The sequence below is a fragment of the Actinomadura sp. NBRC 104412 genome (assembly GCF_030269515.1).
Taxonomy (GTDB): Bacteria; Actinomycetota; Actinomycetes; order Streptosporangiales; family Streptosporangiaceae; genus Spirillospora.
Genome location: NZ_BSTM01000006.1, coordinates 1 through 115343, shown reverse-complemented (window position 1 = coordinate 115343; position 115343 = coordinate 1). Strand labels below are relative to the sequence as shown.

Sequence of the window (115343 nt, the reverse complement as noted above, 5' to 3'; positions counted from 1 at the left end):
CGCTCCTGCTCTCGGCGGGGTGACTTCCTGATCGACTCCGGCGAAACTAGCGCTCTTAGGGCAAGCATCACAACTGACTTATGCACGCGAACTAACAAAAGCGGGCCGGCTTGTGACAGGCAGGCGTCGATGCGACACTGTCCCGATGACCCGGCGGCCCTCGACCAGCGGTGACGTGCTGCGCCTCATCCGCGAGGGCGGCGTGTCCACGCGGGCCGAGCTGGGCCGCCGCACCGGCCTGTCCAGGCCGGCCGTGGCCCTGCGGGTCAACGAGCTGATCGCGCACGGGCTGGTCACCGAGCGCGCCGACGGTCCCTCCACCGGCGGCCGTCCCCCGTCCCGGCTGGCGTTCGACGCCTCGGGCGGCGCCGTCCTGATCGCCAACCTCGGCCGGTCACGAGGCCAGGTCGCCGTCACCGACCTGGCCGGGACGATCCTCGCCCGCACCGCGATCACGCCGGGCCCCGACCCCGGCACCACACTGGGACGGCTGCTCCCCGAGTGGTCCGCGCTGCTCGGCGCGTGCGGCTCCCCACCGGTGCGGGGCGCGGGCGTCGCCGTCCCGGACGCGGTCGAGCCCGGCACCGGCATCTGGGACGGCACCCCGATCGGCCCGCCCATCGCCGAGCGTTTCGGTGCCGCCGTCCCGTGCTTCCTGGACAACGACGTCAACGCCGCGGCGCTCGGCGAGTACCGGTCGCGGTTCCGGCGGGACGTGGACGACCTGCTGTTCGTGAAGCTGTCCACCGGCATCGGCGCCGGGATCATCCTGGGCGGCCGGGTGCAGCGGGGGGCGCTGGGCGCCGCGGGCGAGATCGGGCACATCCCGGCGGGCGACGACGACGGGACCGTTCGCTGCCGCTGCGGCAACCTCGGCTGTGTGGAGGCCGTCGCGGGCGGCGCCGCACTGCTCGCCCGCTCCCCCGCCGCCGACCTGGCCGAGCTCGCGGCGCTCGCCCGCGCGGGCGACCCCGCCACCGTGGCCCTGGTACGGGACGCGGGCCGCCGGATCGGCGAGGTCGTCGCGGGCGCCGTCAACCTGCTCAACCCGGCCGTGGTGGTGCTCGGCGGCGACCTGACCGGCGCCGAGGAGCCGCTGATGGCGGGCGTCCGCGAGGCCGTCTACCAGCGCGCCACCGCCCTGGCGACCCGGCGGCTGCGCATCGAGCCCAGCCTGCTCGGCGACGAGGCGGGCCTGGCCGGGTGCGCCGCGCTCGTCCTGGACCACGTCCTGGCCCCCGAGGCCGTCGACACCCTCCTCGCCTCCGCAAGCCCCCGCGGTTCCTGACCACGAATTCTTTGCGCCCGCTGTCGATACGGACGGGGGCCGTTCGTGTAGAGGGTGGAAGAAGGAGGAGCCATGACGCACTACATGCTGAGCATCTACCAGCCCGCCGGGCCCACGCCCTCCGACGAGGTCCTGGAACCGATCATGCGGGATCTGGAGGCGCTCAACGCCGAGATGCGGGAGGCCGGCGCGTGGGTGTTCGCCGGGGGCCTGCACGACCCGAGCACCGCCACCGTCATCCGCACCAAGGACGGCGAGCCGCTGCTGACCGACGGCCCGTTCACCGAGGGCAAGGAGGTCCTCGGCGGGTTCACCATCGTCTCGGCCCCCGACCTGGACGCCGCGCTCGAATGGGGCCGCAAGCTGTCCCGCGCGACCACGCTGCCGGTGGAGGTGCGGCCCATGCACGACGGGGACGACCGCTGACCGAGATCGAACGCGTCTACCGCGAGGAGTACGGGCGCGCGACCGGGACCGCCGGCTGTGGGACCGGGACCAGATCGCCGAGGGCCGCGCGCTCGTCCGCCGCTGCCTGCGCCGCGGCCGTCCCGGCCCGTACCAGATCCAGGCCGCGATCAACGCGGTGCACACCGACCCGCCGCCGACCGACTGGGGGCGGATCCTCCGGCTGTACGACCAGCTCCTGGCCGTCATGCCCACCCCGGTCGTCGCCCTCAACCGCGCCGTGGCCGTCGCCGAGGTCGACGGGCCCGAGGCCGCGCTCGCGCTCGTGGACGGCCTGGACCTGGACCGCTTCCACCTCTTCCACGCCGTCCGCGCCGACCTGCTGCGCCGCCTCGGCCGTACCTCCGAGGCCGCGCGGGCGTACGAGGCGGCCCTGGCCCGCGCCGGCAACGAGGCCGAACGCGACTTCTTGCACCGGCGGCTCCGGGATAGGACATGATCTGTGGTCATGGGGCCTGATGCGAGCGCTTACCTCCTCCCGATGACCACCGCGACCGAGGAGAGCGAACGGCACACCACCGTCGCGCTGCTTCCCGTGGGCAGCCACGAGCAGCATGGCCCGTACCTTCCGCTGGCCACCGACACCGTGGTGGCGTGCACGGTGGCGCGGGAGGTCGCCGCCGCGCACCCGGTGCGGCTGCTGCCGCCGGTGACGATCTCCTGCTCGCACGAGCACGCCGCCTGGCCCGGCACGGTCAGCATCTCGGCGCGCACCCTGTACGCGGTCGTCCACGACATCGCCGAGTCGCTGCGGCGGTCCGGGGTGCCCAAGCTGGTGCTGGTGAACGGGCACGGCGGCAACTACGTCCTGGGCAACGTGGTCCAGGAGGCGGGCGGCGACATGGCGCTGTTCCCCACGCTGGAGGACTGGGAGGCCGCCAGGATCGCCGCCGGGATCCGCAACGACGGCAACACCGACATGCACGCGGGCGAGCTGGAGACCTCCCTTCTGCTGCACGCCCACCCCGAGCTGGTGAAACCGGGGTACGAGGCCGGCGACCACGTCTCCGGCGACCGCAGGCACATGCTCACGCGGGGCCTGGAGGGCTACACCGAGTCCGGCATCGTGGGGCGTCCGTCACTGGCCTCGTCCCGCAAGGGCCGGGACCTTCTCGCGGCGCTCGTCGAGTCGTTCGGCGACCACCTGCGGGCGCTGCGGGGCTAGCCGCGGCGCCACCGGGCGCGTCCTCCGGGCACCGGCGGTGCGCCGGCGCGTGCCGGCGCGCACGAGCAGCACGGCGGCGCCCGGGAGGCTCGCGACGAACGTGAGCACCCCGTACACGACCGCGACCGCGAGGCCCTGCTCGGAGCCCAGCCCGGCGGCGCCGAACGCGATCGTGGTGGCGGCCTCGCGGGGACCCCAGCCGCCCACGTTCATCGGCAGGCCCATCACCAGCAGCGCGAACACCACCAGCGGGACGAGCTGGAGCAGCGGAGCGGTCGCCCCGGCGACGCGCGCCGCGACCAGGAACAGCGCGATGTACCCGGCGAGCGCCGCCGCCGACAGCAGCACCACGCCCGGCCAGGTGTCGCGGGCCAGCAGGACGCGGCGCGCGTCGGCGGTGGCCCTGGCGGCGGCGCGTCCCCAGCGGCAGCGCGCGAACGCGACGACCGCGACCACGACGCACAGCACCAGCACGAGCACGGTGACGATCCCGGGAGCCAGCGCCGTGAACAGCGCCGGCCGGGTGCACAGCACGACCAGCCCGGCGGCGATGATGACGATCTGGCCCGCCGCTCGTTCCAGCACGACGGCGCGCACGCCCCGTCCCACGTCACCGGAGTCGCGGCCATGGCTCACCGCGCGGTGCACGTCGCCCAGGACGCCCGCGGGAAGCACCGCGTTCAGGAAGAGTGCCTGGTAGTAGTCCGCGACGGCGCCGGGCAGGCGCAGCCCCAGCCGCAGCCGGTGCGCCACCAGGCACCACCGCCACGCGCTGAACACCGTGGTCAGCAGCCCGATACCGAGCGCGGCCAGCAGCGAGGGCAGGGTGACCATGCGCATCGCGTTCACGAACGCGTCGGTGCTGTGCCACCACACCAGCGCGCCGAGGATGGCGGCGCCGGTCAGGTTCCGGACCCAGTTCATCGCGTCCCCCTCGCCTTCGGGCGGAGCCCTGGGGGTCTGGGGGTCCGCCCCCAGAGGCAGGACGGCACGGCGAGCAGGTCGCGATGGTGGACGACCACGCTCAGCCTTCCGGCCGCGCAGTCGTCCAGCCGCCGGCGCAGGTACTCCTCACCGGGCAGGTCCGGCCGCTGCTCGCAGGCCGCGGCGACCCAGCCGCGCAGCCACTCGGCCGCCAGCGCGGCGTCGCCGGGGCCCAGCCGCCACGGGCTCGGGCTGGTCTGCACGGCGGCGCCGCGCCGCTCGAACGCCTCGGTCGCGGCGGTGACCGCGTCGGGGCCGAGCAGGGAACGGCCGCCCCCATTCGTTCGGGGGGTCTGGCTGACCTCCCCCGGGGAAGGCAGAATCTCCCGGCGCTGGTGGGCGTTGAAGGCGGCGGCGAACTCGGCGTCGGCCGGGTCGTACGGGGTGAGCCTGACCCGGCCGACCACCGACAGCGTCAGCAGCGCCGGGCAGCCCACGCCGGTGATCGCCTCCGCGAGCGCGTCCACCTCGTCGAAGGTGAGCAGGTCCAGCAGCGCGGACGCGACGACCAGTCCCGCGCCCGCGAGGTCGGCCGCACCGAGCCGGGTGATGTCGCCGACGCGCGTCTCGGTCGTGACACCGGGGATCGCGTCGCGTGCCCGCTCCAGCAGGTCCGGGTCCCGGTCGTGCAGGATCCAGTGCTGCGGGACGTCCAGCCGCCCCGCCAGCCACCGTCCCAGCGACCCGGTGCCGCAGCCGAGGTCCCACACGACCAGCCGTCCGGGGGACGCGGGCAGTTGCGCGCGCAGCGGTACCAGCAGGTCCGTGGCGCGGGCGGCGGCGTCGGCGCTCTCGCGCAGCTCCAGCCAGCCGGGGGCGAACCGCTCCGCGCCCGGCGCACCCGTCATTCCAGTAGCGTTCATGGCGAGACCCTGTCCAGTCCGTCCAGGACACCGGTCAGCGCACGCGTGGTGTCGTCCCAGCTCGGAAGCGTGTCGCGGCGTTCGGCCGCGAGCTTGCGCAGGCGGCGGCGCAGGTCGGGCTCGCCGAGCCAGCGGCGCAGCGCGCCGGCGAGCGCGGCCGGGTCCTCCGGCGGGACCAGCAGGCCGGGCGGCTCGCCGCCGGCGGTCCGCCCGAGGGCTTCGGGGACGCCGCCGACCTCGGTGGCCAGCACGGGAAGCCCGTGGGCCAGCGCCTCGGTCACGACCATGCCGTAGGTCTCGGCGCGGGACGCCAGCACCAGCAGGTCGGCGGCGCCGTACGCGAGGTCCAGGCGCTCGCCCGTGCGGGGACCGGCGAGGTGGATCCGGTCGTCCAAACCGTGCCGCTCGATGAGCGCACGCAGCCGCGCGACCTGGTCGAGATCGCGGCGCAGCGGCCCCACGCAGGTCAGCTCCCAGCCGTGGCCGCCGACCCGCGCCAGCGCCTCGACCAGCAGGTCATGGCCCTTGCGCGGGGTCAGCGAGGCCACGCACAGCAGCCGCGTGCCGTCCTCGGTGCCCGGTGCGAGCGGCGCCGGGTCGGTGCCGGGCGGCGCGACGTGGACGCGCGCCGCGTCGAGCCCGTGATGCTCGATCAGGCGGCCGGCGGTGCGCCGCCCGGTCGTCACGACGGCGTGGGACGCGCGCAGCGTCTCGCGTTCGCGCACGTCGAGGTCGTCGGGGGGTGGCGCGCCGGGCGGCTGCGTCTCGTCCGCCAGCGGCAGATGCACCAGGACCGCCAGCCGCAGCCGGCCGGCCTCCGGGACGACCACCTCCGGCACACCGCAGGCGACCAGCCCGTCCATCAGCACGCTGGCGCCGTCGGGCACGCCGGCGAGGGCGGCCGCCAGGTCCCCGCGCGCCGTCCCGTCCGGACGCGGCCACGATCCGGCGACGGGCAGTTCGTGGACGGGACGGGTCCGCGCGAGCCCTTCGCAGATGCGCCTGTCGTAGACGTTGCCGCCACTGGCCACGCTCAGCCGGTCGACGTCGCCGGGCATGACGACATGCACGGCCCCCGTCGCAGATCCCTCGCTCATAGCGTCAGCTCGTAACTCGCCCACGCGACGTGCGACTCGTGCAGCGTCACGGCGATGCCGGTCAGGCCGTGTGCCGACTCGCCCAGCGCACCGGCGCGGACCTTCTCGGCAAGGCGGTCGGCGATCGTCTTGGCCAGGAACTCGGTCGTGGTGTTGCGGCCGGAGAAGTCGGGTACCTCGTCCAGGTTGCTGTAGCGCAGCGGGTCCAGCACCGCCCCGAGTTCCCGGGTCGCCAGGCCGATGTCCACCACGATCCCGTCCGGGTCGAGGTCGGGCCTGCGGAACGTCGCGTCCACCAGGAAGGTCGCGCCGTGCAGGCGCTGCGCGGGCCCGAAGACCTCGCCGCGCAGGCTGTGCGCGACCATGAGGTGATCACGGACGGTGACGCTGAACAAGGGCGGCCTCCTCGACCGGGTCGTAGACGATGCGGTGGCACAGAGCGGGAAGCGCCCCGGACGCCAGGGGCGGCATCAGGCGGGGCAGTTCGGTGAAGCCCGCCTCACCGGTGATCAGGGCGTCGAACGCGGGCGCGGCCAGCAGCCGCAGCGCCAGCGCCAGCCGGTCGGCGTGGGTGCGGCGGGATCTGCGGGACGGGGACACCGCGCCCACCTGGCTGCCGCGCACGGTGAGGCGCCGGGAGTGGAAGTGCTCCCCCAGCGGCACGGCGACGCGGCGGTCGCCGTACCAGCTCAGCTCCAGCACCTCGCCCTCGGGGGCGAGCAGTTCCAGCGAGCGCGCCAGGCCCGCCTCGCTGGCGCTGGCGTGCACGACCAGGTCGCAGTCGCCCTCGGCGTCGTCCGGGACCGCGAACCCGACGCCGAGCGCCTCGGCCACGGGCGCGCGGGACGTGTCGACGTCCACCAGTTGCACGCGGGCTCCGGGCAGGCCCGCCAGGACGGCGGCGACCGAGCACCCGACCATCCCGGCGCCGACGACCGCGATCCGGTCGCCGACCAGCGGCGCCGCGTCCCACAGCGCGTTCACCGCGGTCTCGACCGTCCCGGCCAGGATCGCGCGGCCGGGCGGCACGTCCTCCGGGACGGGCGTCACGGCGCTCGCCGGGACCACGTACCGGGTCTGGTGCGGGTACAGGCAGAACACCGTCCGCCCGACCAGCGCCGATGCGCCCTCCTCCACGATCCCCACGTTCAGGTAGCCGTACTTGACCGGGCCGGGGAAGTCGCCCTCCTGGAAGGGCGCGCGCATCAGGTCGCGCTGGCCGGCGGGCACCCGGCCCTCGAAGACCAGCGACTCGGTGCCCCGGCTGATCCCCGAGTACAGGGTGCGGACCACGACGTCGTCCGGGCCGGGGTCGGGAAGGGCGACCCGTTCGATCTCGCCCTTGCCCGGGGACCTGACCCAGAACGACAGCGCGCTGCGTTCCATCCTCACCGTCCCGGTTCCAGCACGGCGGCGAGCCGCCGCCGGTACGCGCGCCTGCTCGCGGCACGCCTGGTCGTGGCGCGCCCGCTCGTGGCGGGCCCGCGGGCGTTGCGCCACAGCCGGCCGATGTCGCGGCCGAACGACCACGCCAGCGCCGCCAGCGCGCCGGCGACGGCGGCGACGGCGACCGGACGGGGGACGGTGCCGGAGGTGGCCACGACGAGGACGATCCCCTGCGCCGCGGCGACGACCTTGCGGGCGCGGCTCGGCGGCAGCTCACCGCGCAGCCAGGGCAGCGCCCAGGACGCCGCGACGAACGCGTACCGCATGAGGCCGATCGCCAGCACCCACGGCCCGAGGATCCCGGACAGGTAGACGCTCAGCACCAGGATCAGGTACGCGTCGGCCTCCATGTCGAAGCGCGCGCCGAACGCCGAGGCCGTCCCGGTGCGCCGCGCGACCTGGCCGTCCACCGCGTCCAGGACCAGCGCGACGGCGGCGACGGAGGTGAGCGCGGCGACCTCCGTGCCGCGCACGAGGCCGTCCACGACGAGGACGGTGACGGCGCCGGCCAGGATCGCGCGCGCCAGCGTCACGAAGTCGGCCGGTCCCAGGGAGGGGGTGCCCGCGCGCCGCTTGCCGTAACGGATGATCGCCCACAGCGCCGTGCCGTAGGCGGTGCCGGTCGCCCAGGCGGCCGAGCTCAACAGTGCGGTCACCGGTGTCAGCCTCCCGTCCCGCCGAGCTGCGGGCTGGGCGCGTCGAGCTGCGGCAGGTCGTGACCCAGCCGGTCGCGCTTGGCCGTGAGGTAGCCGATGTTGTCGTCGCTGGCCGCCGCCAGCAGCGGGACCCGCTCGGCGACCTTGACCCCGCACGACTCCAGGGCGTCCACCTTGTCGGGGTTGTTGGTCATCAGCCTGACCGACCGCACGTCGAGGTACCGCAGCACCCGCACCGCGGGCCCGTAGTCGCGGACGTCCACCGGCAGGCCCAGCGCCGTGGCGGAGTCGACGGTGTCCAGGCCCTGCTCGTCCTGGAGGATGTGGGTCCGGACCTTGGCCACCAGGCCGATGCCCCGGCCCTCGTGGCCGCGCAGGTAGACCAGGACGCCCGTGCCCTCGCGGACGATCGCGTCCAGCGCCGCGCCGAGCTGGTCCCCGCACTCGCAGCGCGTCGCGCCGAAGATGTCCCCGGTCATGCATTCCGAGTGCACCCTCACCAGGACGGAGTCACGGGCCCTCGGCGTGCCCCTGACCAGGGCCATGTGCTCGTTGCCGTCCAGCGGGTCCCGGAACGCGACGGCCCGGAAGGTGCCCCTCCGGGTCGCCAGATCCGCTTCCGCGATGTCCTCGTAGCCAATGGCTTGCTCGCGCATCTTCCCCCTCGTCGCCTCGCTCTCTTCCCCCCTGTACGTAACGGTCTGCCCGTTCGGTTCCGCCGAACCGCTCTTAATCGCGACCGCTTCGTCGCGCCCCGTCATGGGCCGTGTGCGGTCGAGGGGGAAGGGGTCGCCCGGGCATGGCCGTCCTGTGCGACGCCGTGAACGGACGTGCGCTCAACCGTTGACGCGAGGAGAGATCTCTGGTGGCACGATGCGGCCATCCACGGAGGGGAGAAGCCGGGCCTTGACCGGGGCATCGCGGACGGGCGAGGAGTAAGAGGGGCGCGCCGGGAACCGCGCGCCCCTCTCTTCCCCGAGGGAGGCGGCCCTGCCTTGCCGAGGGAGGTACGGCTCGGTGACCAGGACCTTCGAGCCCCAAGACCCGCGGGCGCCGGGCAGCGGACGACCGCGGGCGGCGACGGCGTCCGCCGCTGGCGTCGATCTTGGGAGCGCTCCCATACCACAGCCTCACCCGCCGGCGAATCCGTGTCAACCGCCGCCCGCCGACGCGAGAGCGCGCGGAGGCCCCGTCGAGTAACGGTTGTGTTTCGACCCATTGACACCGGGATGTCGGAGAGGCTTCGCTTCGTGGGAGCGCTCCCATGGTCGGTGCCACAGGCCGGTCCGGCACCTGTACCACCCATCCCATGTATCCCGGCACGACCTGAGAGGGGTCGGAATGAGGGTCACCAAGCGAGGCGGTCGCGGAAGCGCCGTCAGGGCCGCGGTCGCGGCGGTCCTGGCCGGGGTCCTGGTCGCCGCGTCCGCCTGCGGCGACGGGGACGATAGCGAGAGCGGTCCCATCACCCTGACCGTCGACGTGTTCGGCGAGTTCGGTTATGAGCAGCTCTACAAGCAGTACGAGCAGACCCACCCCAACATCAAGATCAGACAGCGCAAGGCGTCCACCCTGGACGACTACAGGCCACGCCTCCAGCAGTGGATGGCCACCAACAGCGGCGCCGGCGACGTGGTCGCCCTGGAGGAGGGCATCCTGCCCACCTACATGCAGCAGCGCAACAAGTTCGTCAACCTCTTCGACTACGGCGGCCGCGAACTGCAGAACAACTTCCTGCCGTGGAAGTGGCAGATGGGCCTGAGCCCCGACGGCAGCCAGCTCGTCGGCCTCGGCACCGACATCGGCCCGCTCGGCATGTGCTACCGCAAGGACCTGTTCGAGAAGGCCAGCCTGCCCACCGAGCGGGACGAGGTGTCCAAGCTGTGGCCGACCTGGGACGCCTTCTACAACACCGGCCAGCGGTTCCAGCGGGAGGTCTCGGGCACCAAGTGGCTGGACGGCCCCACAGCGATCTTCCGCGCCACCGTCCTGCAGAACGCGGGCGCCGGACCCGGCTACAGCTTCTTCGACAAGAGCAACAACCTGGTCTTCAACACCAACCCCGTGGTCAAGCAGTCCTTCGACACCACGCTGAAGTTCGAGGCGGCGAAGATGACCGCCGACATGTCGATCTTCACCCCGCCGTGGCAGACGGCGCTGAAGCGCGACACCTTCGCCACCCTGCCCTGCCCGTCCTGGATGCTCGGCGGCATCGAGGAGTTCTCCGGTGACTACGGCAAGGGCAAGTGGGACGTGGCGGCGATCCCGGGCGGCGGCGGCTACTGGGGCGGCTCCTGGCTGGCCGTGCCCAAGCAGTCCGACCACCCGAGGGAGGCCGCCGAGCTGGCCAAGTTCCTGAGCAGCCCGCAGGGCCAGATCGGCGCCTACAAGGACAAGAACACCTTCCCGTCCTCGCCGCAGGCCGCCAAGGACCCGGCGGTGGCGGGCGCGACCAGCGCCTACTTCAGCAACGCGCCGACCGGCAAGCTCTTCGGCGACCTGGCCGCGCAGGTCAAGCCCGTCTACCTCGGCCCCAAGCACGAGGATGTGCGGCTGGCCGTGGAGAACGTCCTGATCGCGGTGGGTCAGGGCAGGGTCAAGGCCGAGGACGCGTGGAACCAGGCGGTGAGCGAGGCCCAGAAGGCCGCCCGCTGACCGATCCGCCGGCGGTACAACCGCCCAGGGGCCGATGAGGCTCCCACGGACGCCCCTCCGCCCGGCTCGTGGCGTCACCCCGCCACGAGCCGGCGCGGGCCCCCTTTCGGAAGGACGCGCATGACCATCGAGACGCGCCCCGCCACCGGCGCGCGGAAGGCACCGCCGGCGCCCGGCGACCCGCCGCGCGGCAGATCGTGGCGGTCCAGGCTGGCCCGCCTCGACCTCAAGGCATCCCCCTACCTGTTCATCTCGCCGTTCTACCTCGTGTTCCTGGTCTTCGGGCTGTTCCCGCTGCTGTACACGCTGTGGGTGTCCCTGCACGACTGGGGGCTGGCCTCCGGGACGCGCGAGTGGATCGGCCTGGAGAACTACGACTACCTGCTGACCGACGGCGACTTCTGGCATGCGCTCGTCAACACGGTCGGGATCTTCTTCATCTCCACGGTGCCGCAGTTGCTGCTCGCCCTGTTCATCGCCAGCGCGCTGGCGCGGCGGATACGGGCCGGCACGCTGTTCCGGATCGGGATGGTGGCGCCGCTGGTCACCTCCACCGCGGCGGTGGCGATCGTGTTCAGCCAGATGTTCGACACCAACTTCGGGTTCATCAACTGGGCGCTCGGCCTGGTGGGCGTGGACGGCATCGACTGGCACGCCAGCCGCGGCTGGTCCTGGCTGGCCATCTCGGTGATGGTGGACTGGCGCTGGACCGGCTACAACGCGCTCATCTACCTGGCGGCGATGCAGGCCATCCCGCGGGACCTGTACGAGGCCGCCGCCATCGACGGCGCGTCCAGGCTCCGGCAGTTCTGGCAGATCACGGTGCCCATGCTCCAGCCGACGATCATCTTCACCGTGATCATCTCCACCATCGGGGGCCTCCAGCTGTTCACCGAGCCCGTGCTGTTCGGCGGCGGCACCGCCAACAAGATGGACGGCGGCTCCCTGCACCAGTTCCAGACGATCACGATGTACATGTACGACAACGCCTTCAACGACGACCGCTACGGGTACGGCGCGACGGTCGCCTGGGCGCTGTTCGTCCTGATCATCCTGTTCTCGCTGCTCAACTTCATGTTCGTCAGGCGTGCGGGAGGGACCAGATGACCGCCTTGACCACGCCGTCCGCGACCTCGTCCGGCCGCCGCGGCGGTGGCGGCGCGCACCGGCGCAACGGGCACGGCCGGTTCCGGGCCATGTGGGACGCCACCCCGCTGACCTACCTGGCGCTGATCGTCGCGCTGGTGCTGTCGATCTTTCCGATCTACTGGATGATCGTCGTCGCCACCCGGTCCAACGACGTGGTGTCGGACGTGCCCCCGCCGGTGCTGCCGGGGGGCCGGTTCTTCGACAACGCCGGGCGGCTGTTCGACAACCCGGACGCCTACTTCGCCCAGGGCCTGCTGAACTCGGCGATCGCCTCGGGAGCGGTGACGATCTCGACGGTGTTCTTCGCCTCGCTGGCCGGCTTCGCGTTCGCCAAGCTGCGCTTCCGCGGCAAGAACGCGCTGCTGCTGACGATCATCGCGACCATGATGATCCCGGTGCAGATGGGCATCATCCCGCTGTACATGATCATGGTGAGGATCGGCTGGCAGGGCGGCCTGCAAGCGGTGATCGTCCCGTTCCTGGTCACCGGGTTCGGCGTGTTCATGATGCGCCAGTACACGCAGCAGGCGGTGCCGGACGAGCTGATCGAGGCGGCCCGCGTCGACGGGTGCACCACCTTCGGCATCTACTGGCGGGTCGTACTGCCCGCGCTGCGTCCCGCGGCGGGCGTCCTGGGGCTGCTGACGTTCATGCAGACCTGGAACGAGTTCATGTGGCCGCTGGCGGTGCTCAGCCCCGAGAACCCCACCGTCCAGGTGTCGATCAACAACCTGTCCAACGCCTACTTCAGCGACTACACCCTCATGTTCGCCGGGACGACCTTCGCGGTGCTCCCGCTGCTGGTGGTGTTCATCATTTTCGGCCGCCAGATCATCGGCGGCATCATGGAAGGTGCGATCAAGGCGTGAGCTCTCCCACACAAGGTGACAGGCGGCACGGCCGCACGCAGGCCGACCAGGGCGCCTCCCCCGCCGCCCCGCTCGCGTTCCCCGCCGGCTTCCGCTGGGGGGCGGCCACCGCCGCCTACCAGGTCGAGGGCGCGGCCAACGAGGACGGGCGCGGCCTGTCCATCTGGGACACCTTCTGCCGTACGCCCGGCAAGGTGCTGGGCGGCGACACCGGCGACGTGGCGGTCGACCACTACCACCGCTTCCGCGAGGACGTGGCGCTGATGGCCGATTTGGGGCTGAACGCCTACCGGTTTTCGGTGTCGTGGCCGCGGGTGCAGCCGTCCGGCTCCGGCCCGCTCAACCAGGCCGGGGTGGACTTCTACCGGCGGCTGGTGGACGCGCTGCTGGAGGCGGGCATCGAGCCGTGGCCGACCCTCTACCACTGGGACCTGCCGCAGGCGCTGGAGGACGCGGGCGGCTGGCCCGAACGCGACACCGCGTACCGGTTCGCCGACTACGCCGCCCTCATCCACGGTGAGCTGGGCGACCGGGTGGCGCAGTGGATGACCATCAACGAGCCGTGGTGCGCGGCGTTCCTCGGCTACGCCTCGGGCGAGCACGCCCCGGGCCGCAGGGAACCCGCCGCCTCGCTGCGCGCGGCGCATCATCTGATGCTCGGGCACGGGGCGGCCGTCCAGGCGATGCGGGCGCGGCATCCCGAGCACCGGCTGGGCGCGGCGGTGAACCTGTACGCGATCTCGCCCGCCAGCGAGGCGGAGGCCGACCTGGACGCGGCACGCCGGGTGGACGGCATGCAGAACCGGCTGTTCCTGGATCCGCTGCTGCGCGGCTTCTACCCGGAGGACGTGCTGGCGGACCTGGACCACCTGGGGTTCGCCTCGGCCATCCTGGACGGCGACACCGAGGTCATCAACCAGCCCATCGACCAGCTCGGCGTGAACTACTACTCGCGGTTCACCGTGACCGGCGACCCGGACGTGACCGCCCAGGCGGTGTCGTCGCCGTTCTCCACCGTCTCCCCCTGGGTGGGCAGCGAGCATGTCGGGTTCGTGGACGGCGGCCGTCCCGTGACGGGGATGGGCTGGGAGATCGACGAGACCGGGTTGCACGAGGTGCTGACCCGGCTGCACCGCGAGTACCCCCCGGTCGACCTCTACATCACCGAGAACGGCGCGGGGTACGACGAGGCCCCCAACGGTGACACCCCGATCCATGACGAGGAGAGGATCCAATACCTGGACGCGCACCTGCGCGCCTCGCACCAGGCCATAACCGGCGGCGTTCCGTTGCGCGGTTACTTCACGTGGTCTCTGCTGGATAATTTCGAGTGGTCTTGGGGCTACTCGAAGCGCTTCGGGCTGGTCCACGTGGACTACACGACGCAGCGCAGGGTGCCCAAGGACAGCGCGCGCTGGTACGCGAGCGTGATCCGGGCCGGCGGGCTGTCGGAACGGGCGTGATCGGCAACGGCGGGGAAGAAGGGGCCGACGCAAGGCGATGAACGGTCGACGGAGGTGAGGCGCGGTTCCGCGCGCCCCACGCTGGAGGAAGTGGCGGCCCGGGCGGGGGTCGGCCGGGGCACGGTCTCGCGCGTCATCAACGGCTCGCCGCGGGTGAGCGCGGAGGCGCGCGAGGCGGTGCTGCGGGCGATCGACGAGCTGGGCTACGTGCCCAACCGGGCCGCGAGGACGCTGGTGACCCGGCGCACCGACACGGTGGCGCTGGTGGTGTCGGAGTCCGAGCAGCGGCTGTTCGCCGAGCCGTTCTTCGCGGGGATCATCCGCGGGATCAGCCCGGAGCTGCACGACACGGGGTTGCAGTTGCTCCTGGCGCTGGCCCGCTCGCCCGCCGAGTACGAGCGGCTGGAGAACTACCTGACCGGCCAGCACGTCGACGGGGTGCTGATGACCTCGCTGCACGGCGACGACCCGCTGCCGGCCAAGCTGGAGGCGGGCGGCGTGCCGACCGTCCTGGGCGGCCGCCCGCCGGGCGTCGTCCCGGTCTCGTACGTGGACGTGGACAACCGCGACGGCGCCCGGCAGGCGGTCGAGCACCTGGTGCGCGGCGGGCGCACGCGCATCGCCCATATCTCGGGTCCGCAGGACATGGGCGTGGGCATCGACCGGTTGCAGGGCTACCGTGACGCCCTGGCCGCGGCGGGGCTTCCGGAGATGGTGGTCTGCGGGGACTTCAGCGAGGCCAGCGGTGTCACGGCCGCGGCCGAGCTGCTGGACCGGTATCCCGAGGTCGACGCGGTGTTCGCCGCCGACGACCCGATGGCTCTGGGCGCGATGCGGGTGCTGAAGAAGCACGGGCGCCGGGTGCCCGAGGACGTGGCGGTGGTCGGCTTCGAGGACTCCTCCAGCGCGCCGCTCGCCGACCCGCCGCTGACCACCGTCCACCAGTCGGTCGAGGAGATGGGCCGGCAGATGGCCCGTCTCCTGATCGCCCGGATCCAGGGCGAGGAGCCCGCCGACCCGGTGGTGATCCTGCAGCCGCACCTGGTGGTGAGGGAGAGCGCCTGACGGACGCCCCTGTTATCGTCTATTTGACGATTTATGACCCCCGGGAGCCGTCCATGACGCTGCACGACCTGCTCGGCCCGCTGCTCCAGCCCGCGTTCCATCTGGGAACGGTCCCGACCACCTGGGCCGAGCTGCTCGGCTTCGCCACCGGCGCGGTCAACGTCTGGCTGGTCGTGCGGCAGAACATCCTCAACTGGCCGATCGGTATCGCCAACGTGATCCTGCTCGGCCTGGTGTTCCTGGACGGCGGCCTGTACGCCGACGCCGGGCTTCAGGTCGTGTACGTCGGGCTCCAGTCCTACGGCTGGTGGGTGTGGCTGTACGGCGGCGAGGGACGCGACGACCTGCCCGTCACCCGCACGTCCCGCACCACCTGGGCGGTGCTGGCCACCGCCGGCGCCGCCGCCACCGCGCTGCTCACCGTGATGCTGATGGCCTGGACCGACTCCACCGTCCCGTTCTGGGACGCGCTCACCACCGCGCTGTCGCTGATGGCCATCTACGGCCAGTCCCGCAAGCTGCTGGAGTCGTGGTGGATCTGGATCGCCGCGGACCTGGTCTACATCCCGCTCTACTTCTCCAAGGACCTCAAGCTCACCAGCGCGCTGTACATCATCTTCCTGACGCTGTGCGTCCTGGGCCTGAACGCCTGGCGCGACGACTTCCGCTCCCGCGCCGCGGCCGTGGCCCCCTCCCCCGCATGACGTACGCGCACGGGATGGTGGCGGGCAAGTTCTACCCTCCGCACGCCGGGCACCACCATCTGATCGACACGGCCGCGAAGGCGTGCGACCGGGTCACCGTGGTCGTCGCCGGCTCCACCGTGGAGAGCATCCCGCTGGCGCTGCGCGCCGCGTGGCTCCGCGAGGTCCACCCGCAGCCGCACGTGGACATCGCCCCGGTAGTGGACGACCACGAGATCGACTACGGCTCGGAGGACGCCTGGACGGCCCATGTCGCCGCGTTCCGGTCGGGCCTGTCCTCGCCCGTGGACGCGGTGTTCTCGTCCGAGGCGTACGGGCCCGAGCTGGCCCGGCGCCTGTCGGCCGAGCACGTCGCCGTCGATCCGCCGCGCGAGCGCTTCCCCGTCAGCGGCACCGCCGTACGGGACGATCCCATCGCGCACTGGCATCACCTGGCCCCGCCCGTACGCGGGTACCTGGCGCGCCGTGTGGTGGTCGTCGGCGCGGAGTCGACGGGCACCACCACTCTCGCCCGCGCCCTGGCCGCCCGCTTCGTGTCGCGCGGTGGGGTCTGGGCGTCCACGCGGTACGTCCCCGAGTACGGGCGCGTCTATACAGAGGAGAAGCTCGCCGCCGCGCGCCGCGCCGCAGGCTCCGGCGGCCGGGACCTGTGGCTGGACGACATCGTCTGGACGCCCCACGACTTCACCCTCGTCACCGAACGCCACCTCGCGCTGGAGGAGGCGGCGGCCCGTGCGGGCTCCCCCGTCCTGATCTGCGACACCGACGCGTTCGCCACGGCCCTGTGGTACGAGCGCTACCTGGGCGAAACGGCTCCCGAGACGCTCCACCAGCACAACGACCGCCACCACCTGTGGATCGTCACCGACCCGTCGGGCGTCCCGTTCGTGCAGGACGGCTGGCGCGACGGCGAGTCGATCCGCCACCACATGTCGGCGCGGTTCCGCGAGGAGCTGGAACGCCGCAACCTGCCGCACGTCGTCGTCAGGGGCCGGCACGAGCAGCGTCTCGCCACCGCGGTCACGGCGGTCGAGGCGCTGCTGGACAAGGGCTGGTCGTTCTCCGCGCCCCTCATCCCGAAGCGGACGGATCAGGGCGACAGCTCGTAAGTCTCCAGGTGGCCGCACATTCCCAGGGCCTGTCCCGGCGACACCCGGCGGACGGAGGCGCCGGTGAGGTAGTTCCAGTCGCCGGCGCGCAGATGCGCCAGATGGTCGCCGGTGCGGACGGCCGAGGTCAGCGCTCCGGAACGCCAGCGCCGCTCCCATTCGTCGACCAGGTCGCGCTTGAGGCGGACGGCCGCGCGGTAGAAGTCGTCCAGCGCGGCGCCGTCGCCGTCGCGGACGCGCTGCCGCAGCGTGCGGAAGCCCTCGACGGCCAGGTCGCGGCGGCGGCGCGCGGACGGCTCATCGGTGACCGTCGCCGCCGGATGGTAGACGGCCGGGTCCATGACGGGGAAGGTGAAGACCGCGTCGCCCGCCTCGGGGAGCCCGCTGTTCTGCATGATGACGACGATGCGCAGGTCCCCGTCGTTGACCAGCCGGTGGATCGTCCCGGGCGTGAACCAGACGACCGCGCCCTGCGACAAGGGCGTCTCCTCGTACGCCTGGCGGGTGAGCGTCTGGACCCGCCCCGTGCCGCCCACGACCACGTACGCCTCTGCGCAGGCCAGATGAACGTGGGGCGACCCTCCGCACAGCCCGTCGGCCGTGGGCCAGTCGTAGACGCGCAGACCCGAGACCCCGACCCCACCAGGGAACGTCATCATCCGATGGTAAGACCTTCAGCCTTTCGTGGCCCCTGCCGTGAGACCCCCGATCAGATGTCGTTCGGCGACGGCGTAGAACGCGAGCGCGGGCGCCATGGCCAGCGTGACGTAGGCGAGGATGCGGGCGGTGTCGGAGGAGTGCTCGCCCTTGAACTGCTGGACGCCGACGGGGATCGTCCACCAGTCCGGCTCGTTGAACACCAGCAGCGGCAGGAAGAAGTTGTTCCAGCTCGTCACGATCGCCAGCACCGAGACGGTGGCCAGGGCGGGCCGTGCCATCGGCAGCAGGATCCGCCAGAAGAAGCCGAACGGCCCGCAGCCGTCGATCCGCGCGGCCTCCTCCATCTCGCCGGGGATGGCGCGGAAGAACCCGCGCAGCACGATGATCGTCACCGGCAGCCCGAACGCCGCCTGCGGCAGGATCACCCCCAGCGGGTTGTCCAGCAGCCCGAACGTGCGCAGCAGCACGTACAGCGGCAGGATCGCCACCGCGAACGGGAACATCAGCCCGATCGCGAACAGCGTGAACAGCAGTTCGCGTCCCCGGAAGGCCAGCCGCGCGAACACGAACGCCGCCGCGGCCGAGGCCGCGACGGTGAGCAGCGCGGTCGCGACCGCGATGACCGTGCTGTTGGAGAGCTGCCGCCAGAAGTCGCCGGAGGCCAGCAGGTCGGTGTAGTTGCGGGTGATCCACTCCTGGGGCGGCCCGAACGGGTTGCTGGACAGCTCGGGCGTGGTCTTGAACCCCGACAGCACCCCGTACAGGACGGGACCCACGATCAGCAGGCCGATCACCCAGATGAGCGTGTGCATGGACAGCCGGCGCGCCACGGCGGCGGGCCGTGGCCTTTTCCGCGGCCTGACCGATGCCCCGCCCGGTGACCTGCTCGGTGGCCCGCTCGGTGGCCGCTTCCCGGGCGCCAGCGCCGTCATCACAGTCCTCCCCTTGCCGTCACCGCGCCCTCGATGTCCCGCCGCATCACATAACGCTGGTAGAAGAGGGCGAACACGAAGCTGAGCAGGAACATCACCACGCTGATCGCGTTGGCGTAGCCCATCTGGTAGCGCTTGAAGCCGTACTCGAACATCGTGATGGCCATCGTCTCCGAGGCGTGCACGGGACCGCCGCCGCTGATCACCCACACCAGGTCGAACAGCTGGATCGACCAGATGATGGACAGGAACACCGTGATCCGCAGCGTGGGTCCCAGCAGCGGCAGCGTGACATGCCGGAAGCGCTGCCAGGGCCCCGCGCCGTCGATCGAGGCGGCCTCCAGCACCTCGGCCGGGACGTTCTGCAGCGCGGCCAGGTAGAGGATCATGTGGAAGCCGAAGTACTTCCAGGTCAGCACCAGGAACAGGGTGGGCAGCACGGTGGAGGACTCGGAGAACCAGCCGATGCCGTGGTCGCCGAGCCCGAGGGCCTCCAGCGTCTGGTCCGCCAGCCCGCCGCCCGGGTCGAAGATCATGGTGAACAGCACACCGGTGATCACTTCGGACAGCACGTACGGCGCGAAGAACACCAGCCGGTAGACCGCGCGGCCCCGCATCCGCTGGTTCAGCATCACCGCCATGGCCAGCGCGAACGGGAGCTGGAGCACCAGCGCCAGCACGATCAGCACCAGGCCGCGCCACAGGTCGCCGAGGAACACCTCGTCCTGGAACAGCCGGCGGAAGTTCTCCAGCCCGACGAAGTTCTCCGGCCGGCCGAAGCCGCCCCACCGGAACAGGCTGGTGTAGAGCGCCACCCCGATCGGCACCAGCACCAGCATCGCGAACAGCAGCATCGCCGGGAACAGGAACACCGTCACGACGAGCGGGCCGCCGAACCGGCGCCGCCCGCGTTTCCGCCCGTCCCCGGGTCCGCCCCCGCGTGCCCGGCCCTCGGGGCCCTTGGGGCCGGGCACGCCGCCGGGCGGGGTCTCCGCGCCGGAGCGCTCAGCGGCGGCGCCCGCCTCCGTCGCCGCGGTGCCGTCCTTCCTGGTAGGCAGGACCATGGGTCACTGGCTCTTGGCCGTCTTGGTGATGGCCTCGGTGACCGCCTGCGGCGTCGACTGGCCCGCGATGAGCGCGGCGACGCTGTCGTTGACCTGCTGCCCGACGGCCGGCGGGAACGCCTGGTCGAGGAACAGCTGGAAGCCGGTGGCCCGGTCGAGGGTCTGCACCACGGTCCGGAGGTTGGCGTCGGCGACCGCGCTCTCGGCGCCCTTGATGACCGGCTGGTAGCCCTTGGACGCCACCAGCCTGCGGTTGATCTCGACCGAGCTGAACCACTTGAGGAAGTCGAGCGCGGCCTTGGGCGCGTCCTCGGCCAGCGCCCAGCCGTTGCCGCCCCCGAACGCCTCGGTGGCGGCGCCCTGGCCGCCCTCCACGGTCGGGAAGGTGAAGAAGCCGAGGTCGTTCCCGATGCCCTTGCCCGCGTCGGACTGGACGCTGGGCGCCCACTGGCCCATCAGCTCCATCGCGGCCTTGGCGTTGCCCATGGTCGCGGCCTGCCCGGTGGGCGAGGGGTAGTCGGCGCCGAGGAACCCCTGCTGGAACGGCTGCAGGTCGACCAGTTCCTTCAGCCGCTCGCCCGCCTGGACGAACGCGGGGCCGCTGAAGTCGTTGCTGGCCTGCGCCTGCTTGAGCGCGTTGAGGCCGCCGATGCGCATCGCCAGGTAGGCCCAGTAGTAGTGGCCGGGCCACTTCTCCTTGCCGGCCAGGGCGATCGGGGTGATGTCGGCGGCCTTGAGCTTGCGGACGGCGTCGAGGAACTGGGTCCAGGTGGTGGGCGTCCCCTCGATCTCCGCCTGCTTGAACAGCGCCTTGTTGTACCAGAAGCCGACCAGGCCGTAGTCGTAGGGGACGCCGTAGGTCTTGCCGTCGAACTGGTACGCCTGCAACGCCAGCGGCTTGATGGTGCCCGACCAGGACGCGATGTCCTTGGTGAGGTCCTTGACCAGGCCGGCGTCGATCTGCTGCTTGAGCACGCCGCCGCCCCAGGTGTGGAACACGTCGGGAAGATTCCCGGACGCGATGAGCGCGGTCATCTTGGCCTTGTAGGCGTCGTTCTCCAGCGCCGTGTGCTTGATCGTCACATTGGGGTTCGCCTGCATGTACTCCCGCGCGAGCTGCGGGAACAGCGTCTTGCCAGGCTCGGTGGTGGCGATCGTCCACCACTCGAAGGTGGTCTTGCCCGACGAGGAGTCCGAGTCGTCGCCGCAGGCGCCCAGCAGCGGTACGGACAGGCCGGCGAGCCCGGCGGCGGCGAGGAAGGTGCGACGGGAGAGGGCTTCGGTGCCCATCGGGCCTCCTGGGGGTGGATGGGGACGCCATCGAAACATTTCGGAAAATCTCGATGACCTCGCTTGGTGCCGGATCCTAAGAAGCGCCCCTGTACGGGTCAATAGCCGAGGGCCGTTTTCTCTGGATCCGTGGCCCAATCGATGTTTTTCCCCGGTCCCGGGGTGGGATGGATTTTCGGAAAGCTTGCGATAATGTTCGCAGTCGATGCCGAGACCGGTCGCGCCCGCCACGTGACCACGGGAAGGAAGGCCGCCCATGACCGCCGCTACTCCCCACGGCGCCCCAGGCACCGCCGCCGACCGTCCGGATACGGCCATGGACTCGCGGGCCCCGGACGGCCACGCCGAGCCCTGGCGCGACCCGCGGCTGCCGGTGGCCGAGCGGGTGGCCGACCTGTTGCAGCGCATGACCGTCGAGGAGAAGGCCGCCCAGCTCGGCGGCTACTGGGCGAGGCCGGCCGAGCCCGGCGCCCCGGTGGCTCCGATGGAGGACGACTCCGGCGAGCCCGCCCCGGAGCTGGACGAGGTCGCCAAGGCGGGTCTGGGCCAGCTCAGCAGGGTCTACGGCACCGCGCCCGTCACGCCCGCCGAGGGCATGGCGCGGCTGCGCGAGTTGCAGGGCACGGTGACCCGAGCGAACCGGTTCGGGTTGCCGGCGATGGTGCACGAGGAGTGCCTGACCGGCTTCATGACCTGGGGCGCCACCGTCTTTCCCACCCCGCTGGCCTGGGGCGCCTCGTTCGATCCCGAGCTGGTCGAGGAGATGGCCTCGACCATCGGGGAGGGGATGCGCGCCGCCGGGGTGCACCAGGGGCTGGCGCCCGTCCTGGACGTCATCCGCGACTACCGGTGGGGCCGCTGCGAGGAGTGCATCGGAGAGGACCCCTACCTCGTCGGTCTCGTCGGGAGCGCCTACGTGCGGGGCTTGGAACGGTCCGGGGTGATCACCACGCTGAAGCACTTCGCCGGGTACGCCAGCGCGCGGGGCGGCCGCAACCTGGCGCCCGCCACGCTCGGGCCGCGCGAACTGGCCGACGTGGTGGTGGAGCCGTTCGTGATGGCGCTGCGCGAGGGCGGCGCGCGGGCGGTGATGCCCGCCTACCAGGACATCGACGGCGTCCCCGCCTCCGCCGACCGGCGGCTGCTGACCGGGCTGCTGCGCGAGGAGCTGGGCTTCACCGGGCTGGTGGTGTCCGACTACTACGCGATCTCGTTTCTGGAGTCCCGGCACCGCGTCGCCGGGTCGCGCGCCGAGGCCGCCGCCGAGGCGCTGCGGGCGGGCCTGGACGTGGAGCTGCCCACCGTCCGCTGCTACGGCGGGCCGCTGGCCGAGGCCGTCCGTTCGGGGCTGGTCACCGAGGACGAGCTGGACCGCGCCGCCACCCGCGTCCTGACCGCCAAGGCCGAGCTCGGCCTGCTGGACGGCACCGGGGAGCCCGCCCCGGGGGCGGAGCCCGACCTGGACTCGGCACGCGGCCGCGACCTGGCCCGGCGGCTGGCCGAACGGTCGATCGTCCTGCTCGCCAACAACGGCACGCTGCCGCTGCGTCCCGGCGCCCGGGTCGCGCTGACCGGACCGGTCGCGGACGACCCCTTGGCGATGCTGGGCTGCTACACCTTCCCTCTGCACGTCGGGTCCCAGCACCCGGACGTGCCGATGGGGGTGCGGATCCCCTCGCTCGCCGAGGCCCTGACCGAAGAGCTCGCCGGCGACCTGCGGGTGACGGCCGGATCCGACCTCTTCGCCACCGACGACGCCGACATCGAGGCCGCCGTCGAGGCCGCCCGCGACGCCGAGGTGTGCGTGCTGGCCCTCGGCGACCGCGCGGGGCTGTTCGGCCGGGGCACCTCCGGAGAGGGCTGCGACACCGACACCCTCGACCTGCCCGGCCGGCAGGTCGAGCTGGCGCGGGCCGTCCTGGACACCGGCACCCCGACGGTGCTGGTGCTGCTGACCGGGCGCCCGTACGCGCTCGGCGGCCTGGCCGACCGCGCCGCCGCCGTGGTGCAGGCGTTCTTCGCGGGCCAGGAGGGCGCTCCCGCGATCGCCGCGGTGCTGTCCGGGCGGGCCGAGCCCGGCGGAAGGCTGCCGACCGGCGTCCCGCGCAGCCCGGCCATCGCGACCGGCACGCACCTGCGCACCCCGCTGGAGGCCGCGCACGAGTGGACCCCGGTCGACCCGACCCCGATGTTCCCGTTCGGGCACGGCCTGACCTGGACGACGTTCGGCTACGGCGACCTGTCGGTCACCCCGTCCGCCGGGACGGACGGGCAGGTCACCGTCACCGCCGACGTCACCAACACCGGGGCCGTCGCGGGCACGGAGGTCGTCCAGCTCTACCTGTCGGACCCGGTGGCCTCGGTCGTCCGTCCCGAACGCTGGCTGGCCGGCTGGGCCCGCGTGCCGCTCGCCCCCGGCGAGTCGGCCCGTGTGACGTTCACCGTGCACGCCGACCGCACGTCCTTCACCGGCCCGTCGCTGCGCCGCGTCGTCGAACCCGGCGAGATCGGGGTGGCGGTCGGGCGCTCCAGCACCGACCTCCCCCTGCGAGGCTCCTTCACCCTGGAGGGGCCGGTCCGCGTCCTCGGCCGGAACCGCGTGCTGACCGTCCCCGTCGAGGTCACCCGGCTCTGACGGAACGCTCAGGGGACGAGGTAGTCGTCGTCGTGCGCGTCGGTGATCACCATGTGGCCGGGGGCGTGACCGATGGCGAACGCCGGACGCGAGGCCATCACCGCCGCCTGCGGGGTGACGCCGCAGGCCCAGAAGACCTGGATCTCACCCGGGCGGATGTCGACGGCGCTCCGCGACCTGCGCCCCGACACGGCGGCACGGATCCGCGCGCTGGTCAGGCGGCGTCCTGGTCCGTGACCCGGTCGTGGACGCGGTGCTGCGCGGGGAGCCGCCCGGCAGATCGACCGCGCCCGGCAGGCGGCGGTCCTGGATCCGGCGGGACGGCGCCGACTGGCCGCTCCTTCCCCGGGGTACGGTGCCGACGTGCCCGCGCTGACCGTGATGACCTTCAACATCCGCCATGGCTCGGGGACGGACGGCCGTCTCGACCTGGAGCGGATCGTCCGGCTCATCGACGGGAACGACCCGCCGTGGTGGGGCTCCAGGAGGTCGACCGGCACTGGTCGCGGCGCAGCGGCTTCGCCGACCAGCCGTCCTGGCTGGCGGGCGAGCTGGGCAAGCACGTGGTGTACGGGGTGAACGTCGAGGCCGAGCCGTCGCGGCCGGGTGAGCCGCGCCGCCAGTACGGGACGGCGATCGTGGCGCGCGACCCGATCGTGGAGTGGGACAACACGCCGCTTCCCCGTTCCGGCCGGGGCGAGCAGCGGAGGCTGCTTCGGGCGCGGATCGTGGTGGACGGTGTGCCGCTGACCGTGTACAACACGCATCTCCAGTTCGGCGGCCGGGGGGAACGGCTGGCGCAGGCAAAGGAGATCCTGCGGCTGCTGGCCGGCACCGAGGAGCCGTTCGTGCTGATGGGCGACGTCAACGCCACTCCGAGAAGGGCGGCGGCCAGGGTGCTCACCGGGATGTTGTCCGACGCGTGGGCGCAGGCCGGGAGGGGCAGGGGCCACACGTTTCCCAGCGGGAGGCCCAGGCGCCGGATCGACTACGTGTTCACGTCCGCGTCGGTGGTCGTGCGGAGGGCGGCGGTGGTGACCTCCGAGCCCGCCGCCTCGGATCATCTGCCGGTGGTCGCCGAGATCGTGGTGGGGGGCGAGGAGAGCGAGAGCGCCGGCCGGTCCGAGCTGTGAGAAGGAAGCGCCCTCATGGCCTCGCCCCGCCGGTGACCCTAACAGTCAGGCGGGGATGAGGTCGCGCAGGTTTCCCGTCGTGACCACGGTGGACTTCTCGTGCAGGCCGTCCGGGCGTGCCAGGCCCACGAAGGTGACGGGATGACCGGGGAGTCGCGTCCCGTCCCAGAACGTCACCGAGGCGGCGCCGGGCGCCAGCAGGTCGATGAGGTGGCGGACGGTCAGGAACCGGCGGTCGGCCAGGCGGCGCACCAGGTCCGGCATCGTCAGCCGGTCGCCTTCGCCCCGGTCGAACGACGGGCGTCCCTTCAGGTAGAGGTGCAGCCACTTGGCGCGCCACCCGCCGTCCTCCCCGCGCAGGAACGCCAGGGGCAGCGCGACCCGGCCGGGTCCGCGCAGGTCGGACTTCATCCGGACGGTGCGGGGCTCGAACGGGCGGCCCTTCTGCTCCGCGTCCCGCAGCATGAACCCGAAGAACGACTCGGCGACCTCCTCGAACCCCTCGCCGGAGCGGATGCGCACCTGCGGGATGATCACGTCCGCCTCGATCTCGCCGAGCCGCAGGTCGATGAACTCCGAGGCGCCGTCCGGCGCTGCGGTGAGGTCACCGGAGTGCGCGCCACCGGGGATGCTCAGGGACGTGTACGACAGCCTTCGCGGGTTCAGGTGGCCGGCGTCCAGCAGCAGCGCCGACAGGTCGACGTCGGTGGGGATCCGCCGCTCGCGCCAGTGGACGAACAAGCGCAGCAGCTCGCCGTCGACCGGTGACACCGAGCCGCGGGGCAGCGTGCCGAGGCCGTCGGCGGCGGCCCCGCCGCTGAGAGGCAGCGCGACGTCCAGGACGGCGGGGTCGACGAGCAGGTGGCCGACCTCGGGCAGGCGGCGCTGGACCTCGGTGTCCAGGAACGCCGACAGCCCGGTGATGACGCCCTTGCCGAGGGGAGGCCGGGTGTCGGCGGTGGTCCGCCCTCTGCTCAGCCGGTTGACGAAGACGCGCGTACGGCCGCGCGAGCCCCCGCGGTTGAGCAGGTGCTCGCGTACCGAGAGCAGGACGCGCCCGGACACCTGGTCGGCCACGGACGCGGCGGCCTCCAGCACCGCGTCCTGGACGGCGGCGGACGGGGCGAGCCGCAGCAGCCGGTCCAGCGAGCGGAACAGCAGGCCGGGCGCCGAACGCAGCAGCGTCGCGGCGCCCGCCACGTCACCGGCGGCGAGAAGGGCCTCGACCCGCGAGGCGAACGACGGCGCCCGCCGCTCCCCGCGAGCGACGGCGAAGACGCCGGCGGCGTGGGGCCAGCGCGTGCCGTACTCGTGTGGGTGGAGCCGTTCGCCGAGCCGCTTCCACTCCTCGCGGTGCGCGGCCACGTCCCCGAGCTTGGCCGGGGCGGCGCGCACGACGTCGTCCAGCCCGGCGAGCAGGGCGCGCCGCACCGGGCGGGGGAAGGAGACGAAGCGGGACGGCCCGGCGAGGCTCACGTCCCCGTCCGACAGGGCGCAGGCGAGGCGGAGCACGTCCGTGACGGTGTCCAGGAGCAGGCCGGCGCCGGTGTGGAGGCGCGCCTGGTTGATGAGGGCGCGGTTCTCCCGGACGGGGATCCGTTCCGGCTGCGGCCCGTCCGCGCAGCGCTCGGCCAGGACGCGCAGGTCCTCCGCGTGGGCGCCGGTGAGCGGGGTGACGCTTCCGGCCAGGGCGAGGTACAGGCCGGTGACCTCCTCGTCCAGTGAACCGCCCGGGTGCAGGACGGTCACGCGGTCACCGGCGCTCTCGATCAGCTCGTCGTGGGCGTCCAGCAGCTCCTCGTAGGTGTGCCGGTAGCGGCCGTAGCCCGGCAGATCGAGGAGGTTCTGGACGCCGTGTTCCACCCTCGACTCGGCCCCCCACGCCTCGACCGGGTCGGGGAACGCCTCGCGGACGCAGCTCAGCCAGAAGCCCAGCGTGTCGGGCACGTTGTTCGGGAAGTCCCGGAAGTAGGCGTTGTGCCGCACGTGGTCACCGGCGAGGCGCCGCACGACCGGCAGGACGCGCACCGCCAGATCCACGACCGTCTGCTCGGGAAGGCCGGAGAGGCGGGACAGCAGATCGCGCGACAGCTTGAATCCCGCCGACATCAGCACGGCGTCGAACCGGCGCGCCGCGACGCCCGGCGAGCCGATCCGGCGGCCCGGATCCGGGGTGACGGACGGGACGGGCACGCGGCGGGTATGCCGGATGACCAGTTCCTCCAGGTTCGCGCTCACCCGGGAATGCTGACAGGCCGCCGCGTGAACGGCCATCCCCTTTCCGTGCGGTACCTGTGATAGGACGGTGACCATGATCGACGAAACCGGGATACGGCACCTCGAACGGTGCATCGAGCTGGCGAAACAGGCGATGGATGCGGGCGAGGAGCCCTTCGGCTCGGTGCTGGTGGGCGGCGACGGGACGGTCCTCGCCGAGGACCACAACCGGATCACCTCCACCGGGGACGCGACGGCACACCCGGAGTTCGCGCTGGCCCGGTGGGCCGCGGCGAACCTGACCGCACAGGAGCGGGCGGCGGCCACCGTCTACACCTCGGGCGAGCACTGCCCCATGTGCGCGGCGGCGCACGGCTGGGTCGGGCTCGGCCGGATCGTGTACGCGGCGTCCTCGGCGCAGCTCACGCGATGGCGTGCGGAATGGGGCGAGCCGCCGTCGCCGGTCGCGGCGATCCCGGCCCGGGACGTGGCCCCCGGCGTGGTCGTCGAGGGCCCCGTCCCGGAACTGGCCGAACGGATGCGCGAGGTGCATCGCGCCTACCACTCGGCCTCACGTTCCGCCTGACGCCCTGCTCCTAGCGTGTGAAGGCGAAGGTGCTCAGCCGGACGTCGCCGCCGAACACCAGGTAGACGTCCTGGCGTCCGGACACCCCGGTGACCGCGGCGGTGAGGTCGCGGTAGGTGTAGCGGTCGCCGGTGGACGGGATGGTGACCGTCCCGGCCAGGCGCCCGGTCGGCGAGCCGAGACGGACCTGCGCGGTCGTGTCGCCCGGACTCTCCTTCGCCGCCCGCACCCGCAGGCCGCGGACGCCCCGCGGTCCGAAGTCGGCGCCGGTGAAGGCGACCCATCCGCCCGCGCCCGCGGCGAGGGCGTCACCGGACGGCTTGCTCTCGTCCACGATTCCGGCGCCCTGGTGGTCGTCGAAGTCGACGGCGCGGGTGGGCCGGGTGAGATCGCGGGCGGGGACGGTCTCGCCCGGCACGGCGAGGGTGGCGCGCCGCCTGATGTCCGCGGACGAAGCGCCGATCATGATGTCGTGGTCGGCCTTCTCCACGGTCCACCGGTTGCGGGTGACGTCCCAGTGCGCGAGATCGGAGACGCGGAACCCGAGCGTGACCGTGCTGGTGCGGCCGGGCGCGATCCGCACCTTCTCGAAGTCGCGCAGCTTCTTGAGCGGCTGTTTCACGCGTGAGGTCCGCTGGTGGGTGTAGAGCTGCACCACCTCGTCCGCCGCGACCTTCCCGATGTTGGTGACCGGGACGGTCACGGTGACATGCCCGTCGCGCAGCCGCACGTCGGGACGCCCGTACCGGAACGTGCCGTAGGAGAGGCCGTGCCCGAACGGGTAGAGGGGCGTGCCCTTGAAGTACTGGTAGGTCCGGTCCGACTTGATGATGTCGTAGTCGAGGATGTCGGGCAGGTCGCTCTCCGAGCGGTACCAGGTCTGCGGGAGCCGCCCGGACGGCCCGGTGTCGCCGAACAGCACCGCAGCCAGGGCGTTGCCCGTCTCGGCACCGGCATGGCTCGACCACAGGATCGCCGGGATGTGCCTCTGCTCCCAGGTGAGGGTGGTCGGGTAGCTGTTCTCGACCACGACGACCGTGTTGGGGTTCGCCTTCCGCACGGCCTTGACCAGCGCGGACTGGCCTTCGGCCAGCGCCATCGTGGTGCGGTCGTGGTCCTCGCGCCCGTTGATGAACGGCATGCTGCCGACGACCACGATCGCCGCATCCGCGTCCTTGGCCGCGTTCACGGCGTCGTCCACGCCGCTGCGCACGACCTCGCGGGTGAAGGTGGTGGCCTCCTCCTTGGTGGCCAGGACAAGGGTGCCGTCCGCGCCGGCCTTGAGGTAGGTCTTGGCGGGCTCGGCCCAGTCGAACGCCTTCTCGTACCCGGCGTACCGGAGCAGGACGCCGTCGCCGTGCGGTTCCAGCTTGAACATCTGCTGGACGAACCATCCGGAGGGCTGCGCCTGGTCGTTGGCGAGGTTGTCGGTCCAGCTCCCGTCGGGCCTGACGAAGCGCCCGACCGTCTTGCCGTTGGCGGCGCTCCGCAGGGTCAGCACGCCCTGGCCCCAGTCGAACACGTCGAACTGGGAGGTCGCCGCGGAGGTGGTGTCGGCGAGCTTGAGGAGGTCGCCGTCGGCGTCGGCGCCGCCGGTGACGTACCTGCCGGTGGCCGGGTCCTTGAGCGCGATGCGGTCCACGGCCTCCGTGCCCGCGACGGACCCGCCGGTGGACGCGAGGCGCTGCCGGATCCCGTCCAAGGGCGTGACCCGGTACGGGAGGGCGCCGGAGTACCAGTCGGTGTAGAGGGTGTCCGACAGGGGGCCGACGACCGCGACCTTCTTGTCGCGTCTCGCGTCCAGCGGAAGGGTCCTGTTCTGGTTCTTGAGCAGCACGAGCTGCTCGGTGGCGGCCTGCCGGGCCAGCCGCCGGTGCTCGGGGCTGTCCACCACCGCCTTGGTGATCTTGGCGTAGGGGCCGCCGTCCGGGTCGAACTCGCCCAGCCTGACGCGGATCGACAGGATGTGGCGCACGGCGGTGTCCACGTCCGGCTCGGCCAGCAGGCCCTTGGACAGCGCCTCCTTCACCGCGGCGATCGTGATGCCGGAGTTGGTGTCGTCGGTGGTGAAGCTGTCCACGCCCGCCTTGAGGGTGGCGGCGTCCGCCTCGGCGAGGGTGCCGTAGTACCGCTGCGAGTTCACCAGGTTGTTGGGGCCGTGCGCGTCGGTGACGTTGAACAGCGTCCGGTCCGTCCACGAGCGGACGACGTCCCGGGCGTCGGGGTGGGCGGTGGCGGGACGGCCGTTGATCAGGTTGTAGGCGGTCATGATCCCGGTCGCGGCGTCCGCGGAGATCGGCAGTTTGAACGGGACCTCGTCGTACTCCTTCTTCACCCGCGGGCGCAGGCTGGAGGACGTCGTGTCCCGGCGGATCTCGTTGTTGTTGGCCAGGTAGTGCTTCAGGACGGGCGCGGCCTTGAGGTAGCGCGGGTCGTCGCCCGAGATGCCCTTGCCGTACGCGGTGGCCAGCACACCGGTGAGGAGCGCGTCCTCGGAGTAGCCCTCCTCGTTGCGTCCCCACCGGGGGTCGCGGAGCAGGTTGACGACGGGAGCCCACAGCTGGAGGCCCCACAGGTCGGAGTTCTCCTTGTTGTAGCCGCGTGCCTCGTCGCCCACGGCGGAACCCACCCGCCTCATCAGCGAGGGGTTCCAGGTGGCGCCGAGCCCGACCGACTGCGGGAACACGGTGGCGGTGGCGGTGCGCACGGCGCCCGGCGGGGTGGAGTTGATGTCGGTGGACCAGGCCAGGCCGTGCAGCGCCTCGGTCCCGGTCTTGAACCGCTTGATGCCCAGCCGCGGGATGGCCGGCTGGTACTGGTGCAGGAGCGACACCTTCTCGTCCAGGGTGAGGCGGCCGAGCAGGTCCTCGACGCGCGCGTTCACCGGCAGGTCCGGGTTCCGGAACGGGAGGGTGTCGAGGGCCGCGGCCGGAGGTGCCGCGACCAGGGTGGCGGCGAGTGCCGCCCCGGAGAGAACGGAGATGATCGGTCTGCGTCTGCGTCTGTGCGGCACCACGGCTTCTCCTTCGTTCAGCGTTCGCCGATCCGCCCTAACGGGAGGTCACTGGCGCGGGTGGTCAGACGGGGCGGGAGCAGGGTGGCGGCGGGCACGTCCTCACCGGCGAGCTTGGCCATCAGCAGGTCCACCGCGCGGCGGCCCACCTCGTCGGCGGGGATCGCGACCGACGACAGCGGCGGCTCGGCGTGCTCGGCCAGCTCGTCCGGGCAGATCGCGACCACCGACAGATCCTCGGGGACGCGGCGCCCGGCGCTCCGGAACGCGCGCACCAGCGGGTCCATCACCGGCTCGTTGTGGACGACGACGCCGGTGAGGTCCGGCAGCTCGGCCAGCAGCCGCCGCACGAGGGCGCGGGCGGCGTCGGCGGTGGCCTCACACGGGTAGACCTTCGCGGACAGGCCGTGCCGCCGGACCGACTCGCGGAAGCCGCTCTCGACCCGCTGCGCGAACCCGGTCTGGCGCTCGTACACCTCGGGCGGCGAACCGACCAGCGCGACGGTGCGGTGCCCCAGCCCGGCGAGCCGGTCCGCGCACTCCCGCCCGGCCGCGTGGAAGTCCAGGTCGATGCAGGTCAGGTCGGCGGCCTCGGCGGGGAAGCCGATCAGCACGCTGGGGCGGCCCAGTTCGCTCAGCAGCGGCAGCCGCGGATCGTGCAGCTGGACGTCCATCACGATCAGCGCGTCCACCAGGGCGCTGTCGGCGACCCGGCGCAGGCCGTCCACGCCCTCCTCCTGGGTGAGCAGCAGCACGTCGTGGTCGTGCCGGCGGGCGGCGGTCACCACCGCCACCGCGATCTGCATGACCACCGGCACATGGATGCCGCTGCGCAACGGGATCATCAGCGCCAGCACGTTGGACCGGCTGCTGGCCAGCGCGCGGGCGCCGGCGTGCGGCCGGTAGCCCAGCTCGGCGATGCTGGCCAGCACCCGCTCCCTGGTGCCCGCCGAGATCGACCGCTTGCCGCTCAGCACGTACGAGACGGTGCTGGGCGACACCCCGGCATGCCGCGCCACATCAGTGATCTTGACCACCGCACATCCCCATCTCCGCCGTGATCCCGCCGCGGGCGGCGAGATCGACCACAGGCCGCCGCGCACGTCCCGGACCTGCCAGGACGCGTTCGGCGCACACGAGTACCACGGCGGCGCCGGCGGCGAACGCGCCGGCCAGGGCCGTGGCGCGCACACCGTACACCGGGAGCAGCAGTCCGCCCGCGAGCGCTCCACCGGCGATTCCCACGTTGAACGCGGCCGAGGCCCAGGCCGAGGCGACGTCGGTGTTGCCGGGCGCCGTCTCCAGCACCCGCGCCTGCATGCCGGTGGCGAGGGCCGGCATCGCCAGGCCCAGCATCATCACCCCCGCGACCGCGCCCACGGGCAGCGCGCCGAGTCCGAACAGCACCAGCAGCGCCGCCGCCATCAGCGCGGCGGCGCCGCCGAGCAGCCGCCGCGCGCCCCGGTCGACCACCGCCGCGGCGAGGCCGATCCCGGCGATGTCGCCGGCCCCGTTGACCAGCAGGACGGGGCTGATCCACGTCTCCTTGAGCCCGGTCACGTCCAGGAGGAACTCGGTGATATAGGTGTAGGCGGTGAAGCAGGCCCCGACCGTGAGCGCGACCACCACGATGAGCAGCCGGAACCCGCGGGCGTCCGGGTTCGTCGCGGCGGCGGCGTGGCCGCGTCCCGGCGGGCCGCCGGGCAGCAGCACGGCGACGGCCACCGCCGCGGCCGTCGTGACGGCGCCGAGGGCGGCGAACGAGGCCCGCCACCCCATGGCCTCGCCCAGCCACGTCCCGGCGGGGACGCCCGCCACGATCGCCAGCGACCCGCCGGCGAAGACGTAGGAGGCGGCGCGCCCGCGCCGTTCCGGTGCCGTCAGCCCGGCCGCGGCGACCACCGCCACCGGCCAGAACAGCGCCTGCGCGAGCGCGGTGACCAGGCGCGCCGCCAGCAGCGCCCCGTACCCGGGTGCCAGCGCCGCCGCCCACGTCATCAGGGCGAACACGGCCATCACCAGGGTCAGCAGCGGGCGGCGCGGCACCCGCACCGTCACCTTGGTGATCGGCACCGAGACCAGCACGACCACGATCCCGTACCCGGTGACCAGCAGGCCGACCGCCGAGGCCGACGTGCCCAGGTCCGCGGAGATGAACGGCAGCAGCCCGATCGGCAGCGCCTCGGCCGTCCCGAAGCAGAACGCCCCGACCGCCAGCGCCGCCGTGCCCCCCGCTCGCCTCCGGGTCGCCTTCAGGCGCCGCTCCAGCTCGCTCATGATCTGGCCCAACCCCGCCCGCTCATGGCAGCTCGCCCCGCCTGGCCCGGGCCATCGCCTGCCGGTACCAGTGGGCGCTGTCCTTCCAGCGCCGCTCACCGGTGGCGTAGTCGACGTGGATCAGGCCGAAGCGGCGGTCGTAGCCGTAGGCCCACTCGAAGTTGTCCAGCAGCGACCAGGCGAAGTAGCCGCGCACGTCCACGCCCCCGTCCTCGATCGCGCGCCGCATCGCGGCGATGTGGTCGCGGAAGTAGGCGATCCGGTCGGTGTCGTGGACGTGGCCGTCCGGGGTCGGCTCGTCGCGGTAGGCGGCGCCGTTCTCGGTGATGACCAGGGGCAGGCCCGGATGATCCCGGTGCAGGCGCAGCAGCAGCTCCTCCAGGCCGGTCGCGTCCACCGGCCAGCCCATCGCGGTGCGCGGGCCCGGCTGCTCGACGAACTCCACGTCGTCGCAGCCCACGAAGGGCGACGCCTCGCCCTGCTTGTGGCCGTCGGCGTGGTCACGGGGCGAGGCGCCGTCCCAGAGGCGTACGAGCGTGGGCGAGTAGTAGTTCACGCCGAGCGTGTCGAGCGGCGCGGCGACCGTCTTCTCGTCGCCGTCCCGGACAAAGCCCCAGTCGGTGATCGCGGCGGTGTCCTCCAGCAGGTCGGACGGGTAGCCCCGGCCGGTGAGGGGGTCCAGGAAGACGCGGTTGGCGACGGCGTCCACGCGCCGTACCGCCTCGGGCTCGCCGCGCAGATGGTGGAGGTTGAGGGTGATCGAGTGCTGTGCGTCGGGGGCGGCGGCGCGCAGCTCCCGCGACGCCAGGCCGTGCGCCAGGTTGAGGTGGTGCGCGGCGGCGAGCGCGGCGGCCGGGTCGGTACGTCCGGGCGCGTGCACCCCGGCGGCGTAGCCGAGGAACGCCGAGCACCACGGCTCGTTCAGCGTCGTCCACGTGTGGACGCGGTCGCCCAGGACGCGTCCCACCTGTGCCGCGTACTCGGCGAAACGGTACGCGGTCGAGCGCTCGGGCCACCCGCCTGCGTCCTCCAGCTCCTGCGGAAGGTCCCAGTGGTAGAGGGTGACGAACGGCGCGATCCCGTTCTCCAGCAGCGCGTCGACGAGCCGCGAGTAGAAGTCGAGGCCCCTCCGGTCGCCGGACGCGACGCGCGGCCAGGCGATGGAGAACCGGTAGGCGTCCAGGCCGAGCTCGGCCATGGAGGCGACGTCCTCGCGCCAGCGGTGGTAGTGGTCGGTGGCCACGTCCCCGGTGTCGCCGTTGAGGGTCTTCCCCGGGGTGTGGCTGAAGGTGTCCCAGATGGAGGGGACGCGGCCGTCCTCGTTCACCGCGCCCTCGATCTGGTACGACGCCGTGGCGGCGCCCCAGACGAAGCCTTCGGGCAGGGTCCTGGCGCCGCCTTGTCCGGGCCGAGGCGTCATGGGGCGATCCCTTCAATGTTTCCTTCGGTGTTTGCTTCCGTGTTCGCTTCGGGGTGCCTTCGCAGGGTGACGACGAGGTCTGCGGCGGTGGCCCGGATGAGAGCGCCCTGGTCGTGGCCGGTCACGGTGCCGCCCTGGACGGTGATGGAGGCGGGGTCGGTGTTGACGAGCAGGACGTTCCACTCCCCCGCGTTCTCGGCGGTGACGCGCAGCTCGCCGCCCTGGCGGGTGGTGGTGAAGGTGGCGTCGGCGACCTCGGTGGTGACGCGCGCGCCGTCCCGTGGTTCGTACACGCGCAGGGTCACGCCCTCCGCGTGGGGGTAGTCGGGACGGTCGTCGACCGCGCCCTCGGGAACGACCGCTCCGGGCCGGACGAGCAGGGGCACGCTGTCGAAGCCGTGCCGTTCCCGCACCCAGCGTCCCCCGTGCACGCGCTCGCCGGTGAGGTAGCGCGTCCAGACGCCGTCGGGGACGTAGTACGCGACGTCGCCCTCCACGGTGAAGACGGGCGCGACCAGGAGATCGTCGCCGAGCATGTACTGCCGTTCGAGGTGAGTGCAGGCCGGATCGTCCGGGAATTCCAGGATCATCGCGCGCATCATCGGCAGCCCTTCCTCGTGGGCCTGCCGTGCCGCGCCCGCCAGGTACGGCATGAGCCGCATCTTCAGGCGGGTGAAGTGCCGCAGGACGTCCACCGACTCCTCGTCGAAGAGCCAGGGCACGCGGTAGGAGCGGCTACCGTGCAGGCGGCTGTGGGACGACAGCAGCCCGAACGCGATCCAGCGCTTGAACAGCCCCGCGTCCGGCGTCCCCTCGAAACCGCCGATGTCGTGGCTCCAGTAGCCGAACCCCGACAGGCCCAGGGAAAGGCCGCCTCGCAGGCTCTCCCCCATCCCCTCGAACGTCGATTCCGAATCGCCGCTCCAGTGCACGGGAAAGCGCTGCCCGCCCGCGGTGGCCGAACGCGCGAACACCACCGCCTCGTCCTCGCCCCGCCGCTTTCGCAGTAACTCGAAGACCGTCCGGTTATAGAGGTAGGTGTAATAGTTGTGCGCGCGTTCCGGATCGGAACCGTCGAAGTAGACGACGTCGGTGGGGATGCGCTCCCCGAAATCGGTCTTGAAGCAGTCGACGCCCATCTCCAGCAGCGCGTCCAGTTTCGCCGCGTACCATTCGCGCGCCTCGGGGTTGGTGAAGTCGACGACCGCCATGCCCGGCTGCCACAGGTCCCACTGCCACACGTCCCCGTTCGGGCGCCGGAGCAGGTAGCCACGCTCCTTCGCCTCCGCGAACAGCGGGGAGAGCTGCGCGATGTACGGGTTGATCCAGACCGAGATCCGCAGCCCGCGTTCCTTGAGGCGGCGCAGCATGCCGGGCGGGTCGGGGAACACCCGCGGGTCCCATTCGAAGTCGCACCACTGGAACTCGCGCATCCAGAAGCAGTCGAAATGGAAGACGCTCAGCGGCAGGTCGCGCTCGGCCATTCCGTCGATGAAGCCCGTGACGGTCGCCTCGTCGTAGGAGGTGGTGAACGAGGTGGACAGCCACAGCCCGAACGACCAGCCGGGCACGCGGGCGGGACGCCCGGTCAGCGCCGTGTACTTGCGCAGGATCTCCTTCGGCGTCGGCCCGTAGATGAGGAAATACCGCATCGACTGGCCCTCGACCGAGAACTGTGTCCGCGCCACCGCTTCCGAGGCGACCTCGAACGACACCAGGCCCGGATGGTCGACGAACACCCCGTAGCCGGCGTCGGTCAGGAGGAACGGCACGTTCTTGTACGCCTGCTCGCTGGCCGTGCCGCCGTCGGCGTTCCACATGTCCACCTGCTGGCCGTTGCGCACCAGCGGGCCGAACCGTTCACCCAGCCCGTACACGTGGTGGTCGACGCCGAGATCGAGCTGCTCCCGCACGTAGTGACGGCCGTCCGCGGTGTCGATGACCGCGGTGGACTTGGGACGGGTGCCGGTCAGCCTGCGACCTGCCGCGAGGACGTCCATGCCCCAGTGCTCGCCGCGTCCGAACCGTACGGTGAGCGCCCCCGAGGTGAGGCTGGCCGCCTCATCGGTGATGGAGACCTCCGCGTCCGGCGGCGGGTCGGTGGCCAGGGCGAACGCGGGGCCGCGCGGCTCCTCCCCGGCGAAGTGGGTGATGGTCACGCCGATCACGTCCGGCGCGGCGGCCGTGCACGCGATCGTGACCAGCGGCCCCTGCAGCAGGTCGCCGCGGTGCCGGATGTGCTGGACGGGCGCGTGCACGACCAGGGAGCCGGGCGCGGGCGCCGCGCAGTCGAGGATCTCGACCGGGTACGACGCCCGCACGCCCTCCCGCATCCTCCAGTAACCGTCGGTGAACTTCATCAAGCCCCTTACTGGTCATTTGACGGCGCCCGCGGTGAGCCCGCGGGACAGGGTGCGCTGGAAGATCAGGAAGAAGACCACGGTGGGCAGCAGTCCGAGCAGCGAGGCGGCGCTGGACATGGTCGCGTCCATGAGCCGCTGTCCTTGCAGCACGCCCAGCGCGACCGACACCGTCTGGTTGTCGTTGCCGACGAGGAAGACCAGCGGGATCAGGAACTCGTTCCAGGTCCAGACGAAGAAGAACACCGCCAGCACCGCGAGCGTGGGCCGGATGACCGGCACCACCACCTGCCACAGCACCCGCCAGCGCCCGGCGCCGTCGATCCGCGCCGCCTCCAGCAGCGGGCGGGGGAACGCGCCCAGCACCGAGGACAGCAGGTAGGTGCCGAACGCGCTCTGGATCACCGTGAACACGATGATCACGCTGAGCCTGGTGTCGTACAGGCCCACCTGCTTGGACAGGTAGTACAGGGGGTAGACCAAGGACTCCTGCGGCAGCGTGTTGGCCAGCAGCAGCACGGCCAGCACCCACATCCGGCCCTTGATCCGCCCGATGCCCAGGGCGTAGGCGTTCAGCACCGACAGCAGTACCGCCAGGACCGCCACCGACCCGCTGATCAGCGCGCTGTTGAGCAGCACCTGCCCGAAGCCGACGCGCTCCCAGAACCCGGTGATGGCCTCGAAGCTCACCCTCTCCGGCGGCGCCAGCGGGCCGTTCGCCGAGTAGTCCTCCGGCGTCTTCACCGCGTTGAGCAGCACCACGGCGAACGGGATCAGCATGACGGCGGCGAGCGCGACCAGTGCCACCAGCGTCGCGTACGCCGACGGGCCGCGGCGCCGCTTCCCGCCGCCGCGCCGCCCCAGCGCCGGGACGCCTCCGGCGCGGGCCGCGATCGTCCCTACACTTCGCTCGGTCATGACGGCTCGGGCTCTGCGGCGTTCTGCGCGCGCAGGAACACCACGGTCAGCGCGACGATGATGAGGGTCAGCACGGTCGAGATCGCGGCGCCGTACCCGACATCGGTCTTGTCGAAGAAGTTCTGGTACGAGTAGTACGACGGGACGTTGGTCGCGCCGCCGGGGCCGCCCTTGGTCAGCACGTAGATTGGGACGAACACCTTGAGCGCGGCGATGGTCGTCCACAGCAGCACCACGAAGATCTCCGGGCGGATCTGCGGCACCGTCACGTGCCGGAACCGGCGCGCCCAGGACGCCCCGTCGATCTCGGCCGCCTCGTACAGGGACGGGTCCACCCGCTGCAGCCCGGACATGAACACCACCAGCGGGAACCCGATCTGCACCCACACCATCACGACCATGACCGTCCACAGCGCGGTGGCGGGGTCGCCGAGCCAGTCGTGGGCCAGCGCGTCCAGGCCCACCGCGCCCAGCACCGCGTTGACCGCGCCGTCGTCGGGGTCGAGCAGCCACGACCACACCACGCCCGCGATCACGACCGGCAGCACCTGCGGCAGGTAGAGGCAGGCGCGCAGGACGCTGGCGGGGCGCGGACCGAAATGGCGGTCCACCAGGTCGGTCAGCAGCGCCGCCAGCACCAGCCCGATCCCGGTCGGGACGATCGCCATCGCCACGATCACCAGGACGTTGTTACGGAACGAGGACCAGAACTCCCCGTCGCCGGCCAGCTCGCGGTAGTTGGCGAGGGCGGCCCAGGCGGGCGTGCCGACGCCGTCCCACTCGGTGAGGCTCACCGCCACGTTCATGGCGAACGGCGCGCCGATCACGCCGGTGAACAGCACCAGCCCGGGGACCAGGTACGGCAGGTACCCGAGCCGTTCCCGCGTCCGGGTCGCAGCGGTCACTTGGGCACACCGTCGTCATAGGCCCGCTGGACCTCCCCCAGGATGGAGGCGGGCGAGCCCGAGCCGTTCATGATCTTCTGGCCGGCCGCCACCCACTTGTCGTAGAACGCGGGAACCGGCCAGTCGGGGTAGTAGGCCAGCGCGTTGTTCTGCGACAGCGTGGCGAAGTTCTCGACGAGCCGCTTGGTCCTCGGATCGGTGATGGCCTGCGGGTCGGCCGCGACCGGAATGCCGCCCGCGTTGCCCAGCGCGTTCTGGATCTGCTTCTTCATCGTGATGTCGATGAAGTCGTAGGCCAGCCTCTTGTTCTTCGAGCCCTTCGGGATCACCCACAGGTTGCCGCCCGATCCGAGCGTCAGCTTGGAGCCGGGCCAGACGAAGGTGTCCCAGTCGAACCGGGCGGTCTTGGCGACGCGGCCGAACCACCAGCTCCCGGAGAACATCATCGGGTAGTCGCCGCGCATGAACGCCAACCCCGCGTCCTCGGCCTTGCTGCCCACCGAGCTGCGCGCGACGTATCCCTTCTTCACCCAGTCGGCGAAGGTGGTGGCGGCGTAGGTCCAGGCCGGGTCGGTCAGGCTCGCCTTCGTCGTGTAGCGCTGGTAGGCGTCGACCCAGGCGGGATTCGCCCGGTCGAGGGCGAGCTGGTAGATGAACTGCTGCGCCATGTACTCGGCCCCGGCGTTGGCGAACGGGGTCACTCCCTTGGCGACGAAGGCGTCCATCGCGGCGAGCAGCTCGGGGTAGGTGGTGGGCACCTTCACGTCGTGCCGCTCGAAGAGGTCCTTGTTGTAGTAGACCTGAAGGTATTCGGCGTAGTTGGGGACGCCGAACCACTTGTCGCCGCCCATCGTGCCCCTGGCGTCGTACTTCGAGGTGACCTGGATGTTGGGGGCGAGCAGCTTGTCCCAGCCGCGCTTGGCGACCTCGGCGGTCATGTCCTCCAGCAGGCCCTGCTTGGACAGCAGTCCGGCGGTCGCGTTGCCCTTGTTGTACTCCATGACGTCGGGGGCGTCCTTGGAGTTGAGGACCATCGGCGCGGTCTTCTGGATCTGCTCGAAGCCCTTCTCCTCGAACTTCACCTTCACGCCGGGGTGGGTGCGCTCGAACTCCTTGATCGCCTGGTTCCAGGCCACGCCCATGGCGCTGTCCGGCGGCTCGTAGTGCCAGAGACGCAGCTCGTTCGGATCGGACTCGCCGCCGTCACCGCAGGCGGCCAGCGCCGTCAGTGCCAGTGCCCCCGCGGCGAGCGCGGCCGTCAGCGCCGCGCCCCTGCGTGCCTTGATCATGGTGCTCCTCCGGGTGGGGGTCGAGGGCCCGTTCAATCGAAGCGCTTCGACTGGGGATCGCCCGGATCGTAAGCGCACCGGCGCCGCGGCACAAGGGGTATGCGACCCCCGATTTCCGACCAGGCCGCTGACCTGCGCCGATACATGGGAGCGCTCCCAAATCGGCCACCGCCGGGCCGGGGCTGTGGGCGGGTCCCGGCCCGGCGGCAGATCAGCGAGCGCCGTAGAGGTGCTCCAGGGCGAGCTGGTCCAGGCGCTCGAAGGCCGCGCCGCGCTTGGCGAGGGCGTCGATGTCGGGGGTGAAGTCGCGGACCGACCGCCAGGTCTCGCCCTCGGCCAGGGTCGGGACGGACAGCTCGTCCACCCGGGCCGCGCGCAGCGCCTCCTGCACCTCGGGGTCGGCGCGGAACGCCCGCACCCGCTCCCGCAGGATCAGCCAGTTGCGCATGCAGGCGGCGGCCGACACCCACACGCCCTCGTCGTCCTCGGTGCGGGGCGGCTTGAAGTCGAAGTGGATCGGGCCGTCGTAGTCGCTCTGGTCGATCAGGTCCACCACCCAGAACGCGCCGCGCGCGTTGCCGGCGCCGAACCGCAGGTCCTGGTCGTAGCGCGGGCCGTTCTGGCCGTTGAGGTCGATGTGGAACAGCTTGCCGTGCCACAGCGCCTGGGCCAGGCCGTGCGCGTAGTTGAGCCCGGCCATCTCCTCGTGCCCGACCTCGGGGTTGAGGCCCACCAGCTCGGGGTGCTCCAGCTCGTCGATGAACGCCAGCGCGTGCCCGACGGTCGGCAGCAGGATGTCGCCGCGCGGCTCGTTCGGCTTGGGCTCGATCGCGAAGCGCAGGTCGTAGCCCTTCTCCAGGACGTAGTCGCCGAGGATGTCGAAGGCTTCCTTGTAACGGTCCAGCGCGGCCCGCACGTCCTTCGCCGCGCCCGACTCGGCGCCCTCGCGCCCGCCCCAGGCCACGTAGACCTTGGCGCCCAGCTCGGCGGCGAGGTCCACGTTGTCCATCACCTTGCGCAGCGCGAACCGGCGCACGTCACGGTCGTTGGAGGTGAACGCGCCGTCCTTGAAGATCGGGTGGCCGAACAGGTTGGTGGTCGCGGTGGTCACCACCAGCCCGGTCTCCTCCAGGGCCTTGCGAAACGCGGAGATCTTCTGGTCCCTGGCCGCCGCGGTGTCGTCGAAGTCGAACACGTCGTTGTCGTGGAAGTTGACCCCGTACGCGCCGATCTCGGCCAGTTTGCGCACCGCCCGGTCGGCGGGCATGGGCGCCCGGGTCGCGGGGCCGAACACGTCCACCGCCTGCCAGCCCACCGTCCAGATCCCGAAGGAGAACCTGTCCTCCGGCCGCGGGGTGTAACGGTCGTCGCTCATGAACTGTCCCCTCCAAGGGTCTCGCTGGTGTCGCGTAGCGCGGCGTACCTGCCGCGGACCTCCTCGGCCGCCGCCCTGTCGGCGTCGGTCGCGGTGAACTCGGTGGCGGGCACGGCGGGCCAGCGCGGCGGCTCGGGCGTCCCGGCCAGCGCCCACGCGGCCTGTCTGGCGGCGCCGAGCGCCACGTACTCGCCGGGCTCGGGCACCGTGACCGGCGTGCCGAAGATCGCGGGAGCCAGGGCCTGGACGGCGGCGGACCGGGCACCGCCGCCGATCAGCAGCGTGCGCCGCGGCCGGCCTGTCGTTCCGGGGGGTGGCCCTCCGACGGGAACATGCACGCCCTGGGCGGCCAGATGGTCCGCCGCGTCGGCGAGCGAGCACAGCAGCGCCTCGACCGCGGCCCTGGCCAGGTTCTCGCGGGAGGCGTTGGACGTGGTCAGCCCGGTCAGCACGCCGGTGGCCCGGGGACGGTTGGGCGTCCGCTCGCCGTCCAGGTAGGGCAGCAGGGTGATGCCGCCCGCGCCCGGCTCGGCGGCCAGCGCGAGCTCGGCCAGCTCGTCCAGGCTCGCGCCGGTCAGTGCGGCGGCGGAGGTCAGCACGCGGGCCGCGTTCAGCGTGGCGACCAGCGGCAGGAACCGCCCGGACGCGTCGGCGAACCCGGCGACCAGCCCGGACGGGTCGGCGGCCGGGGCGCCGGAGACCGCGAAGGCCGTCCCGGACGTGCCGATCGACACCACCAGGTCGCCCTCGTCCAGGCCGAGGCCCAGCGCCGCGCCCATGTTGTCGCCGGTGCCCGGGGCCAGCCGCCCGCCCCAGGGCGTCTCCCCGACGGTCTCGGCGGGACCGGCCACCCGCGGCAGGTCGGGCACGTGCCCGAGCGCGGCGCGGACGAACTCCGGCAGGTAGCGGCCCTCGGCGGGCGACCAGTAGCCGGTCCCGGAGGCGTCGCCACGGTCGGTGGCGGGCTCGGGCGCGCCCAGCCGCAGGGTCAGCCAGTCGTGCGGCAGCATCACGGCCGCGGTGCGCCGAGCGTTCTCCGGCTCGTTCTCGGCCATCCAGCGCAGCTTGGTCACGGTGAAGGACGCGACGGGCACGCTCCCGGTGCGCTCCGCCCACGCCTTGGCCCCCCCGAGCTCCTCGGTGAGCGCGCGGGCCTGCGGCGCCGAGCGGGTGTCGTTCCACAGCAGCGCCGGGCGGATCACCTCGCCGTTCTCGTCCAGCGCCACCATCCCGTGCTGCTGCGCGGCCACCGCGACGGCGTCCGCCCGTTCCAACAGGTCCCGGGCCGATTCGAGGGCCTCCCACCAGTGCCGGGGATGGCACTCGGTGCCGTCCGGATGCGGCGCGGTGGCCGAGCCGACCACCGTCCCGTCCGCGGCGTCACACAGCAGGACCTTGACCGACTGCGTCGAGGAATCGATCCCGGCGACGAGCACTGCCCCTCCTCCGCGCGGTCATGCGCCGCGACGCCGAAAACTTGCGAAAACATTTCGAAGGCTTGCGATCGTGAGCAGACTAAACCGCCGTGGGCCACCGCACAATCCATCCACCCGGGCGGAGCGGGGAACGATCAGGGAGCGTAGTTCATGACGTGGTCATGGAGCAGCCCCGGCGCCTCCGGGTCCCGGCGGCGAAAGGCGTCGATCAGCAGGGCGTGCTCGGCCGACTTGGAGTAGATCTCCGTCCTATGCAGCCGCAGGGACAGGGTCGTCCACAGCTCGATGCCCAGCGACTCCCACACCGACATCAGCAGCCGGTTGCCGGCGGTCTGCACCACCTCGCGGTGGAACTCGATGCTCAGCCGCATCTGGGCGTGCAGGTCGCCGGACTCGGCGGCCTCAGCGAGCAGCGCGTTGTTCCGTTCGAGCGCGTCCACGCGCTCGGCCAGGCGGGGCAGCGCCAGCTCGGCGGCGGTGCGCTCCAGCCCGGCCCGCACCGGGAAGATCTCTCCCAGGTCGCGCTCGGTGAACGCGCGGACCCGGGCGCCCCTGTTGGGCAGGCTCTCCACCAGCCGCAGCGCCTCGAGCTGGCGCAGCGCCTCGCGGACCGGGCCCTGGCTGACGCCCAGCTCGGTGGCGATCCGGCGCTCGACGAGGCGCTCGCCCGGCTCCCAGCGGCCCGAGCTGATGCCCTCGACGATGAACTCCCTGATCTGGTCGGCCAGACCGGTGCGCAACAGCTGAGCGGACTCGTTCACGCGACAATGGTAGAGGTCAGGCGGGGGTCGGCCGGCTGGCGGCCGTTCCGTTCGCCGCCCCGTGGGTGCATACTGGAACCGTAATGATCGATCATTGATCAATGATGATCGATGGAGCCCCGCGGTGACCCCGTGGACCGCTCCCGAGCCGAGGAGAGAACGCCGATGGCCGAGACCACCAGGGCCCGCCCACGCCGGACGTCCGCCCCCCGCACCGGAACGGGCACCGGTTCCGGGACGGGCGCGACGACCGCTCCCGACCCGGAGGAACTGGCCGGCTATTACCGGCGGATGCTGCTGATCCGCCGCTTCGAGGAGCGCGCCGCCCGCGCCTACACCGAGGCCAAGATCGGCGGCTACTGCCATCTCAACCTCGGCGAGGAGGCCACCGTCGTCGGCCTGATGGCGGCGCTGCGCCCCACCGACTACCTGTTCACCAACTACCGCGAGCACGGCTACGCGCTGGCCAAGGGCATCTCCGCCGAGCGCGTCATGGCCGAGCTGTACGGCCGTTCCACCGGCGTGTCCAAGGGCTGGGGCGGCTCCATGCACATGTTCGACGCGCAGGCCCGGCTGCTCGGCGGGTACGGCATCGTCGGCGGGCAGGTCCCGCTGGCCACCGGCGCCGCCCTCGCCGTGACCTACAAGGGCGGCGACGAGGTCGTGATGTGCCAGATGGGCGACGGCACCGCCGCCATCGGCGCCTTCCACGAGTCGCTGAACATCGCGGCGCTCTGGGACCTGCCCGTCGTGTTCGTCGTGGTCAACAACGGGCTCGGCATGGGCACCCCGGTCGAGGCGTCCGCCGCCGAGCCCGAGCTGTACCGGCGCGGCACCGCGTACCGCATGGACAGCGCCCGTGTGGACGGCACCGACGTGATCGCCGTCCGGGACGCGGCGCGGGTCGCCGTCGAGCACGCCCGCTCGCGGTCCCGCCCCTACCTGCTGGAGACCGTCAGCCCCCGGCTGCGCGGCCACTCCGTCGTCGACCCGGCCCGCTACCGCAGCAAGGAGGAGCGGCAGGCCCTGCTGGAGCGGGACCCGGTCGCCGCCCTCGCCGACCGCCTGGAGAAGGACGGGGTGCTGACGGCCGAGGCGAGGGACGCGCTGGACGCCGAGGTCACCGCCGAGGTCGAGGCCGCCGCCGCGTTCGCCGACCAGAGCCCCGAGCCGGAGGTCTCCACGCTGTTCGACTACACCTACGCCACCCCCGTCCCCGGCGAGCGGCGCCGCCTGCCCGCCGACCCCGTCTTCCGTTCCTGAGGAGTCGCGTCGTCATGGCACCCATCACCTACCGCCAGGCCCTCAGGGAAACGCTGCGCGCCGAGATGCTCAGGGACGAGAACGTCTTCCTGATGGGCGAGGAGATCGGCGTCTTCGAGGGCTCGTACAAGATCACCGAAGGGCTGCTCACGGAGTTCGGCCCGCGCCGGGTCCGCGACACCCCCATCGCCGAGGAGGGCTTCGTCGGCGCCGCCATCGGCGCGGCCATGCTGGGGCTGCGCCCGGTCGTCGAGATCATGACGATCAACTTCTCGCTGCTGGCGCTGGACCAGATCGTCAACCATGCCGCCAAGATCTACGGGATGTTCGGCGGGCAGGCGAGCGTCCCGCTGGTCATCCGCACCCCGGGCGGCGGGGGCCAGCAGCTCGGCGCCACCCACTCGCAGAACGTCGAGCTGTTCTACTCGTTCGTCCCCGGCCTCAAGGTGGTCGCGCCCTCCACCCCGGCGGAGGCGTCGGCGATGCTCAAGGCCGCGATCCGGGACGACGACCCGGTGCTGTTCCTGGAGAACCTCGCGCTCTACAACACCAAGGGCGAGCTGCCCGCCGAGCCCGCGCTGATCGAGCCCGCCGAGATCGGCCGGGCCGCCGTCACCCGTTCCGGCACCGACATCACCATCATCGGCTACTCGCGGATGGCGCACGTGGCCCTGGAGGTGGCCGAGACGCTGGCGGCCGAGGGCGTCTCCGCCGAGGTCGTGGACCTGCGCAGCCTGCGTCCCCTGGACCGCGAGACGATCGTGGAGTCGGTGCGGCGCACCGGCTGCGCCGTCGTCGCCGAGGACGACTGGCTGACCTACGGCATCGGCGCGGAGATCGCCGCCACCATCCAGGAGGGCGCCTTCGACTGGCTGGACGCGCCCGTCCGCCGCGTCGCCATGGCCGAGGTGCCGCTCCCGTACGCCAAGCCGCTGGAGACGGCCGCGCTGCCCTCCGCCGGCTCCCTGCTCACCGCCGTCCGCGACACCCTGCGCGCGACCGGCCGCGCCGCACTGGAGACCACCGCCCCATGACCGAGATCCTCATGCCCCGGCTCTCCGACACCATGGAGGAGGGCGTGATCAGCTCCTGGCAGAAGAAGCCCGGAGACCCGATCGCCGTCGGCGACGTGCTCGTCGACATCGAGACCGACAAGGCCGTGATGGAGTACGAGGCGTACGAGGCCGGCGTGCTCGGCGAGATCCTGGTCGGCGAGGGCGAGACCGCCGCCATCGGCACCCCCATCGCCGTCATCGTCCCGGAGGGCACCAAGGTCGAGGCTCCCGCGAAGGAGCCCGTCGCGGCCCCCGCCGCCGCTCCTGCCGCCCCGGCTCCCGCTCCCACGGCTCCCGCTCCTGCCGCCCCGGCCCCGGCCCCGGGCCGGACGCCGCGTGGGACGCGCCCGCCGTCCTCGCCGCTGGCGCGCAGGCTGGCCCGCGACCACGGGATCGACCTGTCGACCCTCACCGGCAGCGGGCCCGGTGGGCGGATCGTACGCGCCGACATCGAGGCCGCCATCCGCAACACCGCCCCCGCCCCCGCGCCTGCGGCCCCGGCCCCGGCCCCGGCTACGGTCCCGGCTCCGGCCACGCCCCCGGCTCCGACCGCGGACGAGGACGTACGCCGCGTACCGCTCAACCGGTTCCGCAAGGTCGCGGCGCGCCGGCTCACCGAGAGCAAGCGGAACGCGCCGCACTTCTACCTCAACCGGGAGGTGGACGCCGAGCGGCTGCTGGAGTTCCGGGCCGAGCTCAACGCGGCGCTGGCCCCGGCGAAGGTCAGCGTGAACGACCTGATCGTGAAGGCCGCCGCCACCGCGCTGCGCGAGCATCCGGCGGTGAACGTGTCCTACACCGAAGAGGATCTGGTCTTCCACGAGCGGATCCACATCGGCGTCGCCGTCGCGGTGGAGGACGGCCTGCTGGTGCCCGTGATCAGGGACGCCGACCGCAAGAGCGTGTCGCGGATCGGCGCCGAGACGCGTGCGCTGGCCGCCAGGGCCAGGGAGGGCAGGCTGACCGCGCAGGAGATGAGCGGCGGCACGTTCAGCGTCAGCAACCTGGGCATGTACGGGGTCGGCGGCTTCGCCGCCGTGATCAACCCGCCGGAGGCGGCGATCCTGGCGGTCGGCGCGGTACGGGACGAGCCGGTCGTCCGGAACGGTCAGGTCGTCCCGGGCAAGCGGCTGGCGGTGACCCTGTCGGTGGACCACCGCGCCACCGACGGCGCCACCGGCGCCGCCTTCCTCGCCCGCCTCGCCGAGATCCTGGAGAACCCCCTCCTCATCGTGGCGTGACGACCGCGTTCCCGCGTGCCTCGTCGGGGGTGACGGGACGCAGGACGGTGGTGTAGGTGTACGTCCGGTCGGGGCGGACCTGGTACTCGGGACGCACCGGGTTGGGGGTGTCGCCCACGCCGGACACCGCGTGGTTCACGTGGAGGGTGTTCCAACCCGGGTTGCGTTGGAGGGCGAACGGGTAGAGCGCGCGATCCAGGTCGTCGTACGGGGTGACGCTGACCTCCAGGTCTCCGGCCACCAGGAGTCCCGCGCGGCCATCGGTGAGCATGGCCCAGCGCACGTCGTCATGGTTGCCGTAGTCCTGGGGGCGGTAGTACGAGACGTACTGCTGGTCGACGGAGGACGACCACACGCCCATGCGGGTGCCGTCCTTGCGGTCGTTGTAGTTCTCGACGGGGCCGCGACCGTACCAGGCGAAGGACTTGTAGCGGTCCGGCAGCTTGAGCGTGTAGCCGACCCTGGCGAGATAGGGCAGGGTGCGTGCGCTGCCCTGCGGGACGACCTGGTGCCTGAGGTCGATCTGGCCGGAGCCGTCGATGGCGTAGGTGGTGGTCTGGTCGAAGAAGGCGTTGCCTGTGCCGTTGACCCGGCTGGGGATCTGGACGGTCACTCCACTGGAGCCGTCCGGGGTCACGGTTATCTCACCTGGTGTGGTGGTGAGGCGGTCAAGCCCTGCCCTGCGCCAGTCCTCGCCTTCGGCGTTGCCCCAGGTGTAGGTCTCGTTGCTGATGGGCGGGCGCCACACGTCCAATTCCGGGCCGGTACGGAGGAGTTCGGTCCCCCTGTAGCGCATCGAGGTGAGAGTGCCCTTGGCGCGGTCGAAGACGTAGCGGAAATGGCGGCCGGTGACAATGATCTCGTCACTCGTCCGGGAGGTGGAGACCGCGCCGGTCGCGGGTTTCCTGATGCCGGGGACCTTCGTCCCGCCGGCGGGGAACTGCCCGAAGCCGACGACATGGCCGGCCGGGGCATACCAGGTCCTCCCGTTCAGGACGACATCGACCGTCAGCCACCGCTCGTTCTCGGACGGCGCGGGCGGGATCGCCACCCGAGCCGTCCCGCCGGGTTTCAGGTCGAGCGGTCGCGTACCGGAACGGATGATGCGCTTGCCTTCGCTGTAGCGCCAGCGCAATTGCAGGTCGGACGTGCCGGCGAAGGCGCGCTCACTGGTGACCGCGACACCGTCGTCCGTCCGGGTGACGCGGATCGGCGACTGCACCCAGGCGAGCTGGGCCAGTTCAGGCTGGAGGTAACGGTCGGTGCCGACCAGCCCGTCCACCCCGGAAAGGCTCTGCCCGTTGGAGAGGAAGCCGCCCTTCTGGGGGAACTGGTCGAAATTGAGAGCGAGCACGGCGTCGCCGGCCGGATCCGCGCCGGAGCCCAGCTCGTCCGGTGTGAGCGCACGGCCGTAGATGCGGACTTCATCGATCGTTCCGTGCGCCATGCGACCGCTGTAGTTGTCCTGCATGGTGCCGGAGTTCCGGCCGATGTTGACATCACCCGACGACCAGTCGATGGTGCCCGAGTACGTGACACGGGCGGCCTCCCGCCCGTCCACGTAAAGGCGCAGGGCGGTGCCGTCATAGGTTCCGGTGACCCGGTGCCAGGTGTCGTACCAGTTGGACGGCACGGGCGCGCGGACGGTACGCCAGGTGCCCCCGCTGAAGATGTAGAACTCCAAAGTGGTCTCGTTCGACATCTTGAGGCCGTACTGGTGGTCGCCCTTCGTCATGATGGTGAAGTCGCCGGTCCACGGGCGGACGGGTTTGACCCACGAGTCGAGGGTGACGGCGTTCCCGGTGAGGTCGAGCCGGCGGTCCCGGTAGACCTCGACGAAATCGTCCAGGCCGGAGAAGTAGAGGGCCTTGCCCCTGTGGCCCTCGACTCTTTCGGGCAGTCCTTGCGTCCACGCCAGGATGCCGTTGCCCGAAGAGTCGGGAGTGGTGATGAGCGGGTGCCTCAGGTTGGCCTCCGCCCAGTCCCAGATGAAACCACCCTGGGTTTGCGGGTGGCGGCGAATGACCTCCCAGAATTCACGGAAGTTGCCCAGGCTGTTGCCCATCGCGTGGGCGTACTCCCCCATGATGATGGGCTTGGTCGTGGCCGCCGCCTGCTGCTCCAGCCGCGCCGGAGTCGGATAGCGCGGCCCCCAGACGTCCGCGAACGGGGCGTCGCCATCGGGACTGTTGGACTGGTGATACAGCGGCCGCGTCGGGTCGGTCTCGCGCGCCCACTCCGCCATTTTCGTGTGCGCCTGGCCCAGGCCCGCCTCGTTCCCGGTGTCCCACAGGAAGACGCTCGGATGGTTCTTGTCGCGCGCCACCATCGCCTGGAAGCGTTCGAGGAACGCCTTCTGCCATTCGGGCCGGTCCGCCAGGCAGTCGCGCCGGTCACCCGCGGGCCTGGCGCAGTTCTCGTAATTGTGGGTCTCGATGTCGACCTCGTCGTCGATGTAGAGCCCGCGCCTGTCGGCCAGCTCGTACAGATACGGATCGGACGGATAGTGCGCCGTCCGGATCGCGTTGATGTTGAGCCGTTTCATCAGCGCGACGTCCGATTCCTGACGCTCGCGCGTCTGGTGCCGTCCGGTGTCGGGATCGGTCTCGGGACGGTTCACGCCCTTGATGAGGACGCGCTTCCCGTTCACCAGCAACCGCCGGTCCCTGATCTCGATCTCGCGGAAGCCCACCTCCTCCCAGACGCTATGGACAACACCTGAAGGTCCGGACAGCTCCAGCCGCAACCTATAGAGCGAGGGCGTCTCATCACTCCATTTCGCCGGGTTGGAAACGGGCACGCTCATCCGCAGGGTCGCACCGTCACCGGTCACGTTCGCCCGCCCAGAAAACGTCGTCACAGGACGACCGTCCGGACCGAAAAGGGTCCCCTTGACAGTGTGCTCGCCCTGGGTTCCCCCCTTGCTCGCCAGGGTCAGCGTCGTGTTGAGCGTCGCGTCCCTATACGACTCGTCCAAATCCGTGGTGATGTACGCATCCCGCACATAGGTCTTGGGTGTCGAGTACGCCCACACTGAACGGAAGATGCCGCTGTAACGCCACTGGTCCACGTCCTCCAGGTAAGAGCCGGCACCCCACCTGTGCACCTGAACCGCCACCGTGTTACCGCCAGGCCGCACATGATCGCTGATGTCGAACTCCGCAGGCGTGTAACCCCCTTGGTCATAGCCCACGTACCGCCCGTTCACCCACACGAAGTACGCACTGGTCACACCCTCGAATCGCAGGAACGTGCGCCGCCCCTCCCAATCCTTGGGAACCTCCAGCCGCTTCACATATGCGCCCGTCGGGTTGATGTCACGCGGCACCCGAGGCGGATCGTCCGGCCAGATCTCGGTCGGGATGTTCCGGAACACCGGATGGTCGAGCCGATCGCTCTGCCACGTGTGCGGCACCCTCACCTTGGGCCACCCGGACGTGTCGTACCCCTCACCGAAGAAACCCGCGGGCACGTCCCCCGGCCGATCGACGACCTTGAGCCGCCATTCCCCGTCCAGCGACCGCGTCCACCGCCGCTCGTCACCGGGTCGCAGCACGGAATGCGCCGGCTCCTGCCCCTCCCCGATCATCTCCGGATCGTCGAGATAGGCATAGACGTCCCCGGGCGCCCCCGCCCCTAGAGAACGCGCGGAAGCCATCGCCTGCATCAACGCCAGCACGAGAGCGGCCAGTGCCAGAACAGCGACCGAAACACGCACGAAAGAACGAAGCGGGAGCTGGGAGCGCATGGCGGGTGGCGCCTCCTCACGGGCAGCCCCGTGGACGCTTTTCCTGGGACGCTAAATCCACCCCCGCACCGCGTCAATACACCATGCCGATCTTGTCAACCCTCGCCAACCCACCAGACGAATCCCCAAAGTGATGATACCGGCAGCCAAGCCTCAAGCCCCCCACAATGATCAAGCGAGCCAAGCCATGCCCGGCAACACCCAGCCTGAGGCGATCTACGAGGACTGCTACTTCCACCCGGCCACTGCACGCCGCAAAGCCGAAACCGAGCAGACACCCACCGACCCAGGCCACGGCCACGCCCCACCAACGAGACGCATCCACCCCACACCCAAAGACGCCAGGAGCCGGCCCTTCCATACCCCAATCAGACCAATAGGGCAAAACCTCACGGAAGCAAGGGGCGAAGCCCCAACGGGGGTGCAGGGGGCGGAGCCCCCTGCCGGGGTCGTAGGGGCGGAGCCCCTACCCGGGGTCAGCGGTCACCGCCGCGAGCCGCCAGGCGAGCGGCGGGGATCGCTGGCCCCGCATCGGGGGGTGTGGGGGGTCGCCCCCCCCACATATGTCACAGCGTACACATCTTCGTCTATGTGATTCAGGGCTAGGCGGACGGCGCCTATGCCTACGGCTTCGTCGCCCAGGGCGGAGGTTTCGATGCGGACGGGGGCGAGGCAGAGGGGGCGGACGTGGCGGCGTAGTTCGTCGACCAGCCGGTCGCCGGTCCGGGTGAGGGCGCCGCCGATGACGATCATTTCGGGGTCGATGGCGAGTGCCATGGCGGCGATGCCTCGGGCCATTCGGGCGGCGAGGCGTTTCACGAGGGTGAGGGCTTGGGGGTCGCCGTCCCGGGCGGCGGCGAGGACGGCTTCGGCTGCGGCTTCGCCGCCGGGGCGGCTGATGGGGGTGCCGGTGAGGGCGGCCATCGTGTCGCGGAGGCCGAGTTCGGGGAGCATGCCGACTTCGCCGGCGGCACCGGAGCGGCCTCGGTGGAGGCGTCCGCCGATGACGGCGCCGACTCCGGTGTGGAGACCGGCCAGCACGTAGATCAGGTCGTCGGTGCCGGTGGCGATGCCGCGCCAGCGTTCGCCCATGGCGGCGAGGTTGGCGTCGTTCTCGACGAGGACGGGGCAGGGGAAGGAGCGGCCTAGTTCGCCTCCGAGGTCGAGGCCCTGCCATCCGGGGACGACCGTGCAGTACGCGACGCGCCCGTCGGCGTCGACGACGCCGGGGGTGCCGGCGGCGACGGCCCACAGGTCGGTGGGGTGGATGCCGGCGGCGTCGAGGCATGCCGTGGCGGCGGCGCGTACGGCGGCGAGCCGTTCGGGTGGCTGCCAGGTGAGGTCGAGGTCGGCGCGGTGGGAGCCGATGACCTGGCCGTTGAGGTCGGTGAGGAAGAGCTGGACCCGGTGCGCGTCGATGTCGAGGCCGAGTGCGTGGCCGGCGTCGGCGCGGAAGCGGTAGCGGCGGGCGGGGCGGCCGAGTCCGGTGCCGGAGCGGGGCGCGACTTCGATGACGAGGCCGCGGTCGGCCAGTTCGGACAGGACGCCTTCGGTGGTGGGGCGGGAGAGCCCTATGGCGCGGGCCAGTTCGCTGAGGGTGGGTTCGCCGCCGTCGCGGAGCGCGCGCAGTGCCGCGGCGGAGTTGAGCCTGCGGAGGACCGAGGGGTCGCCCCCATGCAGCGAGATCTCGGACACGGCACCTCTTAGGGGGTCTTGACAGGGGCGGGCCGACCATGGACAGTTAGGCCGACCTATTTACGAAAATTACTTTCGTAAATAGGTCGGCCCAGCTCAGAGGGCGTCAGAGGGCAGGTGACCGTTGTCAGCGGAACCCAGTGGGCCCACGGTCGCGGTCGTGGGCGCCGGACTGCGCGGGACGGGCTACGCCCGCCGGATCCGGGACGCGACGCGCGGCCGGGTGGTGGCGGTGGCCGAGCCCGACCGGTGGCGGCGCGAGCGGTTCGTGGCCGAGCACGCGATCCCCGCGGATCGTGCGTTCGCGAGCTGGACCGATCTGGTGGACGCGGGGCGGCTCGCGGACGGGGCGATCATCGCGACCCAGGACGCCGAGCATGCCGAGCCCGCGGTGCGGCTGGCCGGGCAGGGCTACCACATCCTGCTGGAGAAGCCGATGGCCACCACCGAGGCGGACGCGGAACGGGTGGTGACGGCGGCCGAGCGCGCCGGGACGATGCTCGCGGTCTGTCACGTGCTCCGTTATACGCCTTATACCCGGAAAATTCGGTCACTGTTGAGCGAAGGGCGCATCGGCACCCCGATCAACGTCCAGCACCTGGAGCCGGTCGGGTGGTGGCACCACGCGCACTCGTACGTCCGTGGCAACTGGCGGCGGGAGGACGCCTCCGGCCCGATGCTGATGACCAAGTCGGTGCACGACATCGACTGGATCATCCATGTGCTGGGCGAGCACCCGTCCCGGGTGGGCTCGTTCGGGCGGCTCTCGCACTTCCGACCGGAGAACCGCCCGGAGGGGGCCGCCGACCGCTGCCTGGACTGCGCGATCGAGGACGGCTGTCCGTACTCGGCCAAACGGCTCTACCTGTCCCGCCTCGGCGCACCCGGGCAGGAGGTCTGGCCGGTCAGCGCGATCACCCACGACTTCACCGAGCGGGGCGTCATCGCGGCGCTGCGCGACGGCCCGTACGGGCGATGCGTGTACGCCTGCGACAACGACGTGGTGGACCACCAGGTGGTGAGCATGGAGTTCCCCTCCGGCGCCACCGCCACCTTCACCATGGTCGCGTTCTCCCCGTACGCGCAGCGGCAGACCCGCATCTTCGGGACGGCCGGCTGCCTGGAGGGCGACGGCGTGCGCATCACCCTGCGCGACTTCGTCACCGGCGAGGTGGAGACGCTGGAGTCCACCAGGCACGGATCCGGCGGCCGGCACGACGCCGCCGACGAGGCCCTGACCGACGCCTTCGTCGATGCCCTCGCCGCCGGAGACCCCGCGCCGCTTCTTTCCGACGGGCGCGAGAGCCTCGACTCGCACCGTGTCGTCTGGGCGGCCGAACGCGCGCGCCACGCGAGATCGGTCGTCGACATCGCCCTCCCCGGCCACGGCAGAGAAGTGGACATCCTGTGGCCTCCAGGAGCCACCCGCGACCCCTGAGCCATCCCCAACCGCCTCTCAACGCGCAACACGTTTATGGCACGCTAATGACACAAAACTGCCCTGATCTGGGTGTCTTCGACAAAGTCGTATGGCGTCCAGGCCCTACCGCGCGTGGTTCTTATCATGCGACGATCGTGCTGCGCGTCGTTCTCGCCGAGACCTTCCTCACACCGGCCCAAGCCAGGTCCACGTGCCAGCACCCGCCGCAGGGTCCGGTTCCCAATGCCGCCTGAGGAGCATTTCTCCGCGAAACCGACCGTCGCGGTGTAAGAAACGGGGGCCACGGCGGGGTTACCGGGTGACGGAAACAGACAACCGTGCCCGAAGGGAGGTGGTGGCGTGAGTACGGGTGAGGATGTCGCTCGGTTCACGTCCCTCTACCGGCAGCACTATTCGAAGGTGCTCAGCTATTCGCTCGCCCATGACCAGTGCAACGTGGCTGAGGACATCACCAACGAGACGTTCCTGACGGTCTGGCTGAAACTCGACGAGGTACCGGAGGACGATCCCGTCCCCTGGTTGTTCGGCATTGCCCGCAGGCATCGTCTCAAACAGCGGGATTCGGGCCGCCGGGCGATTTCGATCGCCGACCGGATCAGGCAGTTCGGCGACGAACGCGACCACCGGTCCCGCGACACAGCCGATCTGGTGGCCGAACGGGACGCCGGGCTGGCCGCGTTCGCGTCACTATCCGAGCGGGACGCCGAGATCCTGATCCTGACCGCATGGTACGGCCTCACTCCAGCCCAGGCCGCCCGCGTCCTGGGGTGTTCCTCGGCGACGTTCTTCGTCCGGCTTCACCGCGCCCGCAAGCGACTCACCCAGGCGCTGAAGGCGGACAAGCCCAGTCCACGCCCCGTCCCCTCCGGCATCCAGACCGAGTCCCTGGAAGGACAGCACTGATGAACACCATCGACCGGACCGTCGCGGCTTTGATGCCCGAGGAGATCAAGGAAGCGTCGCTCTCTCTGCCGGACACCTCGTACGACGAGAGGATCGCGGCGATCATCGCAACCCCACGCCAGGCCCCCGCCCGGACGCGTCGCTCCTTCTTCCGCCTTCCTCTGGTGTTGACCGCCTCGGCGGCTGCGGCCACGGCGGCCGCCGTCACCATCCCTCTGCTGGGTGACGCCGACCCTCACCTCCTCCGTCCCGCGGAACGGCCCCTGGACGCCCGCACCTTCCTCCTGTCCGGAGCCAAATCGATCGAGAAGGCCCCGCAGACCACCGGCAAGTACTGGCACGTCAAGACCCGGAGGTGCACCCGTGAGGGGAAGACCTACCGCTACGTCCTCTGCGTGACAACGGAATCCTGGAAGTCCAAGACCGGCTTCATCCGGACGGTTGTCGGTCTCAATCCCAAAGTGACCTTCCCATCGGCCAAGGACAAGGCCGCCTGGAAGGCCGCCGGTTCGCCGAACCTCGTACGCGACAAGCCCGCGTACACCGAATACAGCGGCCCGGAGTGGGCCGAATGGGGCGTGAACGGCAAAGGGATGTCCCTGGACCAGCTCCTCCAATTGCCCACCACCCCGGAGGAATTGCGCAAGGTCATCGCCAAGTCGGCGGAGGGTGGCACGCTGTCCTCCACCCAGGTCGACGGGTTCCTCTGGACCTTCGCCCCGGAACTGCTCAGCCAGCCGACGACGCCGGCGACGCGAGCCGGGATCTACCGGATGCTCGCCCAGATCAAGGGCGTACGCACGGTCGGCACCGCCACTGATCCCGAGGGAGGCCCCCCCGCCATCGTCCTCTCCTACACCGAGAACATTCCACCCGCGCCCGGTGCCAAGCCCGAGCCGTACGAAAGCCGCCTGGCGTTCCGCAAGAACACCTACGAGTACCTCGGAGAGCAATCCAACACAGGGATGTCCCTCAGCAACGCCCAGCTCACCGCCGAATGGACCGACACCCTCGGCCCCCGCCAAGGCGAACGAGGCCAGAGCTGACCCGACAATCCGCCGATCGGCGAGGGGATGGGCGGTACCCGGTGGCTGGGCCGGTCATGACACCGACCTGGCCCGAGCCCAGACCCGCCGTCGCGAACTCGCTGATCGCGTGATCGCTGACAGCGATGACGCCCCTGGTGCGGGCTCAGCAGGAAAGCGCAGGAAAGGCTCGTGAACGGCGAAGCCCCAGCGTCCGGAGACCAGCTCCGGGCCTGGGGGCTTTGTCATGCTTGAGCGAGTGATAGGAATCGCCGCTGTCAGCCTTCTCGCTGTGACAGGAGACTCAGCACATGGCTGACACCGGACCCGAAGCATCGGCAGCGCATTCGACCTCGGTCGCCTTCTGCTGCGACTGGCCGATGCGCGCCCTGCGCGCGATGGACTCCGAACCCCGCACCGACCACATGGCCTACGAGTTCGCCACCCAGCTCTCCCTGGTCGCCGGCGGGCTCGGCAACGCCGTCCTGCCGCGGATGGGCCGCCGCGACATCCCGGACGGCGTGGCGGTCATCCCGCTGTCCTTCCCGCTGATCCGCCGGGTGGGCCGGGCCGCCTGCGGGCCTCCAGGCCGCGGTTTCCGGGCTGAGCGGGGTGCCCGGCGGGTGCGGCGAACGGGCCGTACCCGCCGGGCACTGCTGCTACTTGCGGTAGGTGAGGCCGTATCCGAACGGGAACAGCGGCTTCTGGCCGTCACCGCGGTTGATCGGCTGCTGGGAGGCGCTCTTCATCCAGGTGGACGGGAGCCTGCCGGTGGGCTTGGTGACGCCGAACAGCACGTCGGCCACGCCGCGTCCCTCGGTGCCCGGCAGCCACGCCGCGAGCAGCGCGTCCCACTTGGGCAGCTCGGCCGCGATGTCCAGCGGCCGTCCCGAGACCAGCACGACGATCACCGGCACGCCCGAGGCGCGCAGCCGCTCGATCGTCGCCAGGTCCTCGGCGTCCAGGCCCATCGCTCCCGGCCGGTCGCCCTCGAACTCGGCGTACGGGGTCTCGCCGACGACCGCGATGGCCGCCTTGTACGAGCCGTCGATCCCCGTGCCGTCCCTGCTGTAGGTGACGGTGCTGGACCGGCCGGCCGTCTGCCTGATCCCCTCCAGGATCGTGGTGCCCGGGGTGATCGGGCCGGACGAGCCCTGCCAGGTGATGGTCCAGCCGCCGCTCTGGTTGCCGATGTCGTCGGCGTTCTTGCCGGCCACGAAGATCTTGTTGTTGCGGCGGTCGAGCGGCAGCACCCCGCCCTTGTTCTTCAGCAGCACCTGGCTCTTGGCCACCGCCTGCCGCGCCAGCGCGCGGTGCTGCGGGCTGCCCACCGTGGCGGTGTAGCGGCGGTCGGTGAAGGGCCGCTCGAACAGGCCCAGCTCGACCTTCTTGGTGAGGATCCGCCGGTTGGCGTCGTCGATGCGCGACATCGGCACCCGGCCGGCCTGGACCTCGGCCTTGAGCGTGTCGATGAACGCGCGCCACTCCTGCGGCACCATGAACATGTCGATGCCGGCGTTGACGGCGGTGCGGACCTCCTCGGGGGTGAAGCCGGGCTGCCCGTCGATCTGGTCGATGCCGTTCCAGTCGGAGATGACGAAGCCGGAGAAGCGCAGCTCGCGCTTGAGCACGTCGGTGATCAGGTACCGGTGGCCGTGCAGCTTGACACCGTTCCAGGAGCTGAAGCTGATCATCACCGAGCCCACGCCGCGCTTGATCGCCGCACGGAACGGCGGCAGGTGGACGCGCCGCAGCTCGGCCTCGGACACCTGGGTGTCGCCCTGGTCGACGCCGCCGGTCGTCCCGCCGTCGCCGACGTAGTGCTTGGCGGTGGCGAGGATGGACGTGGGGCTGCCGCCCAGCCGGTAGCCCTGGATGCCGTTGACGATCGAGGACATCTGCGCGGGCAGCTCGGGCACCTCGCCGTAGGACTCGTAGGTGCGACCCCAGCGGTCGTTGCGGGCGACGCACAGGCAGGGCGCGAAGTTCCAGTCCAGTCCGGTGCCGGCGACCTCCTCGGCGGTGGCGGCGCCGATCCTGCGCACCAGTTCGGCATCGCGGGTGGCGCCGAGGCCGATGTTGTGCGGGAAGATCGTCGCGCCGACCACGTTGTTGTGGCCGTGCACGGCGTCCACCCCGTAGATGATCGGGATGCGCAGCGGGGTGGCCAGCGCGGCGCGCTGGAAGCCGTCGTACATGTCCGCCCACGCCTCGGGGGTGTTGGGCGTCGGCACGGACCCGCCGCCGGACAGGACCGACCCGAGCCGGTAGCGGGTGATGTCGTCGGCCGTGACGTTGCCTCGCTCGGCCTGCGTCATCTGGCCGATCTTCTCGTCCAGGCTCATCCTGGCGAGCAGGCGCTCCACCCTGTCCTTGACCGGGCGCCTGGAATCCAGCCAGGCGGTCCCGGTGTCGGCCACCGCCGCGCCGCCGGTGAGCGACAGCGTCAGGATGGTGATCAAGCCGAGCACGAGGGCCCGGGGTGGGCTGCGGTGCATCGTCGCCTCCGCTCAGGGGGGTGGGATAACGGGGGGTCGGCGGGGACGGGGAGGATTTGTCTTCCGCCCCAACAAAAAGCAACGTAGGTCGCTCCGCGGCCACGCCGAAGGCCCTGACCGATAACGGCCAGGGCCTTCCCGTGTGGTCCGCCCGACCACGTGCACTGGTACGGACGGCGACTTCCGAACGCTGGCTACCTGCGCTCGTTCCTGCCGGAGGGCGCCTCCTCGGAGGGCGCGGACCTCTCCGGCTCACCGTCGTGGACGACGTCGATGCGCTCCTTGCGGATCTCGTCCCGTACGGTCTGCTCACCGGCGACACGCTCGGCCCGCGCCCGGATCCGCTCCACCGGGAACGTCTCCTTGGTGACCACCGGGCGCTCCGCGCGCAGGATGATCTCCCGTTCGTCCTCGGCGATCCGGTACCGTCCCTCACCGTCGGCGGCCTCGCCGTCCGGGATCGGCTCACGCTCGATGCGCAGCTCCTCCCGGTACACCGGGACGGTCCGCTCGACCTCCTCGATCTCGATCCGCTTGCGCAGCCTGACCCGCTCGTACTCGTGCACTTCCGTGCCGACGTGCAGGCGCTCCTCCGACAGGGTCAGCTCGACCATGCCGTCCTCGCCGACCTTGCCCATCCCGCCGCGCTCGCCGGCCACCCGGCCGTGCGCCGCGTCCACCGCCTCCTTCTTCGCGGACGGGCCCGGCTTGGCCGAAGGCCGCTCCCGCTTGCCGGAGGACCGCCCCCGCTTGGCAGGGGCCTCCCGGTCGGCGGGCTCGGTGCTGGCCGCCGGCCCCCTGTCGGACGCCTGGTTCCGGGACGCCTGCGTACCACCTTCACGCGCGGTGCCCACCTGGTCGGGCACCGGCTCGTTCTGCTGCGGCGCGCGCAGGCCGTAGTAGCGATAGAGATCGGCGACCTGCTCCCGCGACAGGTGCTGGTCGGCGTCCACATGAGGGGCGTGCTTCACCTTGTCCTTGTCGTACGGGATCGTCAGGACCTCACCCGTGTGCCGGGCGTCGGCCAGCGGCACGAAGCTCTCCTTCGTCCCGAACCGCCCGGTGTGGACCTTGACCCACTCCGGCTGCCCCGACACGTCGTTGAGATAGACCTGCCTGACCGTCCCGATCCTGTGCCCGGAACCGTCGGTCACCTCGCTGTCCATCAGATCCTTGACACTCGTCTGCGTCTGCACGCGAAACACCCCTGTTCCCGCCACCGCTGAGCGGGCTTCCCCCGTAGCCGTACTCCGATTCCGGAGTTGTCTGACTACGTTCTGTGTTTCCGCTGACGATCACGGTAAACACGGCGCCCGACGAGAACAGCCCGCCCTCGCATCCCTCGCTCCACAACGCCTGGAGCGAAGGAGACCTATGCGGGCGTCACCGTCCCGGCTCGGGGGTGTCCAACGCGACCCGCAGAGCGCGCAGCGCGTGATAGACCCGCGCCTTGACCACGTCCACGGGGATGCCCAGCGACACGGCGGCCTCGTTGACCGACCGCTCGCGGAAGACGGTCTCGTTGAGGATCTCCCGGTGCGCCGACGGCAGAGCCCGGAAGGCCCGGGCGACACTCACCGGCCGCACCTGTTCTCCCGACGGCCGGGACAGGTACGCATCGATGTTCTTGCCCGTTCGCAGTGCCACGCCCCGAACCTCGCACCCCCGGGCCCCCGGCGACACCCGCTTATGGCGGCTTTAAGGAACTGCTAATCGGCGTGTGCTGTGAGTGATCACGTGGTTCGGGAGGGTGATCACTGGGTGGGGGCTACGGGATCTCTTCGTGGAGGGTGAGGAGGGTGTAGGCGGCCAGGGTCGAGTCGTCGGTGATGTGGCCTTCGCGGATGAGGTGTTTGAACTCGGCGCGGGTGACGAAGCGCTGGCGCATGTCCTGTTCCTCGATTTCGCGGGCGGCCTCGCCCGGCCGCAGGTCGGTGGCGAGGAAGACGTGGAAGCCCTGGGTGCTGGTGCCGTGGCTGGCGTGCAGGAAGCCGAGCGGGGTCAGGGTGCCGGCGCGGAATCCGGTCTCCTCGGCCAGTTCGCGTCTGGCCAGGTCCTCGGGGTCGCCGACGCGGCCGTCGGGGTAGGTGCCCTGCGGGAAGTTCCAGGTGCGGCGGCCGACCGGGTAGCGGTACTCCTCGACGAGATGGAAGCCGTCGTTCTCGGCGGGGATCACCAGGGCGAAGTCGCTCTTCTCGACCACGCCGTAAATGCCGCGGGAGCCGTCGCCGCGCTCGATCCGGTCCTCGCGGACGCGCATCCAGCGGTTCTCGTACACCACCCGAGTGGAGAGGGTTCGGATCATTTTCGCCTGCCTTTCGCCGTTCGGTCCATCTGATCATGCGGGACATGGCGAACAGCGGACGGAGCGGGACAGGGATGGCAGAATGATGGTTGAATCCTTCGGTATGTGGCCCGCGTCACAAAGATCGTTGCCATGGCTGCGGTGGTACGGGCCGGGGGTGCCGCACGAGGTGAACGTCCCGGACATCCCCGTCACGCGGCTGCTGGACGACGCCGCCGAGCGCTTTCCGCGCCGCCCCGCCCTGCACTTCTTCGGGCGCACGGTGCGGTACCGCGAGCTGCGCGAGGCCGCCGACCGGTTCGCCGCGGGACTGCACCGGCTCGGCGTACAGCCGGGCGACCGTGTCGCGCTGATCCTGCCGAACTGCCCGCAGTACGTGGTGGCGTTCTTCGGGATCCTGCGGCGCGGCGCGATCGCGGTGCCGCACAACCCGCTTTACACCGCCGAGGAGATGGGCCACCAGCTCGCCGACTGCGACGCCCGCGTCGCCGTCGTGCTGGATCGTTCCTACGCGACGCTGCGGGCGGCCCGGGCGATGGCGCCGCTCGACCATGTCATCGTGGCGTCGCTGATCGACGATCTCCCGTGGACGAAGCGGCTGCTGCTGCGGTTGCCGCTGCTCCAGACGCAGCGGCGCCGGGCCCGGCTGACCGCCGACGTCCCGAACGACCCCGGGCTCGTGCCGTACGCCGAGATGCTGCGGCCGCCGAACCGGCGGGTGCGGCCGTTCCGGGTGGATCCGTCCCGGCACCTGGCCACGATCAGCTACACCGGCGGGACGGAGGGACGTCCCAAGGGCGCGATGCTGACACACCGCAACCTGGTCGCCAACGCCTGCCAGCACCACGCGTGGGACACCGAGGTGCGCGAGGGCCGGGAGGTCACGCTGGCGGTCCTGCCGCTGTTCCACTCGTTCGGGCAGACCGCCGCGCTGATCGCGCCGCTGATGCGGGCGGGCGCGATCGTGCTGCTGCCCCGCTTCGACCCCGACCAGCTGATCAAGGCGATCCACCGGTACAAGATCACGATGTTCCCCGGTGTGCCGACGCTGTACGACCAGGTGCTGGACGACCCGCGGCTGCGCCGGGCCGCGGTGACCCGGATCCGGGCGTTCATCTGCGGGGCGTTCGCGGTGAGCCCGCGGACGATCGAGCGGATCCGCGCGCTCGGCGGCCACAAGCTGGTCCAGTGCTACGGGCAGACCGAGGCGTCCCCGGCGCTGACCGCCAACCCGATCGGGCCCGAGGCGCGTAGCTGGACCGTCGGGGTGCCGCTGCCCAGCACCGACGCGGTGATCGTGGACCCGGACGAGCCGACCCGCGTCCTGCCGTACGGCGAGCCGGGCGAGCTGGTGGTGCGGGGGCCGCAGGTGTTCGCGGGCTACTGGCGGTCCCCGCTGGCCACCGCGCGGGTGCTGTCGAAGGGCTGGCTGCGCACCGGCGACATCGCGGTGATGGAACCGGACGGCTTCATCAGCGTCCTGGAACGCCGCCGCGACATGATCAAGGTGAGCGGGTTCAGCGTGTTCCCCACCGAGGTGGAGGACGTGCTGCGCCGCCATCCCGCCGTCCACGAGTGCGCGGTGACGGGCGCGCCGGACGAGCGCCGCGGCGAACGGGTGATCGCCCACGTGGTGGAGCATCCGGCGTACCCGTTCTCGGCGGAGGAGCTGCGGCGGCACTGCGAGAAGTACCTGGCGCACTACAAGGTCCCCGCCGAGTTCCGTCCGTGCCTGGACCTGCCGCGCAACCCCCTGGGGAAGGTGATCAGACGGCGGCTGCGCGAGCCGCGGCCCGCGGTGGGCCGCGCCGCGCGCCCCATCGGATGATGGTTCACTGGTCGGGTGCATCCCGATGTCGAGTGCCTTGCCCGGATAGGACGGGAGGCGCTTCCCGGCGGCGACGGCCCGGACGATCCGGTGGTCCTGTACGACCGGCACGGCGTGCTGGTCGTACGGGTCGGGACGGTCGTCGTCAAGCTGCACCAGGCCGACCGCGACGGCGGGCCGCTGCTGGACCGCCGGATGCGGCTGGCCGAGGCGCTGCCCGGCCTGCTGCTCCCCCCGCTGGGGCCGCCACGGCGGATCGGCGGGCGGGTGGTCACCGTGTGGCCGTACGGCGAGCCGGTCGACCCGCGCCCCGGCTCGCCGGAGGCGCTGCCGTGGGAGGAGGGCGCCCGGCTTCTCGCCCGGCTGCACACCGCCGAGGTGCCGGAGGGCGCCCCGGAGTGGGGGCGTCCGACACGGGTGGCACGGCTGGTGCGCGAGCTGGAGGACGGCCCCGCCGCCACCGAGATCCGCCGCGCGTTCGCGACGCTGCCCGCCTGGATTCGGGACGGCTCCGGCCCGCCGGACGGCGGCACGCGCAGGACGCTGCTGCACGGGGATTGGCACCTGGGCCAGATGGTCCGCGTCGAAGGCGCGTGGCGGCTGATCGACGTCGAGGACCTGGGGGCCGGGGACCCGGTATGGGACCTGGCCAGGCCGGCGGCGCTGTACTCGGCCGGCGTGCTCGCCCACGAGGACTGGACGCGGTTCCTGGACGCCTACCGGGCGTCCGGCGGCCTGGCCGTGCCCGCGGACGACGGCCTGTGGGCGGCGCTGGACGTGCCCGCGCGGGCACTGGTGATCCAAATAGCGGCGACGTGCGTCAAATCCGCACGGAAGGACGATCGGCCGCTGGACGGGGCGGAGCGGGCGCTCGTCGACACCTGCACACGAATCTCCAGCGTGGGGTCCCCGGAATGACGTGGCGTACGGGCTGCCCTACATTTAGCCTCTACCTGGGGATCCATACCGGAAGGACGACAAGGCGATGCACTGTCCCAAGTGTCGTGGCGTCATGCGGACCTACACCCGCAACGGCGTCCACATCGAGCAATGCGACAACTGCCGGGGGATCTTCCTCGACTACGGTGAGCTTGAGGCGCTGAGCCGCATGGAGGCGCAGTACAGGCCGGCGCCACCGCCGCCCGCCGCCCCCGCGTGGGGCGCACCCGCCCAGGTGCACCATCACCACCACGGCTCCCACCACCGCCCGTACGGCGGTGGTGTGTTCCACATGCTCTTCACGACCTGACCGGCCGTCCACGCGAAGGAACGCCCGCGGGAACGGAGCGATCCCGCGGGCGCCGCCCAGCGCGGAGTCCCTACAGGCGCGGGTCGACCGGCTCGGACTCCAGCGCGAGCACGGCGAAGACCGCCTGGTGGACGCGCCACAGCGGTTCGCCGCCGGCGAGCCGGGTCAGCGCCTCCTCGCCCAGCGCGTGCTCGCGCATCGCGAGCGACCTCTTGCGGCCCAGTGAACGGTTCCGCAGCCGCTCCAGGTGGACGGGTTCGGTGTAGTCGGGGCCGTAGATGATCCGCAGGTACTCGCGACCGCGGCACTTGATCCCCGGCTGTACTTTTCTGCCCTCAAGGGAAGCGCCCAGTGGCTTGACGACCATGCCTTCCGCTCCCTCTTCGGTGCTCCGCTCCCACCATCGGGTGACGCGGGCGACCGACTCCGGCGACCCCAGTTCCACCTGGAACCAGGTGGTGCCTCGCAGCAGTCCGGACGCGTCCGCCGCGGTGAGCCTCGCGGCCGTCTCCATGTGCCAGTCGTGGCCGCGCAGCATGGCCCAGGCGTTCCCCTCTCCGGCCAGGATCTGGAACGGGGCGAGCCTGATGCCGTCCAGGCCGTCGACCGTCCAGCAGTAGCGCGCGTAGGCGTCCCGGAAGAGGCCCGCGTTGGCGGCGCGCCGGTCGATGCGCTCGGCCAGGTCGCCGACGTCCAGTCCGCGCGAGGCCGCCCGCGCGAGCGCGGACGCGGCCATCGGCAGCGCGGCACGGGCCGCCGCGCCGGTCGCCGCGTACTGCGTGCGGATCAGGTCCATCGCCTTGGCCGACCACGGCAGCAGCTCGCAGTCCAGCGCGAGCCAGCCGGTGTCCAGCTCGTCCCAGAGCCCGGCGGCGCCGATCGCCGACCGCACCCGGCCGAGCACCTCGGCGATACGGGCCGGGTCGCGGAAGAACGCCCGTCCCGTACGGGTGTAGACGGCACCGGTGGTGCCGTCGGTCACGCCGAAGCGTTTGGCGGCGACGTCCTCGTTGCGGCACACCACGACCACGGCGCGCGAGCCCATGTGCTTCTCCTCGCACACCACCCGTTCCAGCCCGGCGTCCCTGTACTCCCCCAGCACCTCGGCGGGGTGCTCCAGGTAACCGTCGAGGGACGAGGTCCGGCCCGGCGCCATGGTCGGCGGCAGGTACACCAGCCAGCGGGGATCGACGGCGAACCGGCTCATCACCTCCAGCGCCGCGACGGCGTTCTCCTCACGGACGGTGATCCGTCCCAGCAGCCGGGTCTCGACCCCTCCGGTGCCCAGCACGTCCTCGGCCTTCAAGACGTCGCTCTCCCGGTGCCCGCCCGCCGCCGGCACCTCGGCCTCGGCCGTGAACGGGCGCGTCGGCTCGTACCAGACCTTCCGGGCGGGACGCGAGACCAGCTCGCGCTCGGGGTAGCGCAGCGCGGTGAGCCGCCCGCCGAACACCACGCCGGTGTCCAGGCAGATCGTGTTGTTGATCCACTCGGGGGCGGGGACGGGCGTGTGCCCGTACACCACCATCGCCTTGCCCCGGTAGTCCAGCGCCCACGGGTAGCGGACGGGCAGCCCGTACTCGTCGGTCTCGCCGGTGGTGTCGCCGTACAGCGCGAACGAGCGGACCCGTCCCGAGGCGCGGCCGTGGTAGTCCTCCTTGAGGCCGGCGTGCGCCACCACCAGCCGGCCCTGGTCGAGCACGTAGTGGCTGATCAGTCCGTCCATGAAGCGCAGCGCCCCGGCGCGGAAGTCCTCGGGCTCGGCCGCGAGCTGCTCCAGCGACTCGGCCAGCCCGTGCGCGATCCTCACCCGGCGACCGCGCAGCGCCCGTACCAGCTTGGCCTCGTGGTTGCCGGACACGCACAGCGCCTGCCCGGCCTCGACCATCCCCATGACCAGGCGCAGCACACCCGGCGTGTCGGGGCCGCGGTCGACCAGGTCGCCGACGAACACGGCGGTGCGGCCCCCGGGGTGGTGCGCCCCGACGGGACGGCCGAGCGCGTCCCGCTCGATCTCGTAGCCGAGGTCGCCGAGCAGGTCCTCCAGCTCGGCGCGGCAGCCGTGCACGTCCCCCACGATGTCGAACGGGCCGGTGAGGTCGCGCCTGTCGTTCCACGCCTTCTCGTAGACGATGGTCGCGGCGTCGATCTCCTCGGTGCCGGTGAGCACATAGGACCGCTTGAACTCGCGGCTCTGAAGCGCCCGCAGGCCGCGGCGCAGCTCGCGGCGCTGCCGTGGGATCACGTGCGGCGGCAGGCCGGCCCGGTCGGCGCGGGCCGCGTTCCGCTCGGCGGCGACCCGTTCGGGCACGTCCAAAACGATCGCGACCGACAGCACGTCGTGGTCCTTGGCGATGCGCAGCAGCGGCTCGCGCGACCGGGGCTGGACGTTGGTGGCGTCCACGACGGTCAGCAGCCCGCGCCGCAGTCGCTTGCGGACGATGTAGTGCAGCAGGTCGAACGCATCGCCGGTGGCCGTCTGGTCGTTCTCGTCGTCCGACACCATGGCCCGGCAGTGGTCCGAGGACACCACCTGGGTGGGCGTGAAGTGCTTCCGGGCGAAATGCGACTTGCCCGAGCCCGACACGCCGACCAGCACGACCAGCCCCATCTCGGGAATCCTGATCGTCGGCCCCGGCCTCGCGGGCGGGGCCGACCCCCCACGTTCCCCGGCCGTGGAGATGCCTTCGTTCCGCTCGGTCATGACCCTCCGGACTCCTTGGTGAAGACGCCCATCTGCGTGGGGGCGCCGACCTCGGGATCGTCGTCGCCGACGCCCACGATGCGCACGCCGTAGCCGAACGCCGCGCCGACACGGTGGGCCCATTCGGCGAACTCGGCGCGCGTCCACTCGAAGCGGTGGTCGGGATGCCGCATCGCGCCCGGGGCGAGCCCCTCGTAGCGCACGTTGTATTCGGCGTTCGGGGTGGTGACGATCACGACCCGCGGTCGGGCGTCGCCGAACACGACGCGTTCCACGGCGCCGAGCCTGGGCGGGTCGACATGCTCGATCACCTCCATCAGCACGGCCGCGTCGTACCCGCGGAACCGCTCGTCGGTGTAGGTGAGCGCGCCCTGGTGGATCTCCACGCGCGGCACGCGGTCGGGCCTGTACGGGTCGGGCAGGCCGCGCCGGTGCGCGATCTGGACGGCCCGGTACGAGACGTCCACACCGGTGATCTTCTCGAACCCGTCGTCCTGCTTGAGCCTGGCCACCAGCTTGCCGGTGCCGCAGCCCAGGTCGATCACCCGCCGGGCCCGTTCCGCGCGCAGGGTCTCCAGCACCGCCTGGACGCGGCGCTCGGCCAGCGGCGCGGGAGGCGGCGCCGCCTGCGCGCCCTCCTCGGCCTCGGGCGCCTCCGGGACCGGGCCGAACGCGCTCGGGTCGGCGGGAGGCGGCTCCTCGTCCAGCGGGTCGCGGTCGAGCGCGTCCTCGGGCGCGTCGTCGGCGTCGGCCAGCCGTCCCAGCGCGGCGCGCACGAGGCCGCGCCGGTTCGCCAGGTAGCGGCGGGTGATGAGGGCCCGGTCGGGATGCCCCGCCAGCCAGCCCTCGCCCGCCCTGACCAGCTTGTCCACCTCGTCGGGCGCGATCCAGTAGTGCTTGGCCTCGTCCAGGACGGGCAGCAGCACGTACAACTGGTTGAGCGCGTCGGCCAGCCGCGTCTCGCCTGACAGCCGCAGCGTGACGTACCGCGAGTCGCCCCATTCGGGGAAGGACGGGTCGAGCGGCACGGGCTCGGCCTCCACCGTCCAGCCGAGCGGCGCGAAGAAGCGCTCGGCCTGCCGGGGACCGCCCTGGCAGGGCAGCGCGGGCAGGACGATCTCCAGCGGCAGCGGGCGCGCGGCCAGCTCGGGCCGCGGCTCGCAGCGCCCCCGCATGGCCGTGCGGAACGTACTGGCCATCGCCGAGGCCAGCAGCGAGGACGCCGCGTAGGGCCGGTCGTTGACATACTGGCCGAGGGAGAAGTCGGGGGTGCCCTTGCCGCGTGTGCGCACCAGTTTGACCGGGTCGACGTCCAGCAGCAGCGCGGCCGTGCACCGCTCCCGGCTCGCCTCCGGGTAGAAGACGTGGGCGGTGCCGAACGACTGGCCGAACGCCTGGACGCGATCGGGGTGCTTGTGCAGCAGGAACCCCAGATCCGACGCCGGAGGCAGGGTCGTGGTGATCGTCAGAAGCACGTTCCTCAGTGTGTCGGACGCACCTCGCTTCGCTCGAACCATTTCCACGGAAAAGCGTTTGCCGCCGCACGCCGCCGCTCTGGAGAATCCGTCGCGACATGAGCAGACATCCACGCAGAATGGTCGCCCGGGAAACGGTGGACATCCTCGAACGCGGCCACTACCAGGCGCCCTCGGGCCGCACGGTACGCATCGCCGACGAACTGGCCCTGTCCGTCGGCGACACCGTGCTGCACACCCCGGCGGAACTGGACGGGCTCCTCGCGGCGGCGCGGCGAACCCAGGGACCGGAATTCCAGACGCGGATCGAGGTCACCGAAGAGACGACCCTGGCGGCCGCGCGACGGCTCGGCGACCCCGGAGAAGTGCCGCTGGCGCTGAATTTCGCGTCCGCGAAGAATCCCGGCGGCGGATTCCTGAACGGCGCGCACGCCCAGGAGGAGGGCCTGGCGCGCTCGTCAGGACTGTACGCGTCGCTGCGGGCGGTGCCGGAGTTCTACGCCTTCCACCGCGAGCAGCGCGACCTGCTGTACAGCGACCACATGATCTATTCGCCGAACGTGCCGGTGTTCCGCCACGACTCCGGGCGGCTGCTGGAGGAGCCGTACCCGGTCGCGTTCCTCACCTCGGCCGCGCCCAACCGCGGCGCCATCCGCGACGAGGACAAGGCCGAGCGGATCCCGGCCGCGCTGGCGTCGCGTGCCCGCAAGGTGCTGGCGGCGGCGCTCGCGCACGGCCACCGGCGGCTGGTGCTGGGCGCATGGGGCTGCGGCGTGTTCGGCAACGACCCGCATGAGGTCGCGGGCGTGTTCGCCGAGACGCTCCGGCCCGGCGCCGAGTTCGCGGGACGGTTCGAGCACGTGGTGTTCGCGGTCTGGGACACCGCGAAGGGCTCGCCCAGGCACGCCGCGTTCCGGGAGGTCTTCGCCGACCTCGCCGCGGCCTGACGGCCGCCGGTGCCGGGCCGAGCCCGTGGCACCGGCGGCCGTCAGCGTGATCGTCCGTGGGACGCTCAGACCTTCGACATGACCTCGGAGGCCAGCAGCTCCAGGTGGTCGAGGTCGTGCAGGTCGAGAACCTGGAGGTAGAGGCGTTCGGCGCCCAGCTCGGCGAAGGTGCCGATCTTCTCCACCAGCTCGGCGGGGGTGCCCGCCAGGCCGTTCTCGCGCAGCTCGGACACCTCGCGGCCGATGGCCTCGGCCCGCCGCTTCACCTCGGCCTCGTCCCGGCCGCAGCACACCACCTGCGCCGCCGAGTAGACCATCGGCTTGGTGCGTCCCGCCTCATGGCAGGCGGCCCGCACCCGGTCGAAGGCCGCCCCTGTCTCGCGGGCATGGGCGAACGGCACGTTGAACTCGTCGGCGTGGGCCGCGGCCAGCCGCGGGGTGCGCTTGGCACCGAGACCGCCGAGCAGCACCGGCGGCCCCTCGGGACGGACGGCCTTGGGCAGCGCCGGCGAGTCCGCGAGCCGGTAGTAGCGGCCCTCGAAGTCGTAGGTCTCGCCCGGAGGCGTCCGCCACAGCCCGGTGATGATCTCAAGCTGCTCCTCAAGGCGGTCGAACCGCTCCCGCAGGCCCGGGAACGGGATGCCGTAGGCGGTGTGCTCCGCGTCGTACCAGCCCGTCCCGATGCCGAAGTCGACCCGCCCGCCGCTCATCTGGTCGACCTGCGCCACGGCGATGGCCAGCGGACCGGGCAGGCGGAACGTGGCGGCGCTCATCAGCACGCCCAGCCGGATCCGGCCGGTCTCCCGGGCCAGCCCCGCCAGCGTGATCCAGGCGTCGGTGGGACCGGGCTCGCCGGTGCCGTCGCCCATCCTGAGGTAGTGGTCGGAGCGGAAGAAGGCGTCGAAGCCCAGGTCCTCGGCCGCCTTGGCGACCGCGAGCAAGGTCTCGTACGAGGCCCCCTGCTGAGGCTCGGTGAAGATCCGAAGTCGCATGATCCCATCCTCGTACGTACGGGGACCCGCGTGCGCCACGGGGGCGGAAATCTCCGCCGAAGAAGGGCCAGCGAGCGAGCGGGACGGTCGCCGCCGCGCCACCGCCTTGCGGGCGTCCGGCGGCGGCCCTTCACTGGGTCCATGGAGCCCAAGAACCGCGCGAGCCTCTCCTACCGGTTGCGGTACGCCACCCGCAACCCGGGACGGATCGTCCCCTACGCGCGCAGGCTCGCCCGTGACACCTGGCTACGCGCACGCGCACGCGACCACGTCGCCTACTACCGCTCGGTCATGCGTTCGGACGCCGCCCGCAGCCCCTACGGCGCGGTCGGCACCCCCTCCCGTGACCGCTGGGCCGCCCTCGGCCGGTTGCAGTTCGACTACCTGCTGAAGCACGGCCTCAAACCGTCCGACAGGTTCCTGGAGATCGGCTGCGGCAACCTGCGGGCCGGGAGGCTGATCATCGGCCATCTCGACACGGGCCACTACTACGGTATCGACATCTCCCCCGACATCCTGTTCGCCGCGCAGGAAACGCTGGCCGAGTACAAGCTCCAGGACAAGCTCCCCCACCTGACCCCCGTCCGCGACATGCGGCTGCACTTCCTGCCCGAGGGGTACTTCCATGTGGTCCACGCGCACAGCGTGTTCTCCCACTCCCCCATCGAGATCATCGAGGAGTGCCTGGCCAACGTCGGGCGCGTGCTGGCACCCGGCGGCTTCTTCGACTTCACCTTCAACCGGACCGAGGGCGAGGAGCACCACGTCCTGCGCGAGGACTTCTACTACCGCACCGGCACGCTGGTCGCCCTGGCGCGCGCACACGGCCTGGACGCCCACTTCATGGAGGACTGGGAGCGCGACAACAAGCACAGGCAGTCAAAACTGCGCATCGTTCACGGAGGCTGAGGCAAGGGTCGCCGAGGGCACGCGCTCCGGAAGACGGACGGTGACGGTCAGGCCGCCACCCGGACGCGGGCGCGCGGTCACCGTCCCGTGATGCGCGGTCGCGACGGCGCGGACGATCGACAGGCCGAGCCCCGCGCCACGGTCCGAGCGCATCCTGTCCTGCCGCAGCCGCCGGAACGGCTCGAAGATCGTCCCGATCTCGTAGGGCGGGACGACCGGCCCGGTGTTGGCCACCACCAGCTCCGCCTCGCCGTCGCGGCGGCCGGTGAAGACCCACACCTCGCCGCCGTCGTGGTTGTGCCGCACCGCGTTCTCCACCAGGTTCTGGGCAAGCCGTTCCACCAGCACGGGATCGCCGTCCGCGGGCGCCGGCGCGGTGTCGGCGTGGACGGTCACGCCCCGCGCGCCCGCCTCGGCGGCGGCCTGACCGAGCACATGATCCATCACGTCGGCCAGGTCGAGCGGTGCCGTGGCGGTCACCGCGTTCTCCCCGCTCGCCAGGGTCAGCAGCCCGTCGATGAGCCGCTCGTGCCGCCCGTTCACCACCAGCAGCGCCTCGCCGAGCCGCCGCACGTCCTCGCTCGCGTCGGGACGCCGCAACGCCACGTCCACCAGCGTCCGGTTGATCGCCAGCGGGGTGCGCAGCTCGTGCGAGGCGTTGGCGACGAACCGGCGCTGCCCGTCGAACGCGCGGTCCAGCCGCTCCAGCATCGTGTCGAAGGTGTCGGCGAGCTCCTTCACGTCGTCGCGCGGCCCGGTGTAGGCGATCCGCTCGGTGAGGTTGTTGCCCTGCGCCACCCGCCGCGCGATCTCGGTGATCCGGTTGACGGGACGCAGCGCGCGGTCGGCCAGCAGCCACCCGAACCCCACCGCCGCGGCGCTGACCACGCCCAGCGCGATACCGCCCTGGGTGAGCAGCGTCCGCATCGTCTCCCGCTGGTGGCCCTTGCGGTCGGCCACCAGCATGCCCTGCACCTCGGCGGGGCTGATCCTCCCGTCCGGCGTCATGAGCGGCCGCGTCTGGGTCACGATCGCGGCGGCGTTCCCGCCGCGCTGGAAGCCGACGGGCTGCTCCTCGATCCTCTGCAGGCTGTTCTGGACCAGAAGGTAGGTGAGCGACAGCAGGACGATGCCCGCGGCGATGAACAGACCGCCGTACAGCAGCGTGAGCCGCACTCGGACGGTGGGCCGAAAATTTTGGACGGCGGCGGACAGGGACGCGGATGTCATGGAATTCGGTACCCCACTCCAGGAACGGTCTCGATGATGGGCGGGTCGCCGAGCTTGCGGCGCAGCTTCATCACCGTGACCCGGACGGTGTTGGTGAACGGGTCGGTGTGCTCGTCCCACACCTTCTCCAGCAGCCGCTCGGCCGACACGACCGCGCCGCCCGCGCGCAGCAGCTCGGCCAGCACCCCGAACTCCTTGCGCGCGAGATGCAGGTACCGGCCGTCGCGGTAGACCTCGTGGCGGGCCGGGTCGAGCCGCACCCCGGCGCGTTCCAGCAGCGGCGGGTCGGCGGGACGGGCGCGCCGGCCCAGCGCGTGGATCCTGGCCACCAGCTCCTCGAACGCGAACGGCTTGGTCAGGTAGTCGTCGGCGCCGAGCCGCAGCCCGTCCACCCGCGCCGGGACGGTGCCGGCGGCGGTCAGCATCAGCACCCGCACGTGCGCGCCCGACTCCACCACGGCCCGGCACACGTCGTCGCCGTGCACCACCGGCAGGTCGCGGTCCAGGATCAGCACGTCGTAGTCGTTGACGCCGAGGCGTTCCAGCGCGGCGTCACCGTCGTTGACCACGTCCACCGCGAGCGCCTCCGCCCGCAGGCCCTCGGCGATCAGGTCGGCCAGCATCCGCTCGTCCTCGGCGATCAGTATCCGCACGTTCCTTCCCGTCCCCTCGTGCCCGCCCACGGCCGGTGGCGCGCGTCCGCGGATCAGCGTGCCGCAACGGGCGTAACGCGGGCATAACCCGAACCGGTTACGCCACGGTTATCCCTCAGCCGGTGGACTGCGGGGCGCCCGGCGGGCTCGCCGCCGGGGCTCGACGAGGAGATCCACCATGCGACGACGAGGACCGATAACGCTGGTTCTGCTCTTGCTGCTGGCGACGGTCACGCCCGCCTGCGGCAACAAGAACGGGGCGGCGACAACGGGCGCGAGCCGGCGGGCGGCGGCCAACGACCAGGAGAAGATGCGCCAGTACGCCAAGTGCATGCGGGCCAACGGCATCGACATGCCCGACCCGTCCGCGGAGGGCGGGCGCATCACGGTCGAACGCAGGCAGTCCGCCGATGCCATCAACAGGCGGAAGGCGCAGGCCGCGGAGAAGAAGTGCCGCCACCTGATGCCCAACGGCGGCAAGCCCGCCAAGCCCAAGGCCGAGCAACTCGCCGAGCTGCGGGCGATGGCCAAGTGCATGCGCGAGAACGGCGTCCCGTCCTTCCCCGATCCCAACCCCAACGGCGGCATCGTGATCAACCAGCAAGGGGGCGGCGGGCCCAAGATCAATCCGGACGACCCGGTCTTCAAGGCGGCCGAGAAGAAGTGCCGCCCCAAGGGCATGGACAAGCCCGCGCGTATCAGGAGGGGCGGATGAGCCGCGCCCGCGCCGTCGCCCTCAGCGCCGCGGGGGTGGTGGTCGCCGCCGGGGCCGGGCTGGCCACCGTGGGCCTCGGGGGCGGCGAGGCCCCGACCACCGGGCGCGGCGGCCTGCCGCCCGCCACGGCCCCGGTCGAACGCACGACGCTGGTCGAGACGCAGCAGGTCGACGGAACCCTCGGCTACGGCTCCACCCGTACCGCGACCACCTCGGGCGGCGGCACCGTGACCTGGCTGCCCGCCGCGGGCACCACGCTGCGGCGGGGGCGGGCCGCGTACAAGGTGGACAACCGGCCCGTGCCGCTGCTGTACGGGCGGCTGCCGGTGTACCGGACGCTGTCGCCCGGGATGGAAGGACCCGACGTCAAGCAGCTCGAACTCAACCTGCGCGCCCTCGGATACTCCGGTTTCACCGTGGACGAGGAGTTCGGTACCGCCACCGCCACCGCCCTGAAGGACTGGCAGGGCGACCTGGGCCTGCCGGAGACCGGCACGCTCGCCCCCGGCTCGGTGCTGATCGCGCCCGGCGAGATCCGGGTGGCCGAGCGCAAGACGAGCGTCGGCGAGCGGGCCGGCGGGCCCGTCTTCACCTACACGGGAACGGAGCGCCGGGTCATGGTCGACCTGGACGTCCAATACCAGCGGCTCGCCAAGAAGGGCGCCAAGGTCACGATCGAGCTGCCCGAGGGCGGCACCCTCGAGGGCACCATCACGAACGTGGGCACGGTCGCCACGGCAGGCCAGGGGGACGACCCCGCCACGATCGACGTCACCATCGCGGTGCGCGGGCGGACGTCCGTCCCGTACGACCGCGCGCCCGTCCTGGTGAAGCTGATCGCGGAACGGCACGAGGGCGTGCTGGCCGTGCCGATCGGGGCGCTGCTCGCCCAGCCCTCCGGCGGCTACGCGGTCCAGGTCGTGGAGAACGGCCGGACGCGGACCCTCCCCGTCGAGACCGGCGTGTTCACCCAGGGCAAGGTCGAGATCTCCGGCCCCGGCCTGACGGAGGGCATGAAGGTGGGGGTGCCCTCATGACCCCGGTGGTGGAGCTGCGGCAGGTCACCAAGACCTACCCCGGCGGCGTCACCGCGCTGGACTCGGTGAGCCTCACGATCGAGGCGGGCGAGCTGGTCGCGGTCGTCGGCCCCTCCGGCTCGGGCAAGTCCACCCTGCTGCACATGATGGGAACGCTGGACCGTCCCAGTGACGGCACCGTCCTGATCGGGGGACGGGACGTGGCGCGGCTGAGCGACCGGCGGCTGTCCGGGCTGCGGGCCCGCCGCATCGGCTTCGTGTTCCAGGCGTTCCATCTCGCGCCGGGGGTCACCGCGCTCGGCAACGTCGCCGGCGGGCTGCTGTACACGGGCCTTCCCGCCGGCCGGCGCCGCGAGATGGCGCGTGAGGCGCTCGAACGGGTCGGCCTCGGCCACCGCGTCACCCACCGGCCGCACGAGCTGTCCGGCGGGGAACGGCAGCGGGTCGCGATCGCCCGCGCGGTCGCGGGGCGGCCGGAGCTGCTGCTGGCCGACGAGCCGACCGGCAACCTCGACTCGGCGTCCGGCGCGGGCGTGCTGGACCTGCTCAGGGAGCTGGCCTCCGGCGGCACCACCGTCGTCCTGATCACCCACGACCGCGACATCGCCGCCACCCTGCCGCGCCAGGTCCGCATGCACGACGGGCAGATCGTCCACGACGGCGCGGCGAGCCTGGAGGTGACACAGTGAGCGGTCCGGCGCACGCCGACGCCCCCTCCCGCCTCCTGCCCGGCGACGTGCTGCGGGTCGGGGCGGCCGGGCTGCGCGCCCGTCCCCTGCGGGTGGTCCTGTCCGCGCTGGGCATCGCCATCGGGATCGCCGCGATGATCGCGGTGGTGGGCATCTCGTCCTCCAGCCGCGCGCAGCTCCAGGCCACCCTCGACCGGCTCGGCACCAACCTGCTGACGGTCGCGCCGGGCAAGGACTTCTTCGGCGCGGACGCCGCGCTGCCACCATCCGCGCCCGGCATGATCGCCCGGATGCCGCAGGTCGAGTCGGCCGCGTCCACCGGACGGGTCAAGAGCGCGCGGGTGTACCGCAACGACCACATGCCGGCGGGTGAGACCGGCGGCATCAGCGTCCTGGCCGCCGACCTCGGGCTGCCCCGCACCGTCGGCCTCACCATGGCCTCGGGAAGCTGGCTGAACGCCGGGACGGTCCGCTATCCGGCCGTCGTCCTGGGCTCGGCCTCGGCCGACCGGCTCGGCATCGCGGGACCCGGCCGGCAGGTGTGGCTCGGCGGCCAGTGGTTCACCGTCGTCGGCATCCTCGCGCCCAACCTCCTGGCCCCCGAGCTGGACTCCGCGGCCCTGGTCGGCCGGGACGTGGCGGCGGCCCGCCTCGGGTACGACGGCAACCCCACCACCATCTACACCCGGGCCAGGAAGGACTCGGTGGAGGCCGTCCGGGACCTGCTGGCCGCCACCGCCAACCCCGAGGCGCCCAACGAGACCGACGTCAGCCAGCCCTCCGAGGCGCTCGCCGCGGAGGCGGCCACGGACCGGGCCTTCACCGGGCTCCTGCTGGGCCTCGGCGCGGTGGCGCTGCTCGTGGGCGGGCTCGGCGTGGCCAACACCATGGTCATCTCCGTCCTGGAACGCCGCGCGGAGATCGGGCTGCGCCGTTCCGTGGGCGCCACCCGCGGGCACATCCGCGTCCAGTTCCTCACCGAGTCCCAGCTTCTGGCGGCCCTGGGAGGCACCGGAGGCGTGGCGCTCGGGACGGTGGTCACCGCCGTGTACGCCCTCAGCCGGGGCTGGCCGACCGTCGTCCCGGCATGGGCCATGGCCGGGGGCATCCTGGCCACCCTCCTCATCGGCGCCGTGGCCGGGCTCTACCCGGCGCTGCGCGCGGCGCGGCTCCCGCCCACCGAGGCGCTGGCTAGCCCCTGACCAGGGTGGCCAGGCACTCGACGTGCTGGGTCATGGGGAAGGCGTCGAAGGCGCGGAAGGACTCCAGCGTCCAGCCGCGCTCACCGAAGTAGGCCAGGTCGCGGGCCAGGGTCGCGGGGTCGCAGGAGACGTACGCGATCTTGCGGGTGGCGAGCGCGGCGATCCGCTCCACCACCTCGCGGCCCGCGCCCGCGCGGGGCGGGTCCAGGACGACGAGGTCGGCGCCGCGGACACGGCTGCCGCGATGGTGCCCGCCGCCGCGCTTGGCCTGGGTGCGCTCCGTGCCCGCCGCGACACCGAACTCCAGGGTGGGCAGCACCTCCTCGACCTGGCCGCGCTCGACCGCGGCCTGCGGAAGGTCCCGCAGGTTGTGCTTGGCGTCCCGGACGGCCTGCCCGTCGGACTCCACCCCCACCACCAGGCCCTCGGGACCGACCCGTTCGGCCAGGTGGGCGGTGAACAGGCCCGCGCCGCAGTAGAGGTCGACCGCGATCTCGCCGGGCCGGGGCGCCAGGGCGTCCAGGACGGCCTCCGCCAGCAGCCGCGCCGCCCCCGGGTGCACCTGCCAGAACCCGCTGCCGCTGACCTGGAACAGCCTCCCGGAGACCTCCTCGCGCACGTACGGGACCGGGCCCTGCTGCGGCGCGCCCTTGCGGACGAGCCGTACGGGGACGTCCAGGCGCGGCACGCGGGCGTTGCGGCGGCCCTTGAGGGAGACGACGCGGTCGCCCGTGGTGGCCGACACGATGCCCTCCACGGAGGTGGCGCCGGGCCAGCGCTTGCGCTCGATGCCCATCTCCTCCACGCCCGGGTGGGCGATCAGGCACTCGTCGATCGGCTCGATGTCGTGCGAGCGGTGGCGGCGCAGGCCGATGGTGCCGTCCACGGCGGCGAAGTCGTGCGAGCGGGTGCGCCGTTCGCCGGTGGTGCCGGCCACAGCGAACTGGACGCGGGTGCGCCAGCCGAGCCCGGGACCCGGCCGGACCTCCGTGTCTCCCGTGCCCTCGGGAAAGGGCACCTCCTCGACCGTGACCTCGCGCTTGATCCCGGCGACCCGTTCAAGCTGTTCCTCGACGACGGCGGCCTTCAGGCGGCGCTGCGCGGGCAGGGAGGCGTGCTGCCAGTCGCACCCCCCGCACCGGCCCGGACCCGCGAACGGGCACGGCGCCTGGACCCGGTCGGGGGACGCGGACAGGATCTCCACCGCGTCGGCGCGCAGGAAGTTCTTGGTGCGCTCGGTGACGCGGGCGCGGACCCGCTCGCCCGGCAGGGCGTGCCGGACGAACACCACCCGGCCCTCGTGCCTGGCCACGCAGAAGCCGCCGTTGGCGACCTTGCCGACCTCCAGGTCGAGAAGGCCGGGAAGGTCGGCGGGCTCGGGCTCTTTCCGCGGGCCGGGCGATTCAGTCACGATCCGAAACGATACCGCCGCCCGCGGGTGCTCCCTCCCGTCCGCCGTCCTGGCCGGGCAGGGCGCGCGGCGTCTCCCGGAGCGGGCGGCGCACCGCGCCCGGCCCCTCGGGCTCGGGACGGCCCTTGAGCCGGTCGGACGAGGCGAGCTGCCAGGGCACGCTGGTGACCATGACGCCGGGCAGGAACAGCAGCCGGGTCTTCAGCCGCAGGGCGCTCTGGTTGTGCAGCAGGTTCTCCCACCAGTGGCCGACCACGTACTCGGGCAGGAACACCGTCACCACGTCGCGCGGGCTCCTGCGGCGCACGCTCTTGACGTACTCCAGCACCGGCCGGGTGATCTCCCGGTACGGCGAGTCAAGGGTCTTGAGCTGGACGGGCAGGTCGAGCGCCTCCCACTCCTCGCGCAGCCGCGCCGACTCCGCCGCGTCCACCCCGACCGTGACGGCCTCCAGGGTGGACGGACGGGTCGCCCGCGCGTAGGCCAGGGCCCGCAGGGTCGGCTTGTGCAGCTTGGACACCAGCACGATCGCGTGGTTGCGCGCGGGCAGCACCACGTCCTCGCCGGAGGGCACCAGTTCCTCGGCCACCCGGTCGTAGTGCCGCCGGATCGACCTCATGAGCAGGAACAGCAGCGGCATCGCGATACAGACGATGTAGGCGCCGTGCGTGAACTTGGTGATCAGAACGACGACCAGCACGAACCCCGTGGTGGAGCCGCCGATGGCGTTGATCGCCCGGGAGCGCTGCATGTGCCGCCGCGCGGCCGGGTCGGTCTCGGTGGTCAGCCTGCGGTTCCAGTGCCGCACCATGCCGATCTGGCTCAGCGTGAACGACACGAACACGCCGACGATGTAGAGCTGGATCAGCCGGGTGACCTCGGCCTGGAACGCGTACACCAGCAGGCCCGCCATCGTGGCCAGGATGATGATGCCGTTGCTGAAGGCCAGCCGGTCGCCGCGGGTGTGGAGCTGGCGCGGCAGGTAGCCGTCCCTGGCCAGGATGGAGCCGAGCACCGGGAAGCCGTTGTAGGCGGTGTTGGCCGCCAGGAACAGGATCAGGGCGGTGACGGCGGCGATGTAGAGGAAGGGCGGCGAGCCGTCCCCGAACACCGCGGAGGCGACCTGGGTGAGGATCGGTTCCTGGACGTAGTCGTCCCCGACCGGCCGCCCGTCCCTCAGCAACTGCTCCGCCGGGACCTCGGCGACCCGCACGCGCGACTCCATCGCCAGCGCGATCACGCCGCAGAACATGGTGACGGCGATGGCGCCCATCATCAGCAGCGTCGTGGCGGCGTTGCGGCTCTTGGGCTTGCGGAAGGCGGGCACCCCGTTGCTGATGGCCTCCACCCCGGTCAGCGCGGCGCAGCCGGAGGAGAACGCCCGCAGGAGCAGGAACAGCACGGCGAAGCCGGCCAGGTCGGTCTGCTCGGCGCGGATCTCCAGGCCGGCGGTGGGCGCGGTCAGCTCGTCCCCCAGCACGCCCAGCCGGAACAGGCCGACGACGATCATGCCGAGCACGCCGACCACGAACGCGTAGGTGGGGATGGCGAAGAACATCCCGGACTCCCGCACGCCGCGCAGGTTGATCACGGTGAGCAGGACGATGATCGCGATCGCGGTGGCGACCCGGTTGTGCTCGATCCAGGGAATCGCCGAGCCGATGTTGTCCACGCCCGACGACACCGACACCGCCACGGTGAGGACGTAGTCCACCAGGAGTGCGCTGGCCACCGTCAGGCCGGCGTTGGGGCCGAGGTTGACGGTGGCGATCTCGTAGTCGCCTCCCCCGCTGGGGTAGGCGTACACGTTCTGCCGGTAGGAGGCCACGACCACCGCCATCAGCAGGACGATGGCCACCGCGATCCACGGGCCGAAGCTGTAGAAGGAGACGCCCGCGATCGCGAGCATCATCAGTAGTTCCTGGGGGGCGTAGGCGACCGACGACAGCGGGTCGCTGGCGAAGATCGGCAACGCGATCCGCTTGGGCAGCAGTTGCTCGTGCAACTGCGTGCTCCGCAGGGCACGGCCCAGCAGAGCGCGTTTCACGAGGTCTGAAACCTTCGGCACGAACGAGACTCTAACTCCGCGAGGCGGCCGGTCGGCACGCGACCGCCCGGTGGGCGGAACCGGGGACGGCCCCGGATCCCGCCCGCACCACGCGGAGCGGCGCGGCCCGGTGCTGGGTAGTACTCGCCTGGGCGGATGTGTAGTTTTGCAGCCCGGCAGGATCTTCGAGCCGGAGCGGACCCTGGGCGTCAGGGAAGGAACGGGCGTGCATATCGTGATCATGGGATGCGGCCGCGTCGGGTCGACGCTCGCCCACATCCTGGAGGACAAGGGCCACTCGGTGGCGATCATCGATCAGAACCCGGAGGCCTTCCGCCGGCTGCGCAGCGGCTTCAAGGGGCGCCGGGTCACCGGGTTCGGGTTCGACCGGGACGTGATCGCCGAGGCGGGCATCGAACACGCGTCCGCGTTCGTCGCCGTCAGCAGCGGCGACAACTCCAACATCATCTCCGCCCGGGTGGCGCGCGAGACCTTCGGCATCGAGAATGTGGTGGCGCGGATCTACGACCCCCGCCGCGCCGAGGTCTACCAGCGGCTGGGGATCCCCACGGTGGCGACCGTGCGGTGGACGGCCGACCAGATCCTGCGCCGGCTGCTGCCCGAGGGCGCCGAGCCGCTGTGGCGGGACCCGACCGGCGAGGTGGTGCTGGCCGAGCTGGACGCCGGGCGCGCCTGGGTGGGCGACAAGGTCGCCGCGCTGGAGGAGGCCGCCGGCACCCGTGTGGCCTTCATCACACGGATGGGCGAGGCCCTGGTGCCGCAGGCCGAGACCGTGATCCAGGACGGCGACATCGTCCATGTCATCGCCCGCGCGGGCGAGCTGGAACGGATCAACGCCGCAGTGGCGGTGCGCACGGAGGAGGACGCCTGATGCGGGTCGCGATCGCGGGGGCCGGGGCGGTGGGCCGGTCCATCGCCCAGGAGCTGCTGGAGAACGGGCACGAGGTGCTGCTGATCGACAAGAGCCCGAAGGCGATCAAGGTGGAGATGGTGCCGCGGGCCGAGTGGCTGCTGGCGGACGCCTGCGAGATCTCCTCGCTGGACGACGCCGCGCTGGAACGCTGCCAGGTGGTGGTCGCCTCCTCCGGGGACGACAAGGTCAACCTGGTGGTGTCGCTGCTGGCCAAGACCGAGTACGGGGTTCCGCGGGTGGTGGCCAGGATCAACCACCCCAAGAACGAGTGGCTGTTCAACGAGTCGTGGGGCGTGGACGTCGCGGTGTCCACGCCGCGGCTGCTGTCGGCCCTGGTCGAGGAGGCGGTCAGCGTCGGGGACCTGGTCCGGCTGATGACCTTCCGGCAGGGCGAGGCCAACCTGGTCGAGCTGACCCTGCCCGAGGACGCCCCGCTGGGCGGCGAACGGGTCGGCTCGGTGAGCTGGCCGCGCGACACCGCGCTGGTGGCGATCCTGCGCGAGGGCCGGGTGCTGGTCCCCGCCGCCGACGACACCCTGGAGCCGGGCGACGAGCTGATGTTCGTGGCCAGCCAGGACGTGGAGGACGAACTGGCGGAGCTGCTGAGCGCCCGCTGAGAGGTCCCTTTCCGCCACCGCGTCCGGTACGGCGCGCCCCCGCTAGCGCCGTACCGGACCGGTAGGTCAGCGGAATCCCGCCGGCCTCGGCCGCACTCCCGCGAGCACCAGGCCCGCGAGCGCCGCCGCTCCCACCTGCGGCATAACATCCCAGCGTCCCAGTGCCCGGATTTCTTCCTTCACATCGGACGATTTCTCTCTCATGGCAAGGCGGCGTCGTGTCGGCGTTCGGGGCCGCCGGGCCGCTCAGGCGGTGGCGCCCGGCCGCGACTCCAGGGGCGTGCGGCCACGGGCCAGCACCCAGACCATCGTCGCCAGCGCGGCGACCTGCAACGGCCAGCCCATCGCGATCTTGGCGACGCCGAGCAGCCCGCTCTGGTCGCCTTCGGTCAGGTAGACCGGGTACTGGACGACCACCCGCAGCACGCACGGCGCCAGCAGGATCCAGGTCAGCCTGGAGCACAGCCGCAGGATGCCCGGATCGGAGCGCCAGCCGGTCGGGTCCCCGGTGACCGTGCCGATGAGGAAGCCGACCACCGGCCAGCGCATCGCGATCGACAGCAGCATGCCCGCGCCGTACGCGGCGTTCAGCAGAATGCCGGGGATGAACGCGTCCTCGGCCCGGCCGGAGCGCATCGCGAAGAACGCGGCGATGGCGATGCCGAGCAGGCTGTTGAGGACGAACTGCGGGTTGGAGCGCTGCGCCAGCCGGACCAAGAGCAGCAGCACGGCCGCGCCGATGCCCGCGTACACGGCCGTCCTGACCTGGTCGGTGACCACATAGGTGGCGGTGAAGCCGATCGTCGGCACCGCGGCCTCCACCATGCCGCGCACGCCGCCGAGGGCCTTGGACAACTGGGCCCGCACCGCCGCCTCGACCGTGTCGTGCGCGCTGCCCCCGTCCCGCCCGGACCCTTGGGGCTCGGAGGCGCCGGCCGTCTCGCACCGCTCCGCGGCCCCGTCCGGGTCGGCGAAATCAGAGGCCCTGAGGTCGAGGGCGTCGACGAAGACCTCCTCGACGTCCTCGGGCCGCACGTCCTCGGGCCGCGGATGATCAGCTCGCGCGTCATCGGGACGCGCCTCATCGGCACGGCGCTGCTCAGCAGGGGGCCCGGCGGCTCGCCGGGTGTCCCGGGCCGTCGGCCCGTCGCTCATCGGTGGCAATGCGTCGTCCCCTGCTCGGATCGGGTCGGTCAGGTCGTTCCGCCGGTCACGAGCCGCCGCGCAGCTCGTACCGTGGATTGAACATGACCTTGCGGCCGTCCTGCACGCTCACCAGCCCTTCGGCGAGCAACCGGCGTCCCGGGTCGATTCCGGCGATCTTACGCCGGCCGAGCCAGACCAGGTTGATCACGTCGGTGCCGTCGTAGAGCTCGGCCTCCAGGGCGGGGGCGCCGCCCCGGGGCCGCAGGGTCACGGTCCGTAGCGTACCGGCAACGCGGTGGCGCTTGCGCTCGCCGCAGTCGGTGATCGGCGTGGCCCCCTCGGCGCCGCAGGTCTTCTGCAGGTCCTCGGCCTCGAGCTCTTCCCTGGTGGAGGCCATGCGCCGCAGGAAGCGCCGCAGGCCACCGCGGCCGCGGCCCTCCGCCGGCCCCGCGGGGCCGCGCTCCGGAGTCGTCCCGGCCGGCACTTCGTCCATGCTCGAAACCTTAAGGCATCTCATCCCACATCGAACCCACCATCCGACGATGAATCGCCTGATAGACCGTTAATTCCTGGCATCGGATCTCCGTCACCGAAAAGAGACCGACCACCATCGCGACACGGCCCCGGCCGGGCACGGGACCGGCTACCTTGTCACCGAATATCACTCTGCGTAAACAGACCCCCACGTGGGGGAGGGCACGGCACTGGCAACGGGGGTGCGATGCTGCGACGCGCGTACTGGTCGGTCCTTGTCGTCGTCCTGGTGGTCATGGGCGGCGCGGCCTGCGCGGGGGGCGAGCGCGGGCACAAGAGGGCCGCGCCCACGCCCCCGGCGATCCAGGTCGTCCCGGCGAACGGCACGCCGGACGCCCGCCCGGACCGTCCCGTCGTCGTCACCGCCGAACGCGGCACCCTCCATCAGGTCGTCGTGCGGGAAAACGCACACGCGCACCTGCGTTCCAAGGGCACTGCCCCGCTCCCAGGCCGCTTCTCCGAGGACAGGCGCACCTGGCGCGCTCTCGGGACACTGCGCCCTCACACCGCCTACACCGTGACCGCCACGGGCACGGGGCCGGGCGGCGAGCGCACCTGGCACGCGAGCGGCTTCACCACGCTCAAGCCCAGGGCCACGTTCGCGGTCGCCGACGTGACGCCTCGCCCTGGAGAGGTGGTCGGCGTGGGCATGCCGCTCATCGTCACCTTCGACCGTCCCATCGCCCGCCGTGCCGCGGTGGAACGGAGCCTGGATCTGCGCATGTCGCGTCCCGTGGCGGGCGCCTGGCACTGGACGACCGCACAGCAGGTGGTGTTCCGCCCCCGCCGCTACTGGCCCACCGGCCAGCGCGTCACGCTCCTGGCCCGCACCACCGGGGTACGCGCCGCGCCCGGGGTGTACGGGAGGTCCGATCACACATCCAGGTTCCGGGTGGGGACGCGCCGCGTCAGCACGGTGGACGTGCGGAGGCACGTGATGTCCGTCGTGGAGAACGGAGTCCTCATCAACACCGCTCCCATCAGCGCCGGCAGGGGCGGGCGGCGCGCCTACGTCACCACGAGCGGCGTTCACCTCGCCATGGGGAAGTACGACCCGGTCATCATGACGTCGGCCTGGATGGGCGTGACCGACCGCGACGACCCGCGCTACTACAAGAAGACGGTCCGGCACGCGGTGCAGATCTCGGGCACGGGCGAGTACGTCCACGCGGCACCGTGGTCGGTCGCATCGCAGGGGCGGGCGAACGTGAGCCACGGGTGCGTCAACGCCTCCCCCACATTCGCGCAGTGGTTCTACGCGCGGACGCAACGCGGTGACATCGTCAATGTGACCGGTACGGATCGCCCGCTGGAGCCCTTCAACGGGTGGGGTTACTGGCAGATGCCATGGGAGAGGTGGGTGAAGGGCGGCGCGCTGAACCGTCCCGTCCTGCCACGCAAGCACGACCCCTGACCGGACCGGGCCGAACGTTCCCGCGCCGAGGCCCGCCCTCCTACGCCTCACCCGCGCTCGGCCGCGCCCGTCCGCGCAAGAACGGCACGCGAGTGCGGGCGACCGCCAGGAAGTACCCCATCTCCGGCACCCTCAGCAGCCGCGCCGCCGCCACGTACAGCAGCCCGCCGCCGATTCCGCCCACGGCCATCGCCAGGAGCCCCGGCAACCGGTCCCCCGGCAACCGCCCGAACCCCCACACGCACGCGACACCGAACAGGGCTCCCGGCAGCGCCGCCAGGTAGAGCAGCGTGAGCGTGCGCAGGATCCGCCGCCCGTCCATGCCGCCCAGCCTCCGGCGCAGCACCAGCGTCGCCCCGGCCGTCCCGACCAGGTAGAACAACCCGTACGCCACCGGCAGCCAGAACACCACGTTCTGCGGCGGCAGCAGCCACAACAGCGCGAACGCCACGGCGACCTGCACGATCCCGGCCGGGATCGCCAGCACCCCCGGCATCCGCGTGTCGCCCAGCGCGTAGAAGACCCGCATCTGGAGCTGGAACAGCGTGAACGGGATCACCATCACGGCGAACACCATCAGCACCATGCCGATCCTGCGCGCGTCGGCGGGCTCGGTGCTGCCGTACGCGAACAGGATGATCGCCCCGGGGACCGCGAACACCAGCATCGCCGCCGACAGCGGCACCAGCAGCACCGACGACAGCCGCAGCCCCCGCGAGAAGTCGGCGCGCAGCAGGTCGCGGCGCCCGTCGGCGACATGGGCGCTCATCCGCGGCAGCAGCGCCGTGATCACCGAGACGGCGATGATCGCGTACGGGAGCTGGAACACCACCTCGGCGAACTTGTACGCCGCGATCCCCGCGGCGTCCTCCCCCGCCTCACTGGCGGCGCGCTCGCCCGCGCGGGTCGCCACGTTCGCCGTCGCCAGCAGCCCGGCCTGCGCCACGAGGATGTAGACCAGCATCCACAGCGCCGCCCGCGCCGCCTCACCGATCCCGGATCCACGCAGATCGAGCCGGGGACGCCAGCGGAACCCGGCCCGCCACAGCGACCAGGCGAGCAGCAGGCTCTGCACCACGGTCCCGGCCGCGGACCCGAGCGCCAGCACCGAGAGCTGCGTGTCGGTGACCGAGTCCAGCCCGCGCTCCGACCCGGCGATCAGCAGGAACGCCAGCCCCGCCCCGATCGTGATCAGGTTGTTGACGATCGGCGCCCACATCGGCGCGCCGAACCGCTCCCGGACGTTCAGCAGGGTCCCCGCCACCCCGCTGAGCCCGATGAACAGGATCTGGATCAGCAGCAGCCTGGACAGCAGCACGGCGATCTCGCGCTGGCGCCCCTGGTAATCGCCCGCGTACAGGGAGACCAGCCAGTCGGCGGCCAGCACCGCCACCACGGTCAGCACGAGCAGTCCCGCCATCACCGCCGTGAACAGCCGCTGCTCGGTCGCCTCGCCCCCGTCCGCGTCCCGCTTGCGCCGCTTCACCAGGAACGGGACGAACACGCTGGACAGCAGGCCGCCCAGCAGCAGCGCGTACACGGTGAACGGGATCATGTCGGCGATCTGGTAGGCGTCGCCCAGCAGGCCGACCCCCAGCGCCGCGCTCAGCACGGTCGTGCGCAGGAACCCGGTGGCGCGGGAGAACACCGTCCCGATCGCCATCACCAGGCTGGACCGCGCCACCCCCGGCCGCGGCGCCCGCGCCGCACGGGCGGCCCGCGCCGCGGCCCGCAGCTCGTCCCGCTCGGCCCCAGGGCGGTCGGCGATGCCCGGATCCCCGACGTCCCCGGGATCCCGCAGCGTCACCAGCCCGGTCTCGGGCTCGGTGGGCGCCTCGACCTGCTCGGCCTCGTCCAGGACCGCGGGCATCACCGGTTCCCGGTCCCACTTGAGCTGGCCTGGATCCCGTCGTACGCCCTCGGGGACCGGCCGCTCCGGCTCCCAGTTAACCCGACCCACACGAGGACCCTACGCGCTCACCCCGGGGCTTGGACCCCTCACGGGCGAGCGCGTGCGCGGAAGCGGGCCTCGCATCCGCCGCCTCGATGGCCCGGGACATCGGGCGCGCGGAGCCGATGGCGGTGGCCGCGGGCCGGCGCGTTAAGGTCGCCCAGAACGGTCACCCGGGTACCGATCGGAGAGTTCGTGCAGGCCGCCATCGCGATCGCGGTGTTCGTCACCGCCTACGTGGTGATCGCCTCGGAGAAGGTGCACCGGACGAAGGTGGCGCTGGCCGGCGCGGCGGCGATGCTGCTGCTCCACATCACCGACGCCGAAACGGCCTTCTACGCCGAGGACACCGGCGTCGACTGGAACGTCGTCTTCCTGCTGCTCGGCATGATGGTGATCGTCTCGGTGCTGCGCCGGACCGGGGTGTTCGAGTACGTGGCGATCTGGGCGGCCAAGCGCGCCCGCGGCCGCCCGTACCGGCTGATGGTGATGCTGGTGGTCATCACCGCCTCGGCGTCGGCCCTGCTGGACAACGTCACCACCGTCCTGCTGATCGCGCCCGTCACCTTCCTGGTCTGCGAACGGCTCGGGCTGGACGTCGTCCCGTACCTGATCGCCGAGGTGATGGCGTCCAACATCGGCGGCACCGCCACCCTGATCGGCGACCCGCCCAACATCATCATCGCCGGCCGCGGCGGGCTGACGTTCAACGACTTCCTTCTCCACCTGGCGCCGCTGGTCGTGCTGCTGGTGGCCGCGTTCTGCCTGCTGTGCCGGTGGCTGTTCCGCCACGCCTTCCGGTACGACGGGGACCGCGCCGCCGAGGTGACGGCGCTGGAGGAGCGGGAGGCGGTCACCGACCGGCCGCTGCTCGTCCAGAGCCTGACGGTGCTGGCCGTCGTGATCGCCGCGTTCGTCCTGCACCCGGTGCTGCACTACGAGCCGTCGGTGGTGGCGCTGCTGGGCGCCGGGCTGCTGGTGGCCGCCACCAAGGTCACCACCGAGGAGGCGCTGGAGGAGGTGGAGTGGTCCACGCCGGTGTTCTTCGCCGGGCTGTTCGTGATGGTCGGCGGGCTGGTCGAGACCGGGGTGATCGGCGCGATCTCCGAGGCCGCCGCCGACGCGACGCGGGGACGCCCGGAGTTCGCCACCATGCTGCTGCTGTGGGGCTCGGCCGGGCTGTCGGCGATCGTGGACAACATCCCCTACGTCGCGACCATGAGCCCCATCGTGGCCGACCTCGTCCACGTGCCGGGGACGGGCGGGCAGGTGCTGTGGTGGGCGCTGGCCTTGGGCGCCGACCTGGGCGGCAACGCCACCGCCATCGGCGCCAGCGCCAACGTGGTGGTGCTCGGCATCGCCGCGCGCAACGGAACGCCCATCGGCTTCTGGCGGTTCACCAAGTACGGGCTCGCGGTCACCCTGGCCATGGTCGCGCTGGCCACCCCGTACCTGTGGTTGCGCTACCTGCTCTGAGGAGCACCAAGATCCGTCACAATCGGGGCATGGAACCGGTACCGGAGGACTGGACGCGTGCGCTGGCGATCGTGGCGCACCCCGACGACCTGGAGTACGGCTGCTCGGCGGCCATCGCCAAGTGGACCGCGCAGGGCAAGACCGTGGTGGAGCTGCTGGCCACGCGGGGCGAGGCGGGGATCGACGGAATGGATCCCGAGGAGGCCGCCCGCATCCGCACCGTGGAGCAGGTCGAGGCCGCCCGGATCGTCGGCGTGGAGACGGTGGAGTTCCTCGACCTTCCCGACGGCGTCCTGGAGTACGGGCTGCCGCTGCGGCGGAGGCTGGCCGAGGCGATCCGGCGGCACCGTCCCGAAGCGGTGATCTCCATCAGCTTCCGGGAGACCTTCCCCGGCGGCGGCTTCAACTACGCCGACCACCGCGTCCTCGGACTGGCCGTGGTGGACGCGATCCGCGACGCCGCCAACCGCTGGGTGTTCCGCGACCTGGACCTCGAACCGTGGCAGGGCGTGCGGTTCGCGCTGTTCGGCGGCTCCACCGAGGCCGGGCACTACGTGGACGTCACCGGACATCTGGACGCGGGCATCGCGTCCCTGCGGGCCCACAAGCTCTACTTCGAGGGCCTCGGGCAGGACTTCGACCCGGCCGCGTTCCTCACCGGGATGATGGAGTCGGCGGCCGGGTCGCTGGGCGAGGACGCCGGCGTCCGGCACGCCCTCCCGCTGGAGATGATCACACCCTGAGGCGCCCGCGCCGGGGTCAGCGGACCTCGGTGATCTCCGGGCCGCGTTCGAAGGGGTTGAAGGTCTCGACCTTCTCCTCCTCGTCCTCGGCGGACGCCTCGCTGAACTCCTTGGGGATCCGCAGCTCCAGCAGCTCCCGCGGCGGCATCGGGGCCTCGCCCCTGACGACCACGATGTTGCGGAACACGTCCTCCAGGATCTGGAACTGCTCCTCGTCCTGGACCGCGGCGCCCTGCACCACGCCCTGGAGGAACCAGCGCGGGCCGTCCACCCCGATGAAGCGGATGACCTGCGGCGCCCAGCCCTGCTCGATGTACTCGGCGGGAAGCTGCTCGCGGATCTCCTGCGGCATCTCCGCCAGCACCTCGTCGGTCAGCGCCGCGGGGACCATCGCCAGCAGCTCGGTCCCGAACGGGCCCTCCTGCTCCTGGGCCTGGCCGTTGGCGTCCTCCTCGATGTCCCTGGCGGTCTCGCGGCGCACGTCGTCCCAGATGCCGCTGCGCTTGGGCGCGGCGAACGCCTGCAACTGCAGGGCGCTCTGCTCGTACTGGACGAGCACCGCGACCGGGCGGCCGTCCAGAGGGTTGCCCTCGTCGTCGACCTGGGTCGCCTCGAAGTTCACCTGGAAGCCCAGCCCGGACGCCACCGGGATCAGCAGCGACCCGAAGTCGAGCCGCTGCAGCTCGGGGTAGTCGTCCTCGGAGTCCCAGGGGCCGCCCTCCTCGGCGGCGGCCGTCTCGGGAGCCTCGTCGTCCGCGGCGTCCTCAGCCGGGGTGGTCCCGGTCTTCTCGTCGGTCGGCCCGGGGCCCTCGGCCCGCTCCTCGGCCTGACGGCGACGTCCAAAAGCCACGACTCACGCTCCTTCTTCGCTCAGCCCATTATCCGCGAAACCGCCCGTGGAGCCGAATCCGGAGGTGCCCCGAGCGGACCCGGGCAGCTCGGTCACCTCGTGGAAGACCGCATGCTCCACCCGCTGGACGACCATCTGGGCGATGCGGTCGCCGCGCCGCAGTCGTACGGTGGCGCGGGCATCGGTATTGAGCAGCGTCACATGGATCTCACCCCGGTAACCCGCGTCGACGGTACCGGGCGCGTTCACGATGGTCACTCCCAACTTAGCGCCCAATCCCGAACGGGGGTGTATGAACGCCGCGTAGCCGTCCGGCAGCGCGATGGCGACCCCGGTGGGCACGACCGCGCGTTCGCCTGGGTGCAGTTCGACGTCCACCGCGGTGACCAGGTCCGCCCCGGCGTCGCCGGCGTGGGCATAGGACGGCGGCGGCAGCTCGGGATCCAGGCGCCGCAGGAGCACATCGACCTTGTTCGTCACGGTCACACCTCACATCGGAAAGGGCCAGTCGACCCTACCGATCCCGGGGCGCCCGACGCGCGTCCGCCGGGGTGTGTCCGCTGTGCCGCTTTGCCCGATGTTCACCTGTCATTGGCATGACGGCCTGATAGGGCGGGCACGGGTGGGGCCGCCGTCCCCCAACCCGCACGTCGGCTTCGGCGGTCCGGGCCATCAAACGCCTGCCGTTCGCGTACTGACCGGGGTGCCGGACCGGAACGCCCGGCGGTAGGCGCCCGGCGTCGTTCCCAGGGCGTTGAGGAAGCGCCTCCGGAGATTCGTGGCGGAGGACAGCCCCACGCGACGCGCGACCGCGTCCAACGAAAGGTCGGTGCCCTCCAGCAGTTCCCGGGCCATGGCGATCCGCTGGGCGAGCAGCCACTGCCCCGGGCTGGTGCCGAGCTGGTCGGCGAACCGCCGGGCGAGGGTACGCGCCGAGACGCCCGCGTGCGCGGCCATGGCGTCCACGGTCACCGGCTCGCCGAGCCTTCCGGTCACCCACTCCAGCAACGGCGCGAGCGTGCCGTCGATCTGCGCGGGGTGCGGCGGCGCCGAGTACTGCAACTGGCCGCCCTCACGATGGGGCGGCATGACCATGGTCCGGGCGATGTGCGCGGCGTATTGGGCGCCTTGGTCTTCGCGTACCAGGTGCAGGCACAGGTCGAACCCGGCCCCGGCCCCCGCGCTGGTGGCCACGTCGCCGTGGTCCACGTACAGCACGTCCGCCTCGACCCGGATCCGTGGGAAGCGCGCGGCGAACTCGTCCACCAGCCTCCAATGCGTGGTCGCCCGCCGCCCGTCGAGCAGACCGGCGTACGCCAGCGCGAAAGCGCCCGAGCAGATGCTGACCACCCGTGCTCCCCGGTCGTGCGCGCGGCGCAGTGCCCGTACGACCGCGGGCGACGGAGGTTCCGCGGCGGGCAGCCAGCCGGGGACGACCACGGTGTCCGCCCGGTCGAGCGCGTCCAGCCCGTCCGTCACGAGCATGTCGTACCCGGCGTGCGTCGTGACGGGTCCGGGCCGCTCGGCGCACACGCTGAAGGCGTACCGCGTCGGCAGCCCCTCCCGCTCGATCCCGAACACCTGAGCGGCACAGGCGAGCTCGAAGGTCGACTGTGGCGGGCGAACGAGTGCGACCACCCAATGCATGGCAAAAAAGTACCGCAGCATGTCATTCCTGACACTCGGCGTGAGCCGCGCCCGGCCGCCACCCTGGGTCCCATGACGACGGAACAGGATCCGGGCTACGTGTGGGCCTCTGTCCAGGACGCACCGGTCCGCGAAGTCTTCCCGGGCATACGCGTACGCGTGCTGTGGCACGGCGACAACGGCGCGAAGGCCGCCGTGCTGGAGATGGACCCGAACACCGGCTGGCAGGGCGTCGACGTCCACGAACCAGGCCCCGAGGAGGTCTTCGTGGTCACGGGCGTCTTCAACGACGGCGACCGCGACTACCCGGCGGGCTCCTTCATCCACGCCCCCGCGGGCTCCTCGCACGTCCCGCAGACGAGAACGGGGTGCACGCTGTTCCTTTTCTATCCGGAGGGCTAGGGCAAAAGGTCGAGGCGTTCGGCCAGGGCGGCACGATGGTGGCGCGGCGACCCCAGGAGGAGCTGGGCGCTTTTCGCGCGCTTGTAATAGAAATGGGCGTCGTGTTCCCAGGTGAAGCCTATTCCGCCGTGAAGGAGCAGGTGGTCCTTGGCAACCTGGAAATAGGCTCGTCCCATGTAGGACTGGGCCAGGGACGCGGCGACGGGCAGGTCGGACGGGCTCTCGTCGGCGGCCCAGGCCGCGTAGCGCACGATCGATTCGGCCTGTTCGTACGTGCAGTGCATATCCGCCAGCTTGTGCTTGACGCCCTGGAAGGAACCCACGAACCGGCCGAACTGGACGCGCAGTTTCGCATATTCCACGATCGTGTCCAGGCAATGACGCAGACCGCCCAGTTGTTCGGCGGCGAGTGCCACGGCGGCCAGGTCCAGGGCGCCCTGGACCGCCTCGCCCGCGTCGGCCGGGCCGAATCGGCGGGCGGGCGTTCCCGCGAATTCCAGGCGTGCCTGCGGGCGGGTCAGATCGAGCGTTTCGAGGGGTGTGCGGGCCAGCCCCTCGGCGTCGGACTCGACCGCGTAGAGCCCGCCGTCCTCGGCGGCGACCAGGATCAGGTCGGCGTCCGCGCCGTTCACCACGTGCGAAGCGGTGCCGTGCAGCGCGCCGTCGGCGGCGCGGACGCCCCGCCCGCCCGGTTCGGGGACGGCGAAGGTCGCGACCGTGCCGCCCGACGCGATCCCCGGAAGGTAGTCCTTGGCGGCCTCCACGTCGCCCGACCGGAGGATCACGTTGGCCGCCAGGACCGCCGAGGCGAAGAACGGAGACGGGGTGAGCGCGGCGCCCAGCTCCTCCATGACCATGGCGACCTCGCCGTGCCCGGCCCCGGCGCCGCCGTACGCCTCGGGGATCGCCAGACCGGGCAGGCCCAGCTCGCCCGACATCCGCTCCCACACGCGCACGTCGTACGGCTCGGGCGCCTCGGCGATCTCGCGGACCCGGGCCATCGGCGCGGTGCCGGCCAGGAAGGAGCGGACGGACGCCGCCAGTTCCCTCTGGTCATCGGTCGGGATCAGCCTCATCTGCCCGCCTCCTTCGCCTGCGTCCCGACCTTGAGCTCGCGGAACGGCACCGTCCTGTCCACCTGGGGCTCGCGCGGCAGGCCCAGCACGCGGTCGCCGATGATGTTGCGCATGATCTCGTTGGTCCCGCCGCCCAGCGCCATGCCGGGCGCGAACGACAGCGCGGAGGCGATCCCGCCCTCGCCTTCGCCGTACGCCACGGCGCCGGGCCCCAGGATCTCGCTCGCGACGTCGGCGCCGTACAGGGTCAGCTCGGCCAGCAGCAGCTTGGCGACCGAGCCCCGCGCGCCGGGCTGGATCCCGGCCTTGACCTCCTGCGAGAGCCGCGCGTTGAACAGGTCGAAGGCCCGTTCCCGCAGGTAGAGGTCGACGAGCTGGTCGCGGACGGCCGCGTCGTCCAGCAGCCCCCGCTCCCGCGCGGCCGCCGCCAGGTTGGCGTACGAGGCGGGACGTTCGGTGCGCGTCGCGCCCATGCCGATCGACACCCGCTCGTGCAGCAGCGTGGTGACCGCGGCCGACCAGCCGCCGTTGACCTCGCCGACCACCTGGTCGGGCGCGATCCGCACGTCGTCGATGAAGATCTCGTTGAAGTGCGCCTCGCCGGTCATGTCGCGCAGCGGGCGCACCGTCACCCCGGGATCGTGCAGGTCGATGACGAACATCGTGATGCCCGAGTGCTTGGGCACGTCCGGATCGGTACGGGCGATGACCAGCCCGAAGTCGGCCTGCCGCGCCGCCGACGTCCAGACCTTCTGCCCGTTCACCACCCACGCGTCGCCGTCCAGCACGGCGCGGGTCTGGAGGGACGCCACGTCCGACCCGGCGCCGGGCTCGGAGAACATCTGGCACCAGATCTCCTCGCCGCGCAGGAGCGGCCTGATGTAGCGCTTCTTCTGCTCCTCGGTGCCGATGGACAGCAGCGTCGGCCCGCACATGCCCAGGCCGATCCCGAACACCCCGATCGGCAGCGTCACGCCCCGCGCCGCCTCCTGGAACGCGCGTTCCTCCGCGGCGCTCAGCCCCTGCCCGCCGTACTCGACCGGCCAGGAGATGCCGGAGTACCCGGCGTCGTAGAGCGTCGCCATGAAGGTCTTGGCGGTCGCGAGGTCGGGCTCCCGGGGCAGGCCACGGGCGTGCTCGTCCAGCCACGCCCGGGCCCGCCTCCGGTACTCCTCCAGATCCGTCACGTGCGGCTCCTCGAAAGCGGCGATCAGTGTCCGCTTACGCTAACCCGCACCCCACCCGAATGTCATTCGGTACGGCCGTGCCGGAGGAACGCCTACGCGAGCGCGACCTCCACCGACAGCTCCGCGTCCGCCTCCTCCAGGACGAGCTCGGCGATACGGCCCGCGGCGGCCAGGTCGGAACGCGCGACGAGCCCGGTGGAGCCGCCGCGGACGAGCGCGTGCCGGACATCGGCCCGCATCGACGCCTTCGCCTCCGACTTGGCCTTGCGGACCTGCCGCAGCGCCTCGGCTGTGGCGGCCAGGACCTCCGGGTCGCCGCCGGACGGCAGGTCCGATCCGGCGGGCCAGGCCGCCCGGTGCACCGAGCCGTCCCGCCACCACGACCAGACCTCCTCGGTCACGAACGGCAGGACCGGCGCGAACAGCCGCAGCAGGACCGACAGCGCCGTGCGGAGCGCCGCCCGCGCCGACCGCGCCTCCCGGCCCTCGCCGTACGCACGCGACTTGACCAGCTCCAGGTAGTCGTCGCAGAACTCCCAGAAGAACCGTTCGGTGCGTTCGAGCGCGCGAGCGTGGTCGTAGTTCTCGAAGTCCTCGGTCACCTGGTCCACGACCGAGGCCAGGGCCCTCAGCATCGCCAGGTCGAGCGGCTCGGTGACCTCCGCGCCCGGCTCCACCTCGCCCAGCCCCAGGACGAACCTCGACGCGTTGAGGATCTTGATGGCCAGCCGCCGGCCCACCTTGATCTGGCCGGTGTCGAACGCGGTGTCCGCGCCGGGACGCCCGCTGGCCGACCAGTAGCGGACCGCGTCCGAGCCGTACCGCTCAAGCAGCCCCATCGGCGTGACGACATTGCCCTTGGACTTGGCCATCTTCTTGCGGTCCGGATCGAGGATCCAGCCCGACATCACCGTGTCCGTCCACGGCAGCTCCTCGTGCTCGAACTGCGCCCGGATGACCGTGGTGAACAGCCAGGTCCGGATGATGTCGTGCGCCTGCGGGCGCAGGTCGTACGGGAAGACCTTGCCGAACAGCTCGGGATCGTCCTCCCAGCCGCCCGCGATCTGCGGGCTCAGCGAGGACGTCGCCCAGGTGTCCATCACGTCCGGATCGCCGGCGAAGCCGCCCGGCCTGCCGCGCCGGTCCTCGGAGAAGCCCGGCGGGACGTCCGTGGACGGGTCGACCGGCAGCGCGTCCTCGGACGGGACGATCGGCTCGTCGTAGATCGGCTCGCCCTCGTCGTCCAGCCGGTACCACACCGGGAAGGGGACGCCGAAGAACCGCTGCCGGGAGATCAGCCAGTCGGAGTTCAGGCCCTCGACCCAGTTCTCGTACCGCCCCCGCATGTAGGACGGGTGCCACACCAGCTCGCGGCCACGGGCCAGCAGGCGCTCGCGCAGGTCGCGGTCGCGCGCGCCGTTGCGGATGTACCACTGCCGGGTCGTGACGATCTCCAGCGGCCTGTTGCCCCTCTCGTAGAACTTGACCGGATGGGTGATCGTCCGTGGCTCGCCGTCCAGGTCGCCCGACGCGCGCAGCAGCTCGGCGATGCGCTGCCGGGCCGAGACGACCGTTCTGCCCGCCAGCTCGTCGTACGGCCGTGCCGGGACGCCCTCGGGCGGGTCGGCGGCCAGCCGTCCGTCCCAGCCGACGACCGCCCGGGTGGGCAGGCCCAGCTCGCGCCACCACGTCACGTCCGTGACGTCGCCGAACGTGCAGACCATCGCGATGCCCGTGCCCTTCTCGACGTCGGCGAGCCGGTGCGCGAGCACCGGGACCTCGACGCCGAACAGCGGCGTCCGGACCGTACGCCCGAACAGCTCCTGGTAGCGCTCGTCGTCGGGGTGCGCGACCAGCGCGACGCACGCGGGCAGCAGCTCGGGCCGCGTCGTCTCGATGTAGATTGGGCGGTCCCCACCGTGGCCCTGCCGTTCCGGGGACGACCCTGGACCGTGAAAGCGCAGCTTGTAGAAGGCGCCGGTGACCTCCCGGTCCTCCATTTCGGCCTGCGCGACGGCCGTGCGGAACGTCACGTCCCACATCGTCGGCGCCTCGGCCAGGTACGCCTCGCCACGCGCCAGGTTGCGCAGGAACGCGCGTTGCGACACCGCCCGCGACCGGTCGCCGATCGTGGTGTAGAGCAGGCTCCAGTCGACCGACAGGCCGACCCGGAGCAGCACCTCCTCGAACGCCTTCTCGTCGAGCCCGGTGAGCCGCTCGCACAGCTCGATGAAGTTCCTCCTGCTCACCGGAACCTGGCGGTTCGGATCGGGCTTGGCGGGCGGTTCGAGCGCCGGTTCATAGGGCAGCGAAGGGTCGCAGCGGACGCCGAAGTAGTACTGCACCCGGCGCTCGGTGGGCAGGCCGTTGTCGTCCCAGCCGATCGGGTAGAAGACCGCGCGGCCGCGCATCCGCTGGAACCGCGCGATGGTGTCGGTGTGGGTGTAGGAGAAGACGTGGCCGACGTGCAGTTCCCCGCTGACCGTGGGCGGCGGCGTGTCGATGGAGAAGACCTCGCCCCCCGGCCTGCCGCGGTCGAAACGGTAGGTCCCGTCGTCCTGCCAGCGGCGTACCCACTTCTCCTCCAAGCCGTCCAGAGAGGGCTTGGCGGGAACGTTGGGAGTACGCGGCTGTCCTGTCATGCGCCAATGGTAGGGACGCCGTCCGGAAACTCATGCCGATTTTCGCTCGTGCCGCGCACGGCTCCGCCCCCGCCGACCACGGGTTTCGCCTACAGGGTCCACGGTTCCGCGCCCGCCGCGCATGGCGAAGGTCATCCGGGGGATGCCGTTCCGGTAGCGTCGGCAGGGACGCGGACGACGGAAGGACGATCATGGCGGACAGAGGCGACCTCGGCTGGCGGGTGATGGCCGCCGGCGCGGCCTTCGCGGGCGGTTTCGTCGCCAAGAAGGCGATCGCATTCGCCTGGAAGAAGAGCACCGGCAAGGAGCCGCCGACCAACCCCGAGTCCCCCGAGGTCGCGCTGAGCGAGGCGATCGGCTGGGTCGTGGTGATGGGGATCGGGATGGAGCTGGCCCGGCTGCTGGCGACCCGCGCGGCGGCCCGGCAGTGGGCGAAGGGAACGGGCGAACTGCCGTCCCAACTCAGGACCGAGACCTGACGTTCTGCGTATCGTGGTCGGTCCCGCGAGACACGAAGGGACCGGCCACGATGCCTCTCATCGACAGGATCACGCTGCCGTTCGACACCGCGCTGCGCGCCGAGCGCGTCCGCCTGATCGAGACGCTGGAGAAGCTGTCGGACGAGGACTTCACCTCCGGCACCACGCTGTGCGCCGGATGGTCGCCGCGCGACGTCCTGGGCCATCTCATCGGGGTGGACTACCTGCTGGGCTCGTACCTCCCGTACGGGCTGCGGGTGACCGCCGCCAACCAGGGCCAGGTCGCACGGGTCAGGAGGATGCCCCGGCACCGCCTGATGGAATGGGCCCGGCACTGGGCCGCCTCGCCCAGTCCCACCTCACGGCTCGGCGGCCTGGTCGTTCTCGGCGACCTCGCCATCCATCACCAGGACATCGTCCGCGGCCTGGGACTGCACCGGGAGGTGCCGGACGAGATGGCGACCGCGATCTTCCGCGAGGGCCTGCAACTGAGCCTGTGGACGAACCGGCGCGTGGTGCGCCACCGCCTCGTCCCGACCGACGGTCACCGCCCGTTCGCGCTCCCGGCGGCCCGCGACGGCGACGTCCACGGCACCCGCGAGGCGCTCGGCATGTGGCTGGCCGGCCGCGACTCGGTCGCCGGCGAACTCCGGTTCGCCTGACCGTCCGGCCGTCCCCGCCGCTACCGCCTCTTCCTGCGCGGGGCGCGCTTGAGGGCGGGAAAGGAGCCGGGGAGCGGGGGTGGAGGCGGGGGAGCGGGAACGCCGTCGGCGAGGTCGGCGCGGACGGCGGCGGCCAGGCCCTTGGTGGCGGTGCGGTTCAGGACCGCACCGGCGGCGGCGCCGGTCAGGAACGGCCCGAGGGTGGTCATGCTGCGGCCGAACGTGCGCAGCAGGCGCTTGCGCAGGGCCGCCTTGGCGGCCGACCCCAGGGCGCTGGTGAACGATCCGGCCTCAAGGGGGTTGATGCCGCGCTGGCGCGCCCAGGAGCTGAGGAAGGCGACGCCCCTGGTCGTGCCCGTGCCCTCGATCCGCACCCCGTAGACCTCGTGCAGCTCGGCGATCATCTTGACCTCGATCGCGGCGACGACCAGGGTCTCGGCGGCGAGCTGGGCGGGCGCGGTGAGCAACAGCGGCGGGGCGGCGAACTCGGCGGCGGCCAGCGCGCCCGCGGCGGCGCCGACCGTGGTCGTGGCGTTGGAGGCCACGCGGACGACGCTGTCGGCCAGCTCCTCCCCGGTCAGGCCGTGGTGGTGCGCGCTCAGCGTCTCCAGGTCGCGGATCGGGATGTGCGGCGCGGCCTCCACCATCAGGTCGGCCAGCCAGCGGCCGCGCGCCACGCCCGCGGCGCCTGCCCTGCGGGCGCTCTGGCCCAGCAGGCGGGCCAGCCGGCCCAGCAGGCGACCACGGGTCTCGCGGTCCATGTCGTCCTCGGCGGAGAGCCGTCCGATCAGCTCGCCGATCTCGGCGGTGCGGTCGGGTTCGAGCGGCACGAGTCCGGTCTCGTGCCGCTCCGCGTCGGGCGCGGGCCCGCCGCCAGGGTGGTGGTCATGGTCGTCGTGGCGTTCGGGATCGCCGGTCAACGGCACCTACCTCCGCTGTGATCCGCCCGCTCAGGCGGCGCACTCGCGGCAGATCGGCTGGCCGTTCTTCTCGGTGGCCAGCTGGCTGCGGTGATGCACCAGGAAGCACCGGCTGCAGGTGAACTCGTCGGCCTGCCTCGGGACGACCCGGAAGGTCAGCTCCTCGTTCGACAGGTCGGCGCCCGGCAGCTCGGCGACCTCGCCGGCGTCCAGGTCCTCGTCGATGATGCTCGCGGCCTTGTCGGCGCGGCGGGCCTGGAGCTCCTGGAGGCTGTCCTCGCTCAGGTCGTCGTCCGTCTTACGCGGGCTGTCGTAGTCGGTCGCCATCTTCTATCTCCATCCCCCTCAGTGCTTTATGCGCCCCGTCGCGCGGATCTAACGCACGGAGGGCCGCAGTTGTGCCCGATCCGGGCGGGAAATTCTGTCACGGGCAGTGGCGTACGGCACACAAGGCGCGACGGTTCCCTGTGGTGACACCCGTCACCGGGATCACCACCCGCCTTTGTGTCCTACATCACATGACCGGACAGCCATCGCGGACCTGATCAGGGCCGGGACGTCCCCCGGGCTTCGCACCGCGGGCGGGATCATATCGGTCCGCCGCCGATCGCGCGCGCCGACCCGGCCGCGGTCGGCCACCGCCCCGGAGATATCGGGCTTCCAGCGAACCGCACACGGTGGTGAAACGTCTGAACTAACGCGATATCGTGCCCGCTTGAGGTTGGAGAAAACGGGCCCCCGAGACAAAGCCACGGCGCTTGCCAGGGCGGCCCGCTCAGGGGGCCGCCCACGGCGGTTCGCATCACCGACGTCACGCGGCACATCACTGCGGGTCAATGGAGGGTCGAAATGCCGGATGCCGCTCCGCTGGAGCCAGGCGATCCCCGGTCGTTGGGTCAGTACGAGGTCGTCGGACGACTCGGCGCGGGCGGCCAGGGGGCGGTCTTCCTCGGCAGGGCCCGCAACGGCGACTATGTCGCCATCAAGCTGTTGCACGCCCAGATGGCCGGCGACCCCGCCGCGCGCGCCAGGTTCACCCGTGAGGTGACGGCCGCGCAGAAGGTCGAGCCGTTCTGCACCGCCCGGGTCCTCGAAGCCGACGTGCACGGCGACCAGCCGTACGTCGTCAGCGAGTACATCGACGGCCCCTCGCTGCACGACGTGGTCGTCCACAACGGGCCGCGCGGCGCGGCCGAGCTGGAACGGCTGGCGATCGGCACGGTGACGGCGCTCGCCGCCATCCACGAGGCCGGGATCGTGCACCGCGACTTCAAGCCGAACAACGTCATGCTGGCCGCGGACGGCCCCCGGGTGGTCGACTTCGGCATCGCCCGGACGGTCAACTCCCAGGAGAGCGCGGTCACCGCGACGGGCATGGTCGTCGGCACCCCCGGCTACCTGGCGCCCGAGCAGCTCACCGGCGCGCCGCTCACCCCGGCCGTGGACATCTTCGCCTGGGGCGCGACGATGGTGTTCGCCGGCACCGGGCAGTCGCCGTTCGAGGCCGACACGCTGCCCGTGATCATCAACCGGATCCTCAACGAGGAGCCGGACCTGTCGGCGCTGCCCGCCGGGCCGCTGCGCGACCTGATCGGCCGCTGCCTGTCCAAGGACGCGGGTCTGCGCCCGCCCGCCGCGCAGCTCCTGCTCAACCTGCTCGGCCATGTCGGCGCGGCGCCCGCCAACCCGTCCGCGGGCCAGGAGGACCTGCTCAACCAGGGCACCAGAATCGCCGCGCAGATGCCGGCGCCACCGCCCGTCCCCCCGGCGCCGCCGCCGCAGTACCAGCAGCAGACCACGCCGCCGCCCCAGCCGATCACCCCGCCGCCCATGCCGATGCACCAGGGCGCGCCCCCCGGGCCCACCACCCCGCCACCGCAGCCGATCACGCCGCCGCCGATGCCGATGTACCAGGGGCAGGGGGCCACGCCGCCGCCCATGGCCATGCAGCAGCCACCCCCGGTGCAGCACGGCGGCATGGCGGCGCCACCGCGCCCGCCGTACCCGCCGCAGCAGCGGTCGTCCTCGAACGCGCCCGTGATCGTGGGGGTCGGCTGCGCCGTGCTCGCGGTGCTGGTCATCGCGGTGCTGATCATTGTGATCGCCGCAAACGGCGACGACGACGATCCGCCGTTCACCCTGCCGAGCACGTACTCGCCGACCTTGCCCACCCCGACCTTCAGCCTCAGCAGCGGCATCATCGGCACGTGGCGCGGCACCGGCTTCCAGCCCGGCGCGGGGACCGGCCGCACCAGCTTCCAGACCCGGTTCTCGATGCTGGGCAGCAGCGGCATCGCGACCTACACCTACACCAGCAGCCCGACCTGCACCACGCGGCTGACGCTGCTGTCGAGCGACGAGGACGACGGCGAGGTCGTGTACCGGGAGACGCCGCTGGCCGGCCAGTCCGAGACCCAGTGCGCCCCGGGCTACGTGACGTTCAAGAACATCACGTCGGTCACCATGCGCTGGGAGTGGAAGCAGAACCAGTACGACTCCACCTACGCGGCCTTCGGGACGGTCACCAAGAGCTGACCGGCCAACCAGCGGACCCGACCGGATGACCCGGCGCCCACGCGCCGGGTCGTCACGGTCCTCCGGTCTTCGAGGAGAGCGATGCCCGAGATCGCCCCACTGCGCGCGGGGGATCCCCGGAGCCTCGGCCCGTACCGGCTCGTCGGCCTGCTCGGCGAGGGCGGCCAGGGCTCGGTCTACCTGGGCGAGGAGGTCTCAGAGGAAGTCTCAGAGGAAGTCTCAGAGGAGGTCTCCGCGAGGGAGGCTCCCGGCGACGAGGCCGCCGGGGAGGACGGGGGCGCCGAGGAGGAGGCCGCCGGGGAGAAGGAGGCGCCCCGGCGGGTGGCGGTCAAACTGCTGCACGCGCGGCTCACGGGGGACGCGCGGGCGCGGGCGCGGTTCGCGGCCGAGCTGGAGGTCGCCCGGCGCGTCGCGGCGTTCTGCACCGCCCCGATCCTGGACGCCGACGTCGAGGGCGACCGCCCCTACATCGTCAGCGAGTACATCGACGGGCCGTCCCTGTCACAGGTGGTCGCGTCCGACGGCACCCGCTCCGGCGCCGACCTGGACCGCCTCGCGATCGGGACGATGACCGCGCTCGCCGCGATCCACCAGGCCGGCGTCGTCCACCGCGACTTCAAGCCCGCCAACGTGCTGCTCGCACCGGACGGCCCGCGCGTGATCGACTTCGGCATCGCCCGGGCCTTGGACGCCACCGGCACGCTGTCCAGCACCGCGGTCGGGACCCCGGCGTACATGGCCCCCGAGCAGATCACCGGCGCCCCCATCGGCCCGCAGGCCGACATCTGGGCGTGGGGCGCCACGATGATCTACGCGGCCTCCGGGCGCCCGCCCTTCGGGCAGGACTCCATCCCCACGGTCATGCACCGCATCCTGAACTTCCCGCCCGACCTGGGCTCGCTGACCGAGCCGCTGCGCGGGCTCGTCCAGGCGTGCCTCACCAAGCAGGCCGCGTACCGGCCGTCGTCGCAGCAGATCCTCACCCACCTGCTGCACCTGGCCGGGAGCCTGCCCCGCGCCCAGGACGGCGGCCCCGAGACGCAGACCCCCGAGGCGCAGTCCGAGGCCATGCTCAACCAGGGCGCGGAGGCCGCGGCCACCCACACCGTCATTCACCTGGCGGTGCCGTCACCTCCTCTGCCGCCGGACTCGCCTCCGCAGCACCTCGCCCCCCCGCAGAATTTCCCGCATGCGCCTCCCCCGGCGCCGGCCTCGTTCCCGCAGCGGAACCTCTGGACGCCTGCACCGCCGCAGCAGGAATGGGGGCAGCCGACCACCCGGCCGCCCGAACCGTTCGGGGCACCGCCACCGCCCGGAGTCCCCGAAGGCCCCGAAGTCCCGGCAGGCCCGGGGGGCTATGCGGGCAGGCCCAGGAAGCTGGGGACGGGCATCCTGGCGAGCGCCGGAAGCGCCGCCCTGGCCGCGCTGATCGTGATCGCGGCGGTGATCATCGCGCAGCTGCGCGGCGGTGAGGAGCCGTCCGGAGAGGACGGCACCGGCGGGAGGACCGGCGGGCAGCTACGGATGGCGCTGTCGACGGTCTCCGGCGAGAACGACCTCAGCCCCTCCAGCGCGCTGTTCGGCACCGAGCGCATCGTGACCAAGCACCTGTTCACCGGGCTGGTCGACGTGGGCGCCGACGGCAGGCTCCGCAACCGGCTGGCCGCCCGGATCGCACCCGACTCCGACTGCACCAGCTGGACGATCGACCTGCGGCCCGGCATGACCTTCAGCAACGGTGAGGAGATCACGGCCGACGCGTTCGTCCGGGCGTGGAACCGCACCGCCGCCGACCCCGGCAGCCTGGCCTCCACGCTGATCGGCGGCGTCCGCGGATTCACCGAGGTGCAGGGCGGCCGGAGCCAGACCATGTCCGGGCTCCAGGCTAGTGGACGCCAGTTCCGGGTCACCCTCACCGAGCCCGACTGCGGGTTCGCGCAGCGGCTGGCCGATCCCACGCTGGCCCCCGTCCCCGCCTCCGCCGGGCGGTACGACAACGCCGCCTACAACCGGCAGCCGATCGGCAACGGGCCGTTCAAACTGGAGAACCACGTCCCCGGCCGGAGCATCGTGCTCGCCCGCAACGACGGCTGGGCCTTCGGCAGCACCAAGCTGGACCGGGTGACCATCGACCTGACCGCGGAGGCGACGGCCACGGGACGTGCGCGGTTCGAAGCGGGGCAGAGCGACTGGGCGACGCTCGACACCGAGGGCCTCGCCTCGGTGAAGGGCAACCGGCAACTGGTCAAGCGCACCCTGCCCGGCCTGCACTACCTCGTCCCGCTCACCAGGCGCGGCACGATGAGCAAGAAGGAAGCGCGGTTCGCGGTGGCCGAGGCGCTCGACCGCCAGGCCGTCAGCGACCTGGTGTACGCGGGCGTCTACCCTCCCGCGACCACCATCGTCCCGCCCTCGATCAACGGCCTCGGCCGCAAGGTACGGGTGTGCCTGCCCTGCGAGGCGACCGATGCCGCCCGAGCCAGGCAACGCGCCGTGGCGGCCGGTTTCCTGCCCGGCCACCGGATCACGCTGCACGCGCGCACCACGCCCCCGTACCAGCGGAGACTGGCCGAGGCGGTGCGCGACCAGCTCCAGCGCAATCTGGGGTGGCAGGTCGAGGTCAAGTACAGCGCGGATCTAAGCGCCTACTTGAAGCAGATCGCCGCGGAGGACGCCGAGGGGCTGGCCCTGTTCTCATGGCAGGCGGACTACCCGTCCGGACGCGGCATCCTGGAACCGCTGCTGAGCAGTGACCAGGTCGCCACCCCCGACAACGGCAGGACCAACCTCTCGGGATGGCGCAACACGCAGTTCGACCGGTTCCTGGACGAGGCCACCCGCATACCCGACTCCACCCAGCGAAGCGAGCGCCTGATCCAGGCCGAGACGGTCGCGCTCGGCGACATGGCGCTCATCCCCGTCGTGTACCTGGCGAGCGCCGCCCTGCGCAGCGACAAGTTCACCGGCCTTGAGATGGACCACGAGGGCCATCCCACCCTGGCCACGGCCGCCTTCAAGTGATCAGGTCCGGGTCGGCTGGGCGGCCGGGACGGGGCCGATCGGCAGCCGAACCGTCACGATGAGGCCGCCGCCCTGGCGCGGGGCCGCGTGCACCGACCCCCGGTGGGCACGCGCCACGGACCGGACGATGGACAGGCCAAGCCCCGAGCCCTTGGCGGAGTCGACGCGGTCGGCGTTCAGCCTGCGGAACGGCTCGAACAGCCGCTCCACCTCGTAGCCGGGCACCACCGGCCCGGTGTTCTCGACCTGGACGGTGGGGTAGCCGCCCAGCATCCCGGTGCGGACCCACACCTCGCCGCCGTCGTCGTTGTGCTTGATCGCGTTGTCCACCAGGTTGGACACCAGATGCTCCAGCAGCACCGGGTCGCCCTGCGTGAAGCCCGAGGTCAGCTCCTGGTGGACGTTCACCTCGTGCTCGCGCTCGTCCCCGCGGCGCGCGATGTTCTCCAGCACGGTCGCGGCGACGTCCTGGAGATCCACCGGGGTGCGGGAGGTCAGCTCGCGCTCGCTGCGGGCCAGCAACAGCAGGCCCTCGATCAGCCGCTCGTGCCGGGCGTTGGTGGCCAGCAGGGTCCGGCCGACGGCGCGCAGGTCGTCGGACGCCTCCGGGTCGCCGAGCGCCACCTCCAGTAGCGTCCGGTTGATCGCCAGCGGGGTGCGCAGCTCGTGCGAGGCGTTGGCGACGAACCGGCTCTGTGACTCGAACGCCTGCCCGAGCCGCTCCAGCATCGCGTCGAAGGTGTCGGCCAGCTCCTTGATCTCGTCGTTGGGGCCCTCCAACGCGATCCGCTCGTGCAGCGTGCTCTCGGAGAGCCGGCGCGCCGTGGAGGTGACCCGTTGCAGGGGACTCAGCGCCCGGTCGGCCACGAAGTAGCCGACCACCAGGGCGATGATCCCCACTCCGGCCAGCGCCAGCAGCGACCGCCCCACGAGCTGCCGCATGGTGAGTTCCTTCAGCACCTCCGGGTCGAGCGACCGCGTGGGGGTGTGGATGAGGTAGCCGCTCGGGAAGACCTGGTCGAGGATCTGCCCGACCAGGAAGTAGGTCACGCACAGCAGGAGCGCCCCTGCCGCGAAGAACAGCAGGCCGTACAGCACGGTGAGCCGCAGCCGCACGCTGACCCTGCTGGGCAGGCCGCGCATGTCGCCGTGGAACGCTCCCCCGCCCCGGGGCCGGCCGTTGCCCATGCCTCCGGGGTAGGTGGCCGTGGGACCGGCCTGGTAGCCCGCGGTCATGGGGCCGGTCGTGGGACGGGTCTGGTACGCGCCCGGCGCGGGCGCGGTGGCGGGAGACGGCTCCGTGGCGGAAGGTGACTCTGTGGCGGTAGATGGCTGTGTGGCGTGAGGTGGCTCGGCTGGGCGCGGCTCGGCGGCGGGCCGGGCGGCGTGCTGCTCGGCCGCGGGCTTGGCGTGCTGCTCGGCCGCGGGGTCGGAGGTCACAGGCGGTACCCCACGCCCGGCACCGTCTCGATCACGGGCGGCTCCCCCAGCTTCTTGCGCAGCGTCATCATCGTCACCCGGACCACGTTGGTGAACGGGTCGATGTGCTCGTCCCATGCCTTCTCCAGCAACTGCTCGGAGCTCACCACCGCGCCGTCCGCGCTCAGCAGCACCTCCAGGACCGCGAACTCCTTGCGGGTCAGGTCGATCGGACGGCCGTCGCGGGACACCTCGCGGCGTGCCGGGTCCAGCGTGATCCCCGCGCGTTCCAGCACGGGCGGCAGCGGCGCGACGGCGCGGCGGCCCAGGGCGCGCACGCGGGCGATCAGCTCGGCGAAGGCGAACGGCTTGGCCAGGTAGTCGTCGGCGCCGATGGACAGGCCCTGCACCTTGTCGTCCAGCTCGCCCGCGGCGGTCAGCATGATGATCCGCGCCGGGTAGCGCTGCGCCACAAGCTGCTTGCAGACGTCGTCGCCGTGCACCCTGGGCAGGTCCCGGTCCAGGACGATCACGTCGTACTCGTTGACGCCCGCCCGCTCCAGCGCGCCCCCGCCGTCGTAGGCCACGTCCACCGCCAGCGACTCGCGGCGCAGGCCGGTGGCGATCGCGTCGGCGAGCACACGCTCGTCCTCGACGACTAGAACACGCACTGCGTCCCCCTCACTCAGGGCGGACCGCCGCAGGGGTGCGGGGGCCGTCCACGATCCAGGTATCCCACGGCGCCCGTAAGACGCCCGTAAGCCGTCCCGGACGGGGGGCGGGCTGGAATCGGCCCAGCTCAGGAAGCCGTCACGGGACGCCCGGACGACATCGGAAAATCATCCCGATGTCACCGGGACCAAACAGGTTTATTTCCACTGTAAGGCTGGGTAGAAGGGGCCTGATCCGGAGGGAGGCCCATGGGCGAACTGTCACGCATGATCCAGCAGCGGCTCGACGACGCGTACGAGTCGTTGCGCCACGCCCACGCAGATGGCGACATCTACCTGGCGGACATCCGCCAGGAGGAGATCAAGGAACTGCGCCGGATCGCAGCGAACCACGACATCGGCGTCGAACCACCCCGCTGCGACTAGGAACGCGAGTTTCCGGGGGCGGGTGTACCGGGAGCAGCGCCCGACACACCCGCCCCCGTTTCGTCCCTGCTCGCAGGCCGGTGCCGCGCCGGCGCGCCGATCGTGCTCTATGTCGTGCTCTAGTCGTGCGCGGGGTCCAGCGGGGCCAGGAGATCGTGCAGGGCCTCGAAGGTGCCGGGACCGGCCGCGATGATCAGCTCGGGCCCGGGGTCGGTGGCGTGCAGCCCGCCCACCAGGCCACCCGCCTCCTCGACGATCAGCGTGCCCGCCGCCATGTCCCACGCCTGCACGCCGCGCTCGTAGTACGCGTCCACCCGCCCGGCCGCCAGCGAGCACATGTCCACGCAGCAGGAGCCGCCGCGCCGGATGTCCCGGACGTTCGGCAGCACGCCCGTGAGCACCGTGGCCTGGTGCGCGCGGCGTTCGGGCGCGTACCCGAACCCGGTGGCGACCAGCGCCCGGTTCAGCGGGATGCCGGAGTTGCACCGCAGCTCCCGGGTCTCACCAGAGGCCGTGTGCAGGAAGGCGCCGCCGCCCCGGACGGCGGTGTAGGTCTCACCGCGCCGGGGGATCTCCACCACCCCCGCCACGGTCTCCCCGTCCAGCTCGGCGGCGATGGAGACCGCCCAGTCCGGCAGGTCGTAGAGGTAGTTGACGGTGCCGTCGATGGGGTCGACCACCCAGCGGACGCGGCTGGCGCCGACCCGGGTCCCGCTTTCCTCGCCCAGGAACCCGTCGTCGGGACGGGCCTCCCGGATCCGCTCGCTGATCAGCCGTTCGGCGGCCCGGTCCATCTGGGTGACCACGTCGGTGGGGCTGGACTTGGTCTGGACGACGTCGGGACCGCTCGCCGGGCGCTTGTCGATCAGCATCCGGCCCGCCTCCCTGGCCGTGGCCACGGCCAGGTCCAGCAGGTCCTGCGGCAGGCCGCTCATCTCGCTCCGTCCTCCAGCAGCAGCTCGCGGGGCAGCGCCACGAAGCGCGGGTCGGTGTACGGGGTGCGGGCGCGGGCGAACGCCATCCCGAGCTTGGCGGCGCGGCCGGCGGCCTCGATGTCCAGGTCGTACTCGACCTCCATGTGGTCGGACACGAACCCGATCGGCGCCACGGCGACCGCCGTCACCCCCTCGGCGTCCAGGCTCTCCAGGTGGTCGACGATGTCCGGCTCGAGCCAGGGCTGGGACGGGGGGCCGCTGCGGCTCTGGTACGCCAGCGTCCAGGGGCCGCCGGGCACGGCGCGCCCGGCCACCCGCCGGGCGACCTCGTTCAGCTCGGCGACGTAGTCCTCGCGTCCCGGCTGGGACAGGGGGACGCTGTGCGCGGTGAACACCAGCCGCCGGGTCGCGTCGGCGGGCAGTTCCGCCAGGGCGTCGCGCACCGCGTCCACGTACGGGTCGACGAACCCCGGGCGCAGGCAGTACACCGGCAGCTTGTCGATCAAGGGGGCGTCGGGGACCTGTGCGCGCGCCCGCGCGATGTCCTCCATGTACTGGTCGTTGGTCGAGTATCCGCTGTAGGCGGAGGTGACGAACGCGGCGGCGTGCCGGATCCCGTCGTCCTTCATGCGCCTGACGGTGTCGGCCAGGTAGGGGTCCCAGTTCCGGTTTCCCCAGTACACCGGCAGGTCCAGGCCGTGCGCGGCGAAGTCGGCCTCGATGGCGGCCTTGAGCTCCCGGCATTGCCGGTTGATCGGGCTGACACCGCCGAACAGGTGGTAGTGCTCCCCCACCTGCTCCAGGCGTTCGCGCGGGATGTTGCGGCCTCGGGTGACGTTCTCCAGGAACGGGATCACGTCGTCGGGGCCTTCGGGCCCGCCGAAGGACACCAAGAGCAGCGCGTCATACGTGCTCGCTCGACTCATGCCTCCATCCAACCAGCCGCGGCGCGCTGCTCCCTACCGGCCCCTTCCCGTGGCGTTACTTGTAGTGAGCGGCGTAGGCCCTGGCCAGGGCCAGGACCTTCTGCACGTACCAGTGGGCGTGGTTGTAGCGGAAGATGGCCTGGTAGAGGGCCTGTCCCCCACGTCCCGCGCCGTTCGCGCACAGGTAGCGGGCGGCGCCGGGGATGGCGTCGTAGGGGTTCATGATGTCGGCCTTGCCGTCGCGGTCCCCGTCAACGCCGTAGGCCCGCCACGTGGCGGGCATGAACTGCATGGGACCGAGGGCGCCCGCGCTGGAGCGGCCCGCGTTCCGGCCGTGGTCGCTCTCCACCTGCCCGATCGCGGCCAGCACCGTCCAGGACAGCCCGGGACAGGTCTTGGCGGCCTTCTTGTAGAGATCGAGGTAGGTGCCTCCTGTGGACTGGTAGCGCCGCTCGTGCAGGTTCACCACGTCGGCTTCATTGCCGAGGATGCGCTTCACCGCGCGTGCCGTGGTGGCGGGTTCCACCCCTGGGGCGTTCACGAGCACGGCGATGTTGGGCACGAGCCCCATCGACGCGCCTGTCTTCTGGTGGACGAGCATGTCGATGCCCGGCAGGCCCAGGGAGCCGGAGCCGCCCATCACGAGGTTCGGCATGGTCCGTCCCACGACCGGATAGGGGAGGCCCCTGCTGAGCTTGAGCTGTTCCGCCGCGGCCGTGGACACCACGAACTGGTCGGCGGCCAGGGCCTCCCATAGCTGGTTCGCCTTGGCCGTGCCCGGCGGCGTCCAGGAGCGGAACGTGGACGGGTCGACCGCGAAGGTGTTCACCGCCCGGCCCTGCAACTGGACGGCACCGCCCGCCACGGCGATCACGTCTTTGACCCGGCCGAGCTTGGCGATCCGCTGGATCCGCCGCTGGTCGATGGGCGCGCGTCCGACCGCGAGGACGTCCGGCGGCACCACCCGGCGCAGCGGGGCGACCTTGCTGCCCACCGCGACGTTGGTCACCTGGCCGGTGGAGCCCCGTCCGGCGGTCACCGGCCCGCCCGGCTCCCCGGCGGGCGGCGCGGCGCCCTGCGTCCTGGCCTGGCCGCGCTGATCCTCACCGGTCGTCGCCACGGCGGCGTACACGCCCCCTCCGAGCGTCACGGCGGTCAGCAGAGCGATCCCGAGGGCGGTCCGGCGCAGCCCTGGGTCGTGCCCCTGAGGACGGGAGCTCGAACCGGGCGGGTCGGCGGTCTGGCGCTGCCTCACCTTCGGAGAAGCCACATCCATTCCCAACGAGTGTCGTCGCAACCGGGTTGCGGCGGAGTGTTACGGCGAGCGTTACGGCGGAGTAGGTGCCGGAGCTACCGGATGGTACGTCATCGGAGGTTCGCGTGCCGGGCAGGCAAGGACGAGCAGTAGAGTCCTGCCATGTCCCCCCGTAGTACGCATTCCTGGCATAACTGGGCCGGGAACCAGCGGGCCACGCCGCTTCGCGTCAGCACCCCCCGTACCACGGCGGAGGTGGCCGCGGCCGTCCGGACCGCCGCCGCCGACGGTCACACCGTGCGGATGACCGGGACCGGCCATTCCTTCACCGGCGCCGCCGTGGCCGAGGGCGTCCTGCTGCGCCCGGGAGGTCTCACCGCCGTCCGCTCCGTGGACACCGACAGCGGCCTGGTGACGGTCGAGGCGGGCCTTCCCCTGCACGCGTTCAACAAGGTCCTGGACGAGCACGGGCTGGCCCTGGCCAACATGGGGGACATCCAGGAGCAGACCGTCGCGGGGGCGCTCCAGACGGGCACGCACGGCACCGGACGAGACGTCGCGGGGCTGGCCTCCCAGGTCGCCGGGCTTGAAATGGTGCTCGCGGACGGGACCGTGGTGACCTGCTCACGGGACGAGCGACCCGACCTGTTCGACGCCGCACGCGCCGGGCTGGGCGCCCTCGGCGTCATCACCGCCATCACCTGGCAGACCGTCCCCGCGTTCCTCCTGCACGCACGCGAGGAGCCGATGCGCTGGGACGAGGTCCTCCAGCGCGTGGACGAGTTCGAGCAGGACAACGAGCACTTCGAGTTCTACTGGTTCCCGCACACCGACGGCTGCCTGACCAAGCGCAACAACCGTTCCGAAGGACCCGCCAAGCCTCTCTCCAAGGTCAAGTACTGGGTGGACGACCAGCTCCTGTCCAACACGGTCTTCGGCTTGGTGAACAGGGTCACGCGCCGCGTGCCCTCCACCACACCCTTCGTGAACGGCATCTCGGCCAAGGCGCTGGGCGCGCGTACCTACACCGACACCTCCTACAAGGTGTTCACCAGCCCGCGTACGGTGCGTTTCAAGGAGCAGGAGTACGCCGTCCCGCGCGAAGACCTCGTCCCAGTGCTCCGGGACCTGCGGGCATTGTTCGACAAGCGCGACTGGCGCATCAGCTTCCCCATCGAGGTCAGGCTCCTTCCCGAAGAGGACGCGTGGCTGTCCATGGCGTACGGGCGGCGCACGGCGTTCATCGCGGTGCACGTCTACCACCGGAACCCGCACATGGAGTACTTCAAGGGCGTCGAAGAGCTCATGGTCGCGGTCGGAGGACGCCCCCACTGGGGCAAGCTGCACACCCGCGACGCGACGTACCTGGAGAAGGTCTATCCGCGCTTCGGCGACTTCCAGGCGCTACGGAACGATCTCGACCCCGAGCGGCGGTTCGCCAACGCCTACACTCGCCAGGTCTTCGGCTCCTGAGTCCGTCGCAAGGCCGTCCCTGAGGGCGTTTTGAAGTCATCCTGGGACTGGAGCGACAACCCCCGGTGAGGCAAAGTGTGGAAAAGAATCCACAAGGTTTCGACAGGCGCGCCGCGCTCCGGCCTTCGGCACCGGCAAGCTTGATGAAGCCCTCTTCTGCCTAGTGGAGAGGGCTTCGAGAGCGACGATGTTCGGACATGCCGGGTACGGTGCTGGCAGCAGGTGTGTCCGAAGGAGAAACTCGGGAACCCGGGGGAAGGGCACGCATGCGCCCTCGGTGGGCACCGGACGTCCCGCCGGCACGAGCCCGCAGACAGCGGGCCCGGCGCCGCGAGGGCCGTCCAGGAACCCTCCGTGCCATCAAGAAGGGCAGGAAGGACACGCATGCAGGAGCTGCGCCTCGTCGCGGTCAGCGAGGACGGTACGTACCTCGTCCTGGCGACCGCGGGCCGGGGCACCCGGTTCACCCTGCCCGTCGACGATCGGCTGCGTGCAGCGGTCCGTGGGCACTTCTCCCGCCTCGGCCAGTTCGAGATCGAAGTGGAGAGTCCCTTGCGCCCCAAGGAGATCCAGGCTCGCATCCGGTCCGGCGAGACCGCGGAGGAGATCGCCGAGTCGGCCGGCATCCCGGTCGAACGCGTCCGCTGGTTCGAGGGGCCGGTCCTGCAAGAGCGCGAGTACATGGCCCAGCAGGCGCAGCGGGTGGCCGTGCGCCGTCCCGGCGAGTCCACCCCGGGGCCACCGCTGGGCGAGACCGTCGAGGAACGTCTCGGCCGCGGCGGCGTCGACCTGGACGAGGTCGAGTGGGACTCCTGGAAGTGCGAGGACAGCACCTGGCGGATCCGGCTGTCCTTCTTCGACAACGGCCGTCCGCACGCGGCGGAGTGGGTGTTCGACCCGCGCCGCCGGCACGTCTCGCCGCTGGACGAGGTCGCGGCCCGGCTGACCGCCGTCGACTGGGACGACGACGATCTCGGCGACACCGTCACGCCGCTGCTGCCCCGCCGCCCCGCCATGAAGATCGTCTCGGACACGCGTGACCTGGGCTCCCCTGGCGCGCCCGCGCCCGCGCCGCCGCCCCCGCGCGGGATCGGCGCCGGGCCCGAGCCGCGTCCCGCGGACCGTCCCGAACGGCGCGTCGAGCCGTCCCGGCAGGAGCCGCTGCGCGCCGCCGAGCCCGTGGCCGAGTTCGGCGACCTGGGCCGCGGCGGCGAGTCCCGGTCCCGGCCCGGTCTCGCGGGCGAGCCTCCGGTCGCCTCGCGGCCGCTCAGGCGCCCGCCCGCCCAGGACGCGCCGCCCGAGCCGGAGTCACGGCCCGTGCCCGCGCCGCTGCCCAAGCCCGCCCCCGCCGTGGAGAAGGAGCCGCGGGTCGAGGCGGTCGAAGAGGCCGAGCCCGAGAAGGCCGAGGCCGCCCCGGAGACCCCAGAGACCACGAAGCCCGAGCCGGAGATCGAGGCCGCGGACGCCGCGGAGACGGCCACGGAGACCGTCGAGGCGCCGGAGGCCGAGGCCGGGCGGCCCGACCAGGACGCGGGCAAGGACGAGGAGGACGCGCGAGAGGCGCCTTCCCCGGAGCCGGAGAAGCCCGCCGCGAGTCAGAAGGCCCCGCAGAAGCCGCCTCAGCCTCAGCGGGCGCCGCAGCCGCAGCCGGCCGCCAAGACCCAGCCTCAGCGCACCGCGCATCGGGAGAGCGGCCGCCCGCCGGCGAAGAAGAAGGCCACGGGACGCCCGTCCATGCCGCCCGCGCCCGCCGACAAGCCCGTGGGCCCGCCCGCGGCGGCGGCAGCGCCGTCCACCGAGAGCCCCGCCCCGCCGCAGCGTCCGGCCCGTAACCGGCGCAAGTCGAAGGGCAAGCGCGCCTCCGTCCCGTCCTGGGACGAGATCATGTTCGGTGCCCGCCGCCCGGAGTGACCCCTGACCGGGGACCGGCTAGGGACGCCGTTCGCCGTCCAGGAAGGGTTCGACCCAGGTCGGTGTGATCCGGGCGGCGAAGGCGACGGCGTCATGTTCGGCCATGTCGACGGCCGGGTAGCCGCCCTCCCCGGCGCCGACCGCGACGTCCAGGGTGGCGAGGCCGAGACGCCGCTGAAAGAGGGTGCGGCGCAGGCGCCAGCCCACCACCGCGTCGTGGTCCACCACGACGAGCCGTCGCCGTAGGGAGCCGGACCGTACGGCAAGGCGTGACTCATCGGTGGCGTGGCCGAGTTGCCGGTAGCGGTCCACGCCCAGGGGTACGGCGAGGACGCTCAACCCTAGGAACGCGTAGGCCAGCCAGGACTGGCCCGTGAACACCGCCAGCACGGCCAAACCCAGCGGTGGCGCGACGGCGCGGACGATGCGCCTCCCCCGGGCGGCGGGCGGGTGCCGGACGAGCGGCCCCGGTACCGGCCCAAGGACACGTCCGGCCAGGTCCACCGCGGTGCGGCGCGGAGCGGCGGGGAACAGGCGGCCCCTCTGGACGGCGTCGCCCAGGCCGGTGACCAGGGCGCCGAGCCGTTGCACCCCGGCGAGTCGCTCGAACGGGTTGTCGGTCAGCTCCACGCCGCGGATCCGCCGCCGTTCGAGCGAGACGCTGCGGCGGGTGACCAGCCCCCGTTCGGCGACGACCGAGCCGTCCCGCGCGTACACACGGAAGTCCCAGTTGAACGCGGCGAAGGCCAGCGCCGAGGTCACCGGCATCGCCAGCAGGAACAGCACCGCCAGGGCCAGGACGGTGCCTGTGGGCAGCCCGACCAGCTCATGCCCCAGATCCGACAACCGTTCGCGGGTGATCAGCCCAAGGTCGTCGCTCAGGTTGTACAGAGTGCCGATCAGGCTTCCGGCCAGCGCGAACGGGGTCAGCAGGTAGGCGCCGCTGAGCGGGGCGAAGACGAACCAGCGCGGCGGCATCCTGGCCAGCACGCGGCGCGGCTCGGCCTCCCCCAGAGCACCGGGTCCACGTCCCAGCAGCACGCCGCGCAACCGGTCCGCCTCGTGCCGCGCGACGGCGTTGAGCGTCCCCTCGCCGCCGTCCGCGCCCGCGTCGATATGGACGATCGCCAGGCGCAGCAGCCTATGCGGCAGGGTGGCGCTGATGTCGACACCGCGGATCCGTTCACGCGGGATGGTCGTCACCGAGCGCCCGATGAGGGATCGCCGCAACTCGATGCGGTCCTCGTACACCGTGTAGGTGAACGTGGCCCAGGCGATGACGTGGAACGCCAAGCCGAGGCCGAGCCCGATAAGGGTGAAGAAGAACGCGGTGGACAGGCCGCCGACGGCCAAGCCCGCAGCGCCCGCCGCCAGAAGCGCCACCATTTCGCGTGCCGCTCCCACGACGAAGGTCAGCGGGTGCAGCCGGGCCCGTACGGGCGCCGGACGCTCGTCCACACCGTTGCCGGATGTACGGACACCGGTGCCGGTGGCGGTGGCGCTCGTGCCTTGTTCGGGACGTGTGCCCTGCTCGGGACGCGGGCCTTGCTCTGGACGTATGCCTTGCTCGGGACGCGGGCCTTGCTCTGAGGGTGGGCCTTGCCCTGGAGGTGGGCCTTGGCCGGGGCCGTTCGGGTCGCTGCCGTTCATGTCGCGTCGTCGCGAAGGGCGTGTGCGCGGTGCGCGAGGTCTTCCGCCATATGCGTCGCCACGTCCGCCGACAGCCCGGAGACCTCGGAGGACCCTGTGTGCGAGGCGGTGTTGACGTGGATCGTGGCCAGGCCCAGGGTGCGTTCGATCCACCCCTGCTTGGTGTCGACCGTCTGGATGCGGCTCACCGGCACCAGCAGCCACTCGCGGCTGAACCAGCCCGTGCGGGTGTAGACCACATCGGCACTGACCTCCCACCGGTGTACGCGGTACCGCCACACGGGGGCGACGAACACCATGAGGACGCCCACCACCCCGGTCAGCACGGGCAACACCCAGATGTTGGACTTCAGCCATCCGGGGATGTCGTCCCAGTCCGAGCCGCCGACCCAGGCGGCCACGCCCCACGCCAGGCCGGACGCCAGCCCCCAGAGGAGGAGCGCCTCGATGGCCCAATGCGCCATCGCGCGGGGCGACACGCGGTGCGCGGGCGGCCTCAAGCGCGGCGGGTGCGGTCCTTCTCCGCCGCCGGTTGGATGGGTCGACCGCACCGTCGTCACGTGCACGAGTCTAGATCCCAGGGAACGGCGTCCCGTTCCCTGCCCGTTCGAGATGGTGACGCCGGTCTCACGGTTTTGTCGGACCCGGGTGCGAGAGTGACCGCTTGAACATCGGCCCGCTGTCTGCGCTGTGCCCGCGCCGGCGGGAAAAACAGGATGCGCGGCGTCCGGTCTTCGCCTAACTTTTGCAGGCCGCCGCGTCAGTGCCGAAAAGACGTCCGGTCCACAGGTATCTAGGAGATCACATGACCTACGCCATCCAGGCCGATGGCCTGGTGAAGCGCTTCGGGGACACCCAGGCGCTGGCAGGGGTGTCCTTCACCGCCCAGACAGGAACGGTGCTGGGCATGCTCGGCCCCAACGGCGCCGG

Annotated in this window: 96 protein-coding genes and 1 pseudogene; 42 read left to right on the top strand and 55 right to left on the bottom strand. The window is 71.9% G+C overall.

The features are described 5' to 3' along the window. Positions 1-145: 145 nt before the first annotated feature. The 4 genes from QSK21_RS10175 (at position 146) to QSK21_RS10160 (ending at position 2918) form a co-directional block, all read left to right on the top strand. The gene (locus QSK21_RS10175; RefSeq protein ID WP_285695225.1) at positions 146-1288 is read left to right on the top strand and encodes an ROK family transcriptional regulator; all 1143 of its coding nucleotides are present in this window, start codon (positions 146-148) and stop codon (positions 1286-1288) included. Positions 1289-1360: 72 nt separating this feature from the next. After that, entirely contained in the window at positions 1361-1714 is a 354-nt protein-coding gene (locus QSK21_RS10170; protein WP_285695224.1) for a YciI family protein, read from the top strand. A gap of 157 nt (positions 1715-1871) precedes the next feature. Continuing rightward, positions 1872-2192: an RNA polymerase sigma factor gene (locus QSK21_RS10165; RefSeq protein ID WP_285695223.1), complete on the top strand. Its 321-nt coding sequence runs from the start codon at positions 1872-1874 to the stop codon at positions 2190-2192. A 42-nt stretch (positions 2193-2234) separates the two neighbouring features. Further along, positions 2235-2918: a creatininase family protein gene (locus QSK21_RS10160; protein ID WP_352231270.1), complete on the top strand. Its 684-nt coding sequence runs from the start codon at positions 2235-2237 to the stop codon at positions 2916-2918. Here the strand turns inward: QSK21_RS10160 and QSK21_RS10155 are convergent. Genes QSK21_RS10155 through ribA form a run of 7 tightly spaced genes read right to left on the bottom strand, consistent with a single transcriptional unit; the run spans position 2832 to position 8620 of the window. Continuing rightward, entirely contained in the window at positions 2832-3842 is a 1011-nt protein-coding gene (locus QSK21_RS10155; protein ID WP_285695221.1) for a lysylphosphatidylglycerol synthase transmembrane domain-containing protein, read from the bottom strand. The genes QSK21_RS10160 and QSK21_RS10155 overlap by 87 nt on opposite strands. Next, positions 3839-4765 (bottom strand): class I SAM-dependent methyltransferase, encoded by a 927-nt coding sequence (locus QSK21_RS10150; protein WP_285695220.1) that lies wholly within the window; start codon positions 4763-4765, stop codon positions 3839-3841. Before QSK21_RS10150 ends, QSK21_RS10155 begins: the two co-directional genes overlap by 4 nt. Beyond that, the gene (locus QSK21_RS10145) at positions 4762-5862 is read right to left on the bottom strand and encodes a glycosyltransferase family 4 protein (protein WP_285695219.1); all 1101 of its coding nucleotides are present in this window, start codon (positions 5860-5862) and stop codon (positions 4762-4764) included. The genes QSK21_RS10150 and QSK21_RS10145 overlap by 4 nt, the downstream gene beginning before the upstream one ends. Continuing rightward, on the bottom strand, positions 5859-6257 hold the full coding sequence (locus QSK21_RS10140) for a 6-pyruvoyl trahydropterin synthase family protein (RefSeq protein ID WP_285695218.1): 399 nt from the start codon (positions 6255-6257) through the stop codon (positions 5859-5861). Before QSK21_RS10140 ends, QSK21_RS10145 begins: the two co-directional genes overlap by 4 nt. Continuing rightward, positions 6235-7248 (bottom strand): zinc-dependent alcohol dehydrogenase, encoded by a 1014-nt coding sequence (locus QSK21_RS10135; RefSeq protein ID WP_285695217.1) that lies wholly within the window; start codon positions 7246-7248, stop codon positions 6235-6237. The genes QSK21_RS10140 and QSK21_RS10135 overlap by 23 nt, the downstream gene beginning before the upstream one ends. Positions 7249-7250: 2 nt before the next feature. Further along, positions 7251-7964: a CDP-alcohol phosphatidyltransferase family protein gene (locus QSK21_RS10130; protein ID WP_502871535.1), complete on the bottom strand. Its 714-nt coding sequence runs from the start codon at positions 7962-7964 to the stop codon at positions 7251-7253. Positions 7965-7969: 5 nt separating this feature from the next. Then, entirely contained in the window at positions 7970-8620 is a 651-nt protein-coding gene (gene ribA, locus QSK21_RS10125; RefSeq protein WP_285695216.1) for a GTP cyclohydrolase II, read from the bottom strand. Positions 8621-9305: 685 nt separating this feature from the next. On the opposite strand from ribA, the gene QSK21_RS10120 reads away from it, so the two are divergent. From QSK21_RS10120 to QSK21_RS10090, 7 genes are all read left to right on the top strand, one after another. Then, positions 9306-10619, top strand: coding sequence for an ABC transporter substrate-binding protein (locus tag QSK21_RS10120; protein ID WP_285695215.1), 1314 nt, complete (start codon positions 9306-9308; stop codon positions 10617-10619). A gap of 120 nt (positions 10620-10739) precedes the next feature. After that, positions 10740-11726 carry a carbohydrate ABC transporter permease gene (locus QSK21_RS10115; protein WP_285695213.1) on the top strand — a complete coding sequence of 329 codons (987 nt, stop codon included), beginning with the start codon at positions 10740-10742 and terminating at the stop codon, positions 11724-11726. Further along, positions 11723-12637: a carbohydrate ABC transporter permease gene (locus QSK21_RS10110; protein ID WP_502871534.1), complete on the top strand. Its 915-nt coding sequence runs from the start codon at positions 11723-11725 to the stop codon at positions 12635-12637. Before QSK21_RS10115 ends, QSK21_RS10110 begins: the two co-directional genes overlap by 4 nt. Then, positions 12634-14100, top strand: coding sequence for a GH1 family beta-glucosidase (locus QSK21_RS10105; RefSeq protein WP_285695212.1), 1467 nt, complete (start codon positions 12634-12636; stop codon positions 14098-14100). Before QSK21_RS10110 ends, QSK21_RS10105 begins: the two co-directional genes overlap by 4 nt. 54 nt (positions 14101-14154) lie before the next feature. After that, positions 14155-15165 carry a LacI family DNA-binding transcriptional regulator gene (locus QSK21_RS10100; RefSeq protein ID WP_285695210.1) on the top strand — a complete coding sequence of 337 codons (1011 nt, stop codon included), beginning with the start codon at positions 14155-14157 and terminating at the stop codon, positions 15163-15165. A gap of 53 nt (positions 15166-15218) precedes the next feature. Further along, positions 15219-15869, top strand: a complete 651-nt coding sequence (gene pnuC / locus QSK21_RS10095) for a nicotinamide riboside transporter PnuC (RefSeq protein ID WP_285695209.1) — start codon at positions 15219-15221, stop codon at positions 15867-15869. Next, positions 15866-16978 carry an AAA family ATPase gene (locus tag QSK21_RS10090; protein WP_285695208.1) on the top strand — a complete coding sequence of 371 codons (1113 nt, stop codon included), beginning with the start codon at positions 15866-15868 and terminating at the stop codon, positions 16976-16978. The genes pnuC and QSK21_RS10090 overlap by 4 nt, the downstream gene beginning before the upstream one ends. Here the strand turns inward: QSK21_RS10090 and QSK21_RS10085 are convergent. From QSK21_RS10085 to QSK21_RS10070, 4 genes are all read right to left on the bottom strand, one after another. Next, entirely contained in the window at positions 16960-17634 is a 675-nt protein-coding gene (locus QSK21_RS10085) for a cupin domain-containing protein (RefSeq protein WP_285695207.1), read from the bottom strand. The two genes, QSK21_RS10090 and QSK21_RS10085, sit on opposite strands and share 19 nt — an antisense overlap. Positions 17635-17652: 18 nt before the next feature. After that, positions 17653-18468: a carbohydrate ABC transporter permease gene (locus tag QSK21_RS10080; protein WP_285695206.1), complete on the bottom strand. Its 816-nt coding sequence runs from the start codon at positions 18466-18468 to the stop codon at positions 17653-17655. 101 nt (positions 18469-18569) lie between these two features. Then, a complete protein-coding gene (locus QSK21_RS10075) occupies positions 18570-19634 on the bottom strand; it encodes a carbohydrate ABC transporter permease (protein WP_285695205.1) in 1065 nt (354 codons plus the stop codon). Between the two features lie 3 nt (positions 19635-19637). Beyond that, positions 19638-20924: an extracellular solute-binding protein gene (locus tag QSK21_RS10070; RefSeq protein ID WP_285695204.1), complete on the bottom strand. Its 1287-nt coding sequence runs from the start codon at positions 20922-20924 to the stop codon at positions 19638-19640. Positions 20925-21180: 256 nt separating this feature from the next. Here QSK21_RS10070 and QSK21_RS10065 point away from each other — a divergent pair, with 256 nt between their 5' ends. Beyond that, a complete protein-coding gene (locus QSK21_RS10065; RefSeq protein ID WP_285695203.1) occupies positions 21181-23559 on the top strand; it encodes a glycoside hydrolase family 3 N-terminal domain-containing protein in 2379 nt (792 codons plus the stop codon). 8 nt (positions 23560-23567) lie between these two features. On the opposite strand, the pseudogene QSK21_RS10060 reads toward QSK21_RS10065, so the two are convergent. Then, positions 23568-23723: pseudogene (locus QSK21_RS10060) on the bottom strand (D-glutamate cyclase family protein); the annotation flags it as partial. A gap of 69 nt (positions 23724-23792) precedes the next feature. On the opposite strand from QSK21_RS10060, the gene QSK21_RS10055 reads away from it, so the two are divergent. Continuing rightward, positions 23793-24692, top strand: a complete 900-nt coding sequence (locus QSK21_RS10055; protein ID WP_352231269.1) for an endonuclease/exonuclease/phosphatase family protein — start codon at positions 23793-23795, stop codon at positions 24690-24692. 45 nt (positions 24693-24737) lie between these two features. Here QSK21_RS10055 and QSK21_RS10050 read toward each other — a convergent pair whose 3' ends face one another. Next, on the bottom strand, positions 24738-26930 hold the full coding sequence (locus QSK21_RS10050) for a TerD family protein (protein ID WP_285695201.1): 2193 nt from the start codon (positions 26928-26930) through the stop codon (positions 24738-24740). Between the two features lie 73 nt (positions 26931-27003). On the opposite strand from QSK21_RS10050, the gene QSK21_RS10045 reads away from it, so the two are divergent. Continuing rightward, positions 27004-27495, top strand: a complete 492-nt coding sequence (locus QSK21_RS10045) for a nucleoside deaminase (protein WP_285695200.1) — start codon at positions 27004-27006, stop codon at positions 27493-27495. Between the two features lie 10 nt (positions 27496-27505). On the opposite strand, the gene QSK21_RS10040 is transcribed toward QSK21_RS10045, so the two are convergent. The 11 genes from QSK21_RS10040 to QSK21_RS09990 form a co-directional block, all read right to left on the bottom strand. Next, positions 27506-30511: a glycoside hydrolase family 3 protein gene (locus tag QSK21_RS10040; RefSeq protein WP_285695199.1), complete on the bottom strand. Its 3006-nt coding sequence runs from the start codon at positions 30509-30511 to the stop codon at positions 27506-27508. 14 nt (positions 30512-30525) lie between these two features. Then, positions 30526-31545 carry a LacI family DNA-binding transcriptional regulator gene (locus QSK21_RS10035; protein WP_285695198.1) on the bottom strand — a complete coding sequence of 340 codons (1020 nt, stop codon included), beginning with the start codon at positions 31543-31545 and terminating at the stop codon, positions 30526-30528. Continuing rightward, a complete protein-coding gene (locus QSK21_RS10030) occupies positions 31529-32785 on the bottom strand; it encodes an MFS transporter (protein ID WP_285695197.1) in 1257 nt (418 codons plus the stop codon). The genes QSK21_RS10035 and QSK21_RS10030 overlap by 17 nt, the downstream gene beginning before the upstream one ends. A gap of 22 nt (positions 32786-32807) precedes the next feature. Then, positions 32808-34205, bottom strand: a complete 1398-nt coding sequence (locus QSK21_RS10025) for a GH1 family beta-glucosidase (protein ID WP_285695196.1) — start codon at positions 34203-34205, stop codon at positions 32808-32810. Beyond that, positions 34202-36565 (bottom strand): alpha-xylosidase, encoded by a 2364-nt coding sequence (gene yicI / locus QSK21_RS10020; protein ID WP_285695194.1) that lies wholly within the window; start codon positions 36563-36565, stop codon positions 34202-34204. The genes QSK21_RS10025 and yicI overlap by 4 nt, the downstream gene beginning before the upstream one ends. Positions 36566-36580: 15 nt before the next feature. Then, positions 36581-37483 (bottom strand): carbohydrate ABC transporter permease, encoded by a 903-nt coding sequence (locus QSK21_RS10015; RefSeq protein WP_285695192.1) that lies wholly within the window; start codon positions 37481-37483, stop codon positions 36581-36583. Next, a complete protein-coding gene (locus QSK21_RS10010; RefSeq protein ID WP_285695191.1) occupies positions 37480-38388 on the bottom strand; it encodes a carbohydrate ABC transporter permease in 909 nt (302 codons plus the stop codon). Before QSK21_RS10010 ends, QSK21_RS10015 begins: the two co-directional genes overlap by 4 nt. Beyond that, entirely contained in the window at positions 38385-39677 is a 1293-nt protein-coding gene (locus QSK21_RS10005) for an ABC transporter substrate-binding protein (RefSeq protein ID WP_285695190.1), read from the bottom strand. Before QSK21_RS10005 ends, QSK21_RS10010 begins: the two co-directional genes overlap by 4 nt. A gap of 211 nt (positions 39678-39888) precedes the next feature. Further along, positions 39889-41052, bottom strand: a complete 1164-nt coding sequence (gene xylA / locus QSK21_RS10000; RefSeq protein WP_285695189.1) for a xylose isomerase — start codon at positions 41050-41052, stop codon at positions 39889-39891. After that, positions 41049-42488 carry a xylulokinase gene (xylB, locus tag QSK21_RS09995; protein ID WP_285695187.1) on the bottom strand — a complete coding sequence of 480 codons (1440 nt, stop codon included), beginning with the start codon at positions 42486-42488 and terminating at the stop codon, positions 41049-41051. Before xylB ends, xylA begins: the two co-directional genes overlap by 4 nt. A 134-nt stretch (positions 42489-42622) precedes the next feature. After that, the gene (locus QSK21_RS09990) at positions 42623-43249 is read right to left on the bottom strand and encodes a GntR family transcriptional regulator (RefSeq protein ID WP_285695186.1); all 627 of its coding nucleotides are present in this window, start codon (positions 43247-43249) and stop codon (positions 42623-42625) included. Between the two features lie 165 nt (positions 43250-43414). Here QSK21_RS09990 and pdhA point away from each other — a divergent pair, with 165 nt between their 5' ends. From pdhA to QSK21_RS09975, 3 genes are read left to right on the top strand one after another with little or no spacing between them, the layout of a single operon-like run. After that, entirely contained in the window at positions 43415-44512 is a 1098-nt protein-coding gene (gene pdhA / locus QSK21_RS09985; protein ID WP_285695184.1) for a pyruvate dehydrogenase (acetyl-transferring) E1 component subunit alpha, read from the top strand. A gap of 14 nt (positions 44513-44526) precedes the next feature. Beyond that, positions 44527-45546, top strand: coding sequence for an alpha-ketoacid dehydrogenase subunit beta (locus tag QSK21_RS09980; protein WP_285695182.1), 1020 nt, complete (start codon positions 44527-44529; stop codon positions 45544-45546). Beyond that, positions 45543-46808 (top strand): dihydrolipoamide acetyltransferase family protein, encoded by a 1266-nt coding sequence (locus tag QSK21_RS09975; protein WP_285695181.1) that lies wholly within the window; start codon positions 45543-45545, stop codon positions 46806-46808. Before QSK21_RS09980 ends, QSK21_RS09975 begins: the two co-directional genes overlap by 4 nt. On the opposite strand, the gene QSK21_RS09970 is transcribed toward QSK21_RS09975, so the two are convergent. Further along, positions 46795-50397: a glycoside hydrolase family 2 TIM barrel-domain containing protein gene (locus QSK21_RS09970; protein ID WP_285695180.1), complete on the bottom strand. Its 3603-nt coding sequence runs from the start codon at positions 50395-50397 to the stop codon at positions 46795-46797. The two genes, QSK21_RS09975 and QSK21_RS09970, sit on opposite strands and share 14 nt — an antisense overlap. 642 nt (positions 50398-51039) lie before the next feature. Beyond that, positions 51040-52251 (bottom strand): ROK family transcriptional regulator, encoded by a 1212-nt coding sequence (locus QSK21_RS09965; RefSeq protein WP_285695179.1) that lies wholly within the window; start codon positions 52249-52251, stop codon positions 51040-51042. 160 nt (positions 52252-52411) lie between these two features. Here QSK21_RS09965 and QSK21_RS09960 point away from each other — a divergent pair, with 160 nt between their 5' ends. The 3 genes from QSK21_RS09960 (at position 52412) to QSK21_RS09950 (ending at position 55641) form a co-directional block, all read left to right on the top strand. After that, positions 52412-53689: a Gfo/Idh/MocA family protein gene (locus tag QSK21_RS09960; protein WP_285695177.1), complete on the top strand. Its 1278-nt coding sequence runs from the start codon at positions 52412-52414 to the stop codon at positions 53687-53689. 342 nt (positions 53690-54031) lie between these two features. After that, a complete protein-coding gene (locus tag QSK21_RS09955) occupies positions 54032-54595 on the top strand; it encodes an RNA polymerase sigma factor (RefSeq protein WP_285695174.1) in 564 nt (187 codons plus the stop codon). Further along, complete coding sequence (locus QSK21_RS09950; protein ID WP_285695173.1) at positions 54595-55641, top strand: CU044_5270 family protein; 1047 nt, start codon at positions 54595-54597, stop codon at positions 55639-55641. Before QSK21_RS09955 ends, QSK21_RS09950 begins: the two co-directional genes overlap by 1 nt. Before the next feature lie 638 nt (positions 55642-56279). Here the strand turns inward: QSK21_RS09950 and QSK21_RS09945 are convergent. From QSK21_RS09945 to QSK21_RS09930, 4 genes are all read right to left on the bottom strand, one after another. Beyond that, complete coding sequence (locus tag QSK21_RS09945) at positions 56280-58082, bottom strand: glycoside hydrolase family 3 protein (RefSeq protein ID WP_285695172.1); 1803 nt, start codon at positions 58080-58082, stop codon at positions 56280-56282. Positions 58083-58312: 230 nt separating this feature from the next. Further along, entirely contained in the window at positions 58313-59314 is a 1002-nt protein-coding gene (locus QSK21_RS09940; protein WP_285695171.1) for a YsnF/AvaK domain-containing protein, read from the bottom strand. A 187-nt stretch (positions 59315-59501) separates the two neighbouring features. Next, positions 59502-59765: a sigma factor-like helix-turn-helix DNA-binding protein gene (locus QSK21_RS09935; RefSeq protein WP_285695170.1), complete on the bottom strand. Its 264-nt coding sequence runs from the start codon at positions 59763-59765 to the stop codon at positions 59502-59504. 121 nt (positions 59766-59886) lie between these two features. After that, positions 59887-60423: an NUDIX domain-containing protein gene (locus QSK21_RS09930; RefSeq protein ID WP_285695169.1), complete on the bottom strand. Its 537-nt coding sequence runs from the start codon at positions 60421-60423 to the stop codon at positions 59887-59889. Between the two features lie 127 nt (positions 60424-60550). Between QSK21_RS09930 and QSK21_RS09925 the strand changes: the two genes are divergently transcribed. The 3 genes from QSK21_RS09925 to QSK21_RS09915 all read left to right on the top strand — a co-directional run bounded on the left by QSK21_RS09925 (position 60551) and on the right by QSK21_RS09915 (position 63500). After that, positions 60551-62251 carry an AMP-binding protein gene (locus QSK21_RS09925; RefSeq protein ID WP_285695168.1) on the top strand — a complete coding sequence of 567 codons (1701 nt, stop codon included), beginning with the start codon at positions 60551-60553 and terminating at the stop codon, positions 62249-62251. A 15-nt stretch (positions 62252-62266) separates the two neighbouring features. Then, positions 62267-63169: a phosphotransferase family protein gene (locus QSK21_RS09920; RefSeq protein ID WP_285695167.1), complete on the top strand. Its 903-nt coding sequence runs from the start codon at positions 62267-62269 to the stop codon at positions 63167-63169. A 94-nt stretch (positions 63170-63263) separates the two neighbouring features. Further along, positions 63264-63500, top strand: coding sequence for a TFIIB-type zinc ribbon-containing protein (locus tag QSK21_RS09915; RefSeq protein ID WP_395106066.1), 237 nt, complete (start codon positions 63264-63266; stop codon positions 63498-63500). A 70-nt stretch (positions 63501-63570) separates the two neighbouring features. On the opposite strand, the gene QSK21_RS09910 is transcribed toward QSK21_RS09915, so the two are convergent. Continuing rightward, complete coding sequence (locus QSK21_RS09910) at positions 63571-66111, bottom strand: polynucleotide kinase-phosphatase (protein WP_502871541.1); 2541 nt, start codon at positions 66109-66111, stop codon at positions 63571-63573. A gap of 89 nt (positions 66112-66200) precedes the next feature. Continuing rightward, positions 66201-67679 carry a 3' terminal RNA ribose 2'-O-methyltransferase Hen1 gene (locus tag QSK21_RS09905; protein ID WP_285695163.1) on the bottom strand — a complete coding sequence of 493 codons (1479 nt, stop codon included), beginning with the start codon at positions 67677-67679 and terminating at the stop codon, positions 66201-66203. Between the two features lie 119 nt (positions 67680-67798). Here QSK21_RS09905 and QSK21_RS09900 point away from each other — a divergent pair, with 119 nt between their 5' ends. Further along, positions 67799-68626 (top strand): TIGR02452 family protein, encoded by an 828-nt coding sequence (locus QSK21_RS09900; RefSeq protein ID WP_285695162.1) that lies wholly within the window; start codon positions 67799-67801, stop codon positions 68624-68626. A 65-nt stretch (positions 68627-68691) separates the two neighbouring features. On the opposite strand, the gene QSK21_RS09895 is transcribed toward QSK21_RS09900, so the two are convergent. Further along, positions 68692-69618 carry an LLM class F420-dependent oxidoreductase gene (locus QSK21_RS09895; RefSeq protein WP_285695161.1) on the bottom strand — a complete coding sequence of 309 codons (927 nt, stop codon included), beginning with the start codon at positions 69616-69618 and terminating at the stop codon, positions 68692-68694. Positions 69619-69759: 141 nt separating this feature from the next. On the opposite strand from QSK21_RS09895, the gene QSK21_RS09890 reads away from it, so the two are divergent. Then, positions 69760-70527, top strand: a complete 768-nt coding sequence (locus tag QSK21_RS09890; RefSeq protein WP_285695160.1) for a class I SAM-dependent methyltransferase — start codon at positions 69760-69762, stop codon at positions 70525-70527. Here the strand turns inward: QSK21_RS09890 and QSK21_RS09885 are convergent. Both QSK21_RS09885 and QSK21_RS09880 read right to left on the bottom strand, forming a co-directional pair. Further along, entirely contained in the window at positions 70498-71757 is a 1260-nt protein-coding gene (locus QSK21_RS09885) for a sensor histidine kinase (RefSeq protein ID WP_285695159.1), read from the bottom strand. The two genes, QSK21_RS09890 and QSK21_RS09885, sit on opposite strands and share 30 nt — an antisense overlap. Next, the gene (locus tag QSK21_RS09880) at positions 71754-72410 is read right to left on the bottom strand and encodes a response regulator transcription factor (RefSeq protein ID WP_285695158.1); all 657 of its coding nucleotides are present in this window, start codon (positions 72408-72410) and stop codon (positions 71754-71756) included. The genes QSK21_RS09885 and QSK21_RS09880 overlap by 4 nt, the downstream gene beginning before the upstream one ends. A gap of 178 nt (positions 72411-72588) precedes the next feature. On the opposite strand from QSK21_RS09880, the gene QSK21_RS09875 reads away from it, so the two are divergent. From QSK21_RS09875 to QSK21_RS09860, 4 genes are read left to right on the top strand one after another with little or no spacing between them, the layout of a single operon-like run. Further along, positions 72589-73125 (top strand): hypothetical protein, encoded by a 537-nt coding sequence (locus QSK21_RS09875; RefSeq protein ID WP_285695155.1) that lies wholly within the window; start codon positions 72589-72591, stop codon positions 73123-73125. After that, positions 73122-74162 (top strand): peptidoglycan-binding protein, encoded by a 1041-nt coding sequence (locus QSK21_RS09870; protein ID WP_285695153.1) that lies wholly within the window; start codon positions 73122-73124, stop codon positions 74160-74162. Before QSK21_RS09875 ends, QSK21_RS09870 begins: the two co-directional genes overlap by 4 nt. Beyond that, complete coding sequence (locus tag QSK21_RS09865) at positions 74159-74851, top strand: ABC transporter ATP-binding protein (protein WP_285695151.1); 693 nt, start codon at positions 74159-74161, stop codon at positions 74849-74851. Before QSK21_RS09870 ends, QSK21_RS09865 begins: the two co-directional genes overlap by 4 nt. After that, positions 74848-76053, top strand: coding sequence for an ABC transporter permease (locus tag QSK21_RS09860; RefSeq protein ID WP_285695149.1), 1206 nt, complete (start codon positions 74848-74850; stop codon positions 76051-76053). The genes QSK21_RS09865 and QSK21_RS09860 overlap by 4 nt, the downstream gene beginning before the upstream one ends. Here the strand turns inward: QSK21_RS09860 and QSK21_RS09855 are convergent. Both QSK21_RS09855 and QSK21_RS09850 read right to left on the bottom strand, forming a co-directional pair. Next, the gene (locus tag QSK21_RS09855; protein ID WP_285695148.1) at positions 76043-77464 is read right to left on the bottom strand and encodes a class I SAM-dependent RNA methyltransferase; all 1422 of its coding nucleotides are present in this window, start codon (positions 77462-77464) and stop codon (positions 76043-76045) included. The two genes, QSK21_RS09860 and QSK21_RS09855, sit on opposite strands and share 11 nt — an antisense overlap. Next, on the bottom strand, positions 77457-79532 hold the full coding sequence (locus tag QSK21_RS09850; RefSeq protein WP_285695147.1) for an APC family permease: 2076 nt from the start codon (positions 79530-79532) through the stop codon (positions 77457-77459). Before QSK21_RS09850 ends, QSK21_RS09855 begins: the two co-directional genes overlap by 8 nt. A gap of 205 nt (positions 79533-79737) precedes the next feature. Between QSK21_RS09850 and QSK21_RS09845 the strand changes: the two genes are divergently transcribed. Together QSK21_RS09845 and QSK21_RS09840 are read left to right on the top strand one after the other, a co-directional pair. Then, entirely contained in the window at positions 79738-80403 is a 666-nt protein-coding gene (locus tag QSK21_RS09845; RefSeq protein ID WP_285695146.1) for a potassium channel family protein, read from the top strand. After that, on the top strand, positions 80403-81062 hold the full coding sequence (locus QSK21_RS09840) for a potassium channel family protein (protein ID WP_285695145.1): 660 nt from the start codon (positions 80403-80405) through the stop codon (positions 81060-81062). The genes QSK21_RS09845 and QSK21_RS09840 overlap by 1 nt, the downstream gene beginning before the upstream one ends. A 246-nt stretch (positions 81063-81308) precedes the next feature. On the opposite strand, the gene QSK21_RS09835 is transcribed toward QSK21_RS09840, so the two are convergent. Then, the gene (locus tag QSK21_RS09835; RefSeq protein WP_285695392.1) at positions 81309-81929 is read right to left on the bottom strand and encodes a DUF3159 domain-containing protein; all 621 of its coding nucleotides are present in this window, start codon (positions 81927-81929) and stop codon (positions 81309-81311) included. A gap of 343 nt (positions 81930-82272) precedes the next feature. Beyond that, positions 82273-82701 (bottom strand): OB-fold nucleic acid binding domain-containing protein, encoded by a 429-nt coding sequence (locus tag QSK21_RS09830; RefSeq protein ID WP_285695144.1) that lies wholly within the window; start codon positions 82699-82701, stop codon positions 82273-82275. A gap of 228 nt (positions 82702-82929) precedes the next feature. On the opposite strand from QSK21_RS09830, the gene QSK21_RS09825 reads away from it, so the two are divergent. Further along, positions 82930-84156: a L,D-transpeptidase gene (locus tag QSK21_RS09825; RefSeq protein ID WP_285695142.1), complete on the top strand. Its 1227-nt coding sequence runs from the start codon at positions 82930-82932 to the stop codon at positions 84154-84156. A 40-nt stretch (positions 84157-84196) separates the two neighbouring features. Here QSK21_RS09825 and murJ read toward each other — a convergent pair whose 3' ends face one another. After that, entirely contained in the window at positions 84197-86026 is a 1830-nt protein-coding gene (murJ, locus tag QSK21_RS09820; RefSeq protein ID WP_285695390.1) for a murein biosynthesis integral membrane protein MurJ, read from the bottom strand. A gap of 276 nt (positions 86027-86302) precedes the next feature. On the opposite strand from murJ, the gene QSK21_RS09815 reads away from it, so the two are divergent. Together QSK21_RS09815 and QSK21_RS09810 are read left to right on the top strand one after the other, a co-directional pair. Further along, positions 86303-87583: an ArsB/NhaD family transporter gene (locus tag QSK21_RS09815; protein WP_285695141.1), complete on the top strand. Its 1281-nt coding sequence runs from the start codon at positions 86303-86305 to the stop codon at positions 87581-87583. 29 nt (positions 87584-87612) lie between these two features. Further along, positions 87613-88326 carry a PIG-L deacetylase family protein gene (locus QSK21_RS09810; protein WP_285695140.1) on the top strand — a complete coding sequence of 238 codons (714 nt, stop codon included), beginning with the start codon at positions 87613-87615 and terminating at the stop codon, positions 88324-88326. 16 nt (positions 88327-88342) lie between these two features. On the opposite strand, the gene QSK21_RS09805 is transcribed toward QSK21_RS09810, so the two are convergent. From QSK21_RS09805 to QSK21_RS09795, 3 genes are all read right to left on the bottom strand, one after another. Next, on the bottom strand, positions 88343-89176 hold the full coding sequence (locus QSK21_RS09805; RefSeq protein ID WP_285695139.1) for a DUF3710 domain-containing protein: 834 nt from the start codon (positions 89174-89176) through the stop codon (positions 88343-88345). A gap of 3 nt (positions 89177-89179) precedes the next feature. After that, positions 89180-89656, bottom strand: a complete 477-nt coding sequence (dut, locus tag QSK21_RS09800) for a dUTP diphosphatase (RefSeq protein ID WP_285695389.1) — start codon at positions 89654-89656, stop codon at positions 89180-89182. Positions 89657-89848: 192 nt separating this feature from the next. Further along, positions 89849-90823 carry a GlxA family transcriptional regulator gene (locus QSK21_RS09795; RefSeq protein WP_285695138.1) on the bottom strand — a complete coding sequence of 325 codons (975 nt, stop codon included), beginning with the start codon at positions 90821-90823 and terminating at the stop codon, positions 89849-89851. A gap of 72 nt (positions 90824-90895) precedes the next feature. Here QSK21_RS09795 and QSK21_RS09790 point away from each other — a divergent pair, with 72 nt between their 5' ends. Further along, positions 90896-91225 carry a cupin domain-containing protein gene (locus QSK21_RS09790; protein WP_285695137.1) on the top strand — a complete coding sequence of 110 codons (330 nt, stop codon included), beginning with the start codon at positions 90896-90898 and terminating at the stop codon, positions 91223-91225. Here the strand turns inward: QSK21_RS09790 and QSK21_RS09785 are convergent. The 3 genes from QSK21_RS09785 to valS all read right to left on the bottom strand — a co-directional run bounded on the left by QSK21_RS09785 (position 91222) and on the right by valS (position 96130). Then, positions 91222-92301 carry an acyl-CoA dehydrogenase family protein gene (locus tag QSK21_RS09785; protein ID WP_285695136.1) on the bottom strand — a complete coding sequence of 360 codons (1080 nt, stop codon included), beginning with the start codon at positions 92299-92301 and terminating at the stop codon, positions 91222-91224. The genes QSK21_RS09790 and QSK21_RS09785 overlap by 4 nt on opposite strands. Continuing rightward, complete coding sequence (locus QSK21_RS09780; RefSeq protein ID WP_285695135.1) at positions 92298-93488, bottom strand: acyl-CoA dehydrogenase family protein; 1191 nt, start codon at positions 93486-93488, stop codon at positions 92298-92300. The genes QSK21_RS09785 and QSK21_RS09780 overlap by 4 nt, the downstream gene beginning before the upstream one ends. A 92-nt stretch (positions 93489-93580) precedes the next feature. Continuing rightward, positions 93581-96130, bottom strand: coding sequence for a valine--tRNA ligase (valS, locus tag QSK21_RS09775; RefSeq protein ID WP_285695134.1), 2550 nt, complete (start codon positions 96128-96130; stop codon positions 93581-93583). Between the two features lie 191 nt (positions 96131-96321). On the opposite strand from valS, the gene QSK21_RS09770 reads away from it, so the two are divergent. Together QSK21_RS09770 and QSK21_RS09765 are read left to right on the top strand one after the other, a co-directional pair. Further along, positions 96322-96609 (top strand): DUF4235 domain-containing protein, encoded by a 288-nt coding sequence (locus QSK21_RS09770; protein ID WP_285695133.1) that lies wholly within the window; start codon positions 96322-96324, stop codon positions 96607-96609. A gap of 50 nt (positions 96610-96659) precedes the next feature. Then, on the top strand, positions 96660-97271 hold the full coding sequence (locus tag QSK21_RS09765) for a maleylpyruvate isomerase family mycothiol-dependent enzyme (RefSeq protein WP_285695132.1): 612 nt from the start codon (positions 96660-96662) through the stop codon (positions 97269-97271). A 20-nt stretch (positions 97272-97291) separates the two neighbouring features. On the opposite strand, the gene QSK21_RS09760 is transcribed toward QSK21_RS09765, so the two are convergent. Continuing rightward, on the bottom strand, positions 97292-98191 hold the full coding sequence (locus QSK21_RS09760; protein WP_502871533.1) for a hypothetical protein: 900 nt from the start codon (positions 98189-98191) through the stop codon (positions 97292-97294). A gap of 30 nt (positions 98192-98221) precedes the next feature. Next, a complete protein-coding gene (locus QSK21_RS09755; protein ID WP_285695131.1) occupies positions 98222-98518 on the bottom strand; it encodes a DUF4193 domain-containing protein in 297 nt (98 codons plus the stop codon). A gap of 522 nt (positions 98519-99040) precedes the next feature. Here QSK21_RS09755 and QSK21_RS09750 point away from each other — a divergent pair. Next, on the top strand, positions 99041-100726 hold the full coding sequence (locus QSK21_RS09750) for a serine/threonine-protein kinase (protein WP_285695130.1): 1686 nt from the start codon (positions 99041-99043) through the stop codon (positions 100724-100726). A gap of 81 nt (positions 100727-100807) precedes the next feature. Next, positions 100808-103747 (top strand): ABC transporter substrate-binding protein, encoded by a 2940-nt coding sequence (locus tag QSK21_RS09745; RefSeq protein WP_285695129.1) that lies wholly within the window; start codon positions 100808-100810, stop codon positions 103745-103747. On the opposite strand, the gene QSK21_RS09740 is transcribed toward QSK21_RS09745, so the two are convergent. Together QSK21_RS09740 and QSK21_RS09735 are read right to left on the bottom strand one after the other, a co-directional pair. After that, a complete protein-coding gene (locus QSK21_RS09740) occupies positions 103748-105187 on the bottom strand; it encodes a sensor histidine kinase (protein ID WP_285695128.1) in 1440 nt (479 codons plus the stop codon). Next, positions 105184-105837, bottom strand: a complete 654-nt coding sequence (locus QSK21_RS09735) for a response regulator transcription factor (protein WP_285695127.1) — start codon at positions 105835-105837, stop codon at positions 105184-105186. Before QSK21_RS09735 ends, QSK21_RS09740 begins: the two co-directional genes overlap by 4 nt. 249 nt (positions 105838-106086) lie before the next feature. Here QSK21_RS09735 and QSK21_RS09730 point away from each other — a divergent pair, with 249 nt between their 5' ends. After that, positions 106087-106263 carry a hypothetical protein gene (locus QSK21_RS09730; protein WP_285695126.1) on the top strand — a complete coding sequence of 59 codons (177 nt, stop codon included), beginning with the start codon at positions 106087-106089 and terminating at the stop codon, positions 106261-106263. 119 nt (positions 106264-106382) lie between these two features. Here the strand turns inward: QSK21_RS09730 and QSK21_RS09725 are convergent, their stop codons facing one another. Genes QSK21_RS09725 through QSK21_RS09715 form a run of 3 tightly spaced genes read right to left on the bottom strand, consistent with a single transcriptional unit; the run spans position 106383 to position 109394 of the window. Continuing rightward, entirely contained in the window at positions 106383-107198 is an 816-nt protein-coding gene (locus QSK21_RS09725; RefSeq protein WP_285695125.1) for an inositol monophosphatase family protein, read from the bottom strand. Next, positions 107195-108124, bottom strand: coding sequence for a ferrochelatase (locus tag QSK21_RS09720; RefSeq protein WP_285695124.1), 930 nt, complete (start codon positions 108122-108124; stop codon positions 107195-107197). Before QSK21_RS09720 ends, QSK21_RS09725 begins: the two co-directional genes overlap by 4 nt. A gap of 55 nt (positions 108125-108179) precedes the next feature. Continuing rightward, complete coding sequence (locus QSK21_RS09715) at positions 108180-109394, bottom strand: lytic transglycosylase domain-containing protein (protein WP_285695122.1); 1215 nt, start codon at positions 109392-109394, stop codon at positions 108180-108182. Between the two features lie 147 nt (positions 109395-109541). Between QSK21_RS09715 and QSK21_RS09710 the strand changes: the two genes are divergently transcribed. Continuing rightward, positions 109542-110852, top strand: a complete 1311-nt coding sequence (locus tag QSK21_RS09710; protein WP_285695121.1) for a D-arabinono-1,4-lactone oxidase — start codon at positions 109542-109544, stop codon at positions 110850-110852. A 384-nt stretch (positions 110853-111236) separates the two neighbouring features. Further along, complete coding sequence (sepH, locus tag QSK21_RS09705; RefSeq protein WP_285695120.1) at positions 111237-112763, top strand: septation protein SepH; 1527 nt, start codon at positions 111237-111239, stop codon at positions 112761-112763. 18 nt (positions 112764-112781) lie between these two features. On the opposite strand, the gene QSK21_RS09700 is transcribed toward sepH, so the two are convergent. Beyond that, complete coding sequence (locus tag QSK21_RS09700; protein WP_285695119.1) at positions 112782-114221, bottom strand: PH domain-containing protein; 1440 nt, start codon at positions 114219-114221, stop codon at positions 112782-112784. A 188-nt stretch (positions 114222-114409) separates the two neighbouring features. After that, positions 114410-114877: a PH domain-containing protein gene (locus tag QSK21_RS09695; protein WP_285695118.1), complete on the bottom strand. Its 468-nt coding sequence runs from the start codon at positions 114875-114877 to the stop codon at positions 114410-114412. Positions 114878-115343: the final 466 nt, after the last annotated feature.

Bases quoted from the DNA above. Each gene is read 5' to 3' on its own strand.
- QSK21_RS10175 (WP_285695225.1), top strand. From the start codon at position 146: ATGACCCGGCGGCCCTCGACCAGCGGTGACGTGCTGCGCCTCATCCGC.
- QSK21_RS10170 (WP_285695224.1), top strand. From the start codon at position 1,361: ATGACGCACTACATGCTGAGCATCTACCAGCCCGCCGGGCCCACGCCC.
- QSK21_RS10160 (WP_352231270.1), top strand. From the start codon at position 2,235: ATGACCACCGCGACCGAGGAGAGCGAACGGCACACCACCGTCGCGCTG.
- QSK21_RS10155 (WP_285695221.1), bottom strand. From the start codon at position 3,842: ATGAACTGGGTCCGGAACCTGACCGGCGCCGCCATCCTCGGCGCGCTG.
- QSK21_RS10150 (WP_285695220.1), bottom strand. From the start codon at position 4,765: ATGAACGCTACTGGAATGACGGGTGCGCCGGGCGCGGAGCGGTTCGCC.
- QSK21_RS10145 (WP_285695219.1), bottom strand. From the start codon at position 5,862: ATGAGCGAGGGATCTGCGACGGGGGCCGTGCATGTCGTCATGCCCGGC.
- QSK21_RS10135 (WP_285695217.1), bottom strand. From the start codon at position 7,248: ATGGAACGCAGCGCGCTGTCGTTCTGGGTCAGGTCCCCGGGCAAGGGC.
- ribA (WP_285695216.1), bottom strand. From the start codon at position 8,620: ATGCGCGAGCAAGCCATTGGCTACGAGGACATCGCGGAAGCGGATCTG.
- QSK21_RS10120 (WP_285695215.1), top strand. From the start codon at position 9,306: ATGAGGGTCACCAAGCGAGGCGGTCGCGGAAGCGCCGTCAGGGCCGCG.
- QSK21_RS10115 (WP_285695213.1), top strand. From the start codon at position 10,740: ATGACCATCGAGACGCGCCCCGCCACCGGCGCGCGGAAGGCACCGCCG.
- QSK21_RS10110 (WP_502871534.1), top strand. From the start codon at position 11,723: ATGACCGCCTTGACCACGCCGTCCGCGACCTCGTCCGGCCGCCGCGGC.
- pnuC (WP_285695209.1), top strand. From the start codon at position 15,219: ATGACGCTGCACGACCTGCTCGGCCCGCTGCTCCAGCCCGCGTTCCAT.
- QSK21_RS10090 (WP_285695208.1), top strand. From the start codon at position 15,866: ATGACGTACGCGCACGGGATGGTGGCGGGCAAGTTCTACCCTCCGCAC.
- QSK21_RS10085 (WP_285695207.1), bottom strand. From the start codon at position 17,634: ATGACGTTCCCTGGTGGGGTCGGGGTCTCGGGTCTGCGCGTCTACGAC.
- QSK21_RS10075 (WP_285695205.1), bottom strand. From the start codon at position 19,634: ATGGTCCTGCCTACCAGGAAGGACGGCACCGCGGCGACGGAGGCGGGC.
- QSK21_RS10070 (WP_285695204.1), bottom strand. From the start codon at position 20,924: ATGGGCACCGAAGCCCTCTCCCGTCGCACCTTCCTCGCCGCCGCCGGG.
- QSK21_RS10065 (WP_285695203.1), top strand. From the start codon at position 21,181: ATGACCGCCGCTACTCCCCACGGCGCCCCAGGCACCGCCGCCGACCGT.
- QSK21_RS10045 (WP_285695200.1), top strand. From the start codon at position 27,004: ATGATCGACGAAACCGGGATACGGCACCTCGAACGGTGCATCGAGCTG.
- QSK21_RS10030 (WP_285695197.1), bottom strand. From the start codon at position 32,785: ATGAGCGAGCTGGAGCGGCGCCTGAAGGCGACCCGGAGGCGAGCGGGG.
- QSK21_RS10025 (WP_285695196.1), bottom strand. From the start codon at position 34,205: ATGACGCCTCGGCCCGGACAAGGCGGCGCCAGGACCCTGCCCGAAGGC.
- yicI (WP_285695194.1), bottom strand. From the start codon at position 36,565: ATGAAGTTCACCGACGGTTACTGGAGGATGCGGGAGGGCGTGCGGGCG.
- QSK21_RS10015 (WP_285695192.1), bottom strand. From the start codon at position 37,483: ATGACCGAGCGAAGTGTAGGGACGATCGCGGCCCGCGCCGGAGGCGTC.
- QSK21_RS10005 (WP_285695190.1), bottom strand. From the start codon at position 39,677: ATGATCAAGGCACGCAGGGGCGCGGCGCTGACGGCCGCGCTCGCCGCG.
- xylA (WP_285695189.1), bottom strand. From the start codon at position 41,052: ATGAGCGACGACCGTTACACCCCGCGGCCGGAGGACAGGTTCTCCTTC.
- pdhA (WP_285695184.1), top strand. From the start codon at position 43,415: ATGGCCGAGACCACCAGGGCCCGCCCACGCCGGACGTCCGCCCCCCGC.
- QSK21_RS09980 (WP_285695182.1), top strand. From the start codon at position 44,527: ATGGCACCCATCACCTACCGCCAGGCCCTCAGGGAAACGCTGCGCGCC.
- QSK21_RS09975 (WP_285695181.1), top strand. From the start codon at position 45,543: ATGACCGAGATCCTCATGCCCCGGCTCTCCGACACCATGGAGGAGGGC.
- QSK21_RS09970 (WP_285695180.1), bottom strand. From the start codon at position 50,397: ATGATCGGGGAGGGGCAGGAGCCGGCGCATTCCGTGCTGCGACCCGGT.
- QSK21_RS09950 (WP_285695173.1), top strand. From the start codon at position 54,595: ATGAACACCATCGACCGGACCGTCGCGGCTTTGATGCCCGAGGAGATC.
- QSK21_RS09930 (WP_285695169.1), bottom strand. From the start codon at position 60,423: ATGATCCGAACCCTCTCCACTCGGGTGGTGTACGAGAACCGCTGGATG.
- QSK21_RS09915 (WP_395106066.1), top strand. From the start codon at position 63,264: ATGCGGACCTACACCCGCAACGGCGTCCACATCGAGCAATGCGACAAC.
- QSK21_RS09910 (WP_502871541.1), bottom strand. From the start codon at position 66,111: ATGGGGCTGGTCGTGCTGGTCGGCGTGTCGGGCTCGGGCAAGTCGCAT.
- QSK21_RS09900 (WP_285695162.1), top strand. From the start codon at position 67,799: ATGGTCGCCCGGGAAACGGTGGACATCCTCGAACGCGGCCACTACCAG.
- QSK21_RS09895 (WP_285695161.1), bottom strand. From the start codon at position 69,618: ATGCGACTTCGGATCTTCACCGAGCCTCAGCAGGGGGCCTCGTACGAG.
- QSK21_RS09890 (WP_285695160.1), top strand. From the start codon at position 69,760: ATGGAGCCCAAGAACCGCGCGAGCCTCTCCTACCGGTTGCGGTACGCC.
- QSK21_RS09885 (WP_285695159.1), bottom strand. From the start codon at position 71,757: ATGACATCCGCGTCCCTGTCCGCCGCCGTCCAAAATTTTCGGCCCACC.
- QSK21_RS09875 (WP_285695155.1), top strand. From the start codon at position 72,589: ATGCGACGACGAGGACCGATAACGCTGGTTCTGCTCTTGCTGCTGGCG.
- QSK21_RS09870 (WP_285695153.1), top strand. From the start codon at position 73,122: ATGAGCCGCGCCCGCGCCGTCGCCCTCAGCGCCGCGGGGGTGGTGGTC.
- QSK21_RS09865 (WP_285695151.1), top strand. From the start codon at position 74,159: ATGACCCCGGTGGTGGAGCTGCGGCAGGTCACCAAGACCTACCCCGGC.
- QSK21_RS09840 (WP_285695145.1), top strand. From the start codon at position 80,403: ATGCGGGTCGCGATCGCGGGGGCCGGGGCGGTGGGCCGGTCCATCGCC.
- QSK21_RS09830 (WP_285695144.1), bottom strand. From the start codon at position 82,701: ATGGACGAAGTGCCGGCCGGGACGACTCCGGAGCGCGGCCCCGCGGGG.
- QSK21_RS09825 (WP_285695142.1), top strand. From the start codon at position 82,930: ATGCTGCGACGCGCGTACTGGTCGGTCCTTGTCGTCGTCCTGGTGGTC.
- murJ (WP_285695390.1), bottom strand. From the start codon at position 86,026: ATGCCCGCGGTCCTGGACGAGGCCGAGCAGGTCGAGGCGCCCACCGAG.
- QSK21_RS09810 (WP_285695140.1), top strand. From the start codon at position 87,613: ATGGAACCGGTACCGGAGGACTGGACGCGTGCGCTGGCGATCGTGGCG.
- QSK21_RS09795 (WP_285695138.1), bottom strand. From the start codon at position 90,823: ATGCATTGGGTGGTCGCACTCGTTCGCCCGCCACAGTCGACCTTCGAG.
- QSK21_RS09790 (WP_285695137.1), top strand. From the start codon at position 90,896: ATGACGACGGAACAGGATCCGGGCTACGTGTGGGCCTCTGTCCAGGAC.
- QSK21_RS09785 (WP_285695136.1), bottom strand. From the start codon at position 92,301: ATGAGGCTGATCCCGACCGATGACCAGAGGGAACTGGCGGCGTCCGTC.
- valS (WP_285695134.1), bottom strand. From the start codon at position 96,130: ATGACAGGACAGCCGCGTACTCCCAACGTTCCCGCCAAGCCCTCTCTG.
- QSK21_RS09770 (WP_285695133.1), top strand. From the start codon at position 96,322: ATGGCGGACAGAGGCGACCTCGGCTGGCGGGTGATGGCCGCCGGCGCG.
- QSK21_RS09765 (WP_285695132.1), top strand. From the start codon at position 96,660: ATGCCTCTCATCGACAGGATCACGCTGCCGTTCGACACCGCGCTGCGC.
- QSK21_RS09755 (WP_285695131.1), bottom strand. From the start codon at position 98,518: ATGGCGACCGACTACGACAGCCCGCGTAAGACGGACGACGACCTGAGC.
- QSK21_RS09750 (WP_285695130.1), top strand. From the start codon at position 99,041: ATGCCGGATGCCGCTCCGCTGGAGCCAGGCGATCCCCGGTCGTTGGGT.
- QSK21_RS09745 (WP_285695129.1), top strand. From the start codon at position 100,808: ATGCCCGAGATCGCCCCACTGCGCGCGGGGGATCCCCGGAGCCTCGGC.
- QSK21_RS09730 (WP_285695126.1), top strand. From the start codon at position 106,087: ATGGGCGAACTGTCACGCATGATCCAGCAGCGGCTCGACGACGCGTAC.
- QSK21_RS09725 (WP_285695125.1), bottom strand. From the start codon at position 107,198: ATGAGCGGCCTGCCGCAGGACCTGCTGGACCTGGCCGTGGCCACGGCC.
- QSK21_RS09720 (WP_285695124.1), bottom strand. From the start codon at position 108,124: ATGAGTCGAGCGAGCACGTATGACGCGCTGCTCTTGGTGTCCTTCGGC.
- QSK21_RS09710 (WP_285695121.1), top strand. From the start codon at position 109,542: ATGTCCCCCCGTAGTACGCATTCCTGGCATAACTGGGCCGGGAACCAG.
- sepH (WP_285695120.1), top strand. From the start codon at position 111,237: ATGCAGGAGCTGCGCCTCGTCGCGGTCAGCGAGGACGGTACGTACCTC.
- QSK21_RS09695 (WP_285695118.1), bottom strand. From the start codon at position 114,877: ATGGCGCATTGGGCCATCGAGGCGCTCCTCCTCTGGGGGCTGGCGTCC.